Annotated in this window: 103 protein-coding genes (2 of these 103 running past the window's edge); 59 read left to right on the top strand and 44 right to left on the bottom strand. The window is 64.7% G+C overall.

Going from position 1 to position 114,275, the window contains the following annotated elements; translation table 11 throughout:
* The 4 genes from SOM28_RS05420 to SOM28_RS05405 form a co-directional block, all read left to right on the top strand.
* Positions 1–170 carry the 3' end of an efflux RND transporter permease subunit gene (locus SOM28_RS05420; RefSeq protein WP_320467467.1) on the top strand. Its footprint begins 3,010 nt before the window's first position, so only the last 170 of its 3,180 coding nucleotides appear in the window; its start codon lies off the left edge, out of view; it ends in the stop codon at positions 168–170.
* Position 171: 1 nt separating this feature from the next.
* Positions 172–1,671: an efflux transporter outer membrane subunit gene (locus SOM28_RS05415; RefSeq protein WP_123071900.1), complete on the top strand. Its 1,500-nt coding sequence runs from the start codon at positions 172–174 to the stop codon at positions 1,669–1,671.
* Between the two features lie 273 nt (positions 1,672–1,944).
* Complete coding sequence (locus SOM28_RS05410; RefSeq protein WP_123071899.1) at positions 1,945–3,216, top strand: glucan 1,4-alpha-maltotetraohydrolase domain-containing protein; 1,272 nt, start codon at positions 1,945–1,947, stop codon at positions 3,214–3,216.
* Positions 3,217–3,440: 224 nt separating this feature from the next.
* Positions 3,441–3,950 (top strand): DNA-deoxyinosine glycosylase, encoded by a 510-nt coding sequence (locus tag SOM28_RS05405; RefSeq protein WP_123071898.1) that lies wholly within the window; start codon positions 3,441–3,443, stop codon positions 3,948–3,950.
* Here SOM28_RS05405 and SOM28_RS05400 read toward each other — a convergent pair.
* Positions 3,947–5,122 carry a tetratricopeptide repeat protein gene (locus SOM28_RS05400; RefSeq protein WP_123071897.1) on the bottom strand — a complete coding sequence of 392 codons (1,176 nt, stop codon included), beginning with the start codon at positions 5,120–5,122 and terminating at the stop codon, positions 3,947–3,949. The genes SOM28_RS05405 and SOM28_RS05400 overlap by 4 nt on opposite strands.
* Before the next feature lie 68 nt (positions 5,123–5,190).
* Positions 5,191–6,048, bottom strand: coding sequence for an HDOD domain-containing protein (locus SOM28_RS05395; protein ID WP_123071896.1), 858 nt, complete (start codon positions 6,046–6,048; stop codon positions 5,191–5,193).
* Positions 6,049–6,207: 159 nt separating this feature from the next.
* Here SOM28_RS05395 and SOM28_RS05390 point away from each other — a divergent pair, with 159 nt between their 5' ends.
* Positions 6,208–6,777, top strand: coding sequence for a DNA-3-methyladenine glycosylase (locus tag SOM28_RS05390; protein WP_320467466.1), 570 nt, complete (start codon positions 6,208–6,210; stop codon positions 6,775–6,777).
* Positions 6,778–6,834: 57 nt separating this feature from the next.
* Here the strand turns inward: SOM28_RS05390 and SOM28_RS05385 are convergent, their stop codons facing one another.
* Both SOM28_RS05385 and SOM28_RS05380 read right to left on the bottom strand, forming a co-directional pair.
* Positions 6,835–8,550, bottom strand: a complete 1,716-nt coding sequence (locus SOM28_RS05385) for a methyl-accepting chemotaxis protein (RefSeq protein WP_320467465.1) — start codon at positions 8,548–8,550, stop codon at positions 6,835–6,837.
* 115 nt (positions 8,551–8,665) lie between these two features.
* Complete coding sequence (locus SOM28_RS05380) at positions 8,666–9,121, bottom strand: cache domain-containing protein (RefSeq protein ID WP_123069628.1); 456 nt, start codon at positions 9,119–9,121, stop codon at positions 8,666–8,668.
* 261 nt (positions 9,122–9,382) lie between these two features.
* On the opposite strand from SOM28_RS05380, the gene SOM28_RS05375 reads away from it, so the two are divergent.
* From SOM28_RS05375 to SOM28_RS05360, 4 genes are all read left to right on the top strand, one after another.
* Positions 9,383–11,377: an acyltransferase family protein gene (locus SOM28_RS05375; RefSeq protein ID WP_320467464.1), complete on the top strand. Its 1,995-nt coding sequence runs from the start codon at positions 9,383–9,385 to the stop codon at positions 11,375–11,377.
* A gap of 201 nt (positions 11,378–11,578) precedes the next feature.
* Positions 11,579–12,973 carry a KamA family radical SAM protein gene (locus SOM28_RS05370; protein WP_320467463.1) on the top strand — a complete coding sequence of 465 codons (1,395 nt, stop codon included), beginning with the start codon at positions 11,579–11,581 and terminating at the stop codon, positions 12,971–12,973.
* Complete coding sequence (locus SOM28_RS05365) at positions 12,973–14,250, top strand: MFS transporter (protein WP_320467462.1); 1,278 nt, start codon at positions 12,973–12,975, stop codon at positions 14,248–14,250. The genes SOM28_RS05370 and SOM28_RS05365 overlap by 1 nt, the downstream gene beginning before the upstream one ends.
* A 57-nt stretch (positions 14,251–14,307) precedes the next feature.
* Positions 14,308–15,624 carry a PQQ-dependent sugar dehydrogenase gene (locus SOM28_RS05360; RefSeq protein ID WP_320467461.1) on the top strand — a complete coding sequence of 439 codons (1,317 nt, stop codon included), beginning with the start codon at positions 14,308–14,310 and terminating at the stop codon, positions 15,622–15,624.
* A 7-nt stretch (positions 15,625–15,631) separates the two neighbouring features.
* On the opposite strand, the gene SOM28_RS05355 is transcribed toward SOM28_RS05360, so the two are convergent.
* The 4 genes from SOM28_RS05355 to SOM28_RS05340 are packed head-to-tail and all read right to left on the bottom strand — an operon-like array spanning position 15,632 to position 19,842.
* Complete coding sequence (locus SOM28_RS05355) at positions 15,632–15,958, bottom strand: hypothetical protein (protein WP_320467460.1); 327 nt, start codon at positions 15,956–15,958, stop codon at positions 15,632–15,634.
* Positions 15,959–15,960: 2 nt separating this feature from the next.
* Positions 15,961–18,480, bottom strand: a complete 2,520-nt coding sequence (gene ctaD / locus SOM28_RS05350; protein ID WP_320467459.1) for a cytochrome c oxidase subunit I — start codon at positions 18,478–18,480, stop codon at positions 15,961–15,963.
* Positions 18,477–19,439 carry a cytochrome c oxidase subunit II gene (gene coxB / locus SOM28_RS05345; protein ID WP_320467458.1) on the bottom strand — a complete coding sequence of 321 codons (963 nt, stop codon included), beginning with the start codon at positions 19,437–19,439 and terminating at the stop codon, positions 18,477–18,479. The genes ctaD and coxB overlap by 4 nt, the downstream gene beginning before the upstream one ends.
* 10 nt (positions 19,440–19,449) lie before the next feature.
* Positions 19,450–19,842 carry a c-type cytochrome gene (locus SOM28_RS05340; protein ID WP_123067954.1) on the bottom strand — a complete coding sequence of 131 codons (393 nt, stop codon included), beginning with the start codon at positions 19,840–19,842 and terminating at the stop codon, positions 19,450–19,452.
* Between the two features lie 86 nt (positions 19,843–19,928).
* Here SOM28_RS05340 and SOM28_RS05335 point away from each other — a divergent pair, with 86 nt between their 5' ends.
* The 3 genes from SOM28_RS05335 (at position 19,929) to SOM28_RS05325 (ending at position 21,782) form a co-directional block, all read left to right on the top strand.
* Entirely contained in the window at positions 19,929–20,501 is a 573-nt protein-coding gene (locus SOM28_RS05335; protein WP_320467457.1) for a c-type cytochrome, read from the top strand.
* Positions 20,498–20,860: a c-type cytochrome gene (locus SOM28_RS05330; RefSeq protein WP_320467456.1), complete on the top strand. Its 363-nt coding sequence runs from the start codon at positions 20,498–20,500 to the stop codon at positions 20,858–20,860. Before SOM28_RS05335 ends, SOM28_RS05330 begins: the two co-directional genes overlap by 4 nt.
* A 73-nt stretch (positions 20,861–20,933) precedes the next feature.
* Positions 20,934–21,782: a fumarylacetoacetate hydrolase family protein gene (locus SOM28_RS05325; RefSeq protein WP_320467455.1), complete on the top strand. Its 849-nt coding sequence runs from the start codon at positions 20,934–20,936 to the stop codon at positions 21,780–21,782.
* Between the two features lie 3 nt (positions 21,783–21,785).
* Here the strand turns inward: SOM28_RS05325 and SOM28_RS05320 are convergent, their stop codons facing one another.
* Positions 21,786–22,340: a carboxymuconolactone decarboxylase family protein gene (locus SOM28_RS05320; protein WP_123067958.1), complete on the bottom strand. Its 555-nt coding sequence runs from the start codon at positions 22,338–22,340 to the stop codon at positions 21,786–21,788.
* Between the two features lie 128 nt (positions 22,341–22,468).
* On the opposite strand from SOM28_RS05320, the gene SOM28_RS05315 reads away from it, so the two are divergent.
* Entirely contained in the window at positions 22,469–23,797 is a 1,329-nt protein-coding gene (locus tag SOM28_RS05315; protein ID WP_123067959.1) for an aspartate aminotransferase family protein, read from the top strand.
* A gap of 136 nt (positions 23,798–23,933) precedes the next feature.
* On the opposite strand, the gene SOM28_RS05310 is transcribed toward SOM28_RS05315, so the two are convergent.
* The 3 genes from SOM28_RS05310 to yjgA are packed head-to-tail and all read right to left on the bottom strand — an operon-like array spanning position 23,934 to position 25,806.
* Positions 23,934–24,602: an alpha/beta hydrolase gene (locus SOM28_RS05310; RefSeq protein WP_123068825.1), complete on the bottom strand. Its 669-nt coding sequence runs from the start codon at positions 24,600–24,602 to the stop codon at positions 23,934–23,936.
* 12 nt (positions 24,603–24,614) lie between these two features.
* Positions 24,615–25,235: a molybdopterin adenylyltransferase gene (mog, locus tag SOM28_RS05305; protein WP_123068824.1), complete on the bottom strand. Its 621-nt coding sequence runs from the start codon at positions 25,233–25,235 to the stop codon at positions 24,615–24,617.
* Positions 25,213–25,806, bottom strand: a complete 594-nt coding sequence (yjgA, locus tag SOM28_RS05300) for a ribosome biogenesis factor YjgA (RefSeq protein WP_320467454.1) — start codon at positions 25,804–25,806, stop codon at positions 25,213–25,215. The genes mog and yjgA overlap by 23 nt, the downstream gene beginning before the upstream one ends.
* Positions 25,807–25,900: 94 nt before the next feature.
* On the opposite strand from yjgA, the gene pmbA reads away from it, so the two are divergent.
* Positions 25,901–27,253: a metalloprotease PmbA gene (gene pmbA / locus SOM28_RS05295; protein WP_123068822.1), complete on the top strand. Its 1,353-nt coding sequence runs from the start codon at positions 25,901–25,903 to the stop codon at positions 27,251–27,253.
* A gap of 14 nt (positions 27,254–27,267) precedes the next feature.
* Positions 27,268–27,510 (top strand): hypothetical protein, encoded by a 243-nt coding sequence (locus SOM28_RS05290; protein WP_123068821.1) that lies wholly within the window; start codon positions 27,268–27,270, stop codon positions 27,508–27,510.
* A 66-nt stretch (positions 27,511–27,576) separates the two neighbouring features.
* Here the strand turns inward: SOM28_RS05290 and SOM28_RS05285 are convergent, their stop codons facing one another.
* Positions 27,577–28,710, bottom strand: a complete 1,134-nt coding sequence (locus SOM28_RS05285; RefSeq protein WP_320467453.1) for a M14 family metallopeptidase — start codon at positions 28,708–28,710, stop codon at positions 27,577–27,579.
* Between the two features lie 65 nt (positions 28,711–28,775).
* Positions 28,776–29,705: a LysR family transcriptional regulator gene (locus tag SOM28_RS05280; RefSeq protein ID WP_320467452.1), complete on the bottom strand. Its 930-nt coding sequence runs from the start codon at positions 29,703–29,705 to the stop codon at positions 28,776–28,778.
* A 100-nt stretch (positions 29,706–29,805) separates the two neighbouring features.
* Between SOM28_RS05280 and SOM28_RS05275 the strand changes: the two genes are divergently transcribed.
* Positions 29,806–30,465 (top strand): NAD(P)-dependent oxidoreductase, encoded by a 660-nt coding sequence (locus tag SOM28_RS05275; protein ID WP_320467451.1) that lies wholly within the window; start codon positions 29,806–29,808, stop codon positions 30,463–30,465.
* Here the strand turns inward: SOM28_RS05275 and paaX are convergent, their stop codons facing one another.
* A complete protein-coding gene (gene paaX / locus SOM28_RS05270) occupies positions 30,466–31,401 on the bottom strand; it encodes a phenylacetic acid degradation operon negative regulatory protein PaaX (RefSeq protein ID WP_320467450.1) in 936 nt (311 codons plus the stop codon).
* A 117-nt stretch (positions 31,402–31,518) separates the two neighbouring features.
* Between paaX and paaA the strand changes: the two genes are divergently transcribed.
* From paaA to paaZ, 12 genes are all read left to right on the top strand, one after another.
* Positions 31,519–32,508, top strand: a complete 990-nt coding sequence (gene paaA, locus SOM28_RS05265) for a 1,2-phenylacetyl-CoA epoxidase subunit PaaA (RefSeq protein ID WP_320467449.1) — start codon at positions 31,519–31,521, stop codon at positions 32,506–32,508.
* A 70-nt stretch (positions 32,509–32,578) separates the two neighbouring features.
* Positions 32,579–32,863: a 1,2-phenylacetyl-CoA epoxidase subunit PaaB gene (gene paaB / locus SOM28_RS05260; RefSeq protein WP_147933255.1), complete on the top strand. Its 285-nt coding sequence runs from the start codon at positions 32,579–32,581 to the stop codon at positions 32,861–32,863.
* A gap of 8 nt (positions 32,864–32,871) precedes the next feature.
* Positions 32,872–33,624 (top strand): 1,2-phenylacetyl-CoA epoxidase subunit PaaC, encoded by a 753-nt coding sequence (gene paaC / locus SOM28_RS05255; protein ID WP_320467448.1) that lies wholly within the window; start codon positions 32,872–32,874, stop codon positions 33,622–33,624.
* Entirely contained in the window at positions 33,624–34,136 is a 513-nt protein-coding gene (gene paaD / locus SOM28_RS05250) for a 1,2-phenylacetyl-CoA epoxidase subunit PaaD (protein WP_123070692.1), read from the top strand. Before paaC ends, paaD begins: the two co-directional genes overlap by 1 nt.
* 7 nt (positions 34,137–34,143) lie before the next feature.
* Positions 34,144–35,220, top strand: coding sequence for a 1,2-phenylacetyl-CoA epoxidase subunit PaaE (gene paaE, locus SOM28_RS05245; RefSeq protein WP_320467447.1), 1,077 nt, complete (start codon positions 34,144–34,146; stop codon positions 35,218–35,220).
* Between the two features lie 147 nt (positions 35,221–35,367).
* Positions 35,368–36,159: a 2-(1,2-epoxy-1,2-dihydrophenyl)acetyl-CoA isomerase PaaG gene (gene paaG, locus SOM28_RS05240; RefSeq protein ID WP_320467446.1), complete on the top strand. Its 792-nt coding sequence runs from the start codon at positions 35,368–35,370 to the stop codon at positions 36,157–36,159.
* Positions 36,160–36,161: 2 nt separating this feature from the next.
* Entirely contained in the window at positions 36,162–37,691 is a 1,530-nt protein-coding gene (paaH, locus tag SOM28_RS05235) for a 3-hydroxyacyl-CoA dehydrogenase PaaH (RefSeq protein ID WP_320467445.1), read from the top strand.
* Positions 37,681–38,118, top strand: coding sequence for a hydroxyphenylacetyl-CoA thioesterase PaaI (paaI, locus tag SOM28_RS05230; protein ID WP_320467444.1), 438 nt, complete (start codon positions 37,681–37,683; stop codon positions 38,116–38,118). The genes paaH and paaI overlap by 11 nt, the downstream gene beginning before the upstream one ends.
* Before the next feature lie 23 nt (positions 38,119–38,141).
* Positions 38,142–39,455, top strand: coding sequence for a phenylacetate--CoA ligase PaaK (paaK, locus tag SOM28_RS05225; RefSeq protein WP_320467443.1), 1,314 nt, complete (start codon positions 38,142–38,144; stop codon positions 39,453–39,455).
* A gap of 12 nt (positions 39,456–39,467) precedes the next feature.
* Complete coding sequence (gene pcaF / locus SOM28_RS05220) at positions 39,468–40,673, top strand: 3-oxoadipyl-CoA thiolase (protein WP_320467442.1); 1,206 nt, start codon at positions 39,468–39,470, stop codon at positions 40,671–40,673.
* A gap of 5 nt (positions 40,674–40,678) precedes the next feature.
* On the top strand, positions 40,679–41,278 hold the full coding sequence (gene paaY / locus SOM28_RS05215; protein ID WP_123071568.1) for a phenylacetic acid degradation protein PaaY: 600 nt from the start codon (positions 40,679–40,681) through the stop codon (positions 41,276–41,278).
* Between the two features lie 23 nt (positions 41,279–41,301).
* Positions 41,302–43,353 carry a phenylacetic acid degradation bifunctional protein PaaZ gene (paaZ, locus tag SOM28_RS05210; RefSeq protein WP_320467441.1) on the top strand — a complete coding sequence of 684 codons (2,052 nt, stop codon included), beginning with the start codon at positions 41,302–41,304 and terminating at the stop codon, positions 43,351–43,353.
* A gap of 6 nt (positions 43,354–43,359) precedes the next feature.
* Here the strand turns inward: paaZ and SOM28_RS05205 are convergent, their stop codons facing one another.
* The 3 genes from SOM28_RS05205 to argH form a co-directional block, all read right to left on the bottom strand.
* Positions 43,360–43,587, bottom strand: a complete 228-nt coding sequence (locus tag SOM28_RS05205; protein WP_123071566.1) for a hypothetical protein — start codon at positions 43,585–43,587, stop codon at positions 43,360–43,362.
* Positions 43,588–43,651: 64 nt separating this feature from the next.
* Positions 43,652–44,317, bottom strand: a complete 666-nt coding sequence (locus tag SOM28_RS05200) for an HAD-IA family hydrolase (protein ID WP_123071565.1) — start codon at positions 44,315–44,317, stop codon at positions 43,652–43,654.
* Positions 44,318–44,467: 150 nt separating this feature from the next.
* A complete protein-coding gene (argH, locus tag SOM28_RS05195) occupies positions 44,468–45,865 on the bottom strand; it encodes an argininosuccinate lyase (protein WP_123070135.1) in 1,398 nt (465 codons plus the stop codon).
* A gap of 174 nt (positions 45,866–46,039) precedes the next feature.
* Here argH and SOM28_RS05190 point away from each other — a divergent pair, with 174 nt between their 5' ends.
* Positions 46,040–46,477: a GNAT family N-acetyltransferase gene (locus SOM28_RS05190; RefSeq protein WP_123070136.1), complete on the top strand. Its 438-nt coding sequence runs from the start codon at positions 46,040–46,042 to the stop codon at positions 46,475–46,477.
* 67 nt (positions 46,478–46,544) lie between these two features.
* Entirely contained in the window at positions 46,545–47,765 is a 1,221-nt protein-coding gene (locus SOM28_RS05185) for a cyanophycinase (protein ID WP_123070137.1), read from the top strand.
* Positions 47,766–47,778: 13 nt separating this feature from the next.
* Here SOM28_RS05185 and SOM28_RS05180 read toward each other — a convergent pair whose 3' ends face one another.
* Positions 47,779–48,810 (bottom strand): alpha/beta fold hydrolase, encoded by a 1,032-nt coding sequence (locus SOM28_RS05180; protein WP_320467440.1) that lies wholly within the window; start codon positions 48,808–48,810, stop codon positions 47,779–47,781.
* 149 nt (positions 48,811–48,959) lie between these two features.
* Between SOM28_RS05180 and SOM28_RS05175 the strand changes: the two genes are divergently transcribed.
* Complete coding sequence (locus tag SOM28_RS05175) at positions 48,960–50,372, top strand: IgA Peptidase M64 (protein ID WP_320467439.1); 1,413 nt, start codon at positions 48,960–48,962, stop codon at positions 50,370–50,372.
* A 146-nt stretch (positions 50,373–50,518) separates the two neighbouring features.
* A complete protein-coding gene (locus tag SOM28_RS05170) occupies positions 50,519–51,013 on the top strand; it encodes a hypothetical protein (protein WP_123070140.1) in 495 nt (164 codons plus the stop codon).
* 72 nt (positions 51,014–51,085) lie between these two features.
* Here SOM28_RS05170 and parC read toward each other — a convergent pair whose 3' ends face one another.
* Together parC and SOM28_RS05160 are read right to left on the bottom strand one after the other, a co-directional pair.
* The gene (parC, locus tag SOM28_RS05165) at positions 51,086–53,413 is read right to left on the bottom strand and encodes a DNA topoisomerase IV subunit A (protein ID WP_320467438.1); all 2,328 of its coding nucleotides are present in this window, start codon (positions 53,411–53,413) and stop codon (positions 51,086–51,088) included.
* A gap of 150 nt (positions 53,414–53,563) precedes the next feature.
* Positions 53,564–55,561, bottom strand: coding sequence for a DNA topoisomerase IV subunit B (locus SOM28_RS05160; protein ID WP_123069735.1), 1,998 nt, complete (start codon positions 55,559–55,561; stop codon positions 53,564–53,566).
* A 172-nt stretch (positions 55,562–55,733) separates the two neighbouring features.
* On the opposite strand from SOM28_RS05160, the gene SOM28_RS05155 reads away from it, so the two are divergent.
* From SOM28_RS05155 to SOM28_RS05145, 3 genes are all read left to right on the top strand, one after another.
* Positions 55,734–56,570, top strand: coding sequence for a response regulator (locus SOM28_RS05155; RefSeq protein ID WP_320467437.1), 837 nt, complete (start codon positions 55,734–55,736; stop codon positions 56,568–56,570).
* A gap of 66 nt (positions 56,571–56,636) precedes the next feature.
* Positions 56,637–57,638, top strand: a complete 1,002-nt coding sequence (locus SOM28_RS05150; protein ID WP_123069733.1) for a gamma-glutamyl-gamma-aminobutyrate hydrolase family protein — start codon at positions 56,637–56,639, stop codon at positions 57,636–57,638.
* 184 nt (positions 57,639–57,822) lie between these two features.
* Positions 57,823–58,161, top strand: coding sequence for a hypothetical protein (locus SOM28_RS05145; RefSeq protein WP_320467436.1), 339 nt, complete (start codon positions 57,823–57,825; stop codon positions 58,159–58,161).
* Here the strand turns inward: SOM28_RS05145 and SOM28_RS05140 are convergent.
* The 6 genes from SOM28_RS05140 to SOM28_RS05115 all read right to left on the bottom strand — a co-directional run bounded on the left by SOM28_RS05140 (position 58,158) and on the right by SOM28_RS05115 (position 65,446).
* Positions 58,158–60,059 carry a M61 family metallopeptidase gene (locus tag SOM28_RS05140; protein ID WP_320467435.1) on the bottom strand — a complete coding sequence of 634 codons (1,902 nt, stop codon included), beginning with the start codon at positions 60,057–60,059 and terminating at the stop codon, positions 58,158–58,160. The two genes, SOM28_RS05145 and SOM28_RS05140, sit on opposite strands and share 4 nt — an antisense overlap.
* 81 nt (positions 60,060–60,140) lie before the next feature.
* Positions 60,141–61,268 (bottom strand): YbdK family carboxylate-amine ligase, encoded by a 1,128-nt coding sequence (locus SOM28_RS05135; protein WP_320467434.1) that lies wholly within the window; start codon positions 61,266–61,268, stop codon positions 60,141–60,143.
* The gene (locus SOM28_RS05130; RefSeq protein ID WP_320467433.1) at positions 61,258–62,448 is read right to left on the bottom strand and encodes a cation:proton antiporter; all 1,191 of its coding nucleotides are present in this window, start codon (positions 62,446–62,448) and stop codon (positions 61,258–61,260) included. Before SOM28_RS05130 ends, SOM28_RS05135 begins: the two co-directional genes overlap by 11 nt.
* Positions 62,449–62,840: 392 nt before the next feature.
* Complete coding sequence (locus SOM28_RS05125; protein ID WP_320467432.1) at positions 62,841–64,010, bottom strand: vWA domain-containing protein; 1,170 nt, start codon at positions 64,008–64,010, stop codon at positions 62,841–62,843.
* A gap of 3 nt (positions 64,011–64,013) precedes the next feature.
* Positions 64,014–64,604 (bottom strand): GNAT family N-acetyltransferase, encoded by a 591-nt coding sequence (locus SOM28_RS05120; protein ID WP_320467431.1) that lies wholly within the window; start codon positions 64,602–64,604, stop codon positions 64,014–64,016.
* Entirely contained in the window at positions 64,601–65,446 is an 846-nt protein-coding gene (locus SOM28_RS05115; protein WP_123071277.1) for an AAA family ATPase, read from the bottom strand. The genes SOM28_RS05120 and SOM28_RS05115 overlap by 4 nt, the downstream gene beginning before the upstream one ends.
* Before the next feature lie 177 nt (positions 65,447–65,623).
* Here SOM28_RS05115 and SOM28_RS05110 point away from each other — a divergent pair, with 177 nt between their 5' ends.
* The 3 genes from SOM28_RS05110 (at position 65,624) to SOM28_RS05100 (ending at position 67,943) form a co-directional block, all read left to right on the top strand.
* The gene (locus tag SOM28_RS05110) at positions 65,624–65,980 is read left to right on the top strand and encodes a c-type cytochrome (protein WP_123071278.1); all 357 of its coding nucleotides are present in this window, start codon (positions 65,624–65,626) and stop codon (positions 65,978–65,980) included.
* An 8-nt stretch (positions 65,981–65,988) separates the two neighbouring features.
* Positions 65,989–66,327 carry a c-type cytochrome gene (locus SOM28_RS05105; protein ID WP_123071279.1) on the top strand — a complete coding sequence of 113 codons (339 nt, stop codon included), beginning with the start codon at positions 65,989–65,991 and terminating at the stop codon, positions 66,325–66,327.
* Between the two features lie 95 nt (positions 66,328–66,422).
* On the top strand, positions 66,423–67,943 hold the full coding sequence (locus SOM28_RS05100) for a SulP family inorganic anion transporter (protein ID WP_320467430.1): 1,521 nt from the start codon (positions 66,423–66,425) through the stop codon (positions 67,941–67,943).
* 13 nt (positions 67,944–67,956) lie between these two features.
* Here SOM28_RS05100 and SOM28_RS05095 read toward each other — a convergent pair whose 3' ends face one another.
* Entirely contained in the window at positions 67,957–68,385 is a 429-nt protein-coding gene (locus tag SOM28_RS05095) for a DUF1841 family protein (RefSeq protein WP_147933298.1), read from the bottom strand.
* A 104-nt stretch (positions 68,386–68,489) separates the two neighbouring features.
* The gene (locus SOM28_RS05090) at positions 68,490–69,119 is read right to left on the bottom strand and encodes an RNA pyrophosphohydrolase (RefSeq protein ID WP_320467429.1); all 630 of its coding nucleotides are present in this window, start codon (positions 69,117–69,119) and stop codon (positions 68,490–68,492) included.
* A 206-nt stretch (positions 69,120–69,325) separates the two neighbouring features.
* Here SOM28_RS05090 and SOM28_RS05085 point away from each other — a divergent pair, with 206 nt between their 5' ends.
* From SOM28_RS05085 to SOM28_RS05070, 4 genes are all read left to right on the top strand, one after another.
* Positions 69,326–71,047 (top strand): proline--tRNA ligase, encoded by a 1,722-nt coding sequence (locus SOM28_RS05085; protein WP_320467428.1) that lies wholly within the window; start codon positions 69,326–69,328, stop codon positions 71,045–71,047.
* Positions 71,047–71,673 (top strand): lytic transglycosylase domain-containing protein, encoded by a 627-nt coding sequence (locus SOM28_RS05080; protein WP_320467427.1) that lies wholly within the window; start codon positions 71,047–71,049, stop codon positions 71,671–71,673. Before SOM28_RS05085 ends, SOM28_RS05080 begins: the two co-directional genes overlap by 1 nt.
* Before the next feature lie 92 nt (positions 71,674–71,765).
* Positions 71,766–73,217 carry an alkaline phosphatase gene (locus tag SOM28_RS05075; protein ID WP_320467426.1) on the top strand — a complete coding sequence of 484 codons (1,452 nt, stop codon included), beginning with the start codon at positions 71,766–71,768 and terminating at the stop codon, positions 73,215–73,217.
* Between the two features lie 19 nt (positions 73,218–73,236).
* On the top strand, positions 73,237–74,610 hold the full coding sequence (locus tag SOM28_RS05070) for an alkaline phosphatase (protein WP_123071286.1): 1,374 nt from the start codon (positions 73,237–73,239) through the stop codon (positions 74,608–74,610).
* 142 nt (positions 74,611–74,752) lie between these two features.
* On the opposite strand, the gene SOM28_RS05065 is transcribed toward SOM28_RS05070, so the two are convergent.
* Positions 74,753–75,133 (bottom strand): SWIB/MDM2 domain-containing protein, encoded by a 381-nt coding sequence (locus SOM28_RS05065; RefSeq protein ID WP_109346291.1) that lies wholly within the window; start codon positions 75,131–75,133, stop codon positions 74,753–74,755.
* Between the two features lie 232 nt (positions 75,134–75,365).
* A complete protein-coding gene (gene ffh, locus SOM28_RS05060; RefSeq protein WP_123071287.1) occupies positions 75,366–76,733 on the bottom strand; it encodes a signal recognition particle protein in 1,368 nt (455 codons plus the stop codon).
* A 244-nt stretch (positions 76,734–76,977) separates the two neighbouring features.
* Between ffh and SOM28_RS05055 the strand changes: the two genes are divergently transcribed.
* From SOM28_RS05055 to SOM28_RS05010, 10 genes are all read left to right on the top strand, one after another.
* Positions 76,978–77,952, top strand: a complete 975-nt coding sequence (locus tag SOM28_RS05055) for an ABC transporter substrate-binding protein (protein WP_123071288.1) — start codon at positions 76,978–76,980, stop codon at positions 77,950–77,952.
* A gap of 13 nt (positions 77,953–77,965) precedes the next feature.
* Complete coding sequence (locus SOM28_RS05050) at positions 77,966–78,823, top strand: ABC transporter permease (protein ID WP_320467425.1); 858 nt, start codon at positions 77,966–77,968, stop codon at positions 78,821–78,823.
* Position 78,824: 1 nt separating this feature from the next.
* Positions 78,825–79,622, top strand: coding sequence for an ABC transporter ATP-binding protein (locus tag SOM28_RS05045; RefSeq protein ID WP_320467424.1), 798 nt, complete (start codon positions 78,825–78,827; stop codon positions 79,620–79,622).
* 99 nt (positions 79,623–79,721) lie between these two features.
* A complete protein-coding gene (locus tag SOM28_RS05040) occupies positions 79,722–80,525 on the top strand; it encodes a cytochrome C assembly family protein (protein ID WP_123071290.1) in 804 nt (267 codons plus the stop codon).
* Positions 80,525–80,773, top strand: coding sequence for a PP0621 family protein (locus SOM28_RS05035; protein ID WP_183407521.1), 249 nt, complete (start codon positions 80,525–80,527; stop codon positions 80,771–80,773). Before SOM28_RS05040 ends, SOM28_RS05035 begins: the two co-directional genes overlap by 1 nt.
* 19 nt (positions 80,774–80,792) lie before the next feature.
* Positions 80,793–82,430, top strand: a complete 1,638-nt coding sequence (locus SOM28_RS05030) for a two-component system sensor histidine kinase NtrB (RefSeq protein WP_123071302.1) — start codon at positions 80,793–80,795, stop codon at positions 82,428–82,430.
* Positions 82,431–82,433: 3 nt separating this feature from the next.
* Positions 82,434–83,867, top strand: coding sequence for a sigma-54-dependent transcriptional regulator (locus SOM28_RS05025; protein WP_320467423.1), 1,434 nt, complete (start codon positions 82,434–82,436; stop codon positions 83,865–83,867).
* A gap of 575 nt (positions 83,868–84,442) precedes the next feature.
* Positions 84,443–87,373 carry a ribonucleoside-diphosphate reductase subunit alpha gene (locus SOM28_RS05020; protein WP_320467422.1) on the top strand — a complete coding sequence of 977 codons (2,931 nt, stop codon included), beginning with the start codon at positions 84,443–84,445 and terminating at the stop codon, positions 87,371–87,373.
* A 203-nt stretch (positions 87,374–87,576) separates the two neighbouring features.
* Entirely contained in the window at positions 87,577–88,680 is a 1,104-nt protein-coding gene (locus SOM28_RS05015; protein ID WP_123071294.1) for a ribonucleotide-diphosphate reductase subunit beta, read from the top strand.
* Between the two features lie 125 nt (positions 88,681–88,805).
* A complete protein-coding gene (locus tag SOM28_RS05010) occupies positions 88,806–92,765 on the top strand; it encodes a DUF4365 domain-containing protein (RefSeq protein WP_320467421.1) in 3,960 nt (1,319 codons plus the stop codon).
* 306 nt (positions 92,766–93,071) lie between these two features.
* Here the strand turns inward: SOM28_RS05010 and SOM28_RS05000 are convergent, their stop codons facing one another.
* The 6 genes from SOM28_RS05000 to astA all read right to left on the bottom strand — a co-directional run bounded on the left by SOM28_RS05000 (position 93,072) and on the right by astA (position 103,366).
* A complete protein-coding gene (locus SOM28_RS05000; RefSeq protein WP_320467420.1) occupies positions 93,072–95,270 on the bottom strand; it encodes a prolyl oligopeptidase family serine peptidase in 2,199 nt (732 codons plus the stop codon).
* Positions 95,267–96,880: an alpha/beta hydrolase fold domain-containing protein gene (locus SOM28_RS04995; protein ID WP_320467419.1), complete on the bottom strand. Its 1,614-nt coding sequence runs from the start codon at positions 96,878–96,880 to the stop codon at positions 95,267–95,269. The genes SOM28_RS05000 and SOM28_RS04995 overlap by 4 nt, the downstream gene beginning before the upstream one ends.
* Positions 96,881–96,895: 15 nt before the next feature.
* A complete protein-coding gene (locus tag SOM28_RS04990; RefSeq protein WP_320467418.1) occupies positions 96,896–98,314 on the bottom strand; it encodes an amidase family protein in 1,419 nt (472 codons plus the stop codon).
* Complete coding sequence (locus SOM28_RS04985) at positions 98,298–99,818, bottom strand: amino acid permease (protein ID WP_320467417.1); 1,521 nt, start codon at positions 99,816–99,818, stop codon at positions 98,298–98,300. The genes SOM28_RS04990 and SOM28_RS04985 overlap by 17 nt, the downstream gene beginning before the upstream one ends.
* Positions 99,815–102,013: a TonB-dependent receptor gene (locus SOM28_RS04980; RefSeq protein ID WP_320467416.1), complete on the bottom strand. Its 2,199-nt coding sequence runs from the start codon at positions 102,011–102,013 to the stop codon at positions 99,815–99,817. Before SOM28_RS04980 ends, SOM28_RS04985 begins: the two co-directional genes overlap by 4 nt.
* Positions 102,014–102,292: 279 nt before the next feature.
* On the bottom strand, positions 102,293–103,366 hold the full coding sequence (astA, locus tag SOM28_RS04975; protein ID WP_320467415.1) for an arginine N-succinyltransferase: 1,074 nt from the start codon (positions 103,364–103,366) through the stop codon (positions 102,293–102,295).
* A gap of 297 nt (positions 103,367–103,663) precedes the next feature.
* Here astA and SOM28_RS04970 point away from each other — a divergent pair, with 297 nt between their 5' ends.
* Entirely contained in the window at positions 103,664–104,224 is a 561-nt protein-coding gene (locus SOM28_RS04970; RefSeq protein ID WP_320467414.1) for an Lrp/AsnC family transcriptional regulator, read from the top strand.
* On the opposite strand, the gene SOM28_RS04965 is transcribed toward SOM28_RS04970, so the two are convergent.
* Positions 104,221–104,643 carry a VOC family protein gene (locus SOM28_RS04965; protein WP_320467413.1) on the bottom strand — a complete coding sequence of 141 codons (423 nt, stop codon included), beginning with the start codon at positions 104,641–104,643 and terminating at the stop codon, positions 104,221–104,223. The genes SOM28_RS04970 and SOM28_RS04965 overlap by 4 nt on opposite strands.
* Positions 104,644–104,718: 75 nt before the next feature.
* Between SOM28_RS04965 and SOM28_RS04960 the strand changes: the two genes are divergently transcribed.
* From SOM28_RS04960 to SOM28_RS04950, 3 genes are all read left to right on the top strand, one after another.
* Complete coding sequence (locus SOM28_RS04960; protein WP_320467412.1) at positions 104,719–105,405, top strand: helix-turn-helix transcriptional regulator; 687 nt, start codon at positions 104,719–104,721, stop codon at positions 105,403–105,405.
* 67 nt (positions 105,406–105,472) lie between these two features.
* On the top strand, positions 105,473–107,185 hold the full coding sequence (locus tag SOM28_RS04955) for a PQQ-dependent sugar dehydrogenase (RefSeq protein WP_123071303.1): 1,713 nt from the start codon (positions 105,473–105,475) through the stop codon (positions 107,183–107,185).
* 68 nt (positions 107,186–107,253) lie between these two features.
* Positions 107,254–107,670 carry a hypothetical protein gene (locus SOM28_RS04950; protein WP_123071297.1) on the top strand — a complete coding sequence of 139 codons (417 nt, stop codon included), beginning with the start codon at positions 107,254–107,256 and terminating at the stop codon, positions 107,668–107,670.
* 4 nt (positions 107,671–107,674) lie between these two features.
* Here the strand turns inward: SOM28_RS04950 and SOM28_RS04945 are convergent, their stop codons facing one another.
* Positions 107,675–108,103, bottom strand: a complete 429-nt coding sequence (locus SOM28_RS04945; protein ID WP_123071298.1) for a DoxX family protein — start codon at positions 108,101–108,103, stop codon at positions 107,675–107,677.
* Positions 108,104–108,235: 132 nt separating this feature from the next.
* On the opposite strand from SOM28_RS04945, the gene SOM28_RS04940 reads away from it, so the two are divergent.
* Positions 108,236–109,129: a LysR family transcriptional regulator gene (locus SOM28_RS04940; RefSeq protein ID WP_320467411.1), complete on the top strand. Its 894-nt coding sequence runs from the start codon at positions 108,236–108,238 to the stop codon at positions 109,127–109,129.
* Here SOM28_RS04940 and SOM28_RS04935 read toward each other — a convergent pair.
* The 3 genes from SOM28_RS04935 to SOM28_RS04925 form a co-directional block, all read right to left on the bottom strand.
* The gene (locus SOM28_RS04935) at positions 109,101–109,355 is read right to left on the bottom strand and encodes a hypothetical protein (RefSeq protein ID WP_320467410.1); all 255 of its coding nucleotides are present in this window, start codon (positions 109,353–109,355) and stop codon (positions 109,101–109,103) included. The genes SOM28_RS04940 and SOM28_RS04935 overlap by 29 nt on opposite strands.
* A gap of 4 nt (positions 109,356–109,359) precedes the next feature.
* Positions 109,360–109,788, bottom strand: a complete 429-nt coding sequence (locus SOM28_RS04930) for a DoxX family protein (protein WP_123071300.1) — start codon at positions 109,786–109,788, stop codon at positions 109,360–109,362.
* Positions 109,789–110,472: 684 nt separating this feature from the next.
* Positions 110,473–111,534 carry a hypothetical protein gene (locus SOM28_RS04925; RefSeq protein WP_320467409.1) on the bottom strand — a complete coding sequence of 354 codons (1,062 nt, stop codon included), beginning with the start codon at positions 111,532–111,534 and terminating at the stop codon, positions 110,473–110,475.
* 31 nt (positions 111,535–111,565) lie between these two features.
* On the opposite strand from SOM28_RS04925, the gene SOM28_RS04920 reads away from it, so the two are divergent.
* Together SOM28_RS04920 and SOM28_RS04915 are read left to right on the top strand one after the other, a co-directional pair.
* Positions 111,566–111,892: a hypothetical protein gene (locus tag SOM28_RS04920; protein WP_320467408.1), complete on the top strand. Its 327-nt coding sequence runs from the start codon at positions 111,566–111,568 to the stop codon at positions 111,890–111,892.
* Positions 111,893–112,007: 115 nt separating this feature from the next.
* Positions 112,008–112,535 (top strand): YggT family protein, encoded by a 528-nt coding sequence (locus tag SOM28_RS04915; RefSeq protein WP_123071999.1) that lies wholly within the window; start codon positions 112,008–112,010, stop codon positions 112,533–112,535.
* A gap of 69 nt (positions 112,536–112,604) precedes the next feature.
* Here the strand turns inward: SOM28_RS04915 and SOM28_RS04910 are convergent, their stop codons facing one another.
* A complete protein-coding gene (locus SOM28_RS04910; RefSeq protein WP_320467407.1) occupies positions 112,605–113,546 on the bottom strand; it encodes a carbohydrate kinase family protein in 942 nt (313 codons plus the stop codon).
* Between the two features lie 10 nt (positions 113,547–113,556).
* Positions 113,557–114,275, bottom strand: partial view of a DUF3426 domain-containing protein gene (locus SOM28_RS04905; protein WP_320467406.1) — the 3' portion only. Its footprint extends 430 nt past the window's final position; only the last 719 of its 1,149 coding nucleotides appear in the window; its start codon lies off the right edge, out of view; it ends in the stop codon at positions 113,557–113,559.

Below are 114,275 nucleotides of genomic sequence, written 5' to 3'. Positions count from 1 at the left end.
AGATGCGCCACGCGATCGGTATCGCCGTGTTCTGGGGCATGCTGGGCGTGACCTTCTTCGGCCTGTTCCTGACGCCGCTGTTCTACGTGCTGCTGCGCATGCTGGCCAAGCGCTTTGAAAAACCTGCGAAGGCGCCCGCCGTGGCGCATAGCACGGAAGGAGTACATTGAGATGAATAATCCATTCATTCGACGCGGCGTCGCGCCGCTGCTGGCGGCACTGCTGCTCACCGCCTGCGCCACGCCGGACTTCGTCCAGCCGCACGTCGCCACCCCGACCGCCTTCCGCGAGTCGCAGGCGCCGGCCGCGGCCGACGTGGAAGTCGCAGGCGTCGACGGCGCGCGCTGGAAGCCGGCGCAGCCGGCCGAAGCCCAGCCGCGCGGCCAGTGGTGGCTGGCCTTCAACGACCCGGCGCTCACCGCGCTGATCGAGGAAGCCGCCGCCAACAACGCCAACCTGTCGGTCGCGGCCAGCCGCGTCAAGCAGGCGCGGGCCATCGCCGGCATTGCCGAAGCCGACCGCATCCCGCAAGTGGGGATCGGCATCGGCGCCCAGCGCGCACGCCTGTCGCCGCTGGAATCGAACCTGCCGCAGGGCACCGACACCGAAGCGCGCAACAGCTATACCGCGCGCCTCTCGGCAAGCTACGAGGTCGACCTGTTCGGCCGCGTGGCGGCCGGCGTGTCGGCGGCGCGCGGCGACGCGGCGACGTCCGAGGCGAACTTCCGCTCGGTGCTGCTGGCGCTGCAGGCCGACGTGGCCCAGACCTATTTCAGGCTACGCGCGCTGGACGCCGAACTCGTGACGGTGGACCAGACCGTGCGCCTGCGTGAAGAGAGCGTGGGCGTGACCCAGCGCCGCTTCGACCTGGGCGACATCGGCGAATTCGACCTGTCGCGCGCCCGCACCGAGCTGGCGACTGCCCGCGCCGAAGCGATCGGCGTACAGCGCCAGCGCGCCACCACCGAGCACGCGCTTGCCGTCTTGCTGGGCAAGCCGGCGGCCGACTACGTGGCCGGCCCGAGCCCTCTGCTCGATGCGAGCCTGATGCCGGCGATTCCCGCCGGCCTGCCGTCGTCGCTGCTGGAGCGCCGTCCCGACATCGTCGCCGCCCAGCGTGCCATGGAAGCGTCCAATGCCCGCATCGGCGTGGCGCGCGGCGCCATGTTCCCGGCGCTGACCATCAGCGCCGATGGCGGCGGCGTGGGCGGCGTGTTCTCGGAAGTGTTCAAGTGGAGCAGCCGCTCGTGGGTGGTCGGCGCGCTGGCATCGATGCCGCTGATCGACGGTGGCCGCAACCGCAACAACGTGCTGCGCAGCGAAGCGGCGCTCGAGGAATCGGTGGGCACCTATCGCCAGAGCGTGCTGGTGGCGTTTGCCGAAGTCGAGGACAACCTGGCCGGCCTGCGCATCCTGGCCGGCCAGTCGGCCCAGATCGACGCCGCCGTGGTCTCGGCGCGCCGCTCGGCCGACCTGGCGCAGAAGCTGTATGACGCGGGCCGCTCGAGCTACCTGGAACTGCTCGATGCGCAGCGTAACCTGGCGGCGGTGGAGCGTTCTGCAGTGCAGCTGCGCGGCGACCGCGCGCTGACGACTGTGGCGCTGATCCGGTCGCTGGGTGGCGGCTGGGATGCGGCGCAGGCGGGCACTACGAACCTGGCACAGCGTTGATCTAAATACCCCTGGCGTTTGTTTTGCCCTTTGCGGCGGTGCGTGTGAGCGTACCGCCGCTTTTTTATGCTTGAGGTAGCAAAACTACATATTTCACCCGGATTCAATTGACACATTGATGAGGTGGAACGAGACTTTACCTGTCGAGCTCGTTGATAGCGGGGATGGCTTCAAGCAGCAGGTAGTTAATCTACGCAGTGAGGAGGAGCGCCGACGGCAAGCGATGTTGAAGGAATCCCTTCGAATCGTACATAAAATAAGAGGAGACAAATTATGAAGAAGAGCATCACCGCCATGCTCGCGGCAAGCGTCATGGGCGTATGCGCCGGCGCTGGCGCCGCGACCCCGCCGGCGCAGTCCGGTAACAGCCAGGCCGTCCTGCTACAGGGCTTTCACTGGCATTCCGCCAATTACAGCAGTCCCAATTGGTATAACACGCTCCACGCCAACGTGGGCGACCTGAAAACGATGGGGTTCACCCACGTCTGGTTCCCACCGCCATCCGACTCGGCGGCGGCCGAGGGTTACCTGCCGCGCCAGCTCAATGTGCTGAGCTCGCGCTACGGCAGCTCGGCCGAGCTGACCAATGTGGTGCGGGCCTTCACCAATAACGGCATCAAGGCGGTGGCCGACATCGTGGTCAACCACCGCGTGGGCAGCACCGGGTGGTCGGATCTCACCAACCCGAACTGGACCACGCACGCCATCGTCAATAACGATGAGTGCAATTGCGGACTCGGTAACCCGGACACCGGCGACGGCTTCAGTGCCGCCCGCGACATCGACCATCGCAATGTGGGCGAAGTCCAGAACGGCATCATCAACTGGCTCAACCACACCCTCAAGCCGGTCGGCTTCAGCGGCATCCGCTTCGATTACGTGAAGGGCTTCAGTCCGGGCTACGCCGGCCAGTATGCGAACGCCTTCGGCGCCGAGTTCTGCGTGGGCGAGTTGTGGACCGACCTAAACCTGAACAATATCGATTCCCATCGCCAGCAGATCATGAACTGGATCGACGGCACCGGGAGCAGCTGCGGCGCCTTCGATTTCACCACCAAGGGCTTGCTCAACGATGCGCTGGCCAACGGCAACTACTGGCGCCTGCGCGATGCGTCTGGCAAGCCGCAAGGCGCCCTGGGCTGGTGGCCGGCGATGGCGGTGACCTTCGTGGACAACCACGACACCGGTCCGTCCGAAAGCTGCGGCAATGGCCAGAACCACTGGTCGGTACCGTGCGGCTCGGTGATGGAAGGGTATGCCTATGTGCTGAGCCATCCGGGCATCCCGACCGTGTATTACCCGCACATCTATAACTGGAACCTGAAGACGCCGATTTCGGCGCTGATGGCGGCGCGGCGCGCGGCGGGCGTGCATTCGACGTCGCCGGTGGCGATCCAGCAGGCGACCCAGGGGCTGTATGCGGCGATCATCAGCGGCAATACGCGCCAGCTGGCGATGAAGATCGGGCCGAACAGCTGGAGTCCGGCGGGAAGTGGGTGGGTGCTGCAGACGTCGGGGAATAATTACGCGGTGTGGATCAAGTAAGATCCGTCTCTGAACCGGCTGCCACGCGGTGGCCGACTACCTTTCTAAGCAAGAAATCAGTGGTACGTGCAAATCCGGCCAGCAACACAACCGGGTAGATCATTCTTTCCACGGTTTTTTGCCAGGCCTGCGAACCTGACTGTCCTCGATACGCTGGCGCAGATAGGCCCGTCGTTGGCGCCGGGTTTCAAGCTGTCAGGGCTGCCTATCGCTACAATGCCTCCATGCAGAACGCAACCGTCCCCACTCTCACCGGCCTGGCGCCGGTCCTCGATGCCGGCGTACGCATCCTCGTCCTGGGCAGTTTCCCTGGTGCCGCTTCACTGGCCGCCGGCCAGTATTACGCCCATCCGCGCAACCAATTCTGGCGCCTGATTTCCAGCGTCGTGGACGACGACCTGGCGGCGCTGCCTTACATCGAACGCTTGCCGCGCCTGCTGGCGCATGGTATCGGCCTGTGGGATGTGCTGGGCGAGTGCGAGCGGGTCGGCAGTCTGGATTCGGCGATCCGCAAGCCGGCTGCCAATGACTTCGACCGACTGCGCGAGCTGTGCCCCTTGCTCGAGACGGTCGGCTTCAACGGCCAGGCGTCGGGCAAATTCGCGTCGCAATTCGCAGCAGCTGCTTATCGTACCGTCGTGTTGCCATCGAGTTCGCCAGCGCATATGGCGATGTCGTTCGAACAGAAGCTGGATGTGTGGTCGCGACTGCGGGGCGACGAGCAGCGCGGCTAGCGAAGCCGCGTCCCCGTTGTCGCCACCTTGCGCAAATGCGCCAGCTTGGCTGAATACACCTCCCGCATATCCCCCCGCGTGCTGTGATCCACCGCCAGCGCAATATGCTCACGCGCGTCGGCCAGATGCCCGAGCCTCAAGTGTGCGATCCCCAGCCAGAACCTGAACTCGTCGTTGTACGGCGCCCGTTTCACCTCGCGTGCGAAGTCGACGACGGCCTGGTCGAAGTCGCCCGCCTTGAGCGCCACCATGCCCTTATCAAAATAATGATACGGCGGCGTCGGTTCGATCGACGCGATCCTTTTGGCCAGCGCCTGCGCTTCCAGCGGCCGGCCCAGCGTCAGCAGCAGCGGCTCCAGGTTGCGCAGCACCGACAGGTTCTCGGGTTCGCGCGCCAGCGCGGCCTGGAAGGTGCGCTCGGCCAGCGCCAGTTCGCCATGGCGGTGGTAGATCACGGCCAGCGTATTGAGCGTGGTCGCCGTTCCGGGACGCGCCGCCACCGCCGCGCGTGCCCACCAGTAGGCGTCATCGATACGGTCCTGTATCAGCGCTTCGGCGGCGCGGTTGTTCAGGTAGAGGGCGACGACGTCTTCTTCTTCGAGCTCGCGGGTGCGCAGGCTCGCGGCTTCGTCGCGCGGGATGAAATCGACCACCAGCACCCGTTCGGGGTCGTAGCCGCGCAGGACGTCGGACGCATGCTGTCCAAGGCCGATGTTGATGTGGGCGCTCGACAGATAGATGCCGGCGGTGCGGCTCCAGCTGTCCGCCACCTCCACGCTCTGGAAGCGCACCGGCATCCCGAGTTCCTTCGCGAAGGCGGCCGTCATGATGACCAGCGACAGGCAGTTGCCCATGCGCGCCTCATACGTTTCGCTGGCGGTGCGCGTGATGCGCGACTCGTATTCGAGTTTCAGGTCGGTCTTGCTGTACAGCGCGTCGAGCAGGCCCTGGCGCATGCCCTTGCTGCGCAGGCGCTGGGTGAAGGTGGCGCTGTGCAGGTAGTCGCGCATCGCGGGACTGAGCGCGAACAGGTCTTGTGCGCCGACCGCTTCGGACGGCGGCGCGAAGCGCTCATCGGCGAACAGCGCGGGTGGCGGGGAGGTGGGGGCGGTACTGGCGCAGCCGCCCAGCAGCAAGGACAGCGACAGCAGTCCGGTCACGAGGCGCTTCATGTCTCCTCCCTGTACGCGCGGGTATTTACATCCCAGTATCCGCTTGCGTCAGGCAGAAGTAAAGTGCGTCAATCCTCGTGGAAGGCTTCCAGCAATTCGTCCAGGATCTCGGCGGTTTCTTCGTCCGACAAACCCAGATAGGCGCAGGCCGCGGCGCCGCCCTTGTTCCACTCGTTCGACTCTGCGTGGCCTTGGTAGCGGCAGATCGCGTTCTCCGCCAACAGCGACAGCGCGACCAGCGAACGCACCGGCGATGCCGTCGATGCGTCGTCGATCACGGCGTAGTCGTGGTGGTGCAGGATGGCCCACGACACGTGGTCCGATAGGCCCCAGTTACGCGCCAGCAGGCAGCCGACGGCGGCGTGGCTGGTGTCGTGGCGTTCTACTTCGAGTGCGGTGAAGGGGCGGACCGCTTCGAGCGAGGCCGCGCCATAGGTGACGTTGTAATCCTTGAAACGCTCCATCAGTAGCGGCACGCCGGTATCGCAGAACAGGCCGAAGGTGTGGGCCACGTCGGCCTCGCCCATGCGCAGGCGGCGCGACAGGAACACCATCGCGTGCGCGCGGCGGGTCGAGATGTCCCAGAAGCTGGCCAGGGCCGCGCTGTTGGCGGGAATCGCCTGGCGCGCCAGCAGGCCGGTCATCAGGGCCGCCACCTGGTTAATACCGAGGAACAGGATGGCCTGCTCGATCGACTTGGCCTTGCGCCGGCCGCCATAGATGGCCGAATTGGCAAGTTTCAGGAGGGCGCCGGACATGCCGACGTCGCTCGCCACGATCTTGCCGATGGCGTCCAGCGACGGATCTTCCGCCGCCAGTTCGCGCTGCAGGTCGGCGAGCAGGCTGGGCCGAGGCGGGATGCGGATCGACTTGATCAGGGCATCGACCTGGTCGATCTGCGGAATGGGCTCGACGACGGTGTTCATGGAGGTAGAGGCGCGAATGGGCTTCGCGGAAATGCGGAGGACCCTGCCACTATACCCGAGTCATTTCTTTATTGCAGCAAGGCAATGCCATTATCACTCTGTTCTTGTATCAATTTCACCAAAACGGCGGGTCGCGCTGTCCCAGGCTAGAATCGCCGCATGGCTATTTCTACAATTGCAGGGATCGATTTTTCGGCGCCGGCAGAGACGGTTGCGCAGCAGTTGATTGGGGTCACGGTGCTGATTGACGGCGTCGGCGGCCGCATCGTCGAGACCGAAGCCTATGACCATGAAGACCCGGCCTCGCATGCGTATTCCGGGCCGACCGAGCGCAATGCGTCAATGTTCGGGCCGCCCGCGCATGCCTATGTCTACAGGTCGTACGGCATCCACTGGTGCCTGAATTTCGTGTGCCAGGAGGCCGGTCACGGCGCCGGTGTCCTGATCCGCGCGCTCGAGCCGGTGGCGGGGCTGGACCTCATGCGGGTGCGGCGCGATGCGGTGGATGAGCGCCTGCTGTGTTCCGGGCCGGGCAAGCTGTGCCAGGCGCTGGGCGTGACCCGTGCGCACAATGGCATGGCGTTGTCGGAACGACCATTCGAACTGCTGCCGGCCGCGCCGGGATTGACGCTCGTGGCCGGGCCGCGTATTGGGATTTCGAAGGCGGTCGATGTGCCGTGGCGGTTTGGGTTGGCGGGGTCGAAGTTCGTTAGTCGGCCGTTCAGGTAGTACTTGGGCACCCGCCTTCGCGGGTGCGACGTGGCTGCTTTGTCAATGTAGGTGATGTCAGGCGCGTCGGCGCGTCGGGGCGGCGGGCAGGGCGCGTACCGGGCCGCTCCGCATCGCGCTGCCCGATGCGCGCCGTTCGCCCACGCCCTGGAAGCCGGCTTCCGGCGCTTCTTCAACGATCGTCTCCTGTTGCGCTTCGACGCCGGCCGCATCGGCGTCCAGACCCGGCGCGATGCGGAAGATCGCCACCGCCTTCGCCAGGTTGACGGTCTGCTCGTGCAGGCTTTCGGCGGCCGCCGCGGCTTGCTCGACCAGGGCCGCGTTCTGCTGCGTCATGCCGTCCATCTGCCCGACCGCGCGATTGACCTCGGCGATGCCGTCGGCCTGTTCGGTGCTGGCGATACTGATGCGGCCGATGATGTCGTTTACCTGGCGTACCGAAGACACGATGTCGCCCATGCTGGCGCCGGCCTCGCTGACAGAGGCGTTGCCGCGCTCGATGATGTTGACCGAATCGGCGATCAGGCCCTTGATCTCCTTGGCCGCCGCCGCCGAGCGCTGGGCCAGGGTGCGCACCTCGGAGGCCACCACCGCGAAGCCGCGTCCCTGTTCGCCGGCGCGCGCCGCTTCTACCGCCGCGTTCAGGGCCAGGATATTGGTCTGGAACGAGATGCCGTCGATGACGCCGATGATCTCGACGATCTTGCGCGAGCTGGCCTGGATCGATTCCATCGTCGTCACCGCCTGCTGTACCGCCTGGCCGCCGCGCGCCGCCAGTTGCGCCGCCGTCGCCGACAATTCCGAGGCCTGGCGCGCATTGCTGGCATTGTCCTTCACTGCCGTGGTCAGGGTCTCCATGGTGCTGGCGGTCTGCTCGAGCGAGCCGGCCTGCATCTCGGTGCGGGTCGAGAGGTCGAGGTTGCCGCTGGCGATTTCCTGCGACGCCGTGTCGATCGAGCGCACCGCGTTCATCACGCTGTGCAGGGCGGCGTTCAGGCGCGCGATGGTGTGGTCGAGCGCGCGCGCGGTGTCGTCGATCTCGTCGCGGCCTTTCGCCTGTAGCGGTGGCGCGTCGAGCCGGCCCTCGGCCAGTTCGCCCACCGTGCGCGCGATCGAGTTGATCCCGGCCAGCATCGAGCGCCGCACCAGCATCGTCACCGCCAGCGACAGCCCGATCGACAGCAGCACCAGGCCGGCCATGCTCAGGCCCAGGCTGCGAAACTCGGCCTTGGCGGCGGCGTGGGCGTCTTCGCTCATCTTTTTTTCCAACTGGGCCAGGCGCGTCAGTTCGGCGTCGAGGGCGACGAACTGCTGCTCGGCCTTCTGCATCGAGTTGGTGGCAATCGACTGGTCGACCGAGGCCATCTCGATGGTCTCGCCGACCGCCTTGCGGTAGCTTGCCAGCGCCGCCTGCGAGGCCTCGATCGGCGCGCGCTCGTCCGCTTCGGCGCTTTGCGCGAACCTGCCCAGCTTGTCGCCGATGGCGGTGTGCCTGCGCCCGATGTCGGCCGTCAGGGCCGTCAGACGGTTCTGGGCGAAGCTGCCGTTGACCCAGGCCAGCAGCTGGTAGGCGTTGGCATGCGCGAAGCGCGCCTCGCCGGCGACGTCGGCCACCGCCTGCAGGCGCGCGGCGCGCACCTGCACCATGTGTTCGAGCGAGGCGTTCTGGCGCACCATGCCGTAGTAGGCGGCCGCCGAAAGCATGGTCAGCAGGACGAGCACGAGTCCCGGGGCCAGCAGCAGTTTCTGGCCGATCCGCAGTTTGTTCAGCATGGATTACTCCGTGAGAGGTGGCCATCGCTGGACAGGAGACGCAGCGAGAATAGCCGTCGTCCCCGCGCAGGCGGGGACCCAAGTTTGCCGGCACCCCGAGAGCGCCAGCCGAAACTCACTTCTTATAAATCCCCGCCTCCAGCACCACGTCGTCGACCAGCAGAATGTACGTGGTCTTCGGCTCGATCTTGCCGGTGGTCGGATTCTTGTACTGGTAATCGACCCAGCCCTTGCCCTTGGCCGCAGCCAGCTCGATGATCTCGCGCCGGTATTTCTTGCCGTTCGCATCGGGCACGTCGGTCAGGTCCTTGCCGACGATCGACGGGTTGTACGGGTGCGCCAGCACGATGCCGGTCTTGACGTCGCGCAGGTCGACATACAGCGAGCCCTGGACGAAGCTCGGATCCTTGGCATTGATCAACCTCATCATCTCGGCCTTGCCCTTGGCCTTGATCACGGCGGCGCCGCGCTCGGCCATCGCGATGGCGTCCTTCTCGTTTGGTTCATTGGCCTGGGCGGCGCTTGCGGCCAGGCCCAGGCACAGGGCGGCAGCGGTAAAGATCAGTTTCATGGCAGTTCCCTTTCAAGTGTTTTCTTGGGCTCATATTGCTTAAGTGCATTGGCAAATGTACCGGGGCGGAAAGGAGACGGATTGCGGCCGCGCAATATCGAGACAGGGTAGGGCCGGAACGTTGCGTGCCGGTCTCAGGCGATGTCGAGGGCGTCGGGCGCCGCTGTGGGTTGTCGGGAACCCATTGTTGCTTAATCGAACGCGGCAGTAGCCCGGTATGGCTGGCTGGGCTAAAATCCTTTTTTTTCGGAACTTGCAGTAATGAAACTGGAACAACCCGCCATCTTCGAGGACCGGACCGAACGGCCCCATCCTGCCCCCGTCCATCTTGCTTATCGCCCCGATATCGATGGCCTGCGTGCGGTCGCCGTGCTGGCGGTGGTGCTGTTCCACGCTTTTCCGACCTGGCTGCGCGGCGGCTTCATCGGGGTCGATGTCTTCTTCGTGATCTCCGGCTTCCTGATCTCCAGCATCCTGTTGCGCGAGCTGCGCCAGGACGCGTTCAGTTTCGCCGGCTTTTACGCGCGGCGCGTGCGCCGCATCTTTCCGGCCCTGGTCGTGGTGCTGGCAGCCTGCCTGGCCTTTGGCTGGCTGGCCCTGTTCCCGGACGAATACGCGCAACTGGGCAAGCACGTGGTCGGCGGCGCCGGGTTTGCCGCCAACTTCTTCTACTGGGCCCAGATCGGCTACTTCGATACCGCGGCCGAAACCAAGCCGCTGCTGCACCTGTGGTCGCTCGGGATCGAGGAGCAGTTCTATATCCTGTGGCCTGTCGTGTTGCTGCTGGCCTGGAAGCGGCGCATGAACCTGCTGCTGGTCGCGGCGGCGCTGGGCGTGGTGTCCTTTCTCGTCAACGTCGTCGGCGTCATCCACCATCCCAGCGCCACCTTCTATTCGCCGGCCAGCCGCGCCTGGGAAATGCTCCTGGGGGCAGGCCTGGCCTGCGTGCACGCGCGGGCGGCCGCTGGATTGCCCTTGCTCCCTGCGCGCGGCGCGGCGCGGCGGCTGCCGCGGCTGTCGCCTGACCAGCTGGCCTGGACCGGCGTGGTCCTGCTGGGCGCCGGCCTGGCGTCGATCACGCGCGATCACCGCTTCCCCGGATGGCCGGCGCTGCTGCCGGCCGTCGGCGCGCTGCTCATCATCGCGGCGGGCCCCAGGGCGTGGTTCAATCGCATGGTGCTGTCGAACCGGCTGATGGTGTGGGTTGGACTGATCAGTTATCCGCTCTACCTGTGGCATTGGCCGCTGCTGGCCTTCGCCCAGATCATCGAGTCGGGGACGCCGGCGCCGACGATCCGGGCCGGCGTGGTGGCGCTGGCGTTCATGCTGGCCTGGCTGACCTGGCGCGTCGTGGAGCTCCCGCTGCGCGCAGCCAGGGAAAAGACCGTGATCGCCGTCCTGTGCGGGCTGATGCTCGCCTGCGCCGCCACCGGCGGCTATCTGTGGTTCAGGCAAGGCCTGCCCGAGCGCGAGGTGGTCCAGGACAACCTGGCCAACCAACAGGCCCTGGTGGTGTTCGAGGACAAGGCCAAGGCGGCGGCATGCAAGGCGCGCTATGGCTTCGAGTCGATGTATGACTATTGCATCATGTCCGACCCCGCCAGGGACCCGACCGTGGTCCTGCTGGGCGACAGCCATGCCTATCACCTGGTGTACGGCCTGATGAAGTACTACGACGGACTCGGCGACAACCTCCTGAAGCTGGGCACCCGCTATCCCTACTGGGGCATCGAGCCGGGTGACGATCCGTACCAGCAGGCGACCCAGCCGCTGCTCGAGAAAGCACTCGCGATGGACTCGGTGAAAACCGTGCTGATCTCGACCCATGCGCGCTTCAGCGCCGCCCCTGGCGGCAAGGTCGTCATCGAGGCCGCGCGCGAAACCTTCCGCCGCTTCCTGGGCGCGGGCAAGCACGTGATCTTCATCAGCGATGTCCCGACCATCGGTTTCGATCCGCGCGCGTGCATCAAGCGCGCCGGGGTGGCTTCCTCGGCCACGCGCTTTCCGTGCTCCATTACGCGCGAAGAATGGGACACGCAGATCGCGCAGCACAAGGAAGTCCTGGCCGGCCTGGCCCGCGAGTTTCCGCAGGTCGAATGGTTCGATGCGTCCGAGGCACTGTGCGACGAACGTGAGTGCCATGCGATGATCGACGGGCGTCTGATGTACCGCGATAACAATCACTTGAGCCTCGACGGCGACTACCTCGTCAGCCGGCATTTCGCCAGGCGCCCGCCATTCAGTCCAGCGCCATAGCGCGTGGCTGCCTCCTGCCGCGGCAGGGGGCGGCGCTGCCCGGCGTTGTCCGGGATTTGTGCCTTCCTTGTTTTAACTCGGGCGTCCGGCTTGGTTATGTTGATTCACGGCAATTGAGCAGTAGCTCAGTTACCTAAGATGGGTACTTCCCGGCAATTTTTATTCCCCGCCGGCTTCATCTTTCGTTTCCGGAGAATCGACGTGATCACGACTGCATCGACGCCCTCGAAGTTCAAGCCGTATACGCGCCAGTCCATCGTTACTGCGCGCCAATGGGAATGGCTCACGCCCGAGCTGCAGGAAGCCGTACAGGTGGTATCCCACGTGCTGCCGTTCCGCACCAACGCCTATGTCATGGATGAGCTGATCGACTGGAAGCGCGTGCCCGACGATCCGATCTACCGCCTGACCTTCCCGCACCGCGACATGCTGCCGGCCCAGGAATACGAGCAGTTGCGCGAGCTGGTGCTGTACAAGAAGGACGATGCCGCGATCGCGCGCCTGGTGCACGACATCCGCATGCGCATGAACCCGCACCCGGCCGGCCAGATGACGCACAACGTGCCGCGCGTGAACGACGCGCCGCTCAAGGGCTTGCAGCACAAGTACAAGGAAACCGTGCTGTTCTTCCCCAGCGCCGGCCAGACCTGCCACGCCTACTGCACCTTCTGCTTCCGCTGGCCGCAGTTCGTCGGGATGGAAGAGATGAAGTTCGATGCGCGCGAGTGCAGCGAACTGGTGGCCTACCTCAAGATGCATCCGGACGTGACCGACGTCCTGATCACCGGCGGCGACCCGATGATCATGAACACCCGCTCGCTGGCAGAGTTCCTCGAACCCCTGCTGGCGCCCGAGCTGGAACACATCCAGAACATCCGCATCGGCACCAAGTCGGTCGCCTATTGGCCGCAGCGCTTCGTGTCGGACAAGGACAGCGACGACCTGCTGCGCCTGTTCGAGAAGGTGGTGGCGAGCGGGAAGAACCTGGCCATCATGGGCCACTACAACCACGCGGTCGAGCTGCGCGCGCCGATCGCCCAGCAGGCGGTCAAGCGCATCGTCGGCACCGGCGCCACCCTGCGCATGCAAGGCCCGCTGATCCGCCACATCAACGAAGACCCGAAGAGCTGGGCCGAGCTGTGGACCACCGGCGTACGCCTGGGCGCCATCCCCTATTACATGTTCGTCGAGCGCGACACCGGCCCGCGCGACTACTTCTCGCTGCCGCTGGCGCGCGCCCATGAGATCTTCCAGGAAGCGTACTCGATGGTCTCGGGCCTGTCGCGCACCGTGCGCGGGCCGTCGATGAGCGCCTTCCCGGGCAAGGTCGTGATCGACGGGGTAGTGACCATCAATGGCGAGAAGCTGTTCGCGCTGCAGTTCCTGCAGGCGCGCAATCCGGAATGGGTGCGCCGCCCGTTCTTCGCCAGGTTCGATCCCAATGCGACCTGGCTCGACCACCTCAAGCCCGCGTTCGGGCGCGACCGCTTCTTCTTCGAGATGGAAAGCGGCGGTCCGCTGCGCGGCCCCGGCGGACGCGTGATCCCGCTGGTCCCGGCCGGCCAGCGCGGCGAAGCCCAGCCCGACGCGGCTTGATGCCAGTCCCCGGTCCGATGATGCCAGCCGGCCTGGCTTGCCCGGCACCCCTGCGCCTGTCCGGCGTGGGGGTGTTCTTCTACGTGTTCCTGCCGTTCGCGCTGGGGCACTTCCTGTCTTCGCTGCTGCGCAACGTGAACGCGGTGCTGGCCTCGCACCTGGTGGGTGCGCTGGCGCTCACGCCGGGCCAGCTCGGATTATTGACCAGCGCGTTCTTCTTCGCCTTCGCCCTGGTCCAGCTGCCGGTCGGGATGGCGCTGGACCGTTATGGGCCGCGCCGGGTGCAGGTGGCGATGCTGCTGCTGGCTTCCTGCGGCGCGCTGCTGTTCGCGAACTGCAGCGGCTTTTATGGCCTGCTGGCGGCGCGCGCCGTCATGGGCTGCGGCCTGGGCGGCTGCTTCATGGCGGCGGTCAAGGCGATCTCCACCTGGATCGCGCCGAACCGGCTGCCGTCGGTGCACGGCTACCTGATCGCGGTGGGCGGCATGGGCGCCGCCAGCGCCACCATGCCGGTGCGCGCGGCGTTGGAATACACCGACTGGCGCGGCCTGTTCCTCCTGCTGGCGGCGCTGGTGGCCTGTACCGGCCTGCTGATCGCGCTGCTATACCCCAAGACAGATGGCCCGGCCGCGCAGCGCGGTCCGCTTCTGCCGGCCCTGCGCGAAGTCTGGCGGGCATCGAGCTTTCGCGCGGTGGCTTCGCTGGTGCTGATCCCGCATGCGGTCTTCTTCGGCGTGCAGGGCCTGTGGATCGGGCGCTGGCTGTCCGACGTGGGGCGCTATCCCGAGCCCGCGGTCGCCTATCTGCTCTACCTGGGGATGGCGGCTGTGGTGTTCGGCGCGATCGCGGTCGGCATGATCACCGAATGGGCCGGACGGCACGGCATGCCGCCGCTCGATGTGGCGGCCGGCGGCATCACCTTCTTCGTGCTGGTGCAGGCCGCCTTCGTGGTCGGTTACCGGCCCAGTTTCGCGATGCTGTCGGTGATGTTCACGCTGGTGGGCACGATCACCGGCATCGAGTACGCCATCGTGGCGCAATCGATGCCGCGCGAACTGACGGGACGCGCCGCGACTTTCCTGAACCTCCTGATCTTCATCGGCGCCTTCCTGGTGCAGGCCGGTTTCGGGCTGGTGATCGGGCTGTGGACACCCGATGTACTCGGGCGCGCGCCGCCGGAAGCCTACCGCGCCGCCTTCGCCCTGCTGGTGGCGATTCAGCTACCCGGCCTGTGGCGCTTCGCGCGCCGGCGCACGGCTGAGCTTTCTCAGCCGTAACGTGCAAGGGCGACTTGTCATATACACTTTCCCCATTCAATATTCCTGGGGAAAGCCATGGGCAAACCACTTCCGTTGATGTGCGCAGGCGCCGCCATGCTGCTGCTGGCCGCCTGCGGCGATAAATCGACCTTGCCGGCCGGCGCCGACATGGGTTCGCAGCCGACCCTGAAGGAGCCGAACAGGACCCTGATCCCGACCGTCCACATCGCCCCGGCCAAGAGCTGGCCGGCGAACATGACGCCGACCCCGGCGCCCGGCCTGGCGGTGAACGCCTTCGGCACCGCGCTGGATCACCCGCGCTGGATCTATGTACTCCCGAACGGCGACGTGCTGGTGGCCGAGACCAATGCGCCGCAGCGTCCCGCAAAGAAGGGCATCGGCGACTGGGTGACGGGCAAGGTCATGGCGCGCGCCGGCGCCGGCGTGCCGAGCGCGAACCGTATCAGCCTGTTGCGCGACGCCGATGGCGACGGCGTGGCCGAGCTGAAAAGCGTGTTCCTGAAAGACCTGAATTCGCCGTTCGGCATGGCGCTGGTGGGCGACGTGCTGTATGTGGCCAATACCGATGCCGTGGTGCGCTTTCCGTACAAGGAAGGCGTGACCGAGATCCTGGACAAGCCGCAGCAGGTGGCGCCGCTGCCGGGCGGGCCGCTGAACCACCACTGGACCAAGAACATCATCGCCAGCAAGGACGGCAGCAAGCTGTACGCGACCACCGGCTCGAACAGCAACGTCGCCGAGAATGGCATGGACCAGGAGCAGAACCGCGCCGCGATCCTGGAGATCGACGTCGCCAGCGGCAAGACGCGTGTCTTCGCATCGGGCCTGCGCAATCCGAACGGCATGGCCTGGCATCCCGAGACCGGTGTGCTGTGGACCGTGGTGAATGAGCGGGACCTGATCGGCAGCGACCTGGTGCCGGACTACCTGACCTCGGTGAAGGATGGCGGCTTCTATGGCTGGCCGTACAGCTACTTCGGCAAGAACGTCGACACGCGCGTCGAGCCGCCGCGTCCCGACCTGGTGGAAAAGGCGATCGTGCCGGATTACGCGCTGGGCGCCCATGTGGCGGCGCTGGGCCTGGCCTTCTACGAAGGCTCGCTGCTGCCGGCGCAGTTCAGGCACGGCGCCATCATCGGCAACCACGGCTCCTGGAACCGCAAGCCGCGCTCGGGCTACAACGTGGTGTTCGTGCCGTTCAAGGATGGCCGGCCGAACGGCAAGCCGGTCGACATGCTGACCGGCTTCGTCAACAAGGATGGCGAGGCCCATGGCCGGCCGGTGGGCGTCGCGGTCGACCGCAAGGGCGCGGTGCTGGTGGCCGATGACGTCGGCAACGTGATCTGGCGCGTGGTGCCGGACGCGGGCTGATGCGCCGTCAGGCGCATCCAGTGACCAGCAACACCGGCATCCCGGTCCACGCGATCGCTACGAAGGCCAGCACCGCGCTGGCCGCCGCCACATAATCCACGAACTCGGTCGACCCCTGCCGCAGGCGTTTGCCGCCGGCGGCGCCGCTCCATACGCAGATGGCCAGCGCCAGCAGCGTGACGCCGCCCAGCAGCCACGGGTTCGGCCCCTCGGGCCGCCAGGCGCCCGGCGTGCACTGGGCCGCGGCCACGATATAGCTCAAGCCAAAGTGCGCGGCCCAGACCAGGAGGGGAAGCGAGGCGCGCGTGGCGCGCTGGAAGAATCGGTCGTCCATAGTCAATCCATCACCAGCAGCAGGCCACGGATCACCACCATGGCGGTCAGGCCCTGCAGCGTCACGTAATGCCAGATCAGCGCGATATTGTCGCGCGTGGCGCGGTTTTCCGGCTTGACCAGGCCGCGCCAGGCGCGCACGCACAGGTAGGGCGCGGCCAGCAGCAGCACGAACAGCATCACGCCCTGGAAGCCGAGCATGATCGAGATCGAGGCATTCCAAGCATCCTTGGTGCCGTCCAGGTGTACCAGGCGCCAGCTGTGCACGTCGAGCAGGAAGGCGGCCGTGGTGCAGGCCAGCGCCGCCAGCGTGGTCCAGGCCATGCCGTGGCCCTTCAGGCGGCCGCCGAACCAGACCAGGGCGGAGCCGGCCAGCAGCAGGATGGCCGCGCCGATGGTGTACGTCCCGTCGGGCAGCGAGGCGCCCGGCGGCGGGCAGATCTCGAGCCGCATCGAGGTGTGGATGTAGGTGTAGGCGAAGGACCAGAAGATCCCGTAGATCACGATCAGCATGATGAAGGTGCCCCACCACGAATGCGAGGCCGTCCCGACCGCGCCGATCGGCAGCTTGATGCCGCCGCCGATCGGCGCCTCGCGCATGTTCACGCTGCGGTCCGATTGCCACAGCCAGCCGATGATGGAGGCGACGGCGATGATGCCGCAAATAGTGGCCAGCACCATTGCCTTCACGGTCAGCAGCAGGAAGAAGCCGGCGGTTCCGGCGGCGCCGATCACGGTCAGCCAGCTGTCGCCGGGCAGGATCATCAGGTAGCTCGGCGTCGCGCTCACCGGGCTGGTGGCGATCGTCTCGCGGCGGCCGGTGACGGTATTGGGCAGGTAGTGGCGGCCTTCTTCGACTTCCTTCGACAGGTTAGGCTGGTCCCACAGCGGATCGTCGGAGGTGACGATCGGGATGCTGCGGTTGCCGTAGTCTTCGGACGGCAGCCACTCGAGGGTCGCCGCATTCCACGGATTGCCCACCTCTTTCGTCGGGCGGCGCAGGGTACGGGTGGCGTCGACGATCATGGCCAGGATGCCGAGGGCGAACATGAAGGCGCCGACGGTCGAGACCATATTGAGCCAGTCCCAGCCCATCTCGTGCGAGTAGGTGTAGACCCGGCGCGGCATGCCGTACAGGCCTGTGAAGTGCATCGGGAAGAAGGTGATGTTGAAGCCGCCGAACAGCAGCCAGAAGATCGGCTTGGCCCAGCGCTCCGACATCTGGTTGCCGTTGATGAGTGGCAGCCAGTAATAGATGGCGGCGAACACCGGGAACACCATGCCGCCGATCAGCACGTAGTGCAGGTGGGCGACGATGAAATAAGTGTCGTGCACCTGCCAGTCGAACGGGATCACGGCCACCATCACGCCGGTCAAGCCGCCGAGCACGAAGATGAACATGAAGCCGAGCATGAAAAGAGTAGGAGCATTGAGCTTGATGCGGCCACTCCATAATGTGGCGATCCAGCCGAACACCTGGATGCCGGTGGGGATCGCGACCGCCATGCTGGCCGCCGAGATCAGGCTCATCTCGAGCACGCCCAGGCCGGCGGTGAACATGTGGTGGGCCCACAGGCCGAAGCTGAAGATGCCGACGCCGACCAGCGCCACCACGATCACGCGCCGTCCCACCAGGCGGTTCTGGGCGATGGTCGGGATCATGGTCGAGATCATGCCGGCCGCCGGCAGGAAGATGATGTAGACCTCGGGGTGGCCGAAGAACCAGAACAGGTGCTGCCAGATCAGCGGGTCGCCGCCGCGCTCGGGATCGAAGATCGGCATATTGAAGGCGCGCTCGAGTTCGAGCAGCGCGGTGCCGGCGATCACGGCCGGGAAGGCGATGATGATCATCACGCCCACCACCAGCATCGCCCAGGCATAGACCGGCATGCGGCGCAGGGTCATGCCCGGCGCGCGGGTGAACAGGATGCCGACGATCAGCTCGATCGCGCCGGCGATCGCCGAGATCTCGATGAAGCCGATCCCCAGCAGCCAGAAGTCGGCATTCAGCCCGGGCGAATACTTCATGCCGGTCAGCGGCGGATACATGAACCAGCCGCCGTCCGGCGCCAGGCCCCAGAACAGGGTGCAGAAGAACGCCAGGCCGCCGAAGGCATAGGCCCAGAAGGCATACGCCGACAAGCGGGGGAAGGGTAGATCGCGAGCGCCCAGCATATTGGGCAGCAGGTAGACCGCGATCGCCTCGACGATCGGGATCGCGAACAGGAACATCATCACGGTGCCATGCATCGTGAAGATCTGGTTATAGGTGCTGGCCGCCACCAGGTCGTTGTCCGGCACCGCCAGCTGCACCCGCATGATCAGGGCCAGGATGCCGGCCAGGATGAAGAACAGGATCGCGGTCCCGATGTACATCAGGCCGATATTGGTGTTGTTGACCGACTTGAAGAAGCGCCAGCCGCGCGGGGTTTCCCAGATCTCTTCGAGACGGGTCAGCTCCAGCGGTGGGCGGGGCACGGGGTTCGGTAACTGATCGGGTAAGGTCGCGTCGCGCGTCGTCATTTCAGGTGCTCGAGGTAGGTGGCCAGTGCGCGCAGGGTTTCGCCGTCCAGGTCTTGTGAAGGCGGCATGAACACGCCCGGCTTGATGGCTTGCGGGTCGGCGATCCAGCCGGCCAGCGTGCCACGGTGGTTGCGCAGGGTGCCGGCCGCGATCTCGCGGCGGCTACCGACGTGGGTCAGGTCGGGGCCCAGGCGCGAGGTGTCTGCGATCCTCGCTTGCTCGGAGAATGGCGGCACGTCGGTGACGCCGCGGATCGTGTGGCAGGCCTGGCATTGCTGCGCCAGGAAGGCTTCGCGGCCGCGCTGCAGCACCGTGGTGTCGGCCGGCAGCGCGGGCCCGGCCTGGCGCGCCAGCCAGGCGTCGAATTCGGGGCGCGGCAGGGCGATCACGTGGAAGGCCATGCGCGCGTGCTGCTCGCCGCAATACTCGGCGCACTGGCCGCGATAGACGCCCGCCTTGTCGGCGCGCAGGGTCAGGCCCGTCACGCGGCCCGGGATCATGTCGCGCTTGCCGGCCAGCGCCGGCACCCACAGGCTGTGGATCACGTCGGACGCCGTCAAGCCGAGGTAGACCGACTCGCCGACCGGGATGTGGATTTCATTGGCGGTGATGATCTCGCGGTTGGTCGCCGGGTCGCGGTAGCGCACCTCCCACCACCACATCTTGCCGGTGACCGAGATCGTCATCGCGTCGTGCGAGGTCTGCGGCGCCAGCTGCGCGCTGCGCCAGGTGCTCCAGGCGAGGAGGGCGGTGAGCACCACGACCGGGAAGGCGATGCCGGCGCCGAAGATCCAGATGGCGGGCCGGATCGGGCGCGCCTGGCGCCGCATGGCCAGCGTCAGCAAGGCCATCACGAAGATGAAGATCAGCGTGCCGCCGACAAACAGCACCCAGGTGAACTGGTGAATGATGGCGGCATCGGCGCCGGCCGGGTGGAGGACGGATTGCAGGTCGTTCATCGCAGCTGGCTCATTTCAGCGTGTACATGAAGGCGGCCATGTGGCGCGCATCTTCTTCGGAAATGCCGAGCGCCGGCATCAGCGTGCCGGGCTTGACCGCGGGCGGATTGCGCAGGAAGCGCACCATGTTCTCGGGCTGGTTCGGGATGCTGCCCGCGATATAGCTCAGGCGGCCCATGTATTGCAGCGACGGGCCGGCGTCGCCGTTCGTGCCCTGCACCTCGGGAATGAAATGGCAGGCCGCGCACTGGTATTGCTGGGTCAGCAGGCGGCCGCGCTCGGGATCGCCGCCTTCGACACGGCTGGGCTGGTCCTGGCTGCTGCAGGCGCTCGCCAGCGCCGCGCACAGCAGCAGGGTGCCGGCGCGGAGCGGGGATGGACGGCCGTATTGACAGATATTCATGCGCACGGTTGATTTTTCGTGAAAAAGCTGTGGCTTTTATAATACAAGAAATTAGATGTCATTTTTTTAACTGAACGCCCTAGGTTATGCTATCCAATCGCGCACGACTTATTGTCAAGACCATGGTGCTGACCCTGCTGGGGGCAGGACTGATCGGCGCCGTCATCGGACTGATCGTCCTGCGCGGCGGCTTCTACAACATCGCCGCCACCCAGCAGCACTACCCGCTGATCTATACCGTCTTCGAGGAAGGCTTGCAGTACTCGGTGCAGAACCATGCGCGCGATATCCAGGTGCCCGAGGGACTGGGCGCGCCGGAGCAGCTGCTGCGCGGCGCCGCCGTCTACAAGGCCAACTGCATCCAGTGCCATGGCGGGCCGGGTGTGGCGCCGCTCAAGCAGGGCATGAGCATGCAGCCGGTGCCCGGTCCGCTGGTCGACGCCGATCTCAATTGGGAAACGCGCGAGCTGTACTGGATCACGCGCAACGGCATCAAGATGAGCGGCATGCCGGCCTGGGAATACCATCTGAGCGACAACGATATCTGGGCCGTGGTGGCGTTCGTGTCGTCCATGCCGAACATGACGCAGGAAGATTTTCGCCGCATGACCTCTACCGGGGCAGCGGCGGCAACCGTAACCCAGGGGGAGGCGCCATGACCGCAGCACGCATTCCCGCCATGATGGCGCTGGCCATGCTGGTGGCCGCTTGCGGCCCGACGCGGCCGGCGCCCGGCATCCAGGGCGATCCCGAACGCGGCATGGTCGCGCTGAGCCAGTACGCCTGCCATTCCTGCCATGCGGTGCCCGGCATCGCCGGTTCGAAAGTCTATGTCGGCCGTCCGCTCGAGGACATGGCCGAGCGCCGCTACATCGCCGGCAAGGTGCCGAACACCCAGGACAACCTGGTGCGCTGGATCATGGATCCGCAGGCCATCGACCCGGGCAATGCGATGCCGGCCATGGGCGTGAGCGAGCGCGATGCGATCGACATCAGCGCCTATCTACTCAGTCAATAGGCCGATCCTTGGTATCATCCCCGGTTTGACGCGGGCCGCCACGGCCCGCGCGTTCACGACGAGGAAGACCACAATGAGATTGGTGCGCTATGGCCGCCCGGGCAAAGAGAAACCGGGCCTGTTCGACGAAGAAGGCCGCCTGCGCGACCTGTCCGGCATCATCGACGACATCGATGCGTCGGTACTGGGCGACAAGGCGCTGCGCAAGCTGGCGAAGATCGACCACAAAACCCTGCCGCTGGTGCGCGGCAATCCGCGCCTGGGCGTGCCGGTCAAGGGCGTCGGCAAATTCATCGGCATCGGCATGAACTACGCCGACCACGTCGCCGAGACCAAGTCCACGATGCCGAGCGAGCCGGTGTTCTTCACCAAGGCGATCAGCTCCCTGAACGGCCCGGACGATGCGATTCAGCTGCCGAAAGGCTCGAAGAAGACCGACTGGGAAGTCGAGCTGGGCGTGATCATCGGCGCGCGCGCGCAGTACGTGAGCGAAGAAGACGCGCTGAAGCACGTGGCCGGCTACTGCGTGGTCAACGACGTCTCGGAACGCGCTTTTCAGTTCGAGATGGGCTCGCAGTGGGATAAAGGTAAAGGCTGCGACACCTTCGGCCCGGTCGGCCCCTTCCTGGTCACGCGCGACGAGATCTACGACGTGCAGGACCTCGACCTCTACCTGGAGCTGAATGGCAAGCGTATGCAGACCGGGAACACGGCGAGCATGATCTTCAGCGTGGCGCAAATCGTCAGCTATGTATCGCGCTTCATGACCCTGGAACCGGGCGACATCATCACCACCGGCACCCCGCCGGGCGTGGGCATGGGCCGCTCGCCGCAGCGCTTCCTCAAGAAGGGCGACCAGCTGCGCCTGGGGATCGCGGGTTTGGGTGAGCAGCAGGCCGAAGTGGTGGCGTTTCCGAAGTAATTCTTAATCAGGCATGCGCCACGCGCCCTCCTCGGGCACGCTGGTGCGCGCCGTGTTCATCACCATGGCGAGCAGCGTGTAATAGCCGTTGATCCCGATGAGGTCGACCACGCCCTGCTCGCCGAACAGCGCCAGCGCATCGGCATACACCCGGTCCGACACCGCCTTGTGCTCGTGCAGCTCGACGCAGAAGTCGTGCACCACCGCCTCGTCCACCAGCATGTCCCCCGGCCGCTCGCGCGCCGCGATGGCCGCGATGACCGACGACGGAATCCCCACCTGGGCCGCGATCGGCGCATGGATCGCCCACTCCACCTGCTGGTCCCACTGGCGTGCCGTGACCAGGATCGCCAGCTCCGACAAACGCACCCCGATCGCGCTGCGGTAGCGCAGGTACTCGCCCATGCGCTGCGCATGGCTCATCAGCTCGGGGCTGCGCAGCAGCGGCACGAAGGGGCCGTAGACGGCGCCGCGCGGGCCGGCGGCGATCTCCTGCGCGGCGGTGCGCTGGGCCTCGCTCAGTGCGTGATCCGGGATGGGGCCCAGGCGTTCGCTCATCTGCTCACTCATGTGTTGCACCAAAAGTGAATCCACAGAAATATTCGCACGGCCCGCGCTAAAAATCAAAAGAAGCCGTCGCCCGCGCGCTTATCGTCAAGTGTCGACCCCACTGGAGGTAAGCGTTCATGAGCCACATCATCCACCGCAGCCTGCGCCAGGTGCCGCCCCTCGCGGCCGGCGGCGAGGGCATCACGCTCGTCGACACCAATGGCAAGACCTATATCGACGCCAGCAGCGGCGCCGCCGTCTCTTCGCTGGGCCACGGCCACCCCGACGTGATCGCCGCCATGCACCGCCAGATTGACCGCTGCGCCTATGCCCACACCGCCTTCTTCACCACCGACGTGGCCGAGCAGCTGGCCAAGCGCCTGGTCGAGGGTGGGCCGCAAGATATGGGCGGCGTCTATTTCGTCTCCGGCGGCTCGGAGGCGATGGAAACCGCGCTCAAGCTGGCGCGCCAGTACTGGGTCGAGATGGGCGAGCCGCAGCGCACGCGCTTCCTGGCGCGGCGCCAGAGCTACCACGGCAACACGCTGGGCGCGCTGGGCGTGGGCGGCAACGAGTGGCGGCGGCGCGCCTTCGCCCCGCTATTGAAGGATGCCCTGCGGGTATCGGCCTGCTACGAGTACCGCGGCCGCGCCGACGGCGTCAGCGTCGACGACTACACCGCCGGCCTGCTCGATGAACTGGAGACGACTATCCTGCGCGCCGGGCCCGAGAACATCATCGCCTTCGTGGCCGAGCCGGTGGTGGGGGCGACCGGCGGCGCGATCCCGCCCACGCCCGGCTACTTCCAGGGCGTGCGAGAGATATGCGACCGCCATCGCATCCTGCTCATCGCCGACGAAGTCATGTGCGGCATGGGCCGCACCGGCACCATGTACGCGATCGAGCAGGACGGCGTGGCGCCCGACATCGTGGCCGTGGCCAAGGGCCTGGGCGCCGGCTACCAGCCGATCGGCGCGGTGCTGGCGCACAAGGCGATCGTCGAGTGCCTGCGCAGCCGCAGCGGCATGTTCCAGCATGGGCACACGTATATCGGCCATCCGGTGGCCGCCGCCGCGGCGCTGGCCGTGCAACAGGTGATCGAACGCGACGACCTGCTGGCGCGCGTGCGCAGCCGTGGCGCGGTGCTGCGCCGCATGCTGGGCGACGTGTTCGGGGTGCACGAACACGTGGGCGACATCCGCGGACGCGGGCTGCTGCTGGCGCTGGAATTCGTGCGCGACAGGCAAACGAAAGAGCCGTTCGATCCCGAGCGCAAGCTGCATGCGGCGATCAAGGCCGAGGCGATGGCGCGCGGCCTGCTGGTCTATCCGATGGGGGGAACGATCGATGGGCAGCACGGCGACCATGTGCTGCTGGCGCCGCCGTTCATTGCGACGCCGGCGGATTTGTCGGAGATTGTGTCGCGGTTGAGCGATGCGGTGGAGGCGGCGCTTGTGGTGGGGTAAAAACTTAGGTTCCCGCCTTCGCGGGAACGACGTTCAGAGGTAGCGGACTGCGGACGTATGACCGAATCACGACCATCAACACGTCGTTCCCGCGTAGGCGGGAACCCAAGTCAGCCCGCAAACCAATACCGCAAAATTACGCGACAACCTTGCGAATCCACTTCGCAATATCCTGCACCTCTTCCAGGCACAGCGTGTGCTGCATCTGATAGGCATGCCACTCGACCTGGTAGCCGAGCGATTCGAGCACCTTGCGCGAATCTTCGGCGCGTGCGAACGGCACCACCGGATCCTGCACGCCATGCGCCATGAAGATCGGCGTGGCCAGGCTGGCTTCATGGCGCTCGGCGCCGGCCACGCCTGCGAGAGGCAGGTAGCCCGACAGGCACATCATGCCGGCCAGCGGTTCCGGGTGGCGCAGGCCGGTCTGCAGGGTCATCGCGCAGCCCTGCGAGAAGCCGGCCAGGATGATGCGCGAAGCCGGGATGCCGCGCGATTTTTCGCGGGCGATCAGCGCTTCGACCTGCAGCTGCGAGGCGCGCAGGCCGGCTTCGTCTTCGCGCCGCACCAGGTCGGTGGCGACGATGTCGTACCAGGAGCGCATCACATAGCCGCCGTTGATCGTCACCGGCATCGTGTTCGCATGCGGGAACACGAAGCGGATGCCCGGCAGGCCGGCCAGGTCCAGTTCGCGCACCATCGGCACGAAGTCGTTGCCGTCGGCGCCCAGCCCATGCAGCCAGATGATGGCGATTTCCGGGTTCGGCGCGGTCTCGACTTCAATGTTTTCCAGCAGCTGGCTCATAGGCTCTCTTGTTTAAACAGCAGGCGCACGCAGCGCCGATTTGGGACGGAAGGTCTTGCTCACCGCCGGATCGGTTTCCATGTACGGACCGCCAATCAGGTCGATGCAGTAGGGAACGGCCGCAAAAATGCCGCCGACGACCGTGTTGCCGGCGTCGTCCTTCAGTCCCTCGAGGGTTTCCTTGATCGACTTCGGCTGGCCCGGCAGGTTCATGATCAGTGCCGCATGGTCTGCGCTTTCGCGAATGACGGCGGTCTGACGCGACAGGATCGCGGTCGGCACGAAGCGCAGGCTGATCTGGCGCATCTGCTCGCCGAAGCCGGGCATTTCCTTGGTGGCGACGGCCAGCGTGGCCTCGGGCGTGACGTCGCGCCGCGCCGGACCGGTGCCGCCGGTGGTCAGCACCAGGTGGCAGCGGGCGCTATCGACCAGTTCGACCAGGGTCGCCTCGATGGCGGCGCGCTCGTCGGGGATCAGGCGCGTCTCGACTCGAAATGGCGTGGTGATCGCCCCCGCCAGCCATTCATTCAGCGCCGGGATGCCCTTGTCTTCATAGACGCCACCGCTGGCGCGGTCGGAGACCGACACCAGGCCGATCACCAGTTCCTGATTACTCGTCGTCTGACTCGTCATCGGTGGCCTCTTCTTCAGCGTCGGATTTCTTCTTCTTGCCCAGGTCCTTCAGGATCTGGAAGATTTCGCGGTAGGCCTTCGGCGGCTTGGACTCGGCCACTTCCTTGCGCGCGTTGCGGATCAGGGTGCGCAGGTGCTGGACGTCGAGTTCAGGATTCTCTTCGAGCAGGACGGTCAGCGCCTTGTCGTCGGCCAGCAGCTTCTCGCGGCGGCGCTCGAGCGCGTGCAGCGACGCCGTCTCGGCTTTCGATGCGCCTTTCCAGCTGTCGATGGTGCGCTGGATGATGGCGACTTCTTCCTCGTCCAGGGTGCGCATCTTCTTGCCCACGAACTGCATGGCGCGGCGACGGCCTTCGTGGTTGGTGATGGTCTGGGTTTCAAGGATGACATCGCGAATGTCTTCCGGCATCGGCACGCGCTTGACACGGTCGCGCGGTGCCTCGACGAGCTGTTCGCCGAGCTTTTGCAACTCATTCGACTGGCGCTTGAGTTCCGACTTGGAAGGGCGGTCGTATTCGGGTTCGAACTCGTTCGACTGGAAGCCGACGGAGCCGCGATTTGGATTAGGCATGATATGAATGGATTTGATTGGCGCGGGGCCGATCAGTGAAAACTGTAAACGGCTGCTATGATAACTGTTTTAGGGCCTGCCACGAAAAACACCTATGAACGACAACGCTTTTACCCACACCCAGGATCAGCTCAAACAGCTGGCGCGCGACGTACTGGCGTTCGCCCGCGAGCAGGGCGCGACCGACGCCTCGGTCGAGATCAGTGAAGGGAGCGGTTTGTCGGTTTCTGTGCGTAAAGGCAACATCGAGACGATCGAGCAAAACAAGGACAAGGGCCTGGGCGTCACCGTCTACGTTGGACAGCGCCGCGGCAATGCCAGCACCTCCGATTTTTCGACCGGTTCGCTCAAGGCGACCGTGGAGGCGGCCGCCAATATCGCCCGCTTCACCGCCGAGGACGATTGCGCCGGCCTGCCCGATGCCGATCTGCTGGAGCTGGCGCCGCGTGATCTGCGCCTGTTCTACCCATGGCAGATCAGCACCGAAGAAGCGGTGGAGCTGGCCAAGCGCTGCGAAAACGCCGCCTTCGAGGTCGACAAGCGCATCACCAATAGCGAAGGCGCCAGCGTCTACGTGCAGCAATCGCATTTCGTCGGCGCCAACTCGCGCGGCTTCATCGGCGGCTACCCGTTCTCGCGCCACACGATCTCGGTGGCGCCGATCGCCGGCAAGGGCAATCAGATGCAGCGCGACGACTGGTACACCTCGTCGCGCAACCCGAAGGAACTGGCCAAGCCCGAGAAAGTGGGCCGCTACGCCGCCGAGCGCGCACTGGCGCGCCTGAACGCACGCAAACTGAATACCCGCACCTGCCCGGTGCTGTTCGAAGCGCCGCTGGCCGCGGGCCTGCTGGGCGCCTTCGTGCAAGCCGTGTCGGGCGGCGCGCTGTACCGCAAGTCGACCTTCCTGCTCGATACCCTGGGCAAGCAGGTCTTCCCGTCGCACATCCAGATCGTCGAAGACCCGCACCTGGTCGGCGCGGTCGGCTCGGCGCCGTTCGACGAAGAGGGCGTCAAGACCGTGCGCCGCAAGGTGATCGCCGACGGCGTGCTGCAGGGGTACTTCCTGTCCTCGTATTCGGCGCGCAAGCTGGGCATGAAAACCACCGGCAATGCCGGCGGCTCGCACAATCTCGAGATCGTCTCCAAGGACACCCGCCGCAGCGACGATTTCGAAGGCATGCTGCGTAAACTCGGCACGGGCCTCCTGGTCACCGAACTGATGGGCCAGGGCGTCAACTACGTGACCGGCGATTATTCGCGTGGCGCGTCGGGCTACTGGGTCGAGAACGGCGTCATCCAGTATCCGGTCGAAGAAATCACCATCGCCGGCAATATGCGTGAGATGTTCCAGCAAATCGTTGCCGTCGGTAACGATACCCTCGTACGCGGCAACAAGACCACCGGCTCGATCCTGATCGAGAAGATGGTCGTGGCCGGTAACTGAAAGAGGAGCGCGCCATGGGCCGATTCGTCCGCATCGACAAGGAAAGCAGCCCCAAGACGGTGCTGCTCAATCTCGACCTGGTGGCCACCGTCGAGCTGGCCCCGCAATCCGACCTGCTCAGTTCGGCCGGCGCGGACAGCCGCAAGGTTTACGCTACTTTCCTGGCGTCCGATAAAACCGCGATCGCGACCCTGCATTTCGACAGCATCGCGGATGCGAATGCGTGGGTCAAGACCCACCTGGGCGTGGATCTGTAAGCCTCCGGCTCAGCGCGAAAAAAACGCTCCGTCTTGCGGAGCGTTTTTTTTATTGGCGGATCTGAATTACTTGACCGCGCGGATTGCGTTCAGCACCGGCTGCAGCACCGCGGCGCCCAGGCGCGCGCTGCGTGCGCCATCCCAGCCGACTTGCGGATCCGGGTCGTTGGCGTTGTCCTTGAACGGCAGTTCCAGCGTGAGCGACAGGCAGCCGAAGGCGTGGGTGATGTGCGGCGAACCCATGGTGAGGGTTTCTTCGGTGTACGGCGTGGCGCCGTAGCCGTGCACGTCCTGGAAGTCCGGGCTGGCGATCTTGAAGTCGGCGATGAAGCGGTCTTGTGCTTCTCCCTGTTCCTTGGTGAAGTTCGGCAGCGATTCGCTGCCGGCCACGAACACATAGGGCAGGCCTTCGTCGCCGTGCACGTCCAGGCACAGGTCGACCCCTAGCTCGTGCATTTTCTGCAGCACCAAAAACACCTCGGGGCTGCGCTCCATGCTCGGCTTGAGCCATTCGCGGTTGAGGTTGGCGCCGGCCGCATTGGTGCGCAGGTTGCCGCGCACCGAGCCGTCCGGGTTCATGTTCGGGACCACGTAGAACACCGATTCCTTCAGCAACTGGCGGCCGAACGGGTGGGCCGGATCCAGCAGCGCGTCGAGCATGCCCTCGACGAACCATTCGGCCATCGTTTCGCCCGGGTGCTGGCGCGCGATCACCCACACCTTCTTTTTACCCTCGGCCGGCTCGCCGATCACCAGCATGTTCAGGTCGCGGCCGTCGACGGTCGAACCCAGGTCGAGCATGCGCACGTTCTCGGCCATCTGGGCGCGGTCCAGCAGCTCCAGGTGGCGTTCCCACGAATATGGCTCGAAATAGGCGTAGTAGACGCTGTCCATGCCCGGGGTGTGCTCGATGGTGAGCACCTGGCCATCGAACGAGGTCGGCACGCGGAACCAGTTGACGCGGTCGTAGCTCGCCATCGCCTGGTAGCCTTCCCAGCCGGCCGTATAAGCGGCGTTGCCGGCGTTGAGCAGGCGGATGGAGCAGGCTTCGCCTTGCGCGCCCTGCAGGCGGAAGTAGAACCACTGGATGATGTCGGCGTGCGAGTCCTTGCGGATGTTCAGGTCGATGGCGTTGGCGCTGGTGGCGTTCACGACCTCGATGGCGCCAGCGTCGAATTGGCTGCTGATCTTGATAGACATGGTGTTGTCCTGTGTTGGGAAGGTACGTTGAAGCATCGATGATACCCGTTTTCGATAATCCCTCGCTAGGCGGGCCTGGCGCCGGGCAGGGCGGCGAAATGACGCTGCAGGGCGTCCAGCGCAACCTTTACCTTGGCCGGATCGCCGTCGCGCCGCGGCGTCATGGCCGCCACCGGCAGTGCCGGCAACTGCCAGTGCGGCAGCACGCGTACCAGGGCGCCACGTTCGAGGGCGGGGTGGACGTCGGCATGGCCCAGCAGCGCGAGCCCCATTCCCTGTTCGCACATCTGCTGCAGCGAGAGCTGGTTGTTGCTGACGATGCGCACGCCGACGCGCATGTGCTCGCGCTGCTCCCCCTGCCGCAGGTCGAGCTCCATGGATGGCACGCCGTCGTCGCCTTTCGGCTCGACTGCCTGGCGCATCGACCCCAGCCAGTGATGGTTTGATAGCGCACGCGGCGTGTCCGGCATGCCGTGGCGTTCGATATAGGCCGGCGCCGCGCATAGGATCACTTCGAACCGGCACAGGCGGCGTGCGATCCAGCCCGAATCGGGCAGGCGGCCGGCGCGGATGGCGATGTCAATGCGGGCGTCGATCAGGTCGATCATGGCGTCGTCGACCAGCAGCCGCAGGCGCAGCTGCGGCCACGCGGCCAGCACCGGCGCCAGGGCCGGCGCGATGTGCAGGCCGAAGCCCACCGGCGCCGCCACCCGCAGCTCGCCACTCGGCGCGTCGCGCGCATGCAGCAGCGAGTCGTTGGCGGCATTGGCTGCTTCCAGCAAGCGCAGGCAGTGCGGGTAGCAGCGGGCGCCGGCCTCGGTCAGGGTCAGCTTGCGCGTCGAGCGGTGCAGCAGCGTCACGCCGGCCTGCCGCTCGAGCGCGCGGATGGTCTGGCTGACGGCGGACGGGCTCATGCCGAGCCGACGCGCGGCGGCGCTCATCGAGCCGCTCGAGACCGTCTCGGCGAATACCGCATAGGGTTTCAGGTCGTTCATCTATTAGCCTGGCTTCAAGGTGATAGTGCTTCCAGCCATCTTATCGCCTTATCGTGAAGCCGGTATCGTGGTTAGCTCGAACACATCACTGGAGTCACGCATGAACATCGCCCTGATCGGCGCCACCGGCTTCGTCGGCGCCGCCGTCCTTTCCACCCTCCTGCAACGCGGCCACCAGGTCACCGCGCTGGTGCGCGATCCGTCGAAGCTGGCGCCGCAGCCCGGCCTGACCGCGGCGGTGGGCGACGCCTACGACGCCGACGCGGTCGCCGCCGCCGTGCGCGGTCACGACGCCGTGGTCTCGGCCTTCAATCCGGGCTGGAACGATCCCGCCCTGTACGACAACTTCATGCGCGGCAGCGCGGCCATCGAGCGTGGCGTCGAACTCGGCGGCGTGCGGCGCCTGCTGGTGGTCGGCGGGGCCGGTAGCCTGTTCGTGGCGCCTGGCGTGCAACTGGTCGACACGCCCAAATTTGTCGACCACGTGCCGGCCAATATCGTGCCGGGCGCGCAGGCGGCGCGCGACGCGCTGAACACGCTGCGCGCAAATACCACGCTGGACTGGACCTTCCTCAGCCCGCCCGCGATGCTGGGACAGGGCGAGGCGACCGGCGGCTACCGTGTCGGCGGCGAAGACTTGCTGATGGACGGCGACAAGCCGGCCGGTATGGCGGTGGCCGACCTGGCGCTCGCGATCGCCGACGAGATCGAACAGCCGCGCCACCTGCGGGCGCGCTTCACCGTCGCCAGCCCGGCGTAATCAATCGCGCAGGCCGCCGAAGCGGCCGTGATAGGCGGCGTCGGCTTCCGGCGTCGCCGCGTCTTCCTTGCGCAGCATGGCCAGCACGTGCTCCTCGGCGCGCGCGTGGCACAGGCGGTAGATATCGCGCGCCAGCGCATAAGCGTCGGTCCCTGGCCACGGCTGCGGCAGCAGGGCCAGCGGCAGCATCGGGTCGTGCAGCTGCACCCGCCGGTAGGCGTGGATCAGCAGCGTGCGGATCGCGAACGCATCCTCGGGCCTCACGTCGCCCTGGCCCAGCATGTCGGGCAGCGGCGCGAAGCGCTCGATGAAGCCGCGATAGGCATTCACCACCGCGTCGAGATTCCAGCAGTCGCCCACCAGCTCGGGCAGCGGGCGCGTGCCCATGCCGGGCAGCTCGTCGACCTGGCACACGAAGACCTTGTCGGTGGCGTCCGCGCGCGCCAGGATCTCGCGCAGCGTGTCGCGCTCGGGCGCCGGATGCGCCATCACCCCCGTCGCCAGCATCGCGAAACCCTCCCACTCGAGTTCCTTGCGCAGCAGGGTGCGCAGCTCGCTGTCGATGCTGCCGCTCTTGCCATGCGGCGCCAGCACGAAGGTCCAGCGCCCATCCCAGTCCAGGCCCGGCGCCGAATAGATGCGGCGGTTGGCGCGCTCGAAGCGAGGCAGCGCCTTCGGCTCGATCGCATAGCGGCTGCGCCGGCCTTCACGGCTGGCCGTCAGCCAGCCTTCCTGCACCAGGCGGAACACGCTGGTGCGCACCAGCCGGTCGCCGACGCCGAGCGGGCCCACCAGCTCGATCATGCTGCCCAGCCAGAAGGCACCGCCGTGCGGGGCGATCGTGTCGCCGCACACGGTCACCACCAGCGACTTGTGGCGTGGCGGATCGAGGGCCAGGTTGTGGGCGATCCACTCAGTGCTGGACAGTCGTTTCATGATTGCGGTCAATTTTTCGTGCTGCGATATGATTCAAAATTATTGTGTACATCAAGTTTTTTGTATCGTATTATGATTTGGACGGGTTTGCAATTGTAGAGAACCACGGGGGAAGCTATGTACGCACAAATGGTGGAGACCGGCCTCAAGAAAGTCCGCACAGAACAGGACATGAGCGCCGAAGAGCAGGCGTTCCAGGCGCGCATCGACGCCGGGATCAAGATCGAACCGAAGGACTGGATGCCGGAAGCGTACCGCAAGACGCTGATCCGCCAGATTTCGCAGCACGCGCATTCCGAGATCGTCGGCCAGCTCCCGGAGGGTAACTGGGTAACGCGCGCGCCGACCCTGCAGCGCAAGTCGGTCCTGCTGGCCAAGATCCAGGACGAGGCCGGCCACGGCCTGTACCTGTACAGCGCCGCCGAGACGCTGGGCGTCTCGCGCGACGAGCTGCTGCAGGCCCTGCACGCCGGTAAAGCCAAGTATTCGAGCATCTTCAACTATCCGACGCTGAGCTGGGCCGATATGGGCGCGATCGGCTGGCTGGTGGACGGCTCGGCCATCATCAACCAGATCCCGCTGTGCCGCTGCTCGTATGGCCCGTATGCGCGCGCCATGGTTCGCGTCTGCAAGGAAGAATCCTTCCACGCGCGCCAGGGCTACGACATCATGATGGCGCTGGCCAAGGGCACGCCGGAGCAGAAGGCGATGGCCCAGGATGCGCTCAACCGCTGGTGGTGGCCTTCGCTGATGATGTTCGGTCCGTCCGACGCCGAATCGGTCAACAGCGCGCAATCGACGGCGTGGCGCATCAAGCTGTTCTCGAACGACGAGCTGCGCCAGCGCATGGTCGACCAGACCGTGCCGCAAGCCGAATACCTGGGCCTGACGGTGCCCGATCCCGACCTCAAGTGGAACGCCGAACGCGGCTCCTACGATTTCGGCGAAATCGACTGGTCCGAGTTCTACAACGTCCTGAAGGGCAACGGCCCCTGCAACCGCGAGCGCCTGCGCACGCGTGTCAAAGCCTGGGACGACGGCGAATGGTTCCGCGATGCCCTCGTCGCCCACGCCGACAAGCAAGCCGCCAAAAAAGCCGCAGCGTAGGGTGGACGGCTCCGCCGTCCACGCGTTCAACACACGCTCGACCTACCCGAACGCCATCACGGAGACAACAATGAGCAAAGAATGGCCCCTGTGGGAAGTCTTCATCCGCAGCCAGCACGGCCTCGCCCACAAGCACGTCGGCAGCCTGCACGCCCCTGACGCCGAAATGGCGATCAACAACGCACGCGACGTCTACACCCGTCGCAACGAAGGCGTCTCGATCTGGGTCGTGCGCGCCGCCGACATCGTCGCCAGCAGCCCTTCCGACAAGGAGTCGCTGTTCGAGCCGGCCAACAGCAAGGTCTACCGCCACCCGACCTTCTTCCCGATGCCGGAAGAAGTCAAGAACCTGTGAGCCTGCAGATGGACGCCAAATTCCAGTACCTGCTGCGCCAGGGCGACAACGCCCTGATCCTGTCGCAGCAACTGTGCCAACTGGTCGGCAAGGGCCCTGCGCTCGAAGAAGATATGGCCCTGTCCAACGTCGCCCTCGACCTCCTGGGCCAGACCCGCATGTGGCTGACGTATGCGGGCGAGCTCGAAGGAAAAGGCCGCGACGAAGACCGCCTGGCATTCCTGCGCGACGCCCACGACTACCGCAGCTGCCTGCTGGTCGAGCAGCCCAACGGCAGCTACGCCGACACCCTGACGCGCCAATTCTTGTTCGATACCTGGCACTACTTCCTGATGGATGGCCTGACCAAGTCAAGCGACGAGCGCATCCGCGAGATCGCCGCCAAGTCGATCAAGGAAGTAACCTATCACCTGCGCCGCAGCGGCGACCTGGTGGTGCGCCTGGGCGATGGCAGCGACAAGAGCCGCGCCATGATGCAGACCGCGCTCGACGAGCTGTGGATGTATAGCGGCGAGATGTTCCTCTACGACGAGATCGACAATGCGATGGTGGAGCAGGGAGTTGCTCCGGCCGTCGATTCGATTCGCAAGCAATGCCTCGACCACATGGCCGACATCTTCAGCGAGGCCACCCTGACGATGCCATCGCCCGACGCCTGGATGCAGCGCGGCGGCAAGCAGGGGCGCCACAGCGAACGCCTCGGCTTTATCCTGGCCGAGATGCAGTTCCTGCAGCGCGCCTACCCTGGAGCGGCCTGGTAATGACTGCACTCGATGTCTCCGTCGAACAGGTGTGGGACTGGCTCGGCGAGGTCGCCGATCCGGAGATCCCTGTCATCTCGGTAGTCGACCTGGGCATCGTGCGCGCCGTGCGCCTGGAGGGTGAGACATGCGTGGTCACGATCACGCCGACGTATTCGGGCTGCCCGGCGATGCAGGTGATCTCTGAATCGGTCAGCGAAGCGTTGCGCGCGCACGGCATCGAGGATGTCCGTATCGAGAGCCGTCTGTCTCCCGCCTGGACCACCGACTGGATGAGCGCGGCCGGCAAGGCTGCCCTGAAAGGCTATGGCATCGCGCCGCCGGTGCAGCAGGCGATCGACATCAGCGGCCTGCACGCCGGCATCCGCCGCCGCGCGGCGCCCGACGTCGCCTGCCCGCACTGCGGCTCGCCCCACACCCAACTGACCAGCGAATTCGGCTCGACCCCGTGCAAGGCGCTGTACAAGTGCCTCGATTGCCGCGAGCCGTTCGACTACTTCAAATGCCACTGAGGTCTGCATGAGCAAGTTCCATCCATTGACCGTATCGAAGGTGAAGCACGAGACGCGCGACGCCATCGCCGTCACCTTCGACGTCCCGCCCGAGCTGAAAGAGGCCTTCGCCTACCGCCAGGGCCAGTACCTGACCCTGCGCGCCACCATCGATGGCGAAGAGGTGCGACGCTCGTACTCGATCTGCTCGGCCGTGCAGGACGCGCAGCTGCGGGTGGCGATCAAGCGCTGCAGCGGCGGCCTGTTCTCGGGCTGGGCCAACGACAGCCTGCAGCCCGGCGCCACGCTGGACGTAATGCCACCCAGCGGCAACTTCAACGTGCCGCTCGACGCGGCGAGCAGCCGCCACTACCTGGCGTTCGCCGCCGGCAGCGGCATCACGCCGATCCTGTCGATCGTCAAGACCACCTTGCAGGCCGAGCCCGAGAGCCGCTTCACCATCGTTTACGGCAACCGCGCCTCGTCGAGCGTGATCTTCCGCGACGAACTGACCGACCTGAAGGACCAGTACATGGGGCGCCTCCGCCTGGTGTACGTGATGAGCCGCGAGCAGCAGGACATCGAACTGTTCAACGGCCGCATCACCGAAGACAAGTGCAGCCAGTTCCTGCGCCACTGGATCGATATCAAAGACATCGACGTCGCCTTCATCTGCGGCCCGGAAGACATGATGCACGGCGTCTCGCGCGCGCTGCAGGACGCCGGCCTGCCGAAGGAGCAGATCCGCATCGAACTGTTCGCCGCCAGCACGCCGACGCGCGAGCGCAAGCCGCGTTCGGTCGAATCGGCAGCACGAAACCTGACTGAAGTGACGGTGATCATGGACGGCAACGCCGCCAGCTTCACAATGGACAAGGACAAAGAATCGCTGCTGGACGCCGGCCTGCGCGCCGGGCTCGACATGCGCTACTCGTGCAAGGGAGGCGTGTGCTCGACCTGCCGCTGCAAGGTGCTCGATGGCGAAGTCGAAATGGACGTGAACTACGCGCTCGAGGATTACGAAGTGGCGCGAGGGTTTGTGTTGAGCTGCCAGAGTTTCCCGGTCACCGACAAGGTGGTGGTCGATTTCGATATCCACGAATAAGCGAATCGATCGATAGCCCGCAGCCCAAACACCGTCGTTCCCGCGGAGGCGGGAACCTAAGGTGAATTTCGTGGCGTAGCAGCGAACTTGGGTTCCCGCCTTCGCGGGAACGACGTGCAAACGATAACGAAAATAGTGGAGACAACAATGACCTACGAATCCATACAATTCAAGATCGAAAACGGCATCGCGCTGCTGACCCTGAGCCGGCCCGACCGCCTGAACAGCTTCACCCAGGCCATGCATCTCGAAGTGCGCGACGCCCTCGACAAGCTGCAGGCCGACAAATCCGTCCGTGTGCTGGTCCTGACCGGCGCCGGCCGCGGCTTCTGCGCCGGCCAGGACCTGTCCGACCGCGCCGTCGACCCCGGCGCCCCGAGCGTCGACCTGGGCGCATCGGTCGAAAAATTCTACGCCCCGCTGGTGCTCACCCTGAAGAATCTGCCCATGCCGGTCATCTGCGCCGTCAATGGCGTGGCGGCCGGCGCCGGCGCCAACCTGGCGCTGGCCTGCGACATCGTGCTGGCCGCCAAATCGGCCAGCTTCATCGAAGCCTTCAGCAAACTGGGCCTGATCCCCGACACCGGCGGCACCTGGCACCTGCCGCGCCTGATCGGCCATGCGCGCGCCATGGGCCTGGCCATGCTGGGCGAAAAACTCAGCGCCGAGAAAGCCGAGGAATGGGGCCTGATCTGGCGCTGCGTGCCCGACGAAGCCCTGATGGACGAGGCGATGGCCATGGCCGAACACTTCGCCGCCGCGCCGACGAAGGGACTGGCCTTCACCAAGAAAGCCTTCCAGGCCAGCTACGCCAACTCGCTCGAAGACCAGCTGCAGCTCGAAGCCGGCATGATGCGCGAACTCGGCTACAGCCACGATTACCGCGAAGGTGTGGCCGCCTTCATGGCCAAGCGCACGCCGCATTTCAAGGGAGAGTGAGCATGCACGCCATCCCTCCAGGCAGCACGGTCGCCGTCATCGGCAGCGGCGCCATGGGCGCCGGCATCGCGCAGGTCGCGGCCACTGCCGGCCACCAGGTCCTGCTGTTCGATACCCGCGCGGACGCCGCCGACACCGCCATCGCCGGCATCGGCAAGACCTATGCGAAGCTGGTCGAGAAGGGCCGCATGGGCGCGGTCGAATCCGACCTGGCGCGCGAACGCCTCAAGCGCATCGCGTCGTTGCACGAAGCCGCCAGCGCCGTCCTCGTGATCGAGGCCATCGTCGAGAGCCTGGACGCCAAGCGCGCCCTGTTCGCCGAGCTGGAAGGCATCGTCGGCCAGCACTGCATCCTGGCCACCAACACCTCGTCGATCTCGGTCACAGCCATCGGCGCGCAGTTGAAGCACCCGGAACGCCTGGTCGGCATGCACTTCTTTAACCCGGTGCCGCTGATGGCACTGGTCGAGGTCATTAGCGGCCTGGCCACCGGCCGCGACGTCGCGAACGTCGTCCATGCCACCGCTGAAAGCTGGGGCAAGAGCCCGGTGCATGCGAAATCGACGCCCGGCTTCATCGTCAACCGCGTGGCCCGGCCGTATTACGCCGAAGCCCTGCGCCTGCTGCTGGAGCAAGCCGCCGACGTGGCGACGCTGGACGCCGTGATGCGCGACTGCGGCGGCTTCCGCATGGGGCCTTTCGAGCTGATGGACCTGATCGGCCACGACGTCAACTTCTCGGTCACCAACTCGGTATTCGCCGCCTACTACAACGACCCGCGCTTCACGCCCTCGATCCTGCAGCAGGAACTGGTCAGCGCCGGCTTCCTGGGCCGCAAGACCGGACGCGGCTTCTACCGCTACGGTGACGACGTTGTTAAACCGGCACCGCAGACCGAGGCGCCAGGCCAGAAACCGTCTGCGCTGCGCCATGCCGGCGGCCTCGGTGCGGTCGATGCGCTCGCCGATCGCCTGCGTGGCGCCGGCTTCGATCCGGTCGCCATCGAGGCCGCGCCCGGCCTGTATTGCGAAGGCGCCGCGATCTACCTCACCGATGGTCGCAGCGCCACCGAGCGCGCCGAAGCGGACGGCCACCGCGACACGATCCTGTTCGACCTTCTGCTCGACCCCGCGGGCGCCACCCGCATCGCGCTGGCGCGTGCCGACCAGTGCGGCGACGCTGCCTGGCAGGCCGCGGTTGGCTTGTTCCAGGCCGCCGGCTTTGCCGTCACGCGCATGGACGACGTTCCCGGCATGGCCGTGATGCGCACAGTGGCGATGCTGGCCAACGAGGCCGCCGATGCCGTCAACCAGGGCGTGTGCAGCGCACGCGCCGTCGACATCGCGATGCAGAAAGGCGTCAATTATCCACGCGGCCCGCTGGCCTGGGCCGACAGCATGGGCTTGCGCCAGGTCGTCACCGTGCTGGCCAACCTGGCTGCCACCTATGGCGAAGACCGCTACCGCGTGTCGCCGCTGCTGCGCCGCAAGCTGGCTGCCGATCCGCAGGGGGCACGTTTCCATGCACGTTGATCCACAACGGCTGGCCGAACTGGCCGGCCGCACGATGTACGAACGCGATCCGGCCAGCCAGGGCCTGGGCATGCAACTGCTCGAGATCCGCCCCGGCTATGCGCGCATGTCGATGAAGGTGCGCGACGATATGCTCAACGGCCACGCCACCTGCCACGGCGGCTACATCTTCATGCTGGCCGACAGCGCCTTCGCCTTCGCCTGCAACTCGCACAACTTCAATACCGTCGGCGCCGGCTGCACCATCGACTACCTCGCGCCGGGCCGTCCCGGCGACGTGCTGGTGGCCGAGGCGGTGGAGCAGGCGCTGCAGGGCAAGACCGGCGTCTACGACGTCGCCGTGACGGACCAGGACGGGCGCAGGATCGCGCTGTTCCGCGGAAAGTCGCACCGCGTCGCCGGCACCCTGGTGCCGATGGACGCGTGAATCAACACTGAAAGGAGATTGAGATGGTCCAACGTATTCCCGCCGACGGCGAGCTGGAACCGATCGAACGCGCCAGCCGCGACGAGCTACAGGCGCTTCAGCTGCAGCGCCTGCAGTGGACGCTCAAGCACGCCTATGAGAACGTGCCGCACTACCGCGCCGCCTTCGACGAAGCAGGGGTACACCCGAGCGACCTGAAGACGCTGGCCGACCTGGCGAAATTCCCGTTTACCGAGAAGAAGACGCTGCGCGACAACTACCCGTTCGGCCTGTTCGCCGTGCCGCGCGAAGAGGTGGTGCGCGTGCACGCTTCGTCCGGCACCACCGGCAAGCCGACCGTGGTCGGCTACACGCAAAACGATATCGACACCTGGGCCAACGTCGTGGCGCGTTCGATCCGCGCCGCCGGCGGGCGCAAGGGCGACCTGGTGCACATCTCCTACGGCTATGGCCTGTTCACCGGCGGCCTGGGCGCCCACTACGGCGCCGAGCGCCTGGGCTGCACCGTGATCCCGATGTCGGGCGGCCAGACCGAGAAGCAGGTGCAGCTGATCTGCGACTTCAAGCCGTCGATCATCATGGTCACGCCCTCGTACATGCTCAATATTATCGAGGAGTTCGCGCGCCAGGGGATCGACCCTGCCACCTCGTCGCTCAAGGTCGGCATCTTCGGCGCCGAGCCGTGGACCGACGCCATGCGGCGCGAGATCGAGACGCGCGCCGGCATCGATGCGGTCGACATCTACGGCCTGTCCGAAGTGATGGGGCCGGGCGTGGCCAGCGAATGCATCGAGAGCAAGGACGGCCCCGTCATCTGGGAAGACCATTTTTATCCCGAGATCATCGACCCCGACACCGGAGAAGTGCTGCCGGACGGCGAAGAGGGCGAACTGGTATTCACCTCGCTCACCAAGGAAGCGCTGCCCATCATCCGCTACCGCACGCGCGACCTGACCCGTTTGCTGCCGCCGACCTCGCGCGCGATGCGCCGCATGGGCCGCATCACGGGCCGCTCGGACGATATGCTGATCATCCGCGGCGTAAACGTGTTCCCGAGCCAGATCGAGGAACTGATCCTCAAGATGCCGACGCTGGCGCCCCAATACCAGCTGGTGGTGGCGCGCGACGGCCATCTCGACACGCTCGAAGTGCTGGGTGAATTGCGTGATGCCTCTCTGCCGCCAGACAGCGTGGATGCGCTGTGCCGCGACCTCCAGCACTGCATCAAGACCTATGTCGGCGTGACCACTCGCGTGACCCTGCTGCCGCCGCAAGGCATCGAACGCACCCTGACCGGCAAGGCCCGGCGCGTGGTCGACCGCCGTCCAAAACAATAAAAGGAGAAATTCATGATCGACGCCTTCATCGTTGACGCCGTCCGCACCCCCTTCGGCCGCTACGGCGGCGCCTTGTCCAGCATCCGCGCCGACGATCTTGCCGCGTTGCCGATCGCGGCGCTGATGGCCCGCAACCAGGGCGTCGACTGGACCGCGGTAGACGACCTGCTCTACGGCTGCGCCAACCAGGCCGGCGAAGACAACCGCAACGTCGGCCGCATGGCCGCGCTGCTGGCCGGCCTGCCGCAAGACGTGCCCGCCAACACCATCAATCGCTTGTGCGGTTCGGGCATGGATGCCGTGGGCACCGCCGCGCGCGCCATCAAGGCCGGCGAGGCGCAACTCGTGATCGCCGGCGGTGTCGAAAGCATGACCCGTGCGCCGTTCGTGATGGGCAAGGCCGACAGCGCATTCTCGCGCGCGGCGAAGATGGAGGATACGACCCTGGGCTGGCGCTTCGTCAATCCGGCGATGAAGGCAAAGTACGGCATCGACTCGATGCCCGAAACCGCCGAAAACGTGGCGCGCGAGTTCGGCATCGCCCGCGCCGACCAGGATGCATTCGCGCTGCGCAGCCAGCAGCGCTGGGCACGCGCGAACGAAGAAGGATTCTTCAAGGACGAGATCGTGCCGGTGACGGTGGCCCTCAAGAAAGGTGAATCGCGCGTGGTCGACACCGACGAGCAGCCGCGCCCCGATACCAGCATTGAAGCACTGGCCAAGCTGAAGGGCGTGGTCACTCCGGATGGCTCGGTCAGCGCCGGCAACGCCTCGAGCCTGAACGACGGCGCGTGTGCGCTGCTGCTGGCTTCCGGCGAAGTCGCCGCCCGCTACGGCTTGACCCCGCGCGCACGCGTGGTCGGCATGGCCACCGTCGGCCTGGCGCCGCGCATCATGGGTTACGGCCCGGCGCCGGCGGTGAAGAAGCTGCTGGCCCAGACCGGCCTCACGCTCGAGCAGATGGACGTGATTGAGTTGAACGAAGCCTTCGCCGCCCAGGGCCTGGCCGTCACGCGCGACCTCGGCCTGGCGGACGACGACGCCCGCGTCAACCCGAACGGTGGCGCGATCGCCATCGGCCACCCGCTGGGCGCCTCCGGCGCGCGCCTGGTGATGACGGCCGTGAACCAGCTGCACCGCACGGGCGGACGTTACGCCTTGTGCACGATGTGCATCGGCGTCGGCCAGGGCATCGCGATGATCGTGGAGCGTGTGTAAAAGATATGGTTAAGGTCTACGAAATCGACGGCGTGCGACCGGTCGTGCATCCGACCGCCTACGTGCACCCGTCGGCGGTGCTGATTGGCGACGTGATCGTCGGCCCGCGCTGCTATATCGGCCCCTGCGCCAGCCTGCGCGGCGATTTCGGCCGCCTGATCCTGGAAGAGGGCGCCAACCTGCAGGATACCTGCGTGATGCACGGCTTCCCGGGGGAAGATACGGTGGTCGAAGTCGACGGCCACATCGGCCACGGCGCCGTGCTGCATGGCTGCCGCGTCAAGCGCAACGCCATGGTCGGCATGAATGCGGTGGTGATGGACAAGGCCGTAGTTGGAGAAGAGTCGATCGTAGCCGCATCCAGCTTCGTGAAAGCGGGCATGGTGATTCCACCGCGCTCGATGGTGATGGGTGCGCCGGCCAAGGTAATGCGCGAACTTACCGATGAAGACGTGCAGTGGAAAAGCTTCGGCACCCGCCAGTACCAGGAACTGGCCGTGCGATCGCTGCACACCATGCGTGAGGTCGAGGCGGATACCGAAGTGGAGCCGGACAGACAACGCATCGCATTCGACGCCGACGGCATGCACAAGCCGAAAGCCTGAAGAGACAAACGAGGAGACAGAATATGGGTAACATCCCGACACTACAAAGCCTGATCGCCGGCCGCTGGCATGGCCAGGAATCGCACACCGCGCTGCACAGCGCCCTCGACAACGCGCTGATCTATCACACGCACGCCGAGAAAATCGATTTCGACGAGGCCTTGAGCTTCGCCCGCAAGACCGGCATCAAGAGCTTGATGAGCCAGGACTTCCAGAAGCGCGCGCAATGCCTGAAGGCGTTGGCGCTGTACCTCATGGAGCGCAAGGAAGAACTGTACGAGATCTCGCACCTGACCGGCGCGACGCGCCAGGACAGCTGGGTCGACGTCGAAGGCGGCATCGGCACCCTGTTCGCCTACGCCAGCATGGGCTCGCGCGAGCTGCCGTCATCGAACGTGCTGCACGAAGGCCCGGCCATGGCGCTGGGCAAGCGCGGCGGCTTCTCGGGCACCCACATCCTGGTGCCGCGCGGCGGCGTGGCGGTGCACATCAACGCCTTCAACTTCCCGATCTGGGGCCTGCTCGAGAAATTCGCGCCGAGCTTCCTGGCGGCCATGCCCTGCATCGCCAAGCCGGCCACCGCTACCAGCTACCTGACCCATGCCGTGGTCAGGATGATGATGGAGTCGAATTTGCTGCCGGACGGCGCGCTGCAGCTCGTGATCGGCAGCACCGGCGACCTGCTCGATCGCCTGGGTGGCTTCGATGCCGTCACCTTCACCGGCTCGGCCGACACCGCCGCCAAGCTGCGTTCGAACCCGAACCTGATCCGCGCATCGGTGCCGTTCACGGCCGAAGCCGACTCGCTCAACTGCGCGATCCTGGCGCCGGACGTCACGCCCGACGATCCGGAGTTCGACCTGTTCGTAAAGGAAGTGGCGCGCGAGATGACCGGCAAGGCCGGCCAGAAGTGCACCGCGATTCGTCGCGTGATCGTGCCGGAAACGCTGGTCGATGCGGTCGGCGAACGCCTGCGCGAGCGCTTGGCCAAGACCACGGTCGGCAATCCGAAAGTGGAGGGGGTGCGCATGGGCGCGCTGGCGTCGATGGACCAGCACCGCGACGTCAGCGAGCGGGTCGAGCTGCTCGCGCGTGGCAACGAGGTCCTGTTCAGCGCGCGCGACGGCTTCAATCCGGTCGGCGACAACGTCGCCAGCGGCGCGTTCTTCTCGCCCACCTTGCTGCTGTGCCGTAATGCGATGGACAACGACGCCGTGCACGACGTGGAAGCCTTTGGCCCGGTCAGCACGCTGATGACCTACCGCGACATCGACGAGGCACTGGAGCTGGCCACGCGCGGCAAGGGCAGCCTGGTGACGACGCTCGCCACCAAAGACCCTGCGATCGCCGCCTACGCCGTGCCGGTGGCGGCGGCTTCGCATGGCCGCGTGCTGATCCTGGACCGCGAAGCAGCCGTGGACAGCACCGGCCATGGCTCGCCGCTGCCGCAACTGAAACACGGCGGCCCGGGCCGCGCCGGTGGCGGTGAAGAGCTGGGCGGCATCCGCGCCGTCAAGCACTTCCTGCAGCGCGCCGCGGTGCAGGGTTCGCCGACCATGCTTGGCGCCGTGACGGGCGAATACGTGCGCGGCGGCGCCGTCAAGGAAAGCGAGATCCACCCGTTCCGCCGCTACTTCGAAGACCTGGAGATGGGCCACTCGCTGCTGACCCACCGCCGCACGGTGAGCGAAGCCGACATCGTCAATTTCGGCGGCGTCTCGGGCGACTACTTTTACATGCACTTCGACGAGATTGCAGCGAAAGACACGCAGTTCGGCCAGCGCATCGCGCACGGCTACTTCGTGCTGTCGGCGGCGGCCGGCCTGTTCGTGTCGCCGGCGCCGGGGCCGGTGCTGGCCAACTACGGCCTGGACAACCTGCGCTTCGTGGCGCCGGTGGCGATCGGCGACACCATCCGCGCGCGCCTGACCTGCAAGCGCAAGGTCGACCGCAACCGCGCGGATGAGCAGGGCAGGGGACAGGGCGTGGTGGCGTGGGATGTGCAGGTGACTAACCAGCGCGATGAGTTGGTGGCGAGCTACGACATCCTGACGCTGGTGTTGAAACGCGGCTGAACCGGGTCAGTCTAGCTTGCGCGCATAGCGGTCGCGCACATGCTGGCTGATGTACGTCGACAGGCCGCGGCCGTTCGCGGCCAGCTCGCGCATGCGGGCGATGTGCTCGACGCCGGCGCTGTCTTCGGTGTATTCATAGCGGCCGCCACCGATGAATTTCACCGTGATCGAATCCTTCCCGAGCGCGTAGGCGACGACGCCGGATTCGCCGCTGCGATTTGCATAGCGTTGCATGGTCCCTCCTCGACATGGTGCATGTCGATATGGAACCATGCAAGCGTCATGCAGGACGCACGATTCAAGACCGCGTGCGCTGCAGCCGCAGCAGTCCTTCCGGCGTGCGGATCGCGCGCAGGTCGTCGTAGTCCGGAACGCCGGTCACGCGGGTTGCGAGTGGCTCGTGGTGAGTGGCGGTGACGACGATGCTGTCCATCCCGGCTGCCTCGGCCGATTGCAGGCCGGCCAGCGTATCCTCGAACACCAGGCAGTCCTGCGGTCGCATGCCCAGTTTTTCGGCGCCCAGCAGGAAGGGATCCGGCGCCGGCTTGCCGCGCTGGACGTCTTCGGCCGCCACCATCACAGGCGGCGTCGGAAGCCCGGCAGCGGCGATGCGCGCCTCGGCCAGCGCGCGCGGGGCCGACGTGACGATGGCCCAGCGGTCGGCCGGCAGGGTGGCCAGGAAAGCCGCCACGCCGGCGATCGCCTCGATGCCTTCGACATCCTCGATCTCGGCCAGCGTGATGCGCTGCGCTTCGGCTTCCACGTCGATATCGGGCAAGCCGACGCCGCGCACCGTGTCGATGCTGCGCTTGCCGTGGATGGTCGGCAGGAAGACATCGACGTCCAGGCCATGGCTGCGCGCCCAGGCAGCCCAGACGCGCTCGGCGGCGATGATCGAGGTGAGGATGGTGCCATCCATGTCGAACAGGAAGGCGGCGTAATCGCGGGTGGGGAGGGCGGTCATTGAATCGTTACTAGAAAGGGGAACAGGGATGATGGAGCCTGGACGAGGCCCATACACGTCGTTCCCGCGCAGGCGGGAACCCAAGTGCTATCAGCGTCGTCGTAACGCGAAAAACTTGGGTCCCCGCCTTCGCGGGAACGACGTGCTAGATTACTCGGCCAGTTGCTGGCGCACGCGCACGATAGCCGCACGCACCTGGTTCGGCGCGGTGCCGCCCACGTGGTCGCGCGCCGCCACCGAACCCTCGAGGGTCAGCACCTCGAACACGTCCTGCCCGATCAGCGGCGAGAAGCCCTGCAGCGTTTCGAGCGACATCTCGGACAGATCGCAGCCCGCCTGGTCGCAGGCGCGCACCGCATGCGCCACGGCTTCGTGGGCGTCGCGGAACGGCAGGCCTTTCTTGACCAGGTAGTCGGCCAGGTCGGTCGCGGTGGCATAGCCCTGCAGCGCCGCGGCGCGCATGTTCTCGGCCTTGACCGTGATGCCCGACGCCATGTCGGTGAAGATGCGCAGCGTGTCGGTCACGGTGTCGATGGTGTCGAACAGCGGTTCCTTGTCTTCCTGGTTGTCCTTGTTGTAGGCCAGCGGCTGGCCTTTCATCAGGGTCAAGAGGCCAGTCAGGTGGCCGTACACACGGCCGGTCTTGCCGCGCGCCAGTTCCGGCACGTCCGGGTTTTTCTTTTGCGGCATGATCGACGAGCCGGTGCAGAAGCGGTCGGCGATGTCGATGAAGCCGATGCGCGGGCTGATCCACATCACCAGCTCTTCCGAGAAGCGCGAGACGTGCATCATCAGGATCGAGGCGGCGGCGGTGAATTCGATCGCGAAGTCGCGGTCGGATACGGCGTCGAGCGAGTTGTGGCAGACGTCGTCGAAGCCCAGGGTCTTGGCCACGCGCAGGCGGTCGATCGGGAAGGTGGTGCCGGCCAGGGCGGCGGCGCCCAGCGGCAGGCGGTTGACGCGGCGGCGCGCATCCTGCATGCGCTCGGCGTCGCGGCCGAACATCTCGACGTAGGCCAGCATGTGGTGGCCGAAGGTGATCGGCTGCGCCACCTGCAGGTGGGTGAAGCCCGGCATGATGGTGTCGGCGTGGCGTTCGGCGAGATCCGTCAGGGCGCCGCGCAGGCCGTTCAGCAGGGCCAGGATGTCGTCGATGGCGGCGCGCACGTACAGGCGGATGTCAGTCGCGACCTGGTCGTTGCGCGAGCGGCCGGTGTGCAGGCGCTTGCCGGCGTCGCCGACCAGCTCGGTCAGGCGCTTCTCGATGTTCAGGTGCACGTCTTCGAGGTCGAGCAGCCATTCGAAGCTGCCGGCGTCGATCTCGGACCGGATTTGCGTCATGCCGCGCTCGATCTCGGCACGGTCGTGCTCGCTGATGATGCCCTGGGCCGCCAGCATCTCGGCGTGCGCCAGCGAGCCCTGGATGTCGTATTGCGCCAGGCGTTTGTCGAAGAACACGGACGCGGTGTAGCGCTTGACGAGATCGGAGACGGGTTCGGAGAAGCGGGCCGACCAGGCTTCGGCTTTTTTGGAGAATTGTTCGGTCATGGTGGAATTCCGGTTGGGGATCCAGCGATTATAAACTGCGTCGCCGCCACGCCATCCGGTGGGCAGATTACTCAGGGAAAGCTCGCGAAAAAAAGCCGCCTGAAGAGCCCAATTGAAGCGGAGGCGGGGACCAATCGGCGCTAAAATGGTTTTTTTGCCAGCTTTGCAAGCCCAATGATTACGAACGATTCCAGCTTCCAGGTCAGTACTGACCAGTCCCGGCTCGATATCCCGATGATCTACCGCTTCCTCAGTGAGCAGTCGACCTGGGCCGTGGGCATTTCCCGTCCGATCGTCGAGCGCGCCATTGAGAATTCGCTGTGCTTCGGCGGCTACCTCGACGGCCGCCAGATCGCGTTCGCGCGCGTGATTACCGACTACGCCACCTTTGCCAACCTGGTGGACGTGTTCGTCGTACCAGAATTCCGGGGACATGGCTACGGCAAGCAGTTGATCGGCGTGGTGCTGGGCCACCCCAGCCTGCAGAAACTGCGCCGCTTCACGCTGGCCACCAAGGACTCGCACAGCTTGTACGAACGCTTCGGTTTCACTCCACCGTTGCGTCCAGAGACATTGATGGAACGTTACTTTCCCAACATCTATCTATCCTGAGCGTACTCAACATGGCGACGTGAATCTGGAATCAGGCTTACTCTGATGGCTCATCAGAGGAAGCCCTATGTTCCGATTCGTCGTCCATGCCGTAATCACGTTGGCATTGCTGGCGAGCAGTGCCAGCAATGCCGCTGACAAAGAACCCGTCCCGCCGAAAGGCTCGCTCGTCATCATCGGCGGCGCCCTGCGCTCCGATAACGATGCCGTGTGGGAACGCATCGTCCAGCTCGCTGGCGGCAAAGGCGCCCGGGTTGCCGTGTTCGCCTCCGCCTCGGCGAGTCCCGAACGGGCCGGCAATTATCTCGTCGAGCGCCTGAACCGCCATGGCGCCGACGCCTTCTTCGTCCCGGTCGCCGAGCGCCTGGATGGCGCCGACGGGCGCGCCGCGGCCGACGACCCCAAGCTGGCCGAGGCCGTGCGCACGGCCGGCGGCGCTTATTTCTCGGGTGGCGACCAGGGCCGCATCACGGGCGTCCTGCGCCGGCCCGACGGCAGCAACACGCAGGTGCTCGACGCCCTGTGGGACATGTACCGGCGCGGTGGCGTGATCGCCGGCTCGAGCGCCGGCGCCGCCATCATGAGCAGCACCATGTTCGGCCACCCGCGCTCGATCCTGTCCACCCTCCAGCATGGCGTCGACGACGGCCGCCAGATCACGCGCGGGCTGGGCTTCATCGGCGACGACGTCTTCATCGACCAGCACCTGCTGGTACGCGGACGCTTCGCGCGCATGCTGCCGGCCATGCTGGCCAAGGGCTACAAGATCGGCCTCGGGATCGACGAGAACACGGCGATGGTGGTGGGGCCGAAGCGCGACGTCGAAGTGATCGGCTACCGCGGCGCGCTTCTGGTCGACCTGAGCGAGGCCGCCACCCGCGACGGCAGCTTCAATCTCGCCAACGGACGCCTGAGTTACCTCGACAATGGCGACCGCTTCAACCTGGCCACCAAGACCTTCACGCCGGCGCCCGAGAAAGCGCACGGCAAGGTCGACGCCAAGAAACCGTACTGGCGCGGCCCGCTGTTCTCGGCCGACATCCTCGGCAACGGCACGGTGGTCGACCTGATGGCCAAGCTGATCGACAGCGACCAGGTGGACGCGATCGGCCTGTCGCTGGACAGTCCCAATGCCGAGCGGCCCGACCTGGGCTTCGAGTTCAAGCTCAGTCGCGTCGGCGAGAGCGTGGGTTACCAGTCGGCGTTCAGCGAAGCCTATTCGGTGTATAACGTGCGGCTCGACATCCGGCCGATCGTGGTGCAACGGCCGCTGTATCAGTACCGGTAGCTAGCCGCGATAGTCAATCGCAGCGCCATTCCAGGCGTTCGGCCAGCACCCGCTTCTGGGCGTCGATCAGCGGCGCATTGGGATCGTGACCGGCGCGCGCCACCTCGAACAGCGCCTTGTCCGGCGCCGTGATGGCCTCGAAAAAGCGCCGGGTGACTTGCGGCTCGGTGAGCAAGTCTTCCTTGCCCTGCACCAGATAGACGGGCAGCTCGTAGTGCGTGCCCAGGCGGTACAGATCGGTCGTCGATGCCATGCCGTCGCCTTTCCATCCCACGAATTTCAGGAACGAATAATCCTCGCCCTCGGTGTAGTCAGCCTTGGCCTGCGGCGTTGCGTAGTGCGGCAGCACCTGGAACCAGGCCGTGGGCGTTGGATCGCTTGTCTGTGCCTCGTATTTGCGCACTGCGCGCCGTACGATGCCGAAGTTGCGTGGATTGGTCCAGGGCGGCGGACCAAGCGCTTCCAGTTGGGCGACAGTCGCCGCGTCGCCGGCCGCTTTTGCGCGCTCGAGCACTGTGCCCCAGGTGGTCATGTTCTCGCGGTAGCCGACCATCTGCGCCACGCCGACATAGGCGCAGAACAGCTGCGGCCGCTGTTTCGCCATATGGATGCCGACCATCGACCCCCACGAGCTGCCCAGCAGGATCACCTTGCGCTTGCCGAAGCGCTGCGCCAGGTAGCGCGTCACCTCGATGCCATCGTCGCGGATCTGCTCGACGCTCAGCGGCACTTCCTCGCCGGGACGGTGGCGGCCCCAGGTCATGCCGCTGCCGCGCTGGTCCCACTGCGCCACGGTGACATGCTTGCGCCACGACGCGTAAGGGCCTGCGCCAAATACCGAAGTCGGATTGCCCGGGCCGCCGTGCACGTACAGCAGGACCGGATTGGCGCAGTCGTCGCCGCTGACCGTAACCCATTGCTCGATGCCGCCGATCTTCACGAAGCCGCTTTCTTCGACGGGTTGGCCGGGCTTGCAGGCGGGTGCGGCGTGGGCGACCGAGGCCGCGAAGAGCAGGACGAGGGGACAGGCGCGCAGGCGGGGCATGGATATACCGATTGGTAGAGAGGATCGATCGATTCTGGCGGCGGCACATTCCCGCGTCAATGCGCCATGCATGGCGGTCGAAAAAGAGGGACTGTCGCGGCGGTGGATGCCAGGCTTACAATATCCCGATCTACTTTCAAGGAATCGCAATGCGCCTGTTCCACTCCTTCGTCGCGCTGCTGCTTGGCGCGCTTGCCTCCATCGCCAGCGCCGCCCAGCCGGCCACGGTCCGTCTCGACTACACCCATGGCGGCAATGCGCTGTCCGATCATTACGCCATCGAGCGCGTGGTGATCGAACCGCTGCCCTGGCCGGGCAGCATGGCGCGCAACCTCGACGACACCAACCGTGGCCAGAACCGCGTAGAGGTGGTCGATGCCATGACCGGCGATCTGCTGTACTCGCGCGGCTTCTCGACCGTGTTCGGAGAGTGGCGCACCACCGAGGAGGCGAACCGGATCAGCCGCTCGTTCCAGGAATCGGTGCGCTTCCCGCAGTTCGCGCAGCCGGTGCGGGTGCGCATCCTCAAGCGCGACGAGCGCAACGGGTTCTCGGTGGCCTGGAGCATCGAGGTCGATCCGAATGCGCAGGACGTCATCCGGCGCCAGCCGCCGGCCCTGGCGAAACCGATCGCGATCCACTCCAGCGGACCGTCGCCTGACAAGGTCGACCTCCTGATCCTGGGCGACGGCTATACGCAGAAAGACATGAAGAAGTTCGAGCAGGATGCGCGCCGCCTGACGAAGCATCTGTTCACGGTGTCGCCGTTCCGCGAGCGCGCGAAGGATTTCAATGTGTGGGCGATGGCGGTGCCGACCGAACAATCGGGCATCAGCCGCCCGTCGACCGGCGTGCACAATCCGTCCACGCTGGGCACGCGCTACGACATCTTCGGCAGCGAACGCTATGTGCTCACGCTCGACAACCGCGCGCTGCGCGACATCGCCCAGCACGCGCCGTATGAATTCATCGAGATCCTGGTGAATAACGAGACCTATGGCGGCGGCGGCATCTTCGGCCAGTTCAGCACCGCGGCGGCCGGCAACGATTGGGCCGACTACCTGTTCGTGCACGAATTCGGACACCACTTCGCCGGCCTGGCCGACGAGTACTACACCTCGCCCGTAGCCTATCAATCGGCCAGCGGCCGCATGGAACCGTGGGAGCCGAACGTCACCGCGCTGCGCGATCCCGCCAAGCTCAAATGGAAGCATCACGTGAAGGACGGCACGCCGCTGCCGACGCCGTGGCCCAAGGAGCAGTACGAGGAAGAATCGCGCGCCTACCAGAAGAAGCGCGCCGCGCTGCGCGCCGAGAATCGCCCGGAATCCGAGATGAGCGCCTTGTTCCATGAAGACCTGAAGCGTACCAACGCGCTGTTTGCGCAACAGCCGCACCGGCACACGATCGGCGCCTTCGAAGGCGCCAACTACGAGGCCAGCGGCTACTACCGGCCGGCGATGCAATGCCTGATGTTCGACCGCAGCGACAAGTTCTGCCCGGTGTGCCAGGACGGCATCAGCGACATCATCGACCTCTATGCAGGCGCTGTTCAGCGGTAATCTTTGCTTACAACTCTGACAATTTGACTGTGGGCTGTCTAACAGACCCGGCGCTGCGATCGGCTTATTCTGGAATCACTGAAGAACAACAACGACTGCACAGGCAAGCTGATCTGTGCAGAGACCAACCAGAAAGGAAACACATCATGAACAAACTGATCGCTACCCTCATCGCTGGCCTGATGGCTACCGCTGCTCACGCTCAAACCACCGCACCAGCGACCACCGCTGCCGACAACCGCATCGTCAAGGCGGAAGCCAATGCCGAGAAAGACGTGATCAAGGCAGAGCAGAAAGAAATCAAGACCGCCGTCAAAGCGGACGAGAAAGTGAACAAGACCATGGCCAAGGCCGCCGAGACCAAGTCAAAGGCCCACGCAAATCTGGTCGAGTCGCACACCGACGCTGCTGCGAATGTGGCCAAGGCCGATCCGGAAGACCGCGCCAAGGCAATGGCCAAGGCTGAAGAGAAAGTGGCCGATGCCAATCTGAAAGCCGAGAAGAAAATGATCAAGGCCGACGAAAAAGTGCTGAAGGCACAAGTCGATGCGGCAGCCGACAAGGCCACCGCTGCGGCCAAGACCGAACAGGTTCGTGCTGAAGCACAAGCCGACGTGCACAAGGCTGCTGCCCGTAACTAAGCCCTGGGCTTGAAACAAAAATGCCGGCTTGCGCCGGCATTTTTTTTGTCTGAACGTAGAAAACGGTCGGAATTACGAAGCGTCAGCCGCCCGCATCGCCAAATCCTGCGCCTTCAACCTCGCCGACAACGCCTTGCCCTTGCGCGCCCGCTTGCCAAAGTGCGGCTCCAGCCCCGACGCGAACAGTTCCACCGTCCGCGCCTTGCCTTCAGCCCAGGTGCCAACCACATTCACACCCTTCTGGTTGATCGGCTGCGCCGCCAGCATCTTCTCCTTCGGCTCCAGCTCCATCAGGATCACACCGCGCCCGCCATTGGTCAGCACCTTCATCTCGTCGATGCCGAACACCAGCACGCGGCCCTTCTCCGACAGGCAGGCAATCGCGCCGGCGGTGTCGGTAACGACCCGCGGCGGCAACGGCGCCGCGCCTTCGTTCAGGGTGATGAACGACTTGCCACCCTTCAGGCGGCTGACCATATCGCCAGCCTTGGTAATGAACCCGAACGCATCCGAGGTCGAGATCAACAGGCGCGTCTCCGGATTGCCCGCGAAGTAGTGCAGGATCCGTACGCCACCCGACAGATCGACCAGCGTGGTAATCGGCACGCCGTCTCCGCGCGCACCAGGCAGCGCATTCACCGGCACCGAATACACCTTGCCGTTGTCGCCAATACCCAGCAGATGATCGACCGTGCGGCACTCGAAGGCCTTATACAGCGAGTCGCCGGCCTTGAAGGTGAACTGCGCCGGATCGTGTCCGATGCCGGTACGCGCGCGCACCCAGCCTTTTTCCGACACGATCACGGTCACCGGCTCGTCGATGACCTTCTGCTCGGCCACCGCGCGCTGCGCTTCCTCGATGATGGTGCGGCGGTCGTCGCCGTACTGCTTGGCGTCCGCTTCGATTTCGCGAATGATCAGGCGTTTCATCGACGATGGATTCTCGAGGATGTCCTCGAGCTTCTCTTTATCGCTGCGCAGTTCGGCCAGCTCCTGCTGGATCTTGATCGCTTCCAGGCGCGCCAGCTGGCGCAGGCGGATCTCGAGGATGTCCTCGGCCTGGCGGTCGCTCAGGCGGAATTCCTCGATCAGCGCCGCCTTCGGCTCATCCGAATTGCGGATGATGGCGATCACCTTGTCGATGTTCAGCAGGACGGTCTCGCGGCCTTCCAGGATGTGGATGCGGTCGTTGACCTTGCCCAGCTTGAATTCGGTACGGCGCCTGACGGTAGTGAATCGATAATCGATCCATTCCTGGATGATCGTGCCCAGGCCTTTCTGGCGCGGACGTCCATCGCCGCCGATCATCACCATATTGATCGGCGCCGAGCTCTCGAGCGAGGTATGCGCGAGCAGCATCAGCATGAATTCGTTCTGGTCGACGTTCTTCGACTTCGGCTCGAACACCAGGCGCACCGCGGCTTCGCGGCCCGATTCGTCGCGCACCGCGTCGAGCGCGCCCAGGATCGTGTTTTTCAGCGCCAGCTGCTCGGGCAGCAGCGCCTTCTTGCCGGTCTTGACCTTGGGGTTGGTCAGTTCTTCGATTTCTTCCAGCACGCGCTGCGACGAGCAGCCCGGCGGCAGCTCGTACACCACCGCCTGCCACTGGCCGCGGGCCAGCTCTTCGATCTTCCAACGCGCACGCACCTTCATCGAGCCGCGGCCGACCGCGTACATGTCGGCGATCTGCGAGGCTGGGGTGATGATCTGGCCGCCGCCCGGGAAGTCCGGGCCGGGGATCAGGGTCATCAGCTCGGCGTGGGTGATCTTGGGATTGCGGATCATCGCCACCGCCGCCGCCGCGACCTCGCGCAGATTGTGCGACGGGATCTCGGTGGCCAGGCCGACCGCGATGCCCGAGGCGCCGTTGAGCAGCACCATCGGCAGGCGCGCCGGCAGCGTGCGCGGTTCGGTGGTCGAACCGTCGTAGTTCGGTTGCGAGTCGATCGTGCCCATGTCGATCTCGTCCATCAGCAGGCGCGAGATCGGGGTCAGGCGGGCTTCGGTATATCGCATTGCCGCGGCGCCGTCGCCGTCGCGCGAGCCGAAGTTGCCCTGGCCGTCGATCAGCGGGTAGCGCAGCGAAAAATCCTGCGCCATGCGCACCAGCGCGTCGTACACCGACTGGTCGCCGTGCGGGTGCAGTTTACCGAGCACGTCGCCGACCACCGCGGCCGACTTGCGCGGCTTGGCGGTCGGGCCCAGGCCCAGTTCGTTCATCGCGTACAGGATGCGGCGCTGGACCGGCTTCTGGCCGTCCGACACGTCGGGTAGCGCACGGCCCTTGACCACCGAGACGGCGTAGTCGAGGTAGGCGCGCTCGGCGAAGGTGGACAGGGTGAGCGTCTCGACGTCCGAGGGCTCGTGTTGTTGTTCAAAGAGACTTGGTTGATTCGTCATGATGTTGTTCGTGTTCTAGTGGGCGTTGGGGGCTGCGGTGCTGACTTAGGTCCCCGCCTGCGCGGGGACGACGTGTTCGGGCCACTGGCCGAAAGACCGTCGTTCCCGCGCAGGCGGGAACCCAAGTCAGCTAACAAACCACTAACCTCATCAGATATCCGCCTCCGTCTCATTGCCGTGTTCCTCGATCCAGGCGCGGCGCGCCGCGGCTTCGCCTTTGCCCATCAGCATATTGAAGCGCGATGCCGATTCGGCGTGGTCGTACTGGCCGAAGGCCACCGGCAGCAGGCGGCGCGTGTCCGGGTTCATGGTGGTTTCCCACAGCTGCTCGGCGTTCATCTCGCCCAGGCCCTTGAAGCGCGAGATGCTCCACACGCCCTCCTTCAGGCCTTCTTTCTTCAGCTTGTCTTCGATCGCCAGCAGTTCGCCGTCGTCCAGCGCGTACAGCTTCTGGATCGGCTTCTTGCCGCGCGCCGGCACGTCGACCCGGTACAGCGGCGGACGCGCGATGCAGATATTGCCGTTGCCGAACAGGGCAGGGAAGTGCTTGAAGAACAAGGTCAGCAGCAGCACCTGGATGTGCGAACCGTCGACGTCCGCATCGGACAGGATGCAGATCTTGCCGTAGCGCAGACCCGACAGGTCGGGCGAGTCGCCGACGCCATGCGGATCGACGCCGATCGCCACCGAGATATCGTGGATCTCGTTGTTGGCGAACAGGCGATCGCGGTCGGTTTCCCAGGAGTTGAGCACCTTGCCGCGCAGCGGCAGGATGGCCTGGAATTCCTTGTCGCGGCCCATCTTGGCCGAGCCGCCGGCCGAGTCGCCCTCGACCAGGAACAGCTCGTTGCGGGTGATGTCGGTCGATTCGCAATCGGTCAGCTTGCCCGGCAACACCGCCACGCCCGACGATTTCTTCTTCTCGACTTTTTGCAGCGAACGCAGGCGCGACTGGGCCTGCTTGATGACCAGTTCGGCCAGCTTCTTGCCGTATTCGACGTGCTGGTTCAGCCACAGTTCGAGCGGCGGTTTGGTAAACGTCGACACCAGCTTGAGTGCGTCGCGCGAGTTCAGGCGTTCCTTGGTCTGGCCCTGGAATTGCGGGTCCAGCACCTTGGCCGACAGCACGAACGAGACGCGCGCGAACACGTCCTCGGGCAGCAGCTTGACGCCTTTCGGCAGCAGGCCGTGCAGCTCGACGAAGTTCTTGACCGCGCCGAACAGGCCGTCGCGCAGGCCGGCTTCGTGGGTGCCGCCGCTCACGGTCGGGATCAGGTTGACGTAGGACTCGCGCACCACGCCGCCTTCCTCGGTCCAGGCCACGACCCAGTCGGCGCCTTCCCCCTCGGCGAAGCTGTCGTCGCCCGCGGCGGCGAATTGCGCGCCTTCGAACAGCGGGATCAGGGTCTCGCCGTTCGAGCTCTGCGCCAGCGCTTCGTTCAGGTAGCCGCGCAGGCCTTCGTCGTAGCGCCAGGTCTGGACGTCGCCGGTCTTGCCGTTGGTGAGCGTAACCGTCACCCCCGGCAGCAGCACCGCCTTCGAGCGCAGCAGGCGCTGCAGGTCGCCCAGCGGGATGTTCGGGGAATCGAAATATTTACCGTCCGGCCAGGCGGTGACGCGGGTGCCGTTCTTCTTGCCGCCACGTTCGGCAGGGCTGGAAGTGAGCGGCTCGATCACGTCGCCATTGGCAAATACCAGCTTGTGCTGGCCGTTGCCCTGGTCGTCCTTGCGCCACACCTCGATCTCGAGGCGCTTCGACAGCGCATTGGTGACCGAGACGCCGACCCCGTGCAGGCCGCCCGAGAAGGCGTAGGCGCCGCCCGAGCCCTTGTCGAACTTGCCGCCGGCGTGCAGGCGGGTGAACACGATCTCGACCGTGGACACGCCTTCTTCCGGGTGGATGCCGACCGGGATGCCGCGGCCGTCGTCCTCGACCGTGATCGAACCGTCAGGGTTCAGGGTCACGCCGATGTTCCTGCAGTGACCGCCCAGCGCTTCGTCGGAGGCGTTGTCGATCACTTCCTGGATGATGTGGAGCGGATTCTCCGTCCGGGTGTACATGCCCGGGCGCTGTTTCACAGGTTCGAGTCCCTTGAGGACGCGGATGGATGATTCGCTGTAGTCTGGAGCGGGTTTCTTGGAGGCCATCTTGAAGATTGATTGTCGAATGCTCCGGCATTCTAACTTGTCGGGAGGAAAAGGTTAGGCTTTTTTACTGTTTAAATATACAGTAGTTTGCGCTGTGACGTGCTTTTCGCTTTGCACGTTTGTGCTAGATTAAGCCAGATAATCACGGCAATGTCAGGGAGGGGCGTTACCGATGCACTTGTCCAGCTATCCGTTCACCATTCGCCTGATCGGGTTTACCCCGGCTGAAAGCGCGCGGCTCGAAGCCCTGCTGGCGCGGGCGCCGGGCGTGGGGCCGTCGTATTCTTGCCTGCATGACGATAGTTTGCAAGAGCCGGACCTGTATATCGCCAACGGCGACAGCCCGACCGCGCTGACCCGGCTCGGCTGCCTGCCGCCGGGATCGCTGCAGCCGGCGCTCGTGATCGGCAACCCGGGCAACCCCGGCGCCGAACCCTGGCGCACCCTGGCACGGCCGATCGACCCTCTGCAACTGTATGAAGCCCTGGCCGAACTGCTCGATACCCGGGTCCAGGTGCTGGTGCAGCAGAGTACCCGCACCGTCCGGCGCGTGCTGGCCGAGCGGCGCCGCCGTCCGCGCCTGGCGCCGGACTGCGAAACGCCGGCATTCTACACGCGCCTGCGCCGTGGTCCCGTAGATGGGGCCGTCCTGATCGTCGACAAGGAGTGCCAGCTGCGCAACCAGGTGGCGCGCGTGCTCGGCCCGCGCCGGGTGCCGGTGGAATGGACCGACAGCCTGTGCGCGGCGGTGCGCCTGTGCGACGAAACGCCGGTATCGCTGGTGCTGATCAACACGGCAGCGGTCGGCATCGAACCGTATGAGGTGTGCAGCTCGATCAAGTCGCAGGACGGGGCGCAGCGCACGCCGGTGGTGTTCCTGGTCGAGCAATCCTTTCACTACGATAGCGCGCGTGCGCGCCGCGCCGGGGCGCGCGGCCTGCTCACGACGCCGGTCGCCGGCCGCCACTGGATGCTGACCTTCCAGAAGCTGATGGATCTCCCGGTGTAGGGAGGACGCGACGTTTTGTAACAACTTTATATCGTGCGAAGCAATGGTGAAGTTATATTAATAACCATGGCTGAAGACGATCAAATCAAGCGCAAGGACGATCCGGCCGCGGACGTCGACGAGCGCCGCGAAACACGCGTGCGCGTGCCCGATCGCCGCGCGAGCGGCGGCCAGACCGCGCGCGGTCCCGCCCGCTACCTGCGCGATGGCGACAATGCCGTGGCCCTGGCCGGCCGGGTCATCACCTCACGTTTCCGCTCGCTGCGCGAACGCTTCAACCGCGATTTCATGCAGCGCACGCTGCACATCGGCGTTTCGGCCCGCATTTTTCATCCTGCCACCGGCGCCAAGGGGCTGCTCAGCAAGAACCTGCAGTATCTCGAGGAATCGATTGCCCAGTGGGTGATGTCGCGCGACGTGCTGGTATTCATGATCCCTACCGTGAATACCAACGGCCTGCTACACCCCAGCAACATCACCCTGCGCCACTATGCGCGCCACCTCGACGGCCTGGTGCTGCAGGGCGGGGCCGACGTGGCGCCGCAAACCTATTCCGAAACCCCGACCAAGCCCGAGTGGAGCGGCGACCGCGCGCGTGACGTCTACGAGCTCGAACTGCTGCACGAATTCGTCGACGCCGGCAAACCGGTGCTGGGCGTGTGCCGCGGTTGCCAGCTGATCAACGTCGCCTTCGGCGGCACCCTGCACCAGGACGTCGCCACCGACATGCCCGAGGCCCTGCCGCACGTGCACGATGTGTATGACGCGCACCGCCACGCCATCGTCTTCCCCAAGGGCTCGTCTCTGGGCCGCATGTTCCCCAAGGTCGAGCGGGCCATGGTGAACTCGATCCACCACCAGGCGGTCAAGGATCTGGGGCGCGACATCCGCGTCGAAGCCATGTCCGAGCCCGATGGCATCATCGAGGCGATCCGCTACCAGCGCGCCAACTTCGTCATGGGCCTGCAGTGGCACCCCGAATTCCACCGCGCCGGCGGCGTCGACCTGCTCGATTGCACGCCAGTGCTCGATGAATTCCTGCGCGCGGCGCGTGAAACCCGGCTGTAATTTCTCGCAATAATTGCCTTAGAGAACCCGCTTTCGCCCGACCTCCGCCGGCCCACGATTCGCTTGCCGAAAACGCTTGCTTTCGCCGCGTGACGCGTGAATAATGAAATGAGAATCATTCGCATCTCGTTGCAATTCACGTTATACCGTTGCGGACCGCAACCGCTTTTTTGGAGACGCTTGCATGACCATTTCCACCCCACACACGACGCCATCGGAGCCGCGCAGCCAGGACGCGTTGCTGGTCGCTTCGCTCCTGCACCTGATGTCCAATTACACGACGCGCGGCGACGGTGAGCAGCCGTGCGTCAAGCTGGCCTCGGTGATCGAGCGCCACCTGTGTGCGCTGTCGCGCTTGCCCAACATCGATCCCGTGCTGCGCGCCACCTGCGAACAGTTGGCCGACCAGTGGGCAGTCGTGGTCGACGCCAAGCTGCCACCGCCGGCGCCGACGCGCCAGCCCTTGCTGGCGCGCTTCATGAAAGGCAGCTGGGCTGGCAAGACGGCGCCGCTGGCGGGCTAACGCGCCTGCAGCAGCCCCTTCAGGCGATCGGCCCGGTCCGGAATGCGTTCCAGGGCAGGATAGCGCAAGCCGCCATCGTAGGCGATCGTGACCTTGCGCTTCTGCCCATCCAGTTGCACGGTGAGCGCGATGCCGGCCGGATCGCGGCGCGACACCGCCGCGGCCAGGCGCTCGATGCTGAACGGCTCGCCTCCCACCTCCACCAGCGTGGCGCCCGGCGCCAGCCCGGCCTTGAAGGCGGGGCTGTTCCAGCCGACCGAGCGCACCACACCTTTGCCGTTCACGCCGATCCCGAGGCCGTAGCTGAAGTCGGGGACTCCTTCGCCCTGCAGGGCGCGCTCGACGTAGCGGCTCGGCGTCGGTTTGTAGACCAGCCGGTAGCCGGCGCGTTCCAGGCCGTCTAGCAGGCCTGCGTCGCGATTGCCGTGCACGCGCTGTTCGAGATAGCCGCGCCAGTCGAAGGGCGCCAGCTTCGACAAGGTGGCGCAGACGTCGTCGAAGGTGTAGTCCTTGCTGGTCTTTCCTTGCACGGCGAAGAACCTGGCGGCGAAGTCGTCCATCCCATATTTGCCCTGGCTGCGTTCGCGCAGGATGCCGTCGATGTCCAGCCATAGCAGCACACCTTCGGCGTAGTAATCCTTACGGCGCTGCCAGTCGGTCCAGCTGACGCCGACACCGCCCGGCATCGTGATCGAATCGAGCGCGCTGTCGCCGAGCGCCTTCCAGGCGCGGCCCGGACGGTTCGCCATCGCGGCCGCGTCCAGGGCCAGCGCATCGAGCGTGTCCTGGAAACCGCGCAGGCCCGAGCGTGCGCCGATCACCCGCCCCCAGAACTCGGACTGCCCCTCGTACACCCACAGCAGCGTGCTTTGCATGGGCACGTTGGGCGTGGGCGTGCGATGGTCCGCGGGCTGGGCGAACTTGCCGTTCCAGGCATGGATGTATTCGTGGGCAAACAGGTCGATTTCCGCGGCCGAGGCTTCGCGGTTGGCCAGGAAGTCCGGCGGCAGCGTGACTTCGGCCGAGCGGATGTGTTCCAGGCCGCCCGGTCCTGGCAGGCGGTCCGTCAGCGGCACCAGGTAGTCGAAGTGGGGGAAGGGCGCCTGGCCGAATACCCTGGCGGTCTGTTCGACGATGGCGCGCAGCGGCGCGTCCATCGCCGCTGCACCGGCAAGCTGCGCGGCCTCGCCGGCGAAATAAGTCACGCGTACCGGGACCGGGCCGCCGGCCACCGTGCGTTTCTCCACGTGGGGCGCGGCCAGCACCGGCGAGTCGAGCAGCAGGTCGAGCGGCGTCGGCGCGAAGGTGATCGTCGAGCCGGCGCGGCTTTGCTCCACTAGCGAGGTCCCCGCCACCAGTCCCTTGGGCAAGGTCAGCGAGGCCGCCACCGGGATGCGGCTGGCAAACCATCCGGCGGGATACAGGATCACGTTCTGCCACTGCAGGTTGATCACGTCGCGGTTGATATGGCTCATGTGGCCGAGCGGCGCCAGGAACTCGAATGTCACCTCCAGTTCGCGCACGCCTGCCGGCACCTGCACGTGGAAGGCATGCGCGTCGAGGGGATCGCGGCGCCATGCCAGGCGCTGCCCGCCGCCCTGGATCGCGAGGCCGGCCATGCGCTGGACCTGGATCGTGGGGCCGTGGCTGCCGCCGTCCCACTTCGGATACAGCAGGGTCAGGCGGCCCGCCGACTGCACCGGCACGCGCTGCTTGACGCGGACGATGCGCTGCGCGGTGTCGCTGGCATCGACCTCGAGCTGCAAGGTGCCGGGGAAGGCGCGGTCGCGCGGCAAGGGGATGGTCGAGGCGGGCACACTCCACGGGGCCGCAGTCGACAGGGGGCTGGAACACAGCAGGGCGGGAAGCAGAAGCAGGGTGGCGGTCAGTTTAACCATGTGAGCATGAATAATGAAAAACTGCAGGTAGGCAATTTTCCATTATCATGCAACTTGGATACTGAATGTATAGAAATTGTGTCAGCTCGTGCGGCCGCCACGGAAGTGCTGGATCGCCGCATTGACCATGCCTTCGACGCTGCCTTCGCGTTCCACGTGGCGGCGCAGGATGGTGGCGTCGCTGCCGTCGTGCACCGCCGCCGCCAGGTGTTTCAGGGCATCCACGCTGCCCAGCGCTTCGGCATGCGGCAGCATGGTGTCGAGCGTCGCCAGGATGTCTTCGCGCATCGGCACATTCTCGTAGGTCTTCGGATGCGTGATGCTGCCGTCCAGGCCGAAGCGGCAGGCCTGGAAGCGGTTGTAGTTATAGACTAAATAGTCATCCTCTACCGGGGCTTCTTCCTTGCGCTGCAGCAGATGCCGGCATAGGGCCTGCAGGTAGCCGGCCAGCGCCGCCGCCCGCTCCACCGTGAGCGGCGTGTCGCACACGCGCAGCTCGATGGTGCCGTATTCCGGCTTGGGCCTCAGGTCCCAGTAAAAATCCTTCATGCTCTTGATGATGTTGGTGCGTTCCATCTTGGCGAAGTAGACGTCAGTGAACTCCTGCCAGGACAGCGTGAACGGCGCGCGGCCGCTCATCGGGAAAGCGAACACCGAATTCAGGCGCGCCGATTCGAACAGGCTGTCGTGGCCCTGTACAAAGGGCGACGACGCCGACAGCGCGATGAAGTGCGGCAGATAGCGGTTCAGCGCATGCAGCAGATACAAGGCATCGTCGCCGTTGGCGCAGCCGATGTGCACGTGCTGGCCGAACACCGTGAACTGCTTGGCCAGGTAGCCGTACAGCTGCGACAGGTATTCGTAGCGCGGCTTGGCCGAGATGCGCTGGTCGGACCAGTGCTGGAACGGGTGCGTGCCGCCGCCGGCGATGCCGATATTGAGCACGTCGCTGGCCGCCACCAGGGTGTCGCGGATCTCGGTCAGCTCGGCCAGCAGCGGCGCGTAGGCCGTGTGCACGCTCGAGTTAATCTCGATCATGCTCTCGGTGATCTCCGGCGTAACGTTGCCCGGGAACGGCTTGCGCTTCAGCAGGTGCATCAGGTCGGGGCTGGCCGCGGTCAGGTTGAAATCCGACAGGCTGACCAGTTGCAGTTCCAGCTCGACCCCGAAGGTGAGCGGCTGCGAGGGGGTGAAGGCTTCAAGCGGCATGGGTCGACTCCGGTGCTTCGCGCGCCCAGATCAGCGCGCGCTGGATGATGATCGGGCCGAAGACTTCGAGCAGCATCGTCACGGCCGCCATCGCATACAGTTCTTCGACCACTTTCAGGCCCGCATAGCGCGCGTGCTCGAGCAGCAGGATCACGAACACGGCCAGCGGCGCCAGCCCGAGGCCGGTGAGCGCCCCCTTGCGCCAGGTGACGCCCGACAGGTGGGCGAACGCCGTCACGCCCGCCACCTTGGCGAACATGCGCGCCAGCACCACGCTGATGGCGAGCAGGGCGCCGGCGGTGACCAGGCGCCAGTCGAGGGTCGAGGCGGCGTACACGAACAGCAGCACGGTCAGCACTTCGCCCAGCGCGCCGAAGTTGCGCTGGGTCTGGGTGAAGGCGACGCGCCGGTAGCGCACCGTCAGGCCGAAGGCCAGCGCCGCCACCACCGGCGTCAGGCCGGCGCTGTCGCACACGGCCACCAGCAGGATGATCGCAAGGGCGAAGGCGACGGTGGCGTCCTGCTGCTGATTGCCGATCGCGCGCAGCAGGGCCGGCACGATCACGCCGAAGATGGCCCCGATCAGGATCGAGCCGGCCAGCATCACCAGGCTTTGCCACAGCGCTTCGCCGACGGCGTCATAGGTGCGGAACAGCCAGATGCCGATGATGGCGTTGAAGGCGAACACCGACAGCACGCAGTTCAGGGCCGACAGGTGCAGCACCCGCTCCGTCATCTGGCCCGAGCTTTTCTGTTCGTTGACCACCCGCACCACGGTGGCGGGCGAGGTCGCCATCGACAGCGCCGCCATCAGGAGGGCCGTCAGGCGGCCGACGCCGAAGGCGCTGGCGACGAAATAGACGAGGATGAAGGTCAGCGCCGCCTCGACCAGGCCGGCCACGCCGATCCAGGGATTGTTGACCAGCCAGCGCAGGTTGATGCGGTTGCCCAGTTCGAACAGGATGAGGCCGAAGGCGACGTTGGCCAGCAGCGAGACCGGCCCCATATCGGGGGCGGGCAGGGCGCCGATCTGGGTGCTGCCGAGGGCGAAGCCGACCAGGCCATAGAAGCTGATGCGCGGCAGGCCGGTCCAGCGCTGGCCGAATTCGCCGGCCAGCCAGGCGAGTGCGATCGCCAGCGGCCACGCGAGACTAGTCAACAAGGACAGCAGGTCTGGCATTCGTTTTCCCCTCGATTCTTTTATATGGCGTGCGCTTGCCGCTTGCGTTCGCGGATTCTACAAGCGGACGAGGCACGCACGATTGTCCTGGCTCGCCCGTCCACGCGCCTTGTGTTGAGACACGGCGAGCGGCGGGCGAGTGGCTCGATCATAGCGATTCCAGCACGGCCGTCCGTGTCCGCACTAACACAGTGCGTAATTACATTGCTGAAAATAAATTGTTGCCTCGAAGACGTCGATTGTTTGCGCGAAGACCGTCGTACCCGCGAAGGCGGGTACCCAAGCCCTTCGCACAGCCGGCTTCGTCGAACGTAGTCACGGTGCAAGCAAGCTTGGGTACCCGCCTCCGCGGGTACGACGGTTTTTACACTGGAGGCAAAAGGAGACGGTGCTTATTTACTGAGCAATCGCATCGCCCGTTCCAGCCCTTCAAGCGTGATCGGAAACATGCGGTTGTTCATGATCTGGCGAATGAGGGCGATCGATTGCCGGTACTGCCACAGGTGTTCCGGCTCCGGATTGAGCCAGGCGAACTTGGGGAAGGTCGAGACGAAGCGCGCCAGCCAGGCCGCGCCCGGCTCTTCGTTGTTGTACTCGACCGAGCCGCCCGGCGCCATCACCTCGTAGGGGCTCATGGTGGCGTCGCCCACGAAGATCACCCGCGTATCGGCTGGATACTTGCGCAGCACGTCCCAGGTGTCGAAACGCTCGCTGTGGCGGCGGCGGTTGTTCTTCCACAGGTAGTCGTAGACGCAGTTGTGGAAGTAATAGAACTCCATGTTCTTGAATTCGCTGCTGGCAGCCGAGAACAGTTCTTCGGTGCGCTCGATGTGGTCGTCCATCGAGCCGCCAACGTCGAGCAGCATCACCACCTTGATCCGGTTCTTGCGTTCGGGCCGCATGCGGATGTCGAGCCAGCCGGCATTGCTGGCGGTGGCGCGGATGGTGTCGTCCAGCGCCAGTTCGTCCGCCGCGCCTTGGCGCGCGAAGCGGCGCAGGCGGCGCAGCGCGACTTTTAAATTACGCGTGCCCAGTTCGCGCTCGTCGTCGTAGTCGCGGAAGGTACGCTGTTCCCATACCTTGACCGCGCTGCGGTTGCGGCCCGTGCCGCCAATGCGGATGCCTTCCGGATTGGTGCCGCCGTGCCCAAAAGGCGAAGTGCCGCCAGTGCCGATCCACTTGCTGCCGCCGGCGTGGCGCTCCTTCTGCTCTTTCAGCAGTTCCTGCAGGCGCTGCTGCAGCTTGTCGTAGCCGAATTTTTCCAGCTGCGCCTTCTGTTCCGGCGTCAGCTCGCGCTCGAAGCGCTTGATCAGCCATTCCAATGGGATCTCCGCCTTCTCGTCGAATACCGCATCGACGCCCTTGAACCAGAGGCCGAACACGCGATCGAACTTGTCGAAGTGCGCCTCGTCCTTCACCAGCGTCAGGCGCGCGAGGTAATAGAACTCGTCGAGCGAGGGCGGGATCACCTGGCGCTGCAGGGCTTCGAGCAGAGTCAGGAATTCGCGGATCGAGACCGGGACCTTGGCCTCGCGCAGGGCGCGGAAGAAGTCGATCAGCATGGCCTAGCTCCCGGCGTGATGCGCCAGACGCGCCTCCAGGTGCGCCTTCACGCGCGGCCATTCGGCGCGCAGGATGCTGTACATGACGGTGTCGCGCGGCTGCCCGTTGCGGCGCGCGGCGTGATGGCGCAGCACGCCATCCTTGTGCGCACCGAGGCGTTCGATGGCCGCCTGCGAGGCGAAGTTCTCGCCATCGGTGCGCAGGCCCACCACGGCGCAGCCGAGCGTGTCGAAGCCGTGCCGCATCAGCATCAGCTTGCAGCTGGTGTTCACGTGGCTGCGCTGCGCGCTTTTGGCATACCAGGTGTAGCCGATTTCCACCCGGTCGACGTCCGGCACGATGTCGTGGTAGCTGGTGCTGCCGATCACGGCGCCGCTGGTGGCATCGAGCACGGCCCAGGCCCGGCGGTTGGCCATGCCCAGGGCGGTGTCGATATAGGCGCCGGCGTCCTGCGGCGCCGGCACGCTGGTCACGACCAGGTCCCACAGCTCGCCATCGCTGGCTGCCGCGCGCAAGCCGTCGGCGTGGTGCGGCGCCAGCGGCTCCAGGCGCACGCCGTTCAGTTCCAGCGTGATGGGCGACACCGTGATCATCGCCGGTTCCTCGCCATGGCCATCAGGCGGTCGAACAGGGCGATGTCCTGTTCGTTCTTGAGCAGGGCGCCGTGCAGCGGCGGGGCCTCGTTCTCGGCGCGCAGCGCTTCGGCCGGCACGTCCTCGGCCAGCAGCAGTTTGAGCCAGTCGAGGAATTCCGAGGTCGACGGCTTCTTCTTGATGCCGGGGACGTCGCGCAGCGCATAGAAGCTTTGCAGGGCCGCCGCCAACAGGTCCTGCCTGAGCGTCGGGAAGTGCACGCCCACGATATCGGCCATCGTCTCGCGGTCCGGGAACTGGATGTAATGGAAGAAGCAGCGGCGCAGGAAGGCGTCTGGCAGTTCCTTTTCGTTGTTGGAGGTGATGATCACCAGCGGGCGGTGTTTGGCCACCACCATCTCGCGCGTCTCGTAGACGTAGAACTCCATGCGGTCGAGCTCACGCAGCAGGTCGTTGGGGAACTCGATGTCGGCCTTGTCGACTTCATCGATCAGCAGCACGACCGGCTCGGGCGACGTGAACGCCTGCCACAGCACGCCCTTGACGATGTAGTTCTGGATGTCGCGCACGCGCTCGTCGCCCAGCTGCGAATCGCGCAGGCGCGAGACCGCGTCGTATTCGTACAGGCCTTGCTGGGCCTTGGTGGTCGACTTCACGTGCCACTGCAGCAGCGGCATGTTCAGCGCGGCCGCGACCTCTTCGGCCAGCATGGTCTTGCCGGTGCCCGGCTCGCCCTTGATCAGGAGCGGGCGGCCCAGCGTGAGCGCGGCGTTGACGGCCAGTTTCAGGTCGGGAGTGGCGACGTAGTTGTCGCTGCCTTCGAAGCGGGGAGATGCATGCATGGCGGGTAGGAGCGAAATCGAAGAAGATGGGCCGAGTATATGACAGAACAGGCGTCGCGGCGCCGGACGCCGGTTTGTAGACTGGTGTCAAGTCTTCAGATAGAATCGGCCGGTTGGTAAGCCTTTGCTAAGTTTTTGTGCGGTTGCGATTTTCGACATATAACTAACGAGACGCCCATGAAAAAAACTCTGGTACCACTGGCGCTGGCGCTCCTTGCCGGCGCCGCCGGCAGCGCATCCGCCGCGGAAGTGGTCGGTAATCCCCAGGCGGCTACCGCCAAGATCGAGATGTGCATCGGCTGCCATGCCATCCCCGGCGGCTACAAGACGGCATTCCCCGAGGTGTACCGCGTGCCGATGATCGGCGGCCAGTCGGCCAAGTACATCGAATCCGCACTCAAGGCCTATCGCAAGGGCGACCGCAAGCATCCTTCCATGACCGGCATCGCGCGCTCGATGAGCGACCAGGACATCGCCGACGTGGCGGCCTATTATTCCCAGCAATCGTCGAACCAGACGACCGCCAAGCGATGAGGACCGCCATGAAGAACACGATGCTCCTGCTGGTCCTCGGCGCCATCTCGGTTGGCGCCAGCGCCAACGACGTCAAGCGCGGCGAAGCCCTGGCCCAGAAATACAACTGCGCCTCCTGCCACGGCGCCGACTTCAACAAGCCGATCGACCCGACTTATCCGAAGCTGGCCGGCCAGCATGCCGACTATCTCACGCATGCGCTGCGCGCCTACAAGCGCGGCGCCGGCGCCAACGGCCGCGTCAATCCGATCATGGCCGGCCTGGTGCAGCCGCTGTCGAACCAGGATATGGCCGATCTCGGCGCGTATCTCGCCAGCCTGCCGTCGCAGCTGGTGATCAAGAAGTAGGCCTGTCGTTACGCGGCTGCGCGGCAACTGGTAACATGCGCTCCCCTCTGCTGCAGTGCAGCGAGGGGATTGTCATCCTTGCCGCTGGAGCCGCCGTGCCGTCCCTTACCCCCGCTTACCTCAAGATCAATCTGCTGGCCGGCCTGACCGTCGCGCTGGCGCTGGTGCCCGAGGCGATCGCCTTCGCCCTGGTCGCCCACCTGTCCCCGCTCACCGGCCTCTATGCGGCGGTGATCGTCGCCTTCATCACGTCGTGCTTCGGCGGCCGGCCCGGCATGATCTCGGCCGCCGCCGGTTCGCTGGCGGTGGTGATGGTGGCGCTGGTGGTCCAGCATGGCGCGCAATACCTGCTGGCCGCCGTGGTGCTGATGGGCGTGCTGCAACTGCTGTTTGCCGCCGCGCGCCTGGGTAAATTCATCCGCATGGTGCCGCATCCGGTGATGCTCGGCTTCGTCAACGGCCTGGCGCTGGTGATCTTCCTGGCCCAGTTCAACCACTTCAAGGAGCCGGGCCCGGATGGCGCGCCGCAGTGGATGGCCGGTCCCGAACTGGCGGTCATGGCCGGCATCATCGTCGTCACGATGGCGGTGATCTACCTGACCCCGCGCCTGACCAAAGCGGTGCCGTCGACCCTGGTCGGCATCCTGGTGGCAAGCAGCGGCTGCGCGCTGCTCGGCATCGAGACCAAGACCGTGGGCGACCTCGGTTCGATCGCCGGCGGCCTGCCGGGCTTCGCGCTGCCCGACGTGCCGTGGAACCTGGAGACGCTGCGCATCGTATTTCCCTACTCACTGGTGCTGGCCGGCGTCGGCCTGATCGAGTCGCTGCTGACGCTCACCCTGATCGACGAGATCACCGATACGCGCGGCCAGCCGAACCGCGAGTCGCTGGCGCTGGGCGCCGCCAACGTCGCGGCCGGCCTGTTCGGCGGCATGGGCGGCTGCGCGCTGATCGGCCAGAGCATGATCAATGTGAACAGCGGCGCCACCGGGCGCCTGTCGGGCATCGCGGCCGCGCTGTTCCTGCTCGCCTTTATCCTGTTCGGGTCCAGCTGGATCGAGGCGATCCCGCTGGCGGCGCTGGTCGGCGTGATGTTCGTGGTGTGCGAAAAGACCTTCGAGTGGGGCACGTTCCGCCTGGTGGGGAAGGTGCCGCGCGCCGACCTGTGCGTGATCGTGCTGGTGGCGGGCATCACCCTGGTCTACGACCTGGCGCTGGCGGTGATTGCGGGCGTGATCGTGTCGGCGCTGGTGTTCGCCTGGCAGCACGCCAAGCAGGTACGGGCCGCCGTCTCGCACGATGAGCAGGGCTGGAAGGTGTATGCGCTGGAAGGTACGCTGTTCTTCGCCTCGGTGACGCCATTCCAGGCGCTGTTCACGCCGAAAGACGATCCGCAGGACGTCATCATCGACTTCCTGCATGCGCGGGTGGTCGACCACTCGGCGATCCAGGCGATCGACGCGCTGGCCGAACGCTATCGCCTGCTGGGCAAGCGCCTGCACCTGCGCCACCTGAGTCCGGACTGCCGCGAGCTGTTGGACAAGGCGCGCGGCATGGTCGAGGTAAACCTGGTGGAAGACCCGCGCTACCGGGTCGCGGACGACAAGCTGGGGTGAATCGCGGAGCGGATCACGCGAATGCGCGCCGGCGCACGCATTCAATATAGGCTTCGGTATCCGGCGGCACGCCGTTGCGTTGCGACGCCCAGATCATCTCGCCCAGGCATTCCATGATTTCGTGGTGGGCGTCGTGCTGACCGCGCCGGGCCACCAGGGCATCGTGGGCGGCGCGGATGCCGCGCGGCTGGTCGATCGAGATCTGTTCGGCGATCGACAGGTGCATCGACAGGTGCAGGAAGGGATTCGCCTTGCCGCCTTCGACCGAATAGTCGGCCGCGATTGCCGCCTCGACGTCCTCGAACTGCTCGTGGTATTCGGGATGCTGGACGATCCAGTCGGCCGCGATCGCGTCCATCGGGGTCAGGATCTCGCCATTGCGGTGCTTGCGGTAGGCTTCGCAGAAGAAGCGGCGCACGTCGTGCGAGGACGGAGTGAACATGGCGGGGCAGGGGAAAAGGAGAAAGCGGGCATTGTAGCGCGATGGCGCGCCCGCCGCCCGCGGGGAAGCGGCATGCGCCGCTTCCCCGGATGTGGCAAGAATGACTACTTGTTCGGCGCCAGTACCAGCGATTCCGGTCCTGCCGGACTGGGTCCGTTGGCTGCAACCATGTCCTGGGCCGGCTTGGCCCCTTGCGACCTGCCATGCGGCTGGCGCAGGTAGCGCGCGCTGTGGCGCCGCTCGCCGTGCTGGCCCCTGGCCGGCCAGGTGACAAAGCGCGACAGTTCCTGCAGGGCGCGCTGGTAGACGTCGCGCTTGAACTCGATCACGACGTCCAGCGGCACCCAGTAGTCGTGCCAGCGCCAGGCATCGAATTCCGGGTGGTCGGTCAGGCGCAGATTGACTTCGTTGTCGCGCGCAACCATGCGCAACAGGAACCAGATCTGCTTCTGGCCGCGGTAATGGCCGCGGATTTCGCGCTTGATGAAGTGGTCGGGCACCTCGTAGCGCAGCCAGTCGCGGGTTCGCCCCATGATCTTGACGTGCTCCTGGCGCAGGCCGATTTCTTCTTCGAGCTCGCGGTACATTGCCTGTTCTGGCGTCTCTCCGTACTTGATCCCCCCTTGCGGGAATTGCCATGAGTGCTCGCGCACCCGCTTGCCCCACCAGACCTCGTTGTTAGCGTTCAGCAGGATGATGCCGACGTTGGGCCGAAACCCTTCACGGTCGAGCATAAGTGCACCTCGATACTTTCTGCCGGCGGATCGTCCCTTATGTTTTTACCTACAAATTCTGTACGCCCGTGGGTTTTCCGCACCGCTTGCGCGGTGGATGCTGCTGGTTGCGGACCCTGTTTGTAGAAAGATTGGACGCATCAGCCGGCTAATCCTTTAAAATTAGGTCGATTATAACCCTCTCTTTTTAAAAAGAATTCACTGATATGCGCGCCTCACGATTTTTTATTTCAACTCTTAAAGAAGCGCCTTCCGATGCCGAGATCGTCAGCCACAAGCTGATGATGCGCGCCGGGATGATCAAGCGCCTGGGTTCCGGCATCTATACCTATATGCCGGTCGGGTTGCGCGTCATCCGCAAGGTCGAAGCGATTGTCCGTGAAGAAATGAACCGTGCGGGCGCCATCGAACTCCTGATGCCGCTGGTGCAGCCGGCCGAACTGTGGCAAGAAACGGGCCGCTGGGACAAGATGGGCGACGAGTTGATGCGCGTCAAAGACCGTCACGGTCGCGATTTCGCGATCCAGCCGACGTCCGAAGAAGTGGTCACCGACGTCGTGCGCAGCGAAATCAAGTCGTACCGCCAGTTGCCGGTCAACTTCTATCATATCCAGACCAAGTTCCGCGACGAGCGCCGTCCGCGCTTCGGCCTGATGCGCGGCCGCGAATTCACCATGAAGGACGCATACTCCTTCGACCGCGATCTGGAAGGCATGCAGAAGTCCTACCAGACCATGTTCGACGCCTACACCCGGATCTTCAACCGCTTCGGCCTGAAGTTCCGCGCGGTGGCTGCCGACAATGGCGCCATCGGCGGCACCGGTTCGCATGAATTCCACGTCATCGCCAGCACCGGCGAAGATGCGCTGGTGTACTGCCCTGACTCCGACTACGCGGCCAATATGGAAGCGGCCGAAGCCATCGCCAGCGGCGCGCGCGGCGCGGCGACCCAGGCGTTGACGAAGACCTCGACCCCGGGCAAGACCAAGTGCGAAAGCGTGGCCGAGCTCTTGAATTTGCCGTTGGCGCAGACCGTCAAGACCATCGCCCTGACCGTCGAGAGCGAAGAAGGCAAGAAGAGCTTCTGGGTGCTGCTGCTGCGCGGTGACCATGAGCTCAACGAGATCAAGGTCTCCAAGGTCGCCGGCCTGAAGGACTTCCGCTTCTCGACCGAGGCCGAGATCCTCGAGGTGTTCGGCACCGTGCCGGGCTACCTGGGGCCGATCAACACCAAGCTGCCGGTCAACGTCGTGGCCGACCGCACGGTCGCCAACATGGCCGACTTCGTGTGTGGCGCCAACGAGGCCGACTTCCACTACACGGGCGCCAACTGGGGCCGTGATGTGCCAGAACCGCTCGTTGCCGACCTGCGCAACGTGGTCGAGGGCGACGCTTCGCCGGACGGCAAGGGCGTGCTGGCGATCGAGCGCGGCATCGAGGTGGGCCACGTGTTCCAGCTCGGCACCGCCTACTCGGAAGCGATGGGCGCGACCTTCCTCGACGAAGGTGGCCGTCCCGCGCCGCTGCAGATGGGCTGCTACGGCATCGGCGTGACCCGCATCCTGGGCGCGGCGATCGAGCAGAACTTCGACGACAAGGGCATCGTGTGGCCTGACACGATCGCCCCGTTCGAGCTGGTGCTGTGCCCGATGGGCCTGGACCGCAGCGAGATGGTGAAAGAAGCCACCGAACAGCTGTATGCCGAGCTGCAGGCGGCCGGCATCGACGTGATCGTCGACGACCGCGGCCTGCGTCCGGGCGCGATGTTCGCCGACTGGGAACTGATCGGCGTGCCGCACCGCGTCGTGATCGGCGAGCGTGGCCTGAAGGAAGGCAACCTGGAATACCAGGGCCGCCGCGACGAAGCGGCGAGCGCCGTGGCCGTGGCGGACATGGTCGCCTTCATCAAGGGCAAGCTGGGCAAGTGATGCGGATGCGCCTCGCCTCCTGGCTAGGAGGCGCCGTACTCGCGTGCGCCTTCGGCCTGGGTGGGGGCGAGGCGTCCGCCGGCAACCAGAAGGAAGAAGCGCTGTCGGATTCGGTGCGCCTGGCCCTGGCCAACGCCATCGCAGACGCGCGCCCGCCGCGGCCGGCTTTCCGCACCGAGGCGGCGCGGGCGCGCTACCAGGCCTGGCTGAACGCCATGTCGGGCCGGCTCGTCAAGCGCCTGCCCGACGTCCAGACCCGCACCGAATTCCTCGAGACGGTCTGGTACGAATCGACCCGCGCCGGTCTCGATCCGGGGCTGGTGCTGGGCCTGATCCAGGTCGAATCGGCCTATCGCAAGTACGCGATCTCGATCGCCGGCGCGCGCGGCTATATGCAGGTGATGCCGTTCTGGACCAAGGTGATCGGCGACGGCGACCGCCGCCGCCTGTTTCATATGCAGACCAATCTGCGCTACGGCTGCGCGATCCTGCGCATGTATATCGACATGGAACGCGGCGACCTGTACCTGGCGCTGGGCCGCTACAACGGCAGCCGGGGCAAGCCCAAGTACCCGAACGCGGTGCTGGCGGCGTGGAAGAATTGGGAATTCAAGCACGGTATCTAAACCGGGCATGCTGTACAAAACCCCAACATTTCAGTTCACCAACGTGTCACGTTAGCAGTGTAGACTTTCCGCTTTCCCAAGCAGAGGACTGCATGCGACCGACCACTCTTGCCTCCGCCGCGCTGCTGGCGGTACTCGCCGGCTGCGCGACAACGCCGCCCGATTCAACCCAATCCACCGCCGCGCAAGGCGCCGTCGCGGCCAATGCCGTCGACCAGCGCGCGAAGAACGTCATCTTCTTCCTCGGCGACGGCATGGGCATCAACACACTGACCGCGGCGCGCATCTTCGCCGCCGGCGAAGACGGCGAGCTGGCGATCGACAAGATGCCCGAGTCGGCCTTCGTGAAGACCTTCTCGAACGATGCGCAAGTCACCGACAGCGCCGCTTCGATGGCCGCCTACATGACCGGCGTGAAGCACAATAACGGCGTGGTCTCGATGTCCTTCGGCACCCGCTCGGTCGCACCGGGCAAGGACGCCAACGGCAACAACCTGGTGAGCCGCTGCGAGAATGGTACCGCCGCCGTCACCCTGCTCGAACTGGCCAAGCGCCGCGGTATGGCGGTCGGCGTGGTCACCAATACCAGCGTCACCGACGCCACTCCGGCCTCGACCTATGCCCACGCCTGCCACCGCAAGCTGGAAACCGATATCGCCGCCAGCCTGGTGCCGGGCGGCGCCGGCTACAACAAGGCGCTCGGCGACCGTGGCCTGGACGTGCTGTTCGGCGGCGGCGCCCAGAACTTCACGCCGTTCAACCGCGGCGGCAAGCGCGCCGACAACCGCGACCTGCTGGCCGAACTGCAGGCCAGGGGCTTGCGCGTGGTGAACGACACCGCGCAATTCGCGGCCCTGCAACCGGGCCAGCCGGCGGTCGGCCTGTTCGCGCCGAACCACATGGACTTCGACGCTACCCGCGACCCAGCGCGCCAGCCGGCCCTGCCGGCAATGGCGACCAAGGCGATCGAGCTGCTGGCGCCGAACAAGAACGGCTTCTTCCTGATGGTCGAGGGCGGCCTGATCGACCACGCCCTGCACGCGACCCTGGGCAAGCGCGCCCTGCAAGAAACGGTGAGCTACAACGCGGCGCTGCAGGCGGCGATCGAGCGCATGGAAACGCTCGATCCGGGCCTGAAGAACACCCTGATCGTCGCCACCGCCGACCATGACCACACCCTGATCCTGAACGGCTACGCGGCCCGCACCGGCAAGACCACGCCCACCAACCCGGGCGTGATCGGCCTGGTGCGCAACGCCGACGGCACCCCTAGCCTGGACGGCAAGGGCCAGCCTTACACCATCATCGGCTTCGGCACTGGCGAGCAGCGCCACGCGGGCGACCGTACCGTGCACCTGACGGACGAAGTCGTGACGCGCGACGACTACCACCAGGAAGCGGTGGTGCGCACCCGCACCGGCGCCGAGACCCATGGCGGCAGCGACGTCTACCTGGGCGCGACCGGCGCCAACGCCGAACTGTTCCGCGGGACCATCGACAACACCCGCGTGTTCAACCTGATCAAGACCGCCGCCGGCCTGTAAGCCGCGACCAGGAGCCCTCATGACTTTCAAACGTTTTACTCCACTGCTGCTGGCTGCCTGCTGCGCCGCTGCATTTTCCACTCCCGCCGCCGCCCAGCAAAAGGCGAAGAACATCATCTTCTTCCTGGGCGACGGCATGGGCCCGACCACGATCACCGCTGCCCGCATCTATCGCGGCGGCGAGGACAGCCTGCTGCACTTCGAGCGCCTGATGGAGCGCACCGCGCGCGTCAAGACGTATTCGGCCGACTACCAGACCACCGACAGCGCGCCGTCGATGGGCGCCTACATGACCGGCGTGAAGATGAACAACGACGTCATCTCGCAGGCCGGCGCGCGCCCCATCGATCCAACGAAAGAAGGCGTCGACATGTGCGGCGCCAATAACGGCACGCCGGCCGTGACGATCCTGGAACTGGCCAAGGCCCAGGGCAAGGCCACCGGCGCCATCACCACCACCGAGCTGACCCACGCCACCCCGGCATCGACCTTTGCGCACAGCTGCAGCCGCGACGCGGTGTACACGATCGCGCAGCAGATCGTGCCCGGCGGCGCCGGCTACAACCCGGCGCTGGGCAACGGCGTCGACGTGCTGATGGGAGGAGGGCGCAACCACTTCACGCCGGTTGACCCCGCCACCAATCCGAAGGGCCGTCCCGACGGGCGCGACCTGATGGCCGAATTCGCCGGCGCCGGCTACTACGTGGCCGGCACCCGCGCCGGCATGATGTCGGCGCAGCCGGGCCGCAAGTTCGTGGGCATCTTCAGTGCCACCAGCCACCTCGATTACTCGTACCAGCGCCGTTCGGAACAGCCGACCCTGGCCGAGATGACCGGCAAGGCGATTGACCTGCTGTCGAAGAATCCGAACGGTTTCTTCCTGATGGTCGAAGGCGGCAAGATCGACCACGCCCTGCACGACACCCGCGCCAAGCATGCGCTGGAAGAGACGGTGGCCTTCGACGACGCCCTGCAGCTGGCGATCGAGCGCATGCGCGCCATCGATCCGGGCCTGCAGAACACGCTGATCGTGCTGACCGCCGACCATGACCACACGATGCAGATCAACGGCTATCCGAAGCGCGGCAATCCGATCACCGACATCGTGCGCGACTATGCGTCGGGCGAGCCGAAAAAGGATGCGGACGGCAAGACCTTCACCACCCTGGTGTTCGGCAACGGCCCAAACCGCCCGGATGCGCGCGCCGACGTCGACAGCGTGGTGGCGCAGAGCGATGATTATCATCAGGAAACTGGCGTGCACAAGTCGTCGGAAACCCACGGCGGCGGCGACGTCAAACTGTTTGCGACCGGCGCGGGATCGGCGCCGTTCAAGGGCACGATCGAGAATACGCAGGTGTTCCACCTGATGAAAGCGGCGGCCGGTTTGTAATGGATACGGATCGGTGCACCGCATCGATCCGATAGGTTATTAACCTGCTGCCACTATTATTTACAGCTGAATAACAAAAAAGCCCCGGGTTTGAAACCGGGGCTTTTTTTAAGCGTGAAGCTTATTGAAATAGCGCGTTGGCTTATTTCAGGTGATCCGAAATGAGCTTGGTCATTTCGAACATCGAGACTTGTGCCTTGCCGCCGAAAACCGCTTTCAGCTTGTCGTCGGCATTGATCATGCGGCGATTCGCTGCGTCTTGCAGGTCTTTCGACTTGATGTAATCCCAGACCTTCTTGGTCACTTCGGTGCGCGGCAGCGGCTTGTCGCCAACGACGGCAGCCAGCGTGGCGGACGGGGTCATGGCTTTCATGAAAGCAGCATTTGGCTTGCGCGCGGCTGCCGGCTTATCGGCCGACTTCGCTGCTGGTGCTGCCTTTTTTGCTGCCGGCTTGGCCGCTGCAGCAGGCTTGGCAGCGTCTTTTTTTGCTGGCGCTGCAGTGGTTTTTTTGGCTGTTGCCATCTTCGAGCCTCCTAAAACGAACACGTGGAAAAGTGCGTAATTTATCGCACGCCTATATTGGTAGCGTTTTACAGAACGTGCAAGTCTTTTTCAAAACTTTTTCACTCATAAAACCCGCCAAATGGGCGTTATCGCACACAACAACGCATGAGAACGAAAAAACGCTGACAAGCGGCGAAAAAAAACCGCGCAAAGCGATACTTTGCGCGGTGTTCGCCGATTGGCATGCAGATTAACGCATGCCGGGCATCATGCCCTTCATCCCGCGCATCATCTTCATCAGGCCGCCGCCCTTGAGCTTTTTCATCATGGTCTGCATCTGGTCGTACTGGTTCAGCATGCGGTTCACTTCCTGCACCTGCACGCCGGCGCCGGCCGCGATGCGGCGCTTGCGGTTGGCCTTGATCAGTTCGGGTTTGGCGCGCTCGAGCGGGGTCATCGAGTCGATGATGCCCACCATGCGCTGCACGGATTTTTCGGCCTGGCCCATATTGGCGCCGGCCGCCGCCTGCTGGAACTGGGCCGGCAGTTTATCCATCAGGCCGGCCATGCCGCCCATTTTCTTCATTTGCGTCAGTTGCGACTTGAAGTCGTTCATGTCGAAGCGGCCGCCGACCTTGATCTTGTTGGCCAGTTCGGCCGCCGCCTCGGCGTCGACGCCCTTGCGCGCTTCTTCGACCAGCGCCAGGATGTCGCCCATGCCCAGCACGCGGTTGGCCATGCGGGTGGGGTCGAAGGCTTCCAGGCCGTCGAGTTTTTCGGACACGCCGGCGAACTTGATCGGCTTGCCGGTCACGTGACGCACCGACAGCGCCGCACCGCCGCGCGAATCGCCATCGAGCTTGGTCAGCACGATGCCGGTCAGGGGCAGGGCGTCGTTGAAGGCCTTGGCGGTGTTGATCGCATCCTGGCCCAGCATGGCGTCGACCACGAACAGGGTCTCGACCGGATTGACGGCGCCGTGCACGGCGGCGATTTCTTGCATCATCGCTTCGTCGATGCCCAGGCGGCCGGCGGTGTCGATGATCAGGACGTCGTGGTAATGCTTCTTGGCCCAGTCCAGCGCGGCGCGGGCGATGTCGACCGGCTTGTCGCTGGCGGTGGACGGGAAGAAGTCGGCGCCGACCTGCTTGGTGACGGACTCCAGCTGGGCGATCGCGGCGGGACGGTAGACGTCGGCCGAGACGGTCAGGACTTTCTTCTTCTTTTGTTCCTTGAGGTACTTGGCCAGCTTACCCGTGGTGGTGGTCTTACCCACACCCTGCAGGCCGGCCATCAGGATGATCGCGGGCGGCTGCTGGGCGAAGGAGAGTTGGGTCGCTTCGGGGCCGAGGTCGGCGCCCATCAGCGCGGCCAGCTCTTTCTGCACCACGCCGACCAGGGCCTGGCCGGGCGACAGCGAGCCGACGACTTCTTCGCCCAGGGCCTTCTCTTTGACCTTGGCGATGAATTCGCGCACCGCCGGCAGCGCCACGTCCGCCTCGAGCAGGGCCATGCGCACTTCGCGCAGCATTTCCGCGGTGTTCGCCTCGGTCAGGCGGGCCTCGCCGCGCATGGTCTTGACGACCTTGGCAAGGCGTTGGGTGAGGTTATCTAGCATGTCTACCTAATATAGAAAGAAGCGCAATTCGGACTTGGCGCAGGTTCGCCAACGCGTCATTTTACCTTGCGCCGCCACTGCCCTGCATACCCCATCGCGCCGAACCCGGCCTGTCCCGGCCATTTTTCGCCAACGCCGTCGCCTTTTGGCATAACGCAAACACGACCCACGGCTGCCATGTTGTATTGCCTACTCGCCTTTCCGGCAAGCATGAATCCTATAAATCGAGGTCAGGAGAAACGTTATGACGCAGATGTTTGGCAAGACATTGATCGCATTGGCGCTCTTTGCCGTGGGAGGGACCTCAGCGGCCCAGGACGTCGTGCGGCTGGGGAATCTGAAGCTGGCGCATTTCGGCGCGGTGTCCTATATCAAGGAAATCGCGCCGGGCTGCGGCATCCGGGTCGAGGAAAAGATGTTCGCCAAGGGGCTGGACATCATGCAGGCGATCATCGCCGGCGAACTGGACGTGGGCGCTACCGCGTCCGAGGCCGCGATCCAGGGCCGCGCCGGCGGCGCCCCGGTGGTGGTGGTGGCCGGCTTCGCGCGCGGCGGGGCGCGGCTGGTGGCGCGGCCCGAGCTGAAGATAGTGTCGGTGTCCCAGCTCAAGGGGAAAAAAGTGGGCGTCACCCGCGGCGGCATCCAGGAAGTGCTCCTGATGGCCGAGCTGGCGCGCAACAAGCTGAGCGCCGACACCACCAGCCGCAAGGACGTGCAGCTGGTCTACCTGTCCTATCCCGAGCTGAACCAGGCGCTGCTGGGCCGGCACATCGACGCGATGATGCAATCCGAGCCGCAATCGTCGCAGGCGATCAATATGGGTTTTGGCGTGGAAGTCATGAAACCCTACGGAACGCCGATCGGCGAGCCGGTGCGCACCATGGTCATGACCGAAAAATTCTACCGCGAGCGTCGGCCGCTGGCCGAGAAGTTCATGCGCTGCTTCGTGCAAGCCACGCGCACCTTCATCGACCGGCCCGACATCGCCGAACACTATGTGCGCCAGTCGATGTTCAAGGGCCAGATCACGACCGCCGACTTCCGCGCGGCGATGGCCAATTCACCGTACTCCTATGACATCACGCCCCAGCACATCCAGGTCACGACCGACGTCATGGCGCAGACCGGAGTGGGGCGCATGGCGCGTCCGCCGCTGGCCAGCGACTGGGTCCGTACCGACCTGCTGGTCTCGGCCAAGAAAAGCCTGAACATCAAGTAGGGGAGCATCGATCATGGAACGCATCGAACGACGCAAGACGATCCGCAAGAAGCGGCTCCGATGGAACGACGCCGCCACCGGCCTGGTGGTGCCGGTGCTGGCGATCGCACTCTGGCAATGGGTAGCAGCCAGCGGCCTGGTCGACCGCCAGGTGCTGCCGGCGCCGCTGGACGTGTGGCGCAAGTGGGTCGACTACCTGCTGCCGCTGGAGCCGTTCGAGCATTACACCGATGGCGGCTGGCTCACATGGGCGTTGTCGGGCGAACTGCCGGTGGACGTCATCGCCAGCCTGTACCGGGTGGTGGTGGGCTTCGCCATCGGCGCCGGGCTGGCGCTGCCGCTCGGGCTGGCAATGGGGGCAAGCCAGCGCGTGCACGCCTGGATGAACCCCCTGGTGCAGGTGCTGCGGCCGATCCCGCCGATCGCCTACATCCCGCTGGCGATGCTGTGGTTCGGGCTCGGCAATCCGCCGGCGGTGTTCCTGATCGCGATCGGGGCGTTCTTTCCGGTCCTGATGAACACGATCGCCGGCGTGCGCCAGGTCGACGGCATCTATCTGCGCGCGGCGCACAACCTCGGCGCCGGCAAGCTGACGATGTTCCTGCGCGTGATCCTGCCGGCGGCGGTGCCCTACATCCTGTCCGGCGTGCGGATCGGGATCGGCACCGCCTTCATCGTCGTGATCGTGGCCGAGATGATCGCCGTGAACAGCGGCCTGGGTTTCCGCATCTCGGAGGCGCGCGAGTACTTCTGGTCGGACAAGGTCATCGCCGGGATGATCTCCATCGGCGTGCTGGGCCTCCTGATCGACATCGGCGTCAACCGACTGAACAACCATTTGCTGCGCTGGCACCGCGGCCTGGAGCACTGACATGAGCGATATCCATATCCGTATCGAGGGCGTCAATAAAGTGTTCGGCGCCGAAGACCATGAAGTGGTGGCCCTGCAAGGCATCGACCTGGCGCTCGAACGCGGGCAGTTCACCTGCCTGCTCGGCCCTTCGGGCTGCGGCAAGTCGACCCTGCTCAATGCGGTGGCCGGCTTCGCGCCGCCGTCTTCCGGGGAGATCCTGGTCGATGGCCGCCCAGTCACCGGGCCGGGGCCGCAGCGCGGCATGGTGTTCCAGGAATACGCGCTGTTTCCCTGGATGACGGTCGAGCAGAACATCCGCTTCGGCCTCGAGATCAAGCGCATGCGCGGGCCGGAGATCGACCGCCGGGTGGACGAGCTGCTCAAGCTGCTGTCGCTGGCCGACTTTCGCACCCGCTATCCGAAGGACCTGTCCGGCGGCATGCGCCAGCGGGTGGCGATCGCGCGCGTGCTGGCGCTCGATTCGCCGATCCTGCTGATGGACGAGCCCTTCGGCGCGCTCGACGCGCTCACCCGGCGCAACCTGCAGGACGAGCTGCTGCGCCTGTGGGCCGAGCTCAGAAAGACGATCCTGTTCGTCACCCACAGCATCGAGGAAGCGATCTACCTGGCCGACCGCATCGTCGTGATGACTTATCGGCCGGGGACGATCAAGCGCGATCTCCTGGTCGAGATCGCGCGCCCGCGCGACCCGGCGGCGCCGGAATTCAACCTGCTCAAGCGCGAGCTGGGGCTGATGGTGATGGAAGAGCAGGCGCGGCATCACAACGACGAGTTGCGGATGGTGGCGGTGGATTGAACGTACGCCACATATATATGTGGCGGCGCCATCGGCGGAAGGGAGGCTTCCACCCGGGGGGCTTCCCACCGGCGTTCGCCGATGGTGTAGACTCTTATTATGCAGAATTCCCTCTTCCTTGCCGCTGCCTTCCTGTACGCGGTATGCGCCCTGCTGCCGTCGCGGCTGGGCGCCGTCATCTCGGGCGTGACCGCCGGGGCCTGGGCCCTGCATGGCGTCGCGCTCGGCATGGACGTGATGGTGCCGGGACGGCTGCGGGTCGGCTTCGCCATCATGATTTCCAGCGCCTTGTGGGTGTCGGTGGCGGCCTACTGGTTCGAGAACCGCAATTTCGCCCTCGACAGCCTGCGCCGCCTGGTGATGCCGTTCGCGGCCGCGGCCACCCTGTTGCCGCTGCTGTTCCCGGGCACCCTGACGCCGCTGGCCGGCAAGACCGCCGCCTTCGGCTGGCATATCGCGGTCGCGGTGCTGGCCTACAGCACCCTGACCATCGCCGCTTTCCACGCCGTGCTGATGGCACTGCAAGAGACGCGGCTGCATACCCGCACCGCCGGCGGCGGCTGGTTTGGCTCCGCGCTCGACCAGCTCCCGGCGCTGCTCACCATGGAAAAACTGTTGTTCCGTGTGATCTGGATCGGCTTCGTCCTGCTCAGCCTGACGGTATTGTCGGGCTTCGTGTTCTCCGAACAGGTGTTCGGCCGGCCGCTGCTGCTCGACCACAAGAGCGTGTTCGCGCTGCTCTCGTGGGCGCTGTTCGCGGCGCTGCTGGCCGGGCGCAGGTGGCAGGGCTGGCGCGGCAAGACCGCGCTGCGCTTCACGCTGGCAGGCTTCGCCACCCTGGCGCTGGCCTACGTCGGTAGCCGCTTCGTGCTCGAAGTCGTCCTGCACCGGGGAGTCTACTGATGCGTATCTTGTTCTGGATTGGCCTCATCGTCCTCATCGTGTTCGCCGTGCGCAGCAAGCTGCGCGCGATGGCCAAAAAGCATGGGGTTCCGCCCGATACGGCGCGCGGTCCCGCCGCCCCCAGCGCCCAGATCGAGGCCATGGCCCAGTGCGCCCACTGCGGCATGTACTTCCCGGCGTCCGAATCGGTGAAGGCCGACGGCCAGGACTACTGCTCGCCGGGCCACGTGCGCCTGCCGCCGCCGTAGGGTGAATTCGCCCCTGTCGATGGGCGCGCGGGTCACCCTGTGGCGCACGCTCCAGACCTTCACCGTCACCCGCATCGTCATCGCCCTGGTGCTGCTGCTGTACCTGGGCGTCGACCTGGAAAGCGGCGCGCTGCGCCCGGACCCGGTCAACACCGAAACCTGCGTCTTCTATGTGCTGACCGCGGCGATGTTCGCGCTGGCGGCGCGCTGGCAGCGGCGCTTCCTGATCCAGCTCGGGCTGCAGATCGCGGTCGACCTGCTGGTGATTTCGCTGCTGTACCTGGCGGCCGGCGGCATGCGCAGCGGCCTGGGCATCCTGTATCTGTTTCCGCTGGCCGGCGCCGCAATCCTGGCGCCGCTGGTGCTGGCGCTGTTCTCGGCGGCGGTCGCGACCCTGTTCCTGCTCGGCCTGAACCTCTGGCAGCTGGTGATCGAGGGGCGCGACCCGCCCCTGATGCAGGCCGGCCTGTTCGGCGCCGCCTTCTTCGCCGGCGTATTGATGGTCAACCGTCTGGCGGCGCGCCTGCTCAAGCAGGAAGAGCTGGCGTCCCAGCGCGGCGCCGACCTGCGCATCCAGCAGGCGATCAACGAGATCGTGATCGCCGACGTCGGCGACGGCATCCTGGTAGTGGGCGAGGACGGCGCTGTCTTCACCGGCAACCCGGCGGCGCGCCGCATGCTGGGCTTGCAGGCCGACGCCGGTTTCCTGCTGCATGCCGTGCCGGCCTTCGAGCCGGTGGCGCTGGCCTTCGACGCCTGGCTGGCCGCGCCCGACAACGACAAGGGATTCGTCACCCTGAAACCCTATCGCGAAGGCGACGGCGCCGGCGATGGTGAAGCTGAAGTTCGCGGGCGGCGCGACCAGCCGGTGCACCTCAAATTGCGCTTCGCGCGGGTGGCCGACGGCAGTGACGCGGCCGGCCGTAGCGTGATCTTCATGCAGGACGTGAGCGCCATCGAAAACCAGGCGCAGCAACTCAAGCTGGCCTCGATGGGCCGCCTGACCGCCAGCATCGCGCACGAGGTGCGCAACCCGCTGTCGGCGATCGGCCACGCCACCGAGCTGCTGGCCGAAGACCTGCATGGCCCGGCCGAGCTGCGCTTGCTGAAGATCGTGCGCGACAACGTGACGCGCGTGAACCGCATGGTGGAAGACATCCTGCAGCTGTCGCGCAAGGCCCAGCCGAACGGCGAACCGGTGGCGCTCGGCCCATTCCTCGAAGAGCTGAAGGCCGAATTCTGCGAAATCCACGGCCTGGCCGGTGATATAGTCTATATAGGCGATCCGGGCGGCAGCGCGGTGCGCTTCGATCCGCTGCACCTGCACGAGGTCTTGCTCAACCTGCTGAACAACGCGGTGCGCTACGCCAGCCGCCAGCCGGCCAGCATCCGCATCTTCCCGGCGCGCGACGCCGCCGGCCGGCGCGAGCTGCACGTGCAGGACGACGGACCCGGCATCACGCCTGAAGTGCGCGACCACCTGTTCGAGCCCTTCTATACTACGTCGAGCAAGGGGACCGGCCTGGGACTCTACCTGGCGCGCGAACTGTGCCTGAACAACGATGCGAAACTCGATTATGAATACCGGTTCGACCCGTCCGCGCTGGGGCCGCGCAAGGCCAGCGGCCGCTTTGTCATCACCTTCGCCCTCGAGTAAGCCATGAGCGCGCCCCGCATCCTGGTGCTCGACGACGAAGCCGACCTGCGCGAGCTGCTCGAAATCACCCTGCTCAAGATGGGGCTGGACGTCGATAGCGCCGCCACGTTGCGCCAGGCGAGAAACCTGTTCGAAGAGCGCGACTATGCGCTGGTGCTGACCGATATGCGCCTGCCGGACGGCCTGGGGCTGGAACTGGTGCGCGAGATCGCCGCCTCGGGCAAGGGCACGCCGGTCGCCGTGATCACCGCCTACGGCAGCGCCGAGAACGCGGTGGTGGCGCTCAAGGCCGGCGCTTTCGACTACATCGCCAAGCCGGTGGCGCTCGACGCGCTGCGTGTGATGGTGCGCTCGGCCCTCAAGTTATCGGAAGGCGCCGCGGCGGCCGACGGTGGCGCGGTCGATTCGCGCATGATCGGCCATTCGCCGGCGATGCAGTCGTTGCGGGCCCAGATCGCGCGCCTGGCGCGCTCGATGGCGCCGATCTCGATCACCGGTGAATCCGGCAGCGGCAAGGAACTGGCCGCGCGCGAGATCCACGCCCAGAGTTCGCGCGCCTCGAAACCTTTCGTGGCGGTGAACTGCGGCGCGATCCCCGAGACCCTGATGGAGGCCGAGTTCTTCGGCTACCGCAAGGGCGCCTTCACCGGCGCGGCCGAGGAGCGCGACGGCTTCTTCCAGGCCGCCAACGGCGGCACCCTGATGCTGGACGAGGTGGCGGACCTGCCGCTGGCGATGCAGGTCAAGCTGCTGCGCGCGATCCAGGAGCGGCGCGTGCGCAAGATCGGCGCCACGAGCGAGGAGCCGGTCGACGTGCGCATCATCAGTGCCACCCACCAGGACCTGGCGCGCTGTGTCGAGACTGGCCGGTTCAGGCAAGACCTGTTTTATCGCCTGAACGTGATCGAGCTGGCGCTGCCGCCGCTGCGCGAGCGGATGGACGACCTGGCCCTGCTGGCCGATGGCATCCTGAACCGCTTGGCCGGGCCGGGGCAGGCCTCGCTGGGGCCGGGCGTGCTGGAAGCATTGAAGGCGTATTCCTTCCCCGGCAATGTGCGCGAGCTGGAGAACGTGCTGGAACGGGCGCTGGCGTTTGCCAACGATGGCGCGATCCAGGTCGGAGATTTGTCGCTCAAGGCGGCGCGGCCGGTGGAAGGAGGGCGGAGCGAGACGGTGACGCCGGCCGCGGCGCCGGTCCCGCCACCGGTGGAGGTGGCGCCGCCGCCCAGGCCGATGGCCGCCCCGGTCGCCCTCGGCCCCGCCGAATTGCCGAGCAACCTGCCCGAATATCTCGAACAGGTCGAGCGCGACATTATCCAGCGCGCGCTGCAGCAGACCCAATTCAACCGCACCCAGGCGGCGAGCCTGCTCGGGATCAGCGTACGCCAGCTGCGTTACCAGATGCAGAAACTGGACATCTGCGCACCGGACGATTGAGGCATCCGACCGGCACCGCCGGTTGCCCGATCATGTTACTTTGCGGTAATTATTTTGGTGCATAATGCGCCTTGGCAGAGCATGCGCGCCTCGTTTTGATTCCTATGTAAGTCGCCTGTTTAGTGCAGATTTTTCTGATGTTAGTGCTTGCTCACCGTATGCTCCCCTTCTTTGGTGCGACGCTGAAATGTCAAGACTGCGCGCGCCAAAAAACAAAAAAAATGGCGATTTATTAGCTTGCCTCGATCGCAAGCGAGGTACTACAATTAGTCTCATATCAAAGCTTGGCACTAGATGTAGTGGTAGTGGATCGAAAGACACTAGGTTTTTAGCCAGCGGCGAGTTGTCCGCATGTTGTCCACAAGTTGCCCACAAATTTGTTCAGTGATTTGTCTAGTAAGCACCTGCTGACGAGCTTTATTTAAATATTCTTACCCTGCTTCTCTGGTTTGCCAGCATCGGCCACCGGCTGGCGGGGATTCGTTTTGCTATTAATTTTGTTGACGGACCGCGGCGCCAGCCGCCACCCGGTCCTCGTGTACAAAGGCGGTCCGACCGCTCATCCTGGAGGCTCAATGCAAACAGCACAGAACATCTCGATCAACCAACACGTCACCCCAGGATCGGCGTCGACCAGCCAAACCCCGGCCGAGATCGTCGCGCGCGGCGATTACCGCGTCATCCGCCGCAACGGCGCCGTCGTCGCTTTCGAGCCGCACAAGATCTCGGTCGCGATGACCAAGGCCTTCCTGGCCGTGGCCGGCGGCCAGGGCGCGGTCTCGGCGCGCATCCGCGAACTGGTGGAACAGATGACCGGTAACGTCGTGGCCGCGCTGGTGCGCCGCCAGCCGAACGGCGGCACCTTCCACATCGAAGACGTGCAGGACCAGGTCGAGCTGTCGCTGATGCGTTCGGGCGAACACGACGTCGCGCGTGAATACGTGCTGTACCGCGCCAAGCGCATGGACGAGCGCCGCGCCGCCAAGGAAGCTCTAGGTGGCGCCCCGGTTGCCGCGCCGCAGATTCACGTGGTCGACGGCGGCGAGCGCCGCCTGCTGGACATCAACGACGTCCACGCCCTCGTCAACGCCGCTTGCTCGGGCCTGGAAAAGCACGTCGACGCCGACGCAATCGTCGCCGAGACCCTGAAAAACCTGTACGACGGCGTGCCGGTCGAAGAGCTGTACAAGTCCGCCATCCTGGCTGCCCGCGCGCTGATGGAAAAGGACCCGGCCTACAGCCAGGTGACCGCCCGCATCCTGCTGCACACCATCCGTAAAGAAGTCTTCGAACACGAAGTGCCGCAAGCCGGCGCCGCTGCCGAATACCTGACCTACTTCCCGCAATACATCGCCAAGGGCATCCACAACGAGCTGCTGGACGAAGAGCTGGGCAAGTACGACCTCGAGCGCCTGGCCAAGGCCATCGTCGCCGACCGCGACCTGCAGTTCGGCTACATCGGCCTGCAGACCCTGTACGACCGCTACTTCCTGCACGTGCGCGACGTGCGCATCGAAATGCCGCAGGCCTTCTACATGCGTGTCGCGATGGGCCTGGCCCTGCGCGAAGACGACCGCGAAGCGCGCGCCATCGAGTTCTACAACCTGCTGTCGTCGTTCGACTTCATGAGCTCGACCCCGACCCTGTTCAACTCGGGCACCCGCCGCTCGCAGCTGTCGTCGTGCTACCTGACCACCGTCGGCGACGACCTGGAAGGCATCTACGACGCCATCAAGGAAAACGCACTGCTGTCGAAGTTCGCCGGCGGCCTGGGCAACGACTGGACGCCAGTGCGTGCGCTGGGTTCGCGCATCAAGGGCACCAACGGCCGTTCGCAGGGCGTGGTCCCGTTCCTGAAAGTGGTCAACGACACCGCCGTGGCGGTGAACCAGGGCGGCAAGCGCAAGGGCGCGGTCTGCGCCTACCTGGAAACCTGGCACCTGGACATCGAAGAATTCCTGGACCTGCGCAAGAACACCGGCGACGACCGCCGCCGCACCCACGATATGAACACCGCGAACTGGATTCCCGACCTGTTCATGAAGCGCGTGATGGAAAAGGGCGCCTGGACCCTGTTCTCGCCATCCGAGACGCCAGACCTGCACGACCTGACCGGCAAGGCCTTCGAAAAAGCCTACCTGGCCTATGAAACCAAAGCGGCCAACGGCGAAATGGCGGTCTTCAAGAAGATCGAAGCCATGGACCTGTGGCGCAAGATGCTGTCGATGCTGTTCGAGACCGGCCACCCATGGATCACCTTCAAGGACCCATGCAATATCCGTTCGCCGCAGCAGCACGTGGGCGTGGTGCACTCGTCGAACCTGTGCACCGAGATCACCCTGAACACCAGCGCCGACGAAATCGCCGTCTGCAACCTGGGCTCGGTGAACCTGCCGCAGCACATGAAGGGCGATGGCCTGGACCACGTCAAGCTGCAAAAGACCATCCGTACCGCGATGCGCATGCTGGATAACGTCATCGACATCAACTACTACGCGGTGGAAAAGGCGCGCAACTCGAACCTGCGCCACCGTCCGGTGGGCATGGGCGTCATGGGTCACCAGGACTGCCTGCACATGATGCGCATCCCGTTCGCGTCGGAACAGGCAGTCAAGTTCGCCGACATCTCGATGGAAGCCGTCTGCTACTACGCCTACCTGGCGTCGACCGAGCTGGCCGAGGAACGTGGCCGCTACGAGACCTACACCGGCTCGCTGTGGGACCGCGGCATCCTGCCGCAGGACTCGATCAAGCTGCTGCTTGAGGAACGCGGCGGCTACCTGGAGCAGGACACCAGCGAATCGATGGACTGGACCCCGGTGCGCGAGCGCATCAAGCAGTTCGGCATGCGTAACTCGAACTGCGTGGCGATCGCCCCGACCGCGACCATCTCGAACATCATCGGCGTGTCGGCCTGTATCGAACCGACCTTCCAGAACCTGTACGTGAAGTCGAACCTGTCGGGCGAATTCACCGAGATCAACTCGTACCTGGTGCGCGACCTGAAGGCACGCGACCTGTGGGACGAAGTCATGATCGCCGACCTGAAGTATTTCGACGGTTCGCTGTCCAAGATCGACCGCGTGCCGCAAGACCTGCGCGACATCTACGCAACGGCCTTCGAAGTGGAACCGAAGTGGCTGGTGGAAGCCGCCTCGCGCCGCCAGAAGTGGATCGACCAGGCGCAGTCGCTGAACATCTACATGGCCGGCGCCTCGGGCAAGAAGCTGGACGAGACCTATAAACTGGCATGGCTGCGTGGCCTGAAAACCACCTACTACCTGCGCACCATCGCCGCGACCCACCTGGAAAAGTCGACCACCCGCACCGGCGCCCTGAACGCCGTGCCGGTCTCGGGCGGCCTGCAGGCAGGTCATGCAGCACCGGCAGTAGTAGCGCCAGTCGCCGCAGCACCAGCCGCAGCGACTGCCGAAATGGATGAAGGCGCCGCCTGCTACCTGCGTCCAGGCGACGACGGTTTCGAGGAATGCGAAGCTTGCCAGTAATGCTGTAACCAGGTGCGAGCTGACCAAATGGTTCGCTCGCACCCGTAACTTCAAGACCGTCGTTCCCGCGCAGGCGGGAACCCAAGTTCGCCTATAGCACCGCAAACTTCAAGGTTCCCCCTCGTCGGCCGACAATCATCATCAACACACACACGTGACCTCACCGCGCCCAACGCGACAGGCCACCACAGAAGGAAATCACCATGCTCTCTTGGGACGACGAACCAACCAGCGCCCAGCGCGCCCCACAAGCCGCCAATCCAGAAGGCGCTCCCGCCGCTGAAGTGGCCAAGCGCGTCAACGCCGACGACAAGCGCATCATCAACGGCGAAACCGACGTGAACCAGCTGGTGCCGTTCAAGTACAAATGGGCATGGGACAAATACCTGGCCGGCTGCGCGAACCACTGGATGCCGCAAGAAGTGAACATGCAGCGCGACATCGAGCTGTGGAAGAACCCGAACGGCCTGTCGGAAGACGAGCGCCGCCTGGTCAAGCGCAACCTGGGCTTCTTCGTGACTGCCGACTCGCTGGCCGCGAACAATATCGTGCTGGGCACCTATCGCCACATCACCGCTCCCGAGTGCCGCCAGTACCTGCTGCGCCAGGCCTTCGAAGAGGCGATCCATACCCACGCCTACCAGTACATCGTCGAATCGCTGGGCCTGGACGAAGGCGAGATCTTCAACGCCTACAACGAGATCGACTCGATCCACGACAAGGACCAGTTCCTGATCCCGTTCATCGACGTCCTGACCAACCCGGAATTCAAGACCGGCACGACCGAGACCGACCAGCAGCTGCTGAAGTCGATCATCGTCTTCGCCTGCCTGATGGAAGGCCTGTTCTTCTACGTCGGCTTCACGCAAATCCTGGCGCTGGGCCGCCAGAACAAGATGACCGGCGCCGCCGAGCAGTACCAGTACATCCTGCGCGACGAATCGATGCACGTGAACTTCGGCATCGACCTGATCAACACGATCAAGATGGAAAACCCGCAGCTGTGGACCCCGGAATTCCGCGAAGAGATCAAGGCCCTGTTCCTGGAAGCGGTCGACCTGGAATACCGCTACGCCGAAGACACCATGCCACGCGGCGTGCTGGGCCTGAACGCCCCGATGTTCAAAGGCTACCTGCGCTTCATCGCCAACCGCCGCGCCGTGCAGATCGGCCTGGAGCCGCTGTTCCCGAACGAAGAGAATCCGTTCCCGTGGATGAGCGAGATGATCGATCTGAAGAAGGAACGTAACTTCTTCGAGACGCGTGTGACTGAGTATCAGACTGGTGGGACGCTGAGCTGGGATTAATCACAGATTGTTTAGGTTATATGTTATGTAGTAAGTAGTAAATTACGAGACCCGGCTTTTTCAGGCCGGGTCTTTTCGTATCTGCTTCATAAATGTATTAATCTGCCTGAATGCTAGGAATAATTATGAGTAATTCGTCTTTGCCAGAAGAGAGCGAAGCCCAGAGAATCGGCCACAATGCGGATAAATGTTTTAATGCAAACTGTCCCGATTCTTGGCGCGTTCACTCGTTAGACGGCACAGATGATGCGGGATTTGATTATCAAGTCCAAATTGTTAATGGTGGAAAGTACCGGGATATTTTTAGGGTTCAGTTGAAAGGAACTCAGGCTCCTCAAATGAGCGCTTTGGGAGATTTTTTCTCAATCGTGCTTAAAGCGCGGACGTTAAATTACTATTCTCGCGTCTCAGAACCAATTTTGTTGGTCTTATGTGATCTTAGTGTCGATTTAAAGCGGCCGATAAATTGCCCTCTATATTACATCTGGATTCATGAGGAAATCCAACGTCACAGGGATGGAAATCCTGGAAGTGACTCTCAAGCATCCTTAACGATCAGGGTCCCTAGAGCTAATTTACTTGAGCCAGACCTCGATATAAGTTCATATATCGATATGCATCGTCGTATGGTGATGGCTGCTAAATCTTTAGATCAAACCGTTGAGGATAAATTGCCAGCCGTTGATTCAGCAGCACGCGCTGATATTTTGCTGAGAATATCCGATGGATTTGCTAAGCGAGATTCTGCTTTGATAGAGCAGATGTCTGCTCCAGTATTGACGCCTTGGCCTGAAGCTCCCTTTGAGACTATCGCCGGGAAACTAAAAAGTATTGCAGAGAATCTTGCTGCTGGATTATCTGAGTTTGCCCGTAAAAAATTATCGGAAATTTCAACGGGCCTAATCTCTGCAACTGTGGCTGAAAAAGCAGAATACTGGTATTTAACAGGGCGACGGCTATCGCAAGATTCACTGGAGGATCAAGCTACGGAGGCTTACAAGAATGCCTTCGCCCTGTCCAGTAATTCGACACGATACAAAACAGCTTGGGTTGAGGCAGAGCTTCGTGCAAGGTTCGAGGGCATTGGCGAGGCAGATTTCTCAAATATTAAAAAATATCTGACATCTGAATCTTCTGAGGAAGTCGCACTTCATGCACGAATTCTCGCTGCAGAAGGGCTCTATATTCAAGCTGAAGAGATGCTTGAAAAAATTCCAAGAAAGGAAAGTTTAGGCACACTTGCAATCCTTAAGATCATGCGATCAGAATGGATTGCGGTAATCGAATTGTGTAACGAGGGTCTTCACCTTGAAGGGATCAAAGATGATACCAAGCAGCTATTCTATATATTGAGAGCGAGGTCTTATTTTTATCTCTCGATGCCAAATTCCTCACTTCATAAAAATGGAGGAATTATTCCGGTATTCGGCCCGGTGAACCTGTGTCTGGAAAATTTAAATTCTGCTTGGGAGGATATTGAAAAGACAGTGGAACTTATGAGTGCATCTGGTTGGTCGAGGAATGTGGGATATTTCTCGGATATATGGGCATGCACAAGTATGATGCTAGGAAAGGAAACGGCTACATTAAATCTAATGCATGTAGCAGCCAGAAAAAGACCACGCGAAGTTGGACTGCAAGAAGCATTAGAAAGAATCGCTATGCAGTGCAAAGAATGGGCGATTGCACTCGACGCAAATGCTGCACAGCCGGAAAGCGGTGGCCAAGTTCTTCGTCGAATAATTCTACTATATCAGGCCAAAAATTATTCGGAATGTGTAAATCTCTTCGAGGATAATTCTTCATTGCTGCCTAGGGATGACGACAAATACCTTCTATGCCTCAGCTTGGCAGCTCTTGCCGCAGATGAGGTAATTCGTCCGGATGTCGGAAAGAAAGTTGAAGAATTGCTCCAGAAAGAAGATGGATGGGAAGCCGAGGCGGCTGTTATTGAATATTACCGTGCTGTCTCAAGAAATCCGTTAGCTAGAGCCGAAGCTGTGCGGGTTCTGGCTGACAAATATCTGACGTTTGGAAAGCCGAAAGTTATCGGGCAGCAACTTTTCCACGCACTGGATGCGTTTGATATTTCTGATGCAGAGAAGTGTGTTGAGGTTGCATTAGATCTACGCGCTGAACAAAAATTATCTGTCGAAGCAGAACTTCACCTAGCTCAAGCTTATACAACACTCGGTAAATGGGAAATACTGCTGGATCTTGTCGATGACGCCATTAGGCGATTTGCTCATATCAGCAGGTTTCAAGCGATTAGAGCATTTGCGCTTGATAAGATTGGTAACTCAGCGGAGGCATTAGAACAACTACAAGTGATTGTGCACGACAGCGAATATGATTCCGTTGCAATAAATACATATATTAATATTGCAGCTCGCTGCGGTTTCTCTGAGGATGCAATCTCCCTTGTTGAGCGACTTCTGGGCAAAGAAGTTCAACGTGAAAAAAAATTTGATTTATTGAGATTTCTTTTTTGTCTTGTTCAGATGAGTGATCCCCAATCTCAACGATCTGAAGAAATTGCCTGGCGAATGGGGATGCATGCTAGACAAGAGATCGAGCATGAAGAAGGTGTATTTATCTTGGCCTATCTTACATCTACGATGCCAAGCAGTATAAAAGTCACTACGGCCAGAAGAAATGATTTTCAGGAAAGAATTAAAAAATTTACTGAACGTTATCCGAACTCAAAATTCTTCAGAGTAGGGAAGATATCTGAAGACTCCACCGCCGATGATCTGAAAAAATTCTTGCGTCAAATGGTGGGGGAAAGCATTGAGAGTGAGAATGTTAAAAATAAATTCGCCAATCTACTTGCAAAAGGTAGCATCGGCATACCGTTTTCTTGGCGACCTCGAAACGTTTTAAATAATGTAGGTGATGTGGCTGCCTTATGGCAGATAACAAAAAGTGCCAATCGCGATGCGAGACAATATCGTTTAAACATGGTTGTCGGGGAGGTTAAAAATCTATTCCGGCGAGATATCGAATCAAAAATTCCTCTTTTAGATATGATAACTCTCTTTGTGATAAAAGATCTTAAATTATTCGATGTGCTGTTCTCAGTTTTCCCGCGCATTGCGGTAACACAAAATACTCTTTTAGAACTGCAGCGTCTGGCAACACCAATGGTTGGAAGTTGGGCGCGAGCACAGTGTCAGGAGTTGATAGAAATTCTTAAGTTTAATATTCGGAAAATAATTCAGCCTATACCTAATAAAAATAAATCTAGAGATCTTGACCTGGCTGGGGTAGAGGATATCGACGGAATCTTGAGTGATCAGCGATTTGTCCTTTATTCGGATGATGGTGTCGTTCGAAGTTATTTCAGCAATGAATCGAAATGTGATATGTGTACATTAGATTTGCTGCGAATTGCGGAAGAACTAAAGGTTCTGACGTCCTTGGAGGTTTCTCGCAAAGTAGGCCAGCTATGTTTGTGGAATGTTGATGTTAATGTATCATTTAAAGATTTAATTTCAGTGATTCCGGGAGAAGTAGAGTCAGCAAAGAGTGTCGCAGAAGTGATCGATATTATCCAATCTGACGAATTAGCATCCGCACTTTTCGAAGGCGTGTGGAACGTTAGAAAAAACTATCTCGAGATATTGAAGCACCTTGCTGTGGTATTGGTTATTTTGTTAAATAACCCAAGGAATACAGTGCAAACAATAAGCGGAATAGCTGGCGTTTGGTATAGCAGTGCACGGCTTAGAACTGATATTGAAAATATTTCGCCATTAGAACGTCTAGCACAACTAACTATCTTTGTGGCAGCTCACCCTGAAGCCCATGTAATTAATACGTTGAAAAGACTGTTCGAGGTTTATATGAATCTTGTCTGCTTGGAATGGGGGGATAGAATGGATGAGATTCATGAAAAAAAAGCAATAGGTAGGTTAGCCATCATGGCCGCAACATTTGATCATGAAGTAAAGGGGCGCGGAAATGAGCAGCTGGGAACGCTTTTTATGAAAATATTCACTGATGGAACGGCAGATGAAGAGTGTTTTTCTAAGGCGTACGGCGATAGGCTTCTAAAGCTAAAAATACAGTTGCATAATACTTAAGCAAGCGTAGTTGGGGGTCACGTGATTGGGGTCAGGCCTGATATTCGGAAACGAGCTCTGCCTTTGGATGCATTTATTGTCGAGGCAGTGTCTAAAAGTCAGACCTGACTTCGATGTTGATTCGAAAGAAGAGAATCGGTTCCTGTGGATGAGCGAGATGATCGATCTGAAGAAAGAACGTGACTTCTTTGAGACGCGTGTGATTGAGTATCAGACCGGCGGCATCCTGAGCTGGGACTGATTGCCATCGGCATCGCATGAATGACAAAACCCCGCGACTGCGGAGTTTTGCTTTTGGAGTGTGTATTACGTCGTCTTTGGTCGCTGCGGCACCTGTCCCCACTTCCGGTCTGCGGACCACACGGCGAACGCCATGAACGACGCCTGCTGCGCGCGTTGCGCCGTCGTTCCCGGATCGCCCATATGCCCCGCATGCAGCAAGGTCCGCGACAGGATCGGATTGCCCGCCGTGGTCGAGCCACGCGCCTTGACCGCGAACTTGAGCGGCTCCCAGAACGCCACCCGATCGTCTGCCACGCTGCCCAGCGCCAGCAAGGCCGGATACGCCGCGGTGCGCAGATTGTCGTAAGGCGAGTAGGTCGCCATATAGGCGTGATCTTCCGGCACACGCGGATCGCCCCAGAACGGGAACGACGTCGTCCCCAGCGGATGGTTTTCGTAATGCTCGATCGTGGTCAGCACATCCAGGAACGGCATCTGCGCGATCACGCCAGCCCACAGGTCCGGCCGCATCGTGTAGATCGCGCCCATCAGCAAACCGCCGGCCGAGAAGCCATGCGCCACAATCCGCCCCTTGCTGGTGTAACGCTCGGCGATCAGGTGCTCGGCGCAGGTGATAAAGTCGGTGAAGGTCTTCTTCTTGCCCTGCTTGAGCACCGATCGCCACCATTCGGTGCCGCGCTCGGCGCCGCCGCGCACGTGGGCGATGGCATGGATCCATCCTTGCTCCACCAACGCGATCGCAGAAGGTGAAAACTCGGCGTCGATCGTCGCGCCGTATGAACCGTAACCATACAGGAAGAGCGGGGCGCTGCCGTCGAGCTTCTGGCCCTTGCGCATCAGGACCGTGATCGGCACCAGCGCGCCATCCTCGGCCTTCGCCGAGAAGCGTCGCACCTCGTAGCGCTCGCGGTCATAGGCCTTGGAGACGACCGGTGCGCCGGCAGGCGCGAACTGCGCGCTGGCCAGGTCCAGGGTGAAGGCGGCGCGCGGCGAACGCGGCGACTGGTAGCTGAAGGCCATGGTCGGCACGTTGCCGCCCTGGTCCGGCGGCACGCTGATTGCGTAGGCAGTCTCGTCGAAGGCGATCTCGCGTTCCTTGCCATCGGGCGCCATCACCACCAGCCGCGGCAGCGCATCGCGCCATTCCTCGCGCACCAGGTAGCCGGCGAAGGGGTGAACCGCGGAGATGAAGCGGCCCGGCTGGTGTTCCACGAAGGGTTTCCAGTTCGCCCGGCTTGGCGCCGTCGCGCTGGCCGTCATCAGCTTGAAGTCGATTGCGCCGTCGGCGTCGGTCAGCACCAGCAGCTGGCCATTCCATTCGTCGATGTCGTAGCGCAGTCCATCCGTGCGCGGCTCGACCAGCACCGGCGTGGCGGTCGGGCGATCCATCGGCACCAGGCGCACTTCGGTCATGTCGCCGTTGAACATCTTGATCACGACGTGGCCGCCGGCCGCCGTGGTGCGCAGGGCGATGAAGAAGGCCGGGTCCTTTTCTTCATAGATCAAGGTGTCGCCCGGCTTGCCGATCTCGCGCCGGTAGACGGTCGAGGGGCGACCCTTGTCGCTGCGGCCGATCCAGTACAGGTAGCGGCCGTCGGGTGAGAGGGTGTAGCCGCTGTGGCCATTGGTGATATCCGACACCAGCAGCTCGCCGCTGGCGATGTCGCGCACGAAGACGGAAAAGATGCCGGCGCCGGTGCGGTCGGCGGCCCAGACGAACAGGCGGCCGTCGAGACTGTGCTTCGGGGCGATCCAGCCAAGCTTGTAGTGCTTCTTGCCCTTGGCTTCCAGGCCGACGTCGAGCAGCACCTGCTCAGGGCCGCCCTTGACCGGACGGCGCAGATACACCGGATAGTCGCTGCCGGGCGGCGTGCGTTCGTAATAGAGAAAGTCGCCGCTGCGGATCTCGACCGGCGTGCCGGAAAGCGCGTCGAGCGCCTCCATGCGTGCGATCAGCGCCTTCTGCTGCGGTGCCGATGGCGCCAGCATGGCGTCCGTGTACTCGTTCTCCAGCTTCACCGCCGCCTTGATCGGCGCGTCCAAGGAGTCCGGCGCGCGCAGCACGGCATGCCAGTCCTTCGGCTGGAACCAGGCGTAATCGTCCATCCGCGAGTAACCGAGTCCGCCAACATCAGTCGGCACGCGGCGGTGCTGCGGCGGTAGCGGCCACGGACGTGGGGCGGTGCTGGCCGCCATGACCGGGCTGAAGGCACTGGCGGCCAATGTACCGGCGGAGACGAGGAATTGACGGCGGTCGATCATGCGGCATCCTTGCTTGAAGAGTTTGAAGAAATGGACAGCGTCTGGCACAGCCAAGCCGCGCCGTCGTCGATGGCGCCGCTCGCGACGGTCGAGACTTCCATCGCCTCGATGAAGCTGTGCGGCGCGCCCGGGTACACCTTGATCTTGACCGGCACCTCGGCTTCGAGCAACAGGCCGGCCATCAGGAGATTCTGCTCGGCAAGCACGTCGCATTCGGCCACGAGCAGGAACACCGGCGGCATGCCGCGCAGGTCGGCCAGCACCGTCGCCAGGTAGGGATCGCGTCGGTCAGCCATGCTGCCGATATAGTTGTGCCAGAACTCGTCGACCTCGTCGGCGGTGAGCATATCGTCCGGCGTGCCGTAGCGCTGGCGCGCGGCCGGCGACGGATCGGGAGAGAAGCCGCCATAGATGCTGAGGATGGCCTTGACCGCGTCAGGCTCTCCGGCGTCGCGCAGCTTGAGCGCCGCGCCGAAGGACAGGCTGCCGCCGGCCGAGTCGCCGCCCAGGGCCAGGCGTTCCGGATCGATGCCGAATTTCGCACCGTGGATGCGCAGCCAGCGCACGGTCGCCACCACCTGGTTCAGCGCGATCGGATAGCGCGCTTCCGGCGCCAGCGCGTAGTCGACGCCGATTACGGTCATGCCAGACCTGGCCGCGTATTCGCGCATCAGGCGGTCGTGCGTGTCGAGGCTGAACAGCGCCCAGCCGCCGCCGTGCATGTAGACCAGCGCCGGTTTCGGCTCGCCCGGCGTTGGATCGTAGAAGCGCAGGCGCACCGGCCCGGCTTCGGTATCCGCCACCTTTTCGGTCACGCTGCCCATTTGCGGGCCGCCGGCCTGCCATGGCAGGCGCGATTGCTCGGCGATGGCGCGCCGTGCCGGCCAGTCCAATACGCGGCCAGCCGTGAGCCGGCGGCCGGTATCGCGCACGTCGTCGATGAAACGCATGATGTCCGGGTCGAGCGGGGAGGGCGGCGGTACTGCGGCCACCGGCGCGCGCGTGTCGCCGAAGCGCCGCATCCAGCCGGCCAGCTCGTCGGGGCCAGTCAGTTCCAGGCCGCGCAGGATGTCGGCGAACACGTCGTCGCGCTCGTCCTGGCCCAGCTTGAAGCGGCTCGATACCTGCAGGATGTGTGCGCGAAAGCCCACTACGCCCTGCGCCAGCCTGTCGTAGCGCGCGCCCATGTCCTCGATGCGCCAGGCCGCGGGGCGATCCCGCTCCACGTCGTCGACCAGGCCACGCAGCAGGGCCGCCGCGTCGAGCGGCGTGTCGCAGATGTCGACTTCGACGTCGAAGCAGGCGCTGGCGAAATTCCAGGTCGGGGCCTGGGTGCGGTCGGCGAACCACGAGGGCGAAATATAACCTTGGGGCCCGAGCAGCAGCACGGTGGCGCGCGGGCTGTCCAGCAACTGGCGCCAGTGGTCGTTGCTGCGGCCGAAGTGGCCGAGGATGCGCAGCGGCTGGCCGGCGTCGTCGCATTCGAGCTGCACCGGCAGCACGGTCGCCTGCAGCGCGCCGGCCGCGCCGGAGACGATCCAGGCCAGCGGCTGGCTGCGCACCAGATCGATCAGATCGCGCGGACCGCGAGGGGAAAACTTGTCGCTCATCGAGATTCTTCTAGATTAGATATTGGGTCCATTCGCCACCGACAGCGCCGGCCAGCGGCCATGCCACGGCAGCGCCTCTTCCAGCTCGTAGGCCAGCGCCAGCAGCATGTCTTCCTGCCCGCGGTCGGCCGCGAACATGCTGCCGATCGGCAGGCCGGTGCTGCTGGTGAACAGCGGCAGCGAGATCGCCGGCGTGCCCGCCATGTTCTGCAGCGGCGTATAGGGAATCCAGGCGAACATCGTCTCCATCAGTTGCTCGGCCGGCACCGATGGGCCATAGGCGCCGAGTAGCGGCGCCGGCGTCGACGTCACCGGCGACAGCACCACGTCATAGTTCGCATAAAACGCCGACAACTGCGCCGGCAGCCCGGCCAACTGGCGGTAGGCCGCTTCCAGCGCATTGAACGGCAGGGTCTCGGCGCGCCGGCCCAGGGCCAGGGTCCATGGTTCGATCAGGTCTTCCAGACGCCGGCCACCGCTCGTGGCGCGCACCGCATCCACGCAATCGGCGCCCAGGTGCGTCCACAGGTCTTCGAAGGCGCGCATGAAGGCGGCGCCGTCGATCGGCCACTCGACCTTTTCGACGTGGTGGCCGAGCGAGGCGCACAGGTCGGCGCTGCGGCGGATCGCTTGCGCCACGTCGGCGTCCGGCGCCGCGCCGCGCAGGCCGTGCTCGATCACGCCGATGCGCAGGCGGCGCTTCGACGCGTGCTGCACCATGGCGCGCTGCGGGTCCAGGTGGGTGGCGGCGAAACCCCAGGCGGTATCGCGCACGCTGCGCGACATCAGGCTGTCGCCCACCAGCAGGTCTTCGACGTTGTGGCGGGAGCGCACGCGCACCGTGCTGTCGCGGCCCGGTTTCAGGCCGACGATGCCGCAGCAGGCGGCCGGCAGGCGGATCGAGCCGCCGCCGTCGCTGCCTTGCGCCAGCGGCACCAGGCCGGCGGCCACCGCCGCGCCGGCGCCGCCGCTCGAGCCACCCGGCGAGTGCGCGACGGACCACGGGTTGACGGTCACCGGCCCGGCCAGCGGCTCCGTGGAGCCGAGCAGGCCGAACTCCGGCATCGAGGTCTTGCCCACCGCGACCAGGCCGGCCGCGTCCAGGCGTTCCACATAGGGATAGCCGCTGGCGGCCAGCGCGCCGCTGCGGCTGCGCGAGCAGGAGCGGGTGGGCATGCCGGGATAGTCGAGCGAGTCCTTCGGCATCCATGGCACGCCGCGCATGGCGCCGCCGTCTGGCAGACGCGCGGCATTGGCGCGCGCCAGTTCCGGCGCATGGTGGCTGGTGGCGCGCAGGCTCGGGTCGAGCGCCTCGATACGCATCAGCGCCGCCTCGGTGAGGGCGGTGGCGTCGAGTTCGCCCTTGCGCACCAGGGCCGCCTGGTCGTGGGCGTCCAGGCGGCCGAGCGCGAAGGCGTCAGTGAGAGTCAGCATACGGTGGGGCTTCCTTGCAAGTGGATTGAGAAGTCGCGGCCTGGCGCCGGGCGCGCGGACGGCCATAGAACAGGTAGATCGACAGGCCGGCCAGCGCGTACAGGCCGAGCAGGATGCTCGACAGCCAGTCGCCGCGGCGCGCCTGGTCGATGATGTCGAGCGCCACCGGCAGTGTCATGACGAAGCTGGTGACGATCGCCAGCACCGGCACCACGCCGAACCAGACGCCGCCGATGCGCACGCCGCCCAGCGGCACGCGGAACTTGCGCTCCAGGTCGGGCTGGGTGTTGCGCATGTGGATCAGGCTGACCGCGACCATGGCGAACATGAAGGCCACGCCGAACGAGATCAGGTCGGCCATCACCGAGATCGGCAGCAGGGCGGCGCTCACCGCCGCGATGGCCGCCAGCAGCAGGTTGCCGCGCGCCAGGCTGTTGCGGGTCGGGTGGATGCGCGAGAACAGCTTGGGCAGGTAGCCGTCGCACGACATCGCGTAGCACACGCGCGAATGGCCGAAGGCGTTCGCCAGCAGCACCGAGGCCAGGCCGGCCAGTGCGCCGATCTTGATCACGGTGGCGAAGGCCGGCATGCCGATGCGGTCGACCGCGAGCGCGATCGGGTCGGGCACGCCCAGTTCGCGGAACGGCACCAGGCCGGTCAGCACGAAGGCGCTCAGCACGTATAGGCCGGTGCACACCGCCAGCGAACCGAGGATGCCTACGGGTACGTCGCGCTGCGGGTTGCGCGTCTCGGCGGCGGCGGTGGAGACGGTCTCGAAGCCGAGGAAGGCGAAGAACAGCAGTGAAGCGGCGCGCGCCACGCCTTCCCAGCCATAGGTGAAGCCGCCCTCGTTGGGCGGCACGAAGGGCGTCCAGTTGTCCGGGGCGACGGCTTGCGCGCCGACCACGATGAAGCCGGCCAGCACGCCCACCTTCAGCACCACCAGCAGGGTGCTGACCAGGGAGTAGCGCGACATGCCCAGCGCCGCGATGCCGCCGGCGGCCAGCACGGCCAGTGCCGCCACCAGATTGAAACCCGAACCGAGCGACAGCACGTGGCGGCCATCGATCTGGGTCGATTGCACCAGCGGCGTCGAGAGCGCCGCCGGCAAGGGGATGCCGAAGTCGCCCATCAGGCTGCCCAGGTAGCCGGCGAAACCCACCGCCAGCAGCGAGGCGGCCACGCTGTACTCGAGGAACAGCAGCCAGCCCAGAGCCCAGGCCGGCCCGCCGCCGAGCGTGCGCCGGCAATAGGTATAGGCCGAGCCGGATTCCGGCATGCTCGACGCCAGCTCGGCATAGCACAGCGCCACCAGCAGGCAGGCGACGCCGGCGATCACGAACGACACGGTCACCGCCGGCCCGGCGAAGCGCGCCGCCGCGGTGCCGGTCATCACATAGACACCGGCGCCGAGAATGTTGGCGATGCCGAGCACCAGCAGGCCACCCCAGCCCATGCTGGGGCGCAGCGCGCCGGTCTTTGCTACGCTCGCGCCGCCGCTCACAGGCGCCAGTGCAGGCGCACGCCCGCGGTACGAGGACGGATGATGAATTGCTGCTGCCCGAACGGCTCTTCGTTGCCGTAGCCGAAGGTCACGCCGCGCTTGTCGGCGATGTTGTTGACGAACAGGCTCAGCTCCAGGTTATCGAACCACATCGCGTAGCGCGCGTCGAACTGGCTGAAGCCGTTGATGCGCTGGTCGGCCTGCTGCAGATTGGCCGGGGCGTCCGAGATGTAGCGGCCGCTGAGCGTGAAGCTCGGCGTGTACTGGTTGTGCCAGCGATAGGTCATGGAGCTCGACAACTGGTGCTTCGAGGCGCCCGGCAGGGTCTGGCCGCTGCGCAGCGGCACCGTGGCTTCCAGCAGGTCTTCGGTCAGCTCGCCGTTCAGGTAGGTATAGTTCAGGTTCAGGTCGAGGCTGTCCGTCGCGCGCCAGTTGCCCGAGAATTCGGCGCCGCGGATGCGCGCCTTGCCGGCATTGGTGCCGTAGCTCAGGTTGTCCGGCCGGTACAGGCGTACCTGCAGGTCTTCCCAGTCGATGTAGAAGGCGGCGGCGTCCAAGGTCAGGCGGCGGTCGAACAGCGCGGTCTTGACGCCCAGCTCGTAGTTGCGCAGCGAATCGCTCTTCCAGCCGGCCGGGGTGTCGAAGCCGGCCAGCGGGAAGATGCTGTTCGGGTTGCCGAAGCGGTAGCCTTCCGAGGCGACCGCGTACACCAGCGTGTTGGCGTCGGCCTTGTAGCCCAGCGAGATCTTGGGCGAGAAGCCGTCTTCGGCCTGGCGGCCCATCGGCGTGATCTGCGTTTCGGGGAACAGCACGCCGTAGCGTTCGTCCGAATTGGTCACCTCGGTGTCGAACCAGCGGCCGCCCAGAGTCAGCTTCCACTTGCCCAGGTTGGCCGAGGCTTCGCCGAACACGGCTTTCTCGTTGCCCCAGATATTCCCCCAGCCCCAGTAATAGTAATCGCCGCGCAGCAGGTCGGTGCCGACCTGCGGCAGCAGCACATCGTAGGCGCCTTGCGCCGACAGGTCTTCATCGAAGCGTTTGGTGGTCTTCTGGTAGGAGGCGCCGAGCAGCCACTCGAAGGCGCCGCCGGTCGGCGAGGCCAGGCGCAGCTCGTAGTTGCGGGTTTCGCTGCGGCCCAGCTGGCGGAACAGCTGCGGGTCGCTGGTGCCCAGGTAGCCGCCGTAATAGGGCGTGTAGTCGAAGTGCAGCACCTGCGACTTTTTATTGTAGGCGGCGATGCCGGTCAGCTTGGCCCAGCCGAAGTCGTGGTCGAGCCGCGCGCTGTGCAGCGCGAAGTTGAGGTCGAAGCGGGTCGCCAGGGAGGTCGAGCGTTGCAGCTCGCCGTAGTTGGTCATGCGGTACGAGGCGTCGTCGGCGTCCGAGTCCTGCCACAGGCTCAGCCAGCTGAACTTGGTGGCGGCGCCCGGCGTCCACACCACCGACACGCGGCCGTCGTCGACCTTGTTGTCGTTGCTGCCCTTGCGGTTGATGCCGATGTTGTCGAGGTAGCCCGGCTGGTCGCGGCGGCTGGCGACGAAGCGCACGGCCAGCTGGTCCTTGATCAGGGGGACGTTGACCATCGCCTTGCCGGTGTAGCCGATGCTGCTGGTGTTGCGGGTGGTGCTGATCGAGCTCTCGAGGGCGGCGTCGACGCCGCTGGCGTCGGCCTCGCGCGCCACGTAGTTGATGGCGCCGCCCAGCGAGGAGGCGCCGTACAGGGTGCCTTGCGGGCCGCGCAGCACCTCGACCCGGGCGACGTCGAAGGTGTCGATGTCGGGGATCGATACCGCGTAGCCCGGTTCGCTCAGCGGAATCTCGTTGATGTAGTAGCCGGTCGGGCCCTGGCCCTGATCCAGGCCCGCCGTGGTGCCGACGCCGCGGATCACGGCGGTGGAGTTGCCGCTCGGGCCGGCGTTGAAGACGACGCCGGGCAGCTTGCCCAGGTAGTCGGCATACGACTCGGCGCCCAGTTTACTCAGGGTGTCGCCGCTGATGGCGCTGGCGCCGCCCGCGATGTTCGACAGGCTCTGGCCGCGCTTGCCGATCACGACCACTTCTTCCGGCGCGCTGCCGCCTTGCGTTTCGTCGCGCGGAGAAGAAGGAGAGGATTGGGCATGGGCCTGGACGGGGAAGAGGCCGAGGAGTGCCAGCGAGATGGCGGTGTGGCGCAGCAGTGCAGAAGATCTTGGTTTCATTCCAGATGACTTTCCGTAGCAGTTGGGCAGCGAGATGGGTAACACCCTGTGGATGGAAGCTTGTCGATGGCTCTTGCTGGCCGCTTCCTTGTGTTTCAGACACCGATCCACTGTAGGAGCAATCAGCAGCTCAGTCCATCCGGCGCGCTGGCCGCTTCCATATGCTATGTCATTGAGTTGTAATGACTTTTTCGAGCGATGCACAAGATTCGGTGCTTGCGCCCATGCAAATTAGGCAGAATCTGCACGATTCCACTGTGCAAATAGGCAGTTCCTGCACTACACGACCGAAATCGCCCTTTCGCTGGCTGCGCCAATCTGATGCACGCCCTGGTTCGCAGCCATGGCGAGCACGCGGATAGTGCGTCCAGCGTCACATTGCAGTGCACGCAGTTCAGCGGGCGTCATCGACACGATGCCGTCGACGGCAGCCGTGCTGCTGGCGATCACCCTGAAGGCATCCGCTTCCGTGGTGCAGGCCAGTGACTTGCGGTCGCCTTCCACTGCGTCGCGCGCGGCCGCGACGGTCGCGACGACGCTCTCGCGTGTGGCCCGCAACGCATGTGCGCTCGCCTGCAGCACCGGGCCGCCGTCGAAGATGTCGATATAGGCGCCGGCGTGCATGCCCTCTTGCTCCAGCAGGCGCCGCGCGGGCGCCGTGTCGACGTGGGTCTGGCCGATGGCGGCGCGCGCGGCGTCCGACAAAAAGCAGGTGTAGATCGGATAGCGCGGCATCAGCTCGGCGATATAGCTCTTGGCGCCGGGCCGGCACAGGTCGTCGGCGCGCGCGAAATCCATGCCGAAGAATTTGCGACCGACGCTTTCCCAGAACGGCGAGCCGCCACCGTCTGCCTGGTAGCCGCGCATCTCGGCGAACACGCCGCGCGCAAACAGGTGCGGAAACTGGGCGATGAACATGAAGCGGCTTTTCGACAGCAGCCGGCCATTGCCGCCGCGCCGGTAGTCGGGATGCAGGAACAGCGAACACAGTTCGGCGCTGCCGGTCAGGTCGTGCGACAGGTACAGCACTTCGTGCCGAACGTAGACGCCGGCCGCTGCCGCCGAATGCACCAGGGTGCCCAGCCGGTAGTTATAAAAGGGCTCGTCGAGGCCGACGGAGGCCTTGATCGCGGCGATGCCGCCGATGCGGCCCTGCGCCAGGTCGTCCAGCACGAACACGTAATCGCGCAGTTCCGGGGCGACGGTCTGGGCGAACGAGGCTTGCGACAAGGCGAGGCGCTCGGCCAGGGCCTGGCGATCGGCCTTCAGCGTGGTCATGCCGGGACCGGCGCAGGCGGCCAGCTGCAAGACCGCATCGAGGTCGGATGGTTGTGCCGCGCGCACGATGAGCATGGGATCTCCTGGTTGTTGGCAGACCGAAAACTCTAGGTCGAAACGTGGCCGTCGTCCAACCGCCGAAAAGTCGCGATGTATTCGTCCAGGCGTTTGATTTCAAAGAGAATTTGCTCGCGGTTGCGCAAGTTTCGCGACGCCGGCACGTCGCAGAACCGTCGATTCGCTTGCCGCGGCATGCAATTTCGGCAGTTCCTGCACCCGGGATCTCATGGGAATCGGGTACGATTCTTGCAGACAACAGCGGAGCAAGTCGCCGACGTTGATGGCGTCCGCACTATCAGGAGACCGACCATCATGACCCAGAAAGAAATCGACCGCATCGACCGCAAGATCATGGATCTGCTGCAGCAGGATGCGCGTGTGACCAACCAGGCGCTGGCCGACAAGGTCGCCCTGTCGCCCAGCGCCTGCCTGCGCCGGGTGCGCGACCTGGAGGAGCGCGGTTTCATCACCGGCTACCGCGCCCAGATCGCAGTCGACAAGATCCGCAACGTGCTGATCGTGCTGGCCCAGGTCTCGTTCGAGCGCCACACGATGAACGACTTCGGCGCCTTCGACGACTGCATCGCCGGCATGCCCGAGATCGTCGAATCCTGCCGCGTGAGCGGCCTGTACGACTACATGCTGCGCGCGGTGGTCGACGACATGCAGGACTGGAAGCGCCTGATGCTGGTGCTGCTCAATGGCGGCTTCGGCGTCGAGAAGATCGTGTCGCACTTCCTGATGGACGAGATGAAGTCGTTCAGCGGCTACCAGCTGATTGCCGATCCGGCCAAGGAGCAAAGCAAGCCAACGCGCGTGCGCGAGGCGGCGCCGGCGCTCGATGCCAGCGCGCTGCGGCCGGCGTTGCGCTAAGCCGCCTGTCCTGCGGCGACGTCGACCACCCACATCACGCCGAAGCGGTCCTTGAGCATGCCGTACAGGGGCGACCATTGGGCCGGCGCCAGCGGATGCACGATGCTGGCTTCCTGCGCCAATCCCTCCCACAGCGCCCTGATCTCTGGTTCCGAACCGCCGCGCAGCGAGACGAAGAATGCGTTTTCACCCTGATGCCACGGCGTGCCGCTCGCCACGTCGAAGGCCATGATGCGAAAACCGTTGGGGGCGGCGACCTGGCCCCAGACGATCCGCTCTGCGTCCGCCGGATTCTCGAGGCGGCCTAGTTGCGCATACGTGACCTGCGTCAGCTCGCCGCCGAACACGGACTGATAAAACGCCAGCGCGGCGCGCGCCTGGCCCTGGAAGTTGAGGTGGGTGACTACCTGGACGGACATCGAAAACTCCTTGGTGGGGTGTGGAAGACGGGTGCTACTATAGCCATCCGTCCTGCCAGTTATTGTCAGTAGAAGATGTCACGTACAAACCGTCTGTTTCGCCTGCTCGATGCCTTGCGCCGCCTGCCCGCGCCGGTCACGGCGGCCCAGCTGGCGCAGGAGACCGGGGTGTCGGTGCGCTCGGTCTACCGCGACATCGAGACCCTGCGCGCGGGCGGCGCCGAGATCGGCGGCGAGCGCGGTTTCGGCTATACGCTGGTCGAAGACGGCACCTTACGTCCACAGACCTTCAGCCGCCTCGAGATCGAGGCGCTCACCCTTGGCCTCGCCGAAGTGCGCGGTATGGGCGATCCGCAGCTCGTTGCGGCGGCGGAGGCGGTGCTGGCCAAGGTGGCCGCGACCCTGCCGTCGCTGGGCCAGCAGCACCTGCTGCATGCGGTGTCGCGGGTCCACCATTTCAGCGAGCGTTTCGCGCAACTGCCCGACATGGCGCTGATCCGCGCCTGCTGCTGGCGCGAGGAAGCGCTCACGATCGATTACGTCGACCGCGAGGGCGCCACGACCAGCCGCACGATCTGGCCGCTCGCCATCGTCTACCTCGACCGCATGCTGGTGGTGCTGGCGCGCTGCTGCCTGCGCGAAGACTTCCGGATGTTCCGCGCCGACCGCATCGCCTCGGTCGCGGCCACCGGCGCCAGCTTCAGGCCGCGCCGCGCGGCGTTGTTGCGCGACTATGGCGAGAGGCTGGCGATAGCACAATGAATGAAATGCCTGTGCGGGGATAACTTGCCCTATGATGGCGATTTTTACGCCTGACCAGGAGACAACCTTGCAAGCCAATACCCTGACGCTGCATGCCCTCATGCTCGCCAGCCTGGCGACGGTATCCGTCGCTCACGCCGCCTCCGCGCCGCAGATCACCGCCGGCCGCACCATCTTCCAGAACAACTGCGCCAGCTGCCACACGGTCGATGCCAAGCTGTCGCCGCTGGCCGGTCCCGGCATGTTCGGCGTCGTCGGTCGCAAGGCCGCCGGCGTCCCCGGTTTCGGTTATTCGGGCGCGCTGGCCAAGGCCGGCGCCGCGGGCCTGGTCTGGACCCGCGAAGAGCTGGACGTGTTCCTGCTCGACCCGGCCAAGCGCGTGCCCGGCACTACGATGCCGGTCGGCCTGCCGGACCAGAAGATGCGCACCGCGCTGATCGACTACCTGGCCAGCCTGCAAGGCCCAGCCACCGCCGCCGCGCCGGCCCTGCCGGTAGCAGCGGCCAAGCCGGCGGACCGCGCCGGCGCCTGGGACGACACCCAGCCCGGCAAGGTCTTCCACATCAAGCCGACCGACCTGGCCAAGCCCTTCGCCACCGACAGCGCCGGCAACAGCCCGCGCGTGCAGGCGCGTCCGAACGGCACGACCCCTAGCGTGATGCCCGGCTTCGAGGTGAGCGTATTCGCCCAGGATGCCGACAAGCCGCGCGTGGCGCTGCGTGCGCCGAACGGCGACGTATTCCTGGCCGCGACCGGCGCCGGTGAAGTGAAAGTGCTGCGCTCGAAGAACGGCGACAAGGCCGATACCGCCGAGGTCTTCGCCACCGGCCTGTCGCGTCCTTACGGCATGGCGTTCTGGCCTTCCGGCGCCAACCCGCAGTATCTGTACGTGGCCAATGTCAATTCGGTGGTGCGCATCCCTTACCGCAACGGCGACCTGAAGGCGCGCGCGCAAGCCGAGGTGGTGATCCCCGAGCTGTCCGAGACCAGCGGCGGCCACACCACCCGCACCCTGGTGTTCTCGAAGGACGACAAGACGATGCTGCTGTCGATCGGCTCGGCCACCAACGTCGCCGCCGACATCGGTCCCAAGCCGCCGCTACCGATCGCCGAGTGGGAAAAACGCCACGGCTTCGGCGCCGCCTGGGGCGTCGAGACCGACCGCGCCACCGTGATGGCCTTCGACCCGGACGGCAAGAACCGCCGCACCTATGCGACCGGCCTGCGCAACTGCGTCGGCCTGCTGGTGTATCCGGCCACCGGCGACGTGATGTGCAATGTGAACGAGCGCGACGCGCTGGGCGACAACCTGCCGCCGGACTACCTGACCCGCGTGAAGCAGGGCGGCTTCTATGGCTGGCCGTGGTACTACATCGGCGACAACGAGGATCCGCGCCTGAAAGGGATTCGTCCTGACCTGAAGGGCAAGACGATCACCCCCGACGTGCTGCTGCAGGCTCACTCGGCGCCGCTGGGCATGGTGGTCTACCACGCGCCGAAGGGCGCCAAGAACGCCTTCCCGAAGGAGTACGAGGGTGAGGTGTTCGTCGCACTGCACGGTTCCTGGAACCGCGGCGTGCGCACCGGCTACAAGGTGGCGCGCGTGTTCATGAAGGATGGCGTGCCCACCGGGCAGTACCAGGATTTCATGAGCGGCATGGTGATCAGCGATCGCGACGTCTGGGGCCGCCCGGCCGCGGTCGAAGTCGCAGCCGACGGCGCCTTGCTGGTGGTGGACGACGCCGGCGGCACCGTGTGGCGTATTGTTCCAAAACGCTAGATCAGAACCGGCGATTGCGCTAGGATGGATCGACGCGGCGGCCGCCGCATCGATCCCGGAGTAGACGCATGCGCCCAATCGTTTGCCTGACCGTGCTGGCTGCCATCGCCCTCGGCGCCTGCGCCACCGAGAAGCCGGAACCTCCGCCGCCGCTGGTGCTCGGCAGCTATGTGAGGGACATGCCGCGCAGCGAAGCCTGCGACAGCCTGATTGCCCAGGCCTTGGAGCGTGAGCTCCATGGCGCCTTCAAGCTGGCCGGCATGCTCAACACGAACACCTATCCGAAACCCGGCGAGTCGAAGGTGAGGGCCACGCCGGACATCCCGCTGGTGCCCCTCGGCAGCCATCCGACCGGCTTGCTGACGCCCCAGCTGGATGGCACCTTCCGCTCGCTGTTCGTCAACTGCGAAACGCGCCAGGCCTATGTCTCAAAGCGTGGCGGCGTCATTGACATCACTTACTGGTACGGCCCGTTCGGCCTGTGAACCCTCAGGCTGCCAGCGGCGCGGCCTTGCGGCCGACAGCCGCGTCCAGGCTGTAGGCGCCGGCGCCGAAGGCCACCACCTGCAGCAGGCCACCGGCCATCGCGACGTTCTTCAGCAGGTGGATCAGCTGGTTCTGGTCGCTGATCGCGTTATGGAAGACGAAGGCCGTCACGAGCGAGAACACCGCCAGGCCAGCCGCGACGAGGCGGGTCTTGTAGCCAAGGACGAGCAGGGCGCCGCCGCCGATCTCGACGGCGATCGCGCCGACCAGCGCGAGCGAGGCGAAAGGCAGGCCGACCGACTGGATGTAGCCCAGCGTCGCCTCCGGCGCCAGCGCCTTGCCGATGCCGCTAAAGACGAAGATCGCGGCCATCAGGATGCGGCCGATGGCGGGGATGATGGATTGGCTGGTCTGGGTGGCGTTGGCGTACATGGTCGTTCCTTTCGAATGGTTGTTTTGGTTGACGCCATCATGTGTGCGGCGTCCATGAAGATCATCTTAGACCCATCTGATCGATCCAAGAAGCCTATATAATTCGATATCAACTATCGATGGAGTAGATGGATGCTCGACGGGATGTCCATGGACCAGCTGCGCACCTTTATTGCCGCAGCCGATGAGGGCAGCTTTTCCGCCGCCGGCCGCAAGTTGCGGCGCGCGCAGTCGGTGGTGAGCCACACGCTGGCCAATCTCGAGGCGCAGGTGGGCTTCGCGCTGTTCGATCGCTCGGGTCGCTATCCGCAACTGACCGAGGCCGGACGCGCCCTGCTGGCCGAGGCGCGCCACGCGGCCGACAGCATGGATGCGTTCAAGGCGCGAGCGCGCACGCTGGCCGAAGGCCTGGAACCGGAGCTGTCGGTGGCGGTCGACGTGATGTATCCGATCGCGAAGCTCACCGAGGCGGTGCAGGCCTTCCACCGCGAATTTCCATCGACGCCGCTGCGTCTATATGTCGAGGCGCTTGGCGCCGTGGTGCAGCCGCTGCTCGATGGCCAGTGCCGCATCGCGGTGATCGGTTCGTTCCCCGAAGTGCCGGCCGCCTGCGCGTCGGAATACCTGCTCGGCGTGCAGGCGGCAACCGTGGTCGCGCCCGACCATCCACTCGCGCACATCGAGGGCACGGTGATGCGCGCAGAGGCGGGGCACTACGTGCAGCTGGTGCTGACCGACCGTTCGACGCTGACCCGGGGCCGCGACTTCGGCGTGCTGTCGCCGCGCATCTGGCGTCTGGCCGATCTCGGCGCCAAGCACGCCTTCCTGCGCGCCGGCCTGGGCTGGGGGAATATGCCGTTGCATATGGTCGAGCAAGACCTGGCGAGCGGCGCGCTGGTGCGCATCGAACTCGAGACGCATCCGGTGCTGGGATCGGGATTTTCGATGCACGCGATCTTCATGCGGGACCAGCCGCCGGGGCCGGCGGGGCGCTGGTTCATCGAGCGTCTGAAATGCGGCGGCTGATGGCGAATGCGTTCTCCTGACGCGCCGGCAGCGGCGGCGCGGCGCGCCCGGAAGCGCAGATCGCACTCGCCAGCATGGGATCGAAGTCCGGACCGTCCGTGCTGCGCTCGGGTGGAAGCGCATGCCGGGAGGCGAGCGTCGCGCCACTGATGACGGCAGCGGCGATGGCGAGGCCGCTGACGCCGATGAAGATGCGTGCGGCCGGCGACTCCTTGCGGCGTGGCATGGCCTTACGCCCGGTGGATGGTTTCGCGCCCGCTGGGCATCCGGTCGACCGCATAGCGGCCTGCGCCGAATGCCGCCACCTGCAGCAGGCCGCCGGCGATCGCGATGTTCTTGGCCAGCTGGATGGCCTGCGCAATGCCGTCGAACGGACTGTGGAAGATGAGGCCGGCGACCAGGCAGTACGCCGCGAGGACGAGCGCCACCATGCGCGTCCTGATGCCCAGGACGAGCATGGCGCCGCCGCCCAGCCCAAGCAAGACGGCAATGGCCAGGCCGAGATGGGCAAAGGGCAGGCCCACCGAGCGGATTGCCTCGATGGTATGGCCAGGATCCAGTACCTTTTCGATGCCGCTGAAGAGAAAGATGATGGCCATCATGATGCGGCCAAGTGCCGGGACGGCTGAGGGACTGTCGTGGAGCAAATGGGATGACATGGATGGTCCTTTCACTGGCGTAATTGGGTGAGAAAAGTGCGCTTTCGCGTACAGCCAGACTTACTCGGATGACGTTGATTCAGATGCAGTGGCGCGTTGGCGGGTACTTTGCGGACATGCGGCGTTGGAAACTCGAATACGGCCCGCTGGCAGGGGCAAGGTGCCGGCGTGATTCCAGCTTATCGATCAGTTGAAATGCGATAGGTAAAGGCTGCAGCGCATGCGGGGCATGTCGCCGATTGGCGCGTGGGTGCGCAATTCACCGTCCAAATCACGCGACTTTTTTTGCGATTCACGGTTGCGCGCTCACAAAGAATGCGCGTACTTTACGTGATTGAATTTGTCAAATCGAGAAGATGTGATATTGTCGCGGGCATCGGGCAAAATCGATCGAATAATAGGACGCTGAACCAAACAGTATGCACGGAAGCGAAGCGAAAAGAACAAGCCGGCTTGTCTGACCAATTGCTCAGGCAAGGCGGCTTTTTCTTTTCGCACCCGCAAGGGTAGCGATGTGAAACGCTGGAACGGTGACCTGTCGACGTTGGCTGAAGCGCTGCAACTGTGAGGAGTTGCAGCAGTTCAGCCGGTGCCGGATTCATTGGCCTAAATCGACGCTTGCTTTGGTCCGATGAATAATTCGCCGGGTTTGATCCGGCGGGTTTTAAACCTTGAGCGTATTTCTCATCGCAGATGAAGGAGAACAAGAATGGCAACCGCTAAGAAACCAGCAGCAAAGGCAGCAGTAAAGAGCGCGCCTTCGTCCACGACGAAGTCGAACGCAAAGACTGCAGCAGAGAAACCAGTCGCAAAGAAAGTCGCGACCAAGGCCACCACCACCAAGGCCGCCGCCAAGGCGGTAGCCAAGCCAGCAGCCAAGGCAGTGAGCAAGCCGGCAGCGAAAACCGCTGCTAAACCTGTTGCAAAGAAAGCTACTGCAACCAAGACCGCCGCGACCAAAACCACTGCTACCAAAGCAACGGCCAAAACCGCGACCAAATCGGCAGCCAAGCCGGCAGCGAAGCCTGCAGTGAAGAAAGCAGCCGCTAAACCGGCAGCTAAGTCGGCAACCAAGCCGGCAGCGAAGAAAGCCGCCGCTAAACCGGCAGCAAAGCCGGCAGCGAAGAAAGCCGCAGCTAAACCGGCAGCAAAGCCGGCAGCAAAGAAAGCCGCTGCTAAACCGGCAGCCAAGCCGGCAGCAAAGAAAGCCGCAGCTAAACCGGCAGCAAAGAAAGCCGCAGCTAAACCAGCAGCCAAGCCGGCAGCGAAAAAGGCCGCCGCTAAACCAGCCGCCAAGTCGACCGCTAAAACCGCGACCAAAGCCGCAGCTAAACCTGCAGCCAAAAAAGCGACTGCAAGCAAGGCAGCCGCTAAACCGGTAGCGAAGAAAGCGACCGCCACCAAGGCAGCCGCCAAACCGGCAGCGAAGAAAGCGACCGCGACCAAAACCGCCGCCAAACCGGCAGCGAAGAAAGCGACCGCAAGCAAAACCGCCGCCAAACCGGCAGCAAAGAAAGCGACCGCGACCAAAACCGCCGCTAAACCGGCAGCGAAGAAAGCGACCGCGACCAAAACCGCCGCCAAACCGGCAGTAAAGAAAGCGACCGCCACCAAAACCGCCGCCAAACCGGCAGCGAAAAAAGCGACCGCCACTAAAACCGCCGCAAAACCAGCTGTGAAGAAAGCGTCGCCCGCAGCAAAAAAAGCCTCGCCGGCCGCTAATAAAGCTGCGCCGGCTGCAAACAAGGCTGCTCCAGCCGCTAAAAAAGCTGCTCCAGTGAAAGCTGCAGCAACCAAGACCGTTGCCGCAAAGCCAGAAGTCAAGCCAGCAGTCGTGGCCAAGGCCGAAGCCAAGCCGGAAGCAAAAGTCGACACCAAGGCTGAAACCAAGCCAGAAGTGAAGACCGACGCCAAGGTCGAAGCCAAGCCGGAAGCGAAGAAGCCAGCGGCCAAGAAACCGGCCGCCAAGCCGGCAGCGACGACCACCGCCGCGCCACCGGCAGCCGCACCTGCGGCCGCTCCGGCAGCGCCAAGCGCCGCTCCTGCTGCAAAGACCGTGCTGGCGCCGACCGCATGGCCGTTCCCAACCAGCAGCCGTCCTTAATACCGGACGACGCCCGACCGGCCGCGCACCATGTGCGCATGGCAAGTCGGGTCTGCTTCAGGCACAATGCCGCTGTGTGATTGTTCGCACAGCGGTTTTTTTTTGAGGAGAGTCCGTGCTGTCCATTCTTCAGTTTATCGTCGATATCATCGCAGGCTTGCTGGGTGGGGTGCTGCTGCTGCGCTTCTGGACGAACGCCATCCGCGTGCGCCTGCCCGACCAGATCCGCCAGTTCGTGCACACCATTACCGACTGGCTGGTGATGCCGTTGCGGCGCGTGGTGCCGGGCACCAAGGGCTACGACTGGGCGAGCCTGATCGGCGCCTTCCTGGTGGTGCTGGTGGCCAGCACGCTCCTGCTGCTGCAAGGCGGCAGCGGCGAGATGGTGCTGCTGTATGCGCTGCACCGCTTCCTGAACTGGATCCTGTACGGCTTCATGGCGCTCCTGATCATCGAGGCGATCTTCAGCTGGGTGAACCCGAACGCGCCGCTGGCGCCCTTCGTGCACGCCCTGAACCAGCCGGTGCTGCGCCCGATCCGGCGCGTGGTCCCGCCGATCGGCGGCATCGACCTGTCGGTGCTGGTGGCGCTGGTGCTGATCCAGATCCTGCTGTTCGTGTTGAGGCAAGTGTTCGGCTTCTGATCGCTGACCCCCACAACAAAATGGCCCTGCATCGCAGGGCCATTTTTTTATCTCACGCTATCGGGCAAATCAGCGGAAGCTGAAGCCGAAGGCCGCCTCGAACTGCTGGTCGAATTCCTGCGGCGTGAAGCTGTGGTTCTGGCCACCTTGCGAGGCGATCTTGATCGCGCCCAGCAGGCTGGCGATGCGGCCGCTGGTCGGCCAGTCGAGGCCATTGGTGATGCCGAACAGCAGGCCGGCGCGGTAGGCGTCGCCGCAGCCGGTCGGGTCGACCACGTTGGCCGCCTGCACGGCCGGGATGCGATGGTGTTCGCCGCCGGCGTGGATATCGGAACCTTCGGCGCCGCGCGTGATGATCAGCGCATCCAGGCGCGCCGCGATGTCGGCCTGGCTCAAGCCGGTGCGGTCCATCACCATCTCGAATTCGTAGTCGTTGCACGCCAGGTAGCTGGCCTGGCCGATGAAGGTGATCAGTTCGTCGCCCGAGAACATCGGCAGCTGCTGGCCCGGGTCGAACATGAACGGCACTTTCAGCTCGGCGCAGTCGCGCGCGTGCTTGATCATGCCGTCGCGGCCGTCCGGCGAGATGATCGCCACTGCCAGCTGGCCCTGGTCGGCCACGTTGTTCTCGTGCGAGAACTGCATCGCGCCCGGGTGGAAGGCGTTGATCTGGTTGTTGTCCTGGTCGGCGGTCACGAAGCACTGCGCGGTATAGGCGTCGGCGATGGTGCGGATGCCGCGGGTCTGGAGCCCTTGCTCCTGCATGCGCTTGAGGTAGTCGCCGCCGTCCACGCCCAGCGTGCCCATGATCAGCGGTTCGCCGCCCAGCAGCTGGAGGTTGTAGGCGATGTTGGCCGAGCAGCCGCCGTATTCGGTGCGCAGGGTCGGCACCAGGAACGACACGTTCACGCGGTGCAGCTGGTCGGCCAGCAGGGTGTCGCCGAAGCGGCCGTGGTATTGCATGATCTTGTCGAATGCGAGCGAGCCGCAGATCAGGGCGGTTTTGGTCATGGGTGAGCCTTCAGGGGTAGAAAACGGCAATGTGGTAGCCGGAAGGTTCGAGTCCTTCCAGCCTGAAATGGATCTTGACCGGCTGCTCGGCACGCGCGCCGAAGCCGGTAATGGAGTCGGCAAGCTGGGGCGCGTAGTCGCGCGGACCGAATACGCGCCGCACCAGCGGCTTGTCGTCGGCATCGTTCAGGGTCAGCTCGATGCTGGGCCAGGCCAGCGCCAGGTCGTCGCCGTTGCGCAGCACGGTGCTCAGGGTATAGGCGTTGCCGCCCAGGGTAATGAGTTCGCCCGTCTCGATCACCAGCGCATCGGGCCGCGCCGGCAGCCCGACCTGGCAGCCGAACAGGGCGCAGGTCGAGACCAGCGCCGGACGCAGCGCCGGATAGCGGGCGGCCAATACGTCGCGGAAGCTCACCATGGCCTGCAGGGCGAGCGCCAGCAACAGCAGGAGGCTGCCGGCGACCATCGCGATGCGCACGGCCTTGCTCGACTGCTCGCGCTGGCGGCCGCGGCGCACGAACTCGGGTTCGTCGATTTCGGGTACGCGCAGCTTGGGCGTGTCTTCGATCCGGGTCGGGGTCAGCTTGGAACGGCGCGAACGGGCGTCGGCGGCGCGTGCGCGCGGGGATTTCGTCGGCAGCGAAAGCGCAGGCGAGACGATCGGCGGCGAGCCGCCGGCCGATTCGCGCAGCAGCAGTGGCGGGGCGTCGGGCGCCGGCTGGCGCGCGG

Origin of the sequence: Massilia sp. CFBP9026 (assembly GCF_034045165.1) — a bacterium.
In the GTDB taxonomy this organism is placed as follows: Bacteria; Pseudomonadota; Gammaproteobacteria; order Burkholderiales; family Burkholderiaceae_D; genus Telluria; species Telluria arenae.
This window is presented reverse-complemented; position numbering and strand designations above follow the sequence as displayed.

Coding starts and splice junctions, on each gene's coding strand:
- SOM28_RS04960 (WP_320467412.1), top strand. CDS start 104,719: ATGTCACGTACAAACCGTCTGTTTCGCCTGCTCGATGCCTTGCGCCGC.
- SOM28_RS04945 (WP_123071298.1), bottom strand. CDS start 108,103: ATGTACGCCAACGCCACCCAGACCAGCCAATCCATCATCCCCGCCATC.
- ffh (WP_123071287.1), bottom strand. CDS start 76,733: ATGCTAGATAACCTCACCCAACGCCTTGCCAAGGTCGTCAAGACCATG.
- SOM28_RS05275 (WP_320467451.1), top strand. CDS start 29,806: ATGAACATCGCCCTGATCGGCGCCACCGGCTTCGTCGGCGCCGCCGTC.
- SOM28_RS05280 (WP_320467452.1), bottom strand. CDS start 29,705: ATGAACGACCTGAAACCCTATGCGGTATTCGCCGAGACGGTCTCGAGC.
- SOM28_RS05120 (WP_320467431.1), bottom strand. CDS start 64,604: ATGATCACGGTGTCGCCCATCACGCTGGAACTGAACGGCGTGCGCCTG.
- SOM28_RS05000 (WP_320467420.1), bottom strand. CDS start 95,270: ATGATCGACCGCCGTCAATTCCTCGTCTCCGCCGGTACATTGGCCGCC.
- SOM28_RS05365 (WP_320467462.1), top strand. CDS start 12,973: ATGCCAGTCCCCGGTCCGATGATGCCAGCCGGCCTGGCTTGCCCGGCA.
- paaI (WP_320467444.1), top strand. CDS start 37,681: ATGCACGTTGATCCACAACGGCTGGCCGAACTGGCCGGCCGCACGATG.
- SOM28_RS05315 (WP_123067959.1), top strand. CDS start 22,469: ATGAGCCACATCATCCACCGCAGCCTGCGCCAGGTGCCGCCCCTCGCG.
- ctaD (WP_320467459.1), bottom strand. CDS start 18,480: ATGACGACGCGCGACGCGACCTTACCCGATCAGTTACCGAACCCCGTG.
- SOM28_RS05205 (WP_123071566.1), bottom strand. CDS start 43,587: ATGCAACGCTATGCAAATCGCAGCGGCGAATCCGGCGTCGTCGCCTAC.
- SOM28_RS04935 (WP_320467410.1), bottom strand. CDS start 109,355: ATGCCACGCCGCAAGGAGTCGCCGGCCGCACGCATCTTCATCGGCGTC.
- SOM28_RS04970 (WP_320467414.1), top strand. CDS start 103,664: ATGACCCAGAAAGAAATCGACCGCATCGACCGCAAGATCATGGATCTG.
- SOM28_RS05035 (WP_183407521.1), top strand. CDS start 80,525: ATGCGTATCTTGTTCTGGATTGGCCTCATCGTCCTCATCGTGTTCGCC.
- SOM28_RS05335 (WP_320467457.1), top strand. CDS start 19,929: ATGCTATCCAATCGCGCACGACTTATTGTCAAGACCATGGTGCTGACC.
- SOM28_RS05190 (WP_123070136.1), top strand. CDS start 46,040: ATGATTACGAACGATTCCAGCTTCCAGGTCAGTACTGACCAGTCCCGG.
- SOM28_RS05045 (WP_320467424.1), top strand. CDS start 78,825: ATGAGCGATATCCATATCCGTATCGAGGGCGTCAATAAAGTGTTCGGC.
- paaB (WP_147933255.1), top strand. CDS start 32,579: ATGAGCAAAGAATGGCCCCTGTGGGAAGTCTTCATCCGCAGCCAGCAC.
- SOM28_RS05105 (WP_123071279.1), top strand. CDS start 65,989: ATGAAGAACACGATGCTCCTGCTGGTCCTCGGCGCCATCTCGGTTGGC.
- SOM28_RS05410 (WP_123071899.1), top strand. CDS start 1,945: ATGAAGAAGAGCATCACCGCCATGCTCGCGGCAAGCGTCATGGGCGTA.
- SOM28_RS05390 (WP_320467466.1), top strand. CDS start 6,208: ATGGCTATTTCTACAATTGCAGGGATCGATTTTTCGGCGCCGGCAGAG.
- SOM28_RS05150 (WP_123069733.1), top strand. CDS start 56,637: ATGGCTGAAGACGATCAAATCAAGCGCAAGGACGATCCGGCCGCGGAC.
- SOM28_RS05125 (WP_320467432.1), bottom strand. CDS start 64,010: ATGCTGATCGACTTCTTCCGCGCCCTGCGCGAGGCCAAGGTCCCGGTC.
- SOM28_RS05415 (WP_123071900.1), top strand. CDS start 172: ATGAATAATCCATTCATTCGACGCGGCGTCGCGCCGCTGCTGGCGGCA.
- paaE (WP_320467447.1), top strand. CDS start 34,144: ATGAGCAAGTTCCATCCATTGACCGTATCGAAGGTGAAGCACGAGACG.
- paaY (WP_123071568.1), top strand. CDS start 40,679: ATGGTTAAGGTCTACGAAATCGACGGCGTGCGACCGGTCGTGCATCCG.
- mog (WP_123068824.1), bottom strand. CDS start 25,235: ATGACGAGTCAGACGACGAGTAATCAGGAACTGGTGATCGGCCTGGTG.
- SOM28_RS04995 (WP_320467419.1), bottom strand. CDS start 96,880: ATGAGCGACAAGTTTTCCCCTCGCGGTCCGCGCGATCTGATCGATCTG.
- SOM28_RS05030 (WP_123071302.1), top strand. CDS start 80,793: ATGGGCGCGCGGGTCACCCTGTGGCGCACGCTCCAGACCTTCACCGTC.
- SOM28_RS05200 (WP_123071565.1), bottom strand. CDS start 44,317: ATGACCGCCCTCCCCACCCGCGATTACGCCGCCTTCCTGTTCGACATG.
- yjgA (WP_320467454.1), bottom strand. CDS start 25,806: ATGCCTAATCCAAATCGCGGCTCCGTCGGCTTCCAGTCGAACGAGTTC.
- paaC (WP_320467448.1), top strand. CDS start 32,872: ATGGACGCCAAATTCCAGTACCTGCTGCGCCAGGGCGACAACGCCCTG.
- SOM28_RS05285 (WP_320467453.1), bottom strand. CDS start 28,710: ATGTCTATCAAGATCAGCAGCCAATTCGACGCTGGCGCCATCGAGGTC.
- SOM28_RS05180 (WP_320467440.1), bottom strand. CDS start 48,810: ATGCCCCGCCTGCGCGCCTGTCCCCTCGTCCTGCTCTTCGCGGCCTCG.
- paaG (WP_320467446.1), top strand. CDS start 35,368: ATGACCTACGAATCCATACAATTCAAGATCGAAAACGGCATCGCGCTG.
- SOM28_RS05135 (WP_320467434.1), bottom strand. CDS start 61,268: ATGCCGCTTGAAGCCTTCACCCCCTCGCAGCCGCTCACCTTCGGGGTC.
- SOM28_RS04950 (WP_123071297.1), top strand. CDS start 107,254: ATGCGCCCAATCGTTTGCCTGACCGTGCTGGCTGCCATCGCCCTCGGC.
- paaK (WP_320467443.1), top strand. CDS start 38,142: ATGGTCCAACGTATTCCCGCCGACGGCGAGCTGGAACCGATCGAACGC.
- SOM28_RS05310 (WP_123068825.1), bottom strand. CDS start 24,602: ATGAGCCAGCTGCTGGAAAACATTGAAGTCGAGACCGCGCCGAACCCG.
- SOM28_RS05405 (WP_123071898.1), top strand. CDS start 3,441: ATGCAGAACGCAACCGTCCCCACTCTCACCGGCCTGGCGCCGGTCCTC.
- SOM28_RS05010 (WP_320467421.1), top strand. CDS start 88,806: ATGAGTAATTCGTCTTTGCCAGAAGAGAGCGAAGCCCAGAGAATCGGC.
- SOM28_RS05130 (WP_320467433.1), bottom strand. CDS start 62,448: ATGCCAGACCTGCTGTCCTTGTTGACTAGTCTCGCGTGGCCGCTGGCG.
- SOM28_RS05095 (WP_147933298.1), bottom strand. CDS start 68,385: ATGTTCACTCCGTCCTCGCACGACGTGCGCCGCTTCTTCTGCGAAGCC.
- SOM28_RS05140 (WP_320467435.1), bottom strand. CDS start 60,059: ATGGTTAAACTGACCGCCACCCTGCTTCTGCTTCCCGCCCTGCTGTGT.
- SOM28_RS05085 (WP_320467428.1), top strand. CDS start 69,326: ATGCGCGCCTCACGATTTTTTATTTCAACTCTTAAAGAAGCGCCTTCC.
- SOM28_RS05375 (WP_320467464.1), top strand. CDS start 9,383: ATGAAACTGGAACAACCCGCCATCTTCGAGGACCGGACCGAACGGCCC.
- SOM28_RS05330 (WP_320467456.1), top strand. CDS start 20,498: ATGACCGCAGCACGCATTCCCGCCATGATGGCGCTGGCCATGCTGGTG.
- SOM28_RS05170 (WP_123070140.1), top strand. CDS start 50,519: ATGAACAAACTGATCGCTACCCTCATCGCTGGCCTGATGGCTACCGCT.
- astA (WP_320467415.1), bottom strand. CDS start 103,366: ATGCTCATCGTGCGCGCGGCACAACCATCCGACCTCGATGCGGTCTTG.
- SOM28_RS05385 (WP_320467465.1), bottom strand. CDS start 8,550: ATGCTGAACAAACTGCGGATCGGCCAGAAACTGCTGCTGGCCCCGGGA.
- SOM28_RS05185 (WP_123070137.1), top strand. CDS start 46,545: ATGTTCCGATTCGTCGTCCATGCCGTAATCACGTTGGCATTGCTGGCG.
- pcaF (WP_320467442.1), top strand. CDS start 39,468: ATGATCGACGCCTTCATCGTTGACGCCGTCCGCACCCCCTTCGGCCGC.
- SOM28_RS05395 (WP_123071896.1), bottom strand. CDS start 6,048: ATGAACACCGTCGTCGAGCCCATTCCGCAGATCGACCAGGTCGATGCC.
- paaX (WP_320467450.1), bottom strand. CDS start 31,401: ATGAAACGACTGTCCAGCACTGAGTGGATCGCCCACAACCTGGCCCTC.
- SOM28_RS05075 (WP_320467426.1), top strand. CDS start 71,766: ATGCGACCGACCACTCTTGCCTCCGCCGCGCTGCTGGCGGTACTCGCC.
- SOM28_RS04980 (WP_320467416.1), bottom strand. CDS start 102,013: ATGAAACCAAGATCTTCTGCACTGCTGCGCCACACCGCCATCTCGCTG.
- SOM28_RS05355 (WP_320467460.1), bottom strand. CDS start 15,958: ATGGACGACCGATTCTTCCAGCGCGCCACGCGCGCCTCGCTTCCCCTC.
- SOM28_RS05090 (WP_320467429.1), bottom strand. CDS start 69,119: ATGCTCGACCGTGAAGGGTTTCGGCCCAACGTCGGCATCATCCTGCTG.
- SOM28_RS05055 (WP_123071288.1), top strand. CDS start 76,978: ATGACGCAGATGTTTGGCAAGACATTGATCGCATTGGCGCTCTTTGCC.
- SOM28_RS04940 (WP_320467411.1), top strand. CDS start 108,236: ATGCTCGACGGGATGTCCATGGACCAGCTGCGCACCTTTATTGCCGCA.
- SOM28_RS05050 (WP_320467425.1), top strand. CDS start 77,966: ATGGAACGCATCGAACGACGCAAGACGATCCGCAAGAAGCGGCTCCGA.
- paaD (WP_123070692.1), top strand. CDS start 33,624: ATGACTGCACTCGATGTCTCCGTCGAACAGGTGTGGGACTGGCTCGGC.
- SOM28_RS04965 (WP_320467413.1), bottom strand. CDS start 104,643: ATGTCCGTCCAGGTAGTCACCCACCTCAACTTCCAGGGCCAGGCGCGC.
- SOM28_RS05155 (WP_320467437.1), top strand. CDS start 55,734: ATGCACTTGTCCAGCTATCCGTTCACCATTCGCCTGATCGGGTTTACC.
- pmbA (WP_123068822.1), top strand. CDS start 25,901: ATGAACGACAACGCTTTTACCCACACCCAGGATCAGCTCAAACAGCTG.
- SOM28_RS05110 (WP_123071278.1), top strand. CDS start 65,624: ATGAAAAAAACTCTGGTACCACTGGCGCTGGCGCTCCTTGCCGGCGCC.
- SOM28_RS05380 (WP_123069628.1), bottom strand. CDS start 9,121: ATGAAACTGATCTTTACCGCTGCCGCCCTGTGCCTGGGCCTGGCCGCA.
- SOM28_RS05340 (WP_123067954.1), bottom strand. CDS start 19,842: ATGAATATCTGTCAATACGGCCGTCCATCCCCGCTCCGCGCCGGCACC.
- SOM28_RS05175 (WP_320467439.1), top strand. CDS start 48,960: ATGCGCCTGTTCCACTCCTTCGTCGCGCTGCTGCTTGGCGCGCTTGCC.
- paaZ (WP_320467441.1), top strand. CDS start 41,302: ATGGGTAACATCCCGACACTACAAAGCCTGATCGCCGGCCGCTGGCAT.
- SOM28_RS05040 (WP_123071290.1), top strand. CDS start 79,722: ATGCAGAATTCCCTCTTCCTTGCCGCTGCCTTCCTGTACGCGGTATGC.
- SOM28_RS05160 (WP_123069735.1), bottom strand. CDS start 55,561: ATGGCCTCCAAGAAACCCGCTCCAGACTACAGCGAATCATCCATCCGC.
- SOM28_RS05400 (WP_123071897.1), bottom strand. CDS start 5,122: ATGAAGCGCCTCGTGACCGGACTGCTGTCGCTGTCCTTGCTGCTGGGC.
- SOM28_RS05080 (WP_320467427.1), top strand. CDS start 71,047: ATGCGGATGCGCCTCGCCTCCTGGCTAGGAGGCGCCGTACTCGCGTGC.
- SOM28_RS04910 (WP_320467407.1), bottom strand. CDS start 113,546: ATGACCAAAACCGCCCTGATCTGCGGCTCGCTCGCATTCGACAAGATC.
- SOM28_RS05360 (WP_320467461.1), top strand. CDS start 14,308: ATGGGCAAACCACTTCCGTTGATGTGCGCAGGCGCCGCCATGCTGCTG.
- SOM28_RS05065 (WP_109346291.1), bottom strand. CDS start 75,133: ATGGCAACAGCCAAAAAAACCACTGCAGCGCCAGCAAAAAAAGACGCT.
- SOM28_RS04930 (WP_123071300.1), bottom strand. CDS start 109,788: ATGTCATCCCATTTGCTCCACGACAGTCCCTCAGCCGTCCCGGCACTT.
- SOM28_RS05020 (WP_320467422.1), top strand. CDS start 84,443: ATGCAAACAGCACAGAACATCTCGATCAACCAACACGTCACCCCAGGA.
- argH (WP_123070135.1), bottom strand. CDS start 45,865: ATGACCGAACAATTCTCCAAAAAAGCCGAAGCCTGGTCGGCCCGCTTC.
- SOM28_RS05070 (WP_123071286.1), top strand. CDS start 73,237: ATGACTTTCAAACGTTTTACTCCACTGCTGCTGGCTGCCTGCTGCGCC.
- SOM28_RS05015 (WP_123071294.1), top strand. CDS start 87,577: ATGCTCTCTTGGGACGACGAACCAACCAGCGCCCAGCGCGCCCCACAA.
- SOM28_RS05025 (WP_320467423.1), top strand. CDS start 82,434: ATGAGCGCGCCCCGCATCCTGGTGCTCGACGACGAAGCCGACCTGCGC.
- coxB (WP_320467458.1), bottom strand. CDS start 19,439: ATGAACGACCTGCAATCCGTCCTCCACCCGGCCGGCGCCGATGCCGCC.
- SOM28_RS05320 (WP_123067958.1), bottom strand. CDS start 22,340: ATGAGCGAACGCCTGGGCCCCATCCCGGATCACGCACTGAGCGAGGCC.
- SOM28_RS05115 (WP_123071277.1), bottom strand. CDS start 65,446: ATGCATGCATCTCCCCGCTTCGAAGGCAGCGACAACTACGTCGCCACT.
- parC (WP_320467438.1), bottom strand. CDS start 53,413: ATGACGAATCAACCAAGTCTCTTTGAACAACAACACGAGCCCTCGGAC.
- SOM28_RS04990 (WP_320467418.1), bottom strand. CDS start 98,314: ATGCTGACTCTCACTGACGCCTTCGCGCTCGGCCGCCTGGACGCCCAC.
- paaH (WP_320467445.1), top strand. CDS start 36,162: ATGCACGCCATCCCTCCAGGCAGCACGGTCGCCGTCATCGGCAGCGGC.
- paaA (WP_320467449.1), top strand. CDS start 31,519: ATGTACGCACAAATGGTGGAGACCGGCCTCAAGAAAGTCCGCACAGAA.
- SOM28_RS05325 (WP_320467455.1), top strand. CDS start 20,934: ATGAGATTGGTGCGCTATGGCCGCCCGGGCAAAGAGAAACCGGGCCTG.
- SOM28_RS05290 (WP_123068821.1), top strand. CDS start 27,268: ATGGGCCGATTCGTCCGCATCGACAAGGAAAGCAGCCCCAAGACGGTG.
- SOM28_RS05145 (WP_320467436.1), top strand. CDS start 57,823: ATGACCATTTCCACCCCACACACGACGCCATCGGAGCCGCGCAGCCAG.